70 protein-coding genes and 1 tRNA gene are annotated in these 101,172 nt (G+C 46.1%); 44 read left to right on the top strand and 27 right to left on the bottom strand.

The genetic code is table 11. The features are described 5' to 3' along the window. Positions 1-127: 127 nt before the first annotated feature. From T488_RS0104855 to eno, 5 genes are all read right to left on the bottom strand, one after another. Positions 128-2,212 (bottom strand): heavy metal translocating P-type ATPase, encoded by a 2,085-nt coding sequence (locus tag T488_RS0104855; RefSeq protein ID WP_028519829.1) that lies wholly within the window; start codon positions 2,210-2,212, stop codon positions 128-130. Positions 2,213-2,259: 47 nt separating this feature from the next. After that, on the bottom strand, positions 2,260-2,571 hold the full coding sequence (locus T488_RS0104860) for a DUF6110 family protein (protein ID WP_037297137.1): 312 nt from the start codon (positions 2,569-2,571) through the stop codon (positions 2,260-2,262). Positions 2,572-2,708: 137 nt separating this feature from the next. Beyond that, positions 2,709-3,593, bottom strand: coding sequence for a helix-turn-helix domain-containing protein (locus T488_RS0104865; protein WP_028519831.1), 885 nt, complete (start codon positions 3,591-3,593; stop codon positions 2,709-2,711). Positions 3,594-3,632: 39 nt separating this feature from the next. After that, positions 3,633-4,424, bottom strand: coding sequence for a class I SAM-dependent methyltransferase (locus T488_RS0104870; protein WP_028519832.1), 792 nt, complete (start codon positions 4,422-4,424; stop codon positions 3,633-3,635). 223 nt (positions 4,425-4,647) lie between these two features. Next, entirely contained in the window at positions 4,648-5,949 is a 1,302-nt protein-coding gene (eno, locus tag T488_RS0104875) for a phosphopyruvate hydratase (RefSeq protein ID WP_028519833.1), read from the bottom strand. A gap of 439 nt (positions 5,950-6,388) precedes the next feature. On the opposite strand from eno, the gene T488_RS0104880 reads away from it, so the two are divergent. The 7 genes from T488_RS0104880 to T488_RS0104910 all read left to right on the top strand — a co-directional run bounded on the left by T488_RS0104880 (position 6,389) and on the right by T488_RS0104910 (position 14,214). Then, complete coding sequence (locus T488_RS0104880) at positions 6,389-7,090, top strand: ABC transporter ATP-binding protein (protein ID WP_028519834.1); 702 nt, start codon at positions 6,389-6,391, stop codon at positions 7,088-7,090. A 22-nt stretch (positions 7,091-7,112) separates the two neighbouring features. Next, positions 7,113-9,407 (top strand): ABC transporter permease, encoded by a 2,295-nt coding sequence (locus tag T488_RS0104885; protein WP_028519835.1) that lies wholly within the window; start codon positions 7,113-7,115, stop codon positions 9,405-9,407. A gap of 366 nt (positions 9,408-9,773) precedes the next feature. Further along, on the top strand, positions 9,774-10,052 hold the full coding sequence (locus T488_RS0104890; protein WP_028519836.1) for a DUF2325 domain-containing protein: 279 nt from the start codon (positions 9,774-9,776) through the stop codon (positions 10,050-10,052). 115 nt (positions 10,053-10,167) lie between these two features. Continuing rightward, positions 10,168-10,752, top strand: coding sequence for a DUF3793 family protein (locus T488_RS0104895; protein ID WP_028519837.1), 585 nt, complete (start codon positions 10,168-10,170; stop codon positions 10,750-10,752). Then, positions 10,749-11,153, top strand: a complete 405-nt coding sequence (locus T488_RS0104900; RefSeq protein WP_196243270.1) for a flavodoxin — start codon at positions 10,749-10,751, stop codon at positions 11,151-11,153. The genes T488_RS0104895 and T488_RS0104900 overlap by 4 nt, the downstream gene beginning before the upstream one ends. Positions 11,154-11,192: 39 nt before the next feature. Beyond that, a complete protein-coding gene (locus tag T488_RS0104905) occupies positions 11,193-12,680 on the top strand; it encodes a hemoblobin-interacting domain-containing protein (RefSeq protein WP_028519839.1) in 1,488 nt (495 codons plus the stop codon). 121 nt (positions 12,681-12,801) lie between these two features. Beyond that, positions 12,802-14,214, top strand: coding sequence for a ferric reductase-like transmembrane domain-containing protein (locus T488_RS0104910; protein WP_028519840.1), 1,413 nt, complete (start codon positions 12,802-12,804; stop codon positions 14,212-14,214). A 95-nt stretch (positions 14,215-14,309) separates the two neighbouring features. Here the strand turns inward: T488_RS0104910 and T488_RS19235 are convergent, their stop codons facing one another. The 4 genes from T488_RS19235 to T488_RS0104930 form a co-directional block, all read right to left on the bottom strand. Further along, on the bottom strand, positions 14,310-14,480 hold the full coding sequence (locus T488_RS19235) for a FeoB-associated Cys-rich membrane protein (RefSeq protein ID WP_082320437.1): 171 nt from the start codon (positions 14,478-14,480) through the stop codon (positions 14,310-14,312). 51 nt (positions 14,481-14,531) lie between these two features. Continuing rightward, a complete protein-coding gene (gene feoB, locus T488_RS0104920) occupies positions 14,532-16,979 on the bottom strand; it encodes a ferrous iron transporter B (RefSeq protein ID WP_028519841.1) in 2,448 nt (815 codons plus the stop codon). A gap of 68 nt (positions 16,980-17,047) precedes the next feature. After that, positions 17,048-17,269 (bottom strand): FeoA family protein, encoded by a 222-nt coding sequence (locus T488_RS0104925; protein ID WP_028519842.1) that lies wholly within the window; start codon positions 17,267-17,269, stop codon positions 17,048-17,050. 13 nt (positions 17,270-17,282) lie between these two features. Continuing rightward, positions 17,283-17,495, bottom strand: coding sequence for a FeoA family protein (locus T488_RS0104930; RefSeq protein WP_028519843.1), 213 nt, complete (start codon positions 17,493-17,495; stop codon positions 17,283-17,285). A gap of 412 nt (positions 17,496-17,907) precedes the next feature. On the opposite strand from T488_RS0104930, the gene T488_RS0104935 reads away from it, so the two are divergent. The 4 genes from T488_RS0104935 to T488_RS0104950 all read left to right on the top strand — a co-directional run bounded on the left by T488_RS0104935 (position 17,908) and on the right by T488_RS0104950 (position 24,926). Continuing rightward, positions 17,908-18,624 (top strand): ABC transporter ATP-binding protein, encoded by a 717-nt coding sequence (locus tag T488_RS0104935; protein WP_028519844.1) that lies wholly within the window; start codon positions 17,908-17,910, stop codon positions 18,622-18,624. A 12-nt stretch (positions 18,625-18,636) separates the two neighbouring features. After that, entirely contained in the window at positions 18,637-21,405 is a 2,769-nt protein-coding gene (locus T488_RS0104940) for an ABC transporter permease (RefSeq protein WP_037297141.1), read from the top strand. Positions 21,406-21,558: 153 nt separating this feature from the next. Continuing rightward, complete coding sequence (locus tag T488_RS0104945) at positions 21,559-22,455, top strand: helix-turn-helix domain-containing protein (RefSeq protein WP_028519846.1); 897 nt, start codon at positions 21,559-21,561, stop codon at positions 22,453-22,455. Positions 22,456-22,523: 68 nt separating this feature from the next. Further along, positions 22,524-24,926 carry a glycoside hydrolase family 44 protein gene (locus T488_RS0104950; protein ID WP_037297160.1) on the top strand — a complete coding sequence of 801 codons (2,403 nt, stop codon included), beginning with the start codon at positions 22,524-22,526 and terminating at the stop codon, positions 24,924-24,926. Between the two features lie 99 nt (positions 24,927-25,025). Here the strand turns inward: T488_RS0104950 and T488_RS0104955 are convergent, their stop codons facing one another. Beyond that, the gene (locus T488_RS0104955; RefSeq protein WP_051536292.1) at positions 25,026-26,138 is read right to left on the bottom strand and encodes a GGDEF domain-containing protein; all 1,113 of its coding nucleotides are present in this window, start codon (positions 26,136-26,138) and stop codon (positions 25,026-25,028) included. Between the two features lie 125 nt (positions 26,139-26,263). Then, positions 26,264-26,737 (bottom strand): C-GCAxxG-C-C family protein, encoded by a 474-nt coding sequence (locus T488_RS0104960; protein ID WP_028519849.1) that lies wholly within the window; start codon positions 26,735-26,737, stop codon positions 26,264-26,266. A 237-nt stretch (positions 26,738-26,974) separates the two neighbouring features. Between T488_RS0104960 and T488_RS0104965 the strand changes: the two genes are divergently transcribed. Both T488_RS0104965 and T488_RS0104970 read left to right on the top strand, forming a co-directional pair. Next, on the top strand, positions 26,975-27,667 hold the full coding sequence (locus tag T488_RS0104965) for an iron-sulfur cluster assembly scaffold protein (RefSeq protein WP_028519850.1): 693 nt from the start codon (positions 26,975-26,977) through the stop codon (positions 27,665-27,667). Between the two features lie 14 nt (positions 27,668-27,681). Further along, entirely contained in the window at positions 27,682-28,680 is a 999-nt protein-coding gene (locus T488_RS0104970; RefSeq protein WP_028519851.1) for a GGGtGRT protein, read from the top strand. Positions 28,681-29,066: 386 nt separating this feature from the next. Here the strand turns inward: T488_RS0104970 and T488_RS0104975 are convergent, their stop codons facing one another. Both T488_RS0104975 and T488_RS0104980 read right to left on the bottom strand, forming a co-directional pair. Next, a complete protein-coding gene (locus T488_RS0104975; RefSeq protein ID WP_028519852.1) occupies positions 29,067-29,909 on the bottom strand; it encodes a hypothetical protein in 843 nt (280 codons plus the stop codon). Further along, positions 29,896-30,456, bottom strand: a complete 561-nt coding sequence (locus tag T488_RS0104980; RefSeq protein WP_028519853.1) for an RNA polymerase sigma factor — start codon at positions 30,454-30,456, stop codon at positions 29,896-29,898. Before T488_RS0104980 ends, T488_RS0104975 begins: the two co-directional genes overlap by 14 nt. 328 nt (positions 30,457-30,784) lie before the next feature. Here T488_RS0104980 and T488_RS0104985 point away from each other — a divergent pair, with 328 nt between their 5' ends. The 10 genes from T488_RS0104985 to T488_RS0105035 all read left to right on the top strand — a co-directional run bounded on the left by T488_RS0104985 (position 30,785) and on the right by T488_RS0105035 (position 41,237). After that, a complete protein-coding gene (locus T488_RS0104985) occupies positions 30,785-31,762 on the top strand; it encodes a reverse transcriptase family protein (protein WP_028519854.1) in 978 nt (325 codons plus the stop codon). Further along, a complete protein-coding gene (locus tag T488_RS0104990; RefSeq protein WP_028519855.1) occupies positions 31,743-32,807 on the top strand; it encodes an alpha/beta hydrolase in 1,065 nt (354 codons plus the stop codon). The genes T488_RS0104985 and T488_RS0104990 overlap by 20 nt, the downstream gene beginning before the upstream one ends. Positions 32,808-33,045: 238 nt before the next feature. Then, on the top strand, positions 33,046-33,345 hold the full coding sequence (locus T488_RS0104995; protein WP_028519856.1) for a hypothetical protein: 300 nt from the start codon (positions 33,046-33,048) through the stop codon (positions 33,343-33,345). Between the two features lie 88 nt (positions 33,346-33,433). Next, positions 33,434-34,441, top strand: a complete 1,008-nt coding sequence (locus tag T488_RS0105000) for a metal ABC transporter substrate-binding protein (RefSeq protein WP_028519857.1) — start codon at positions 33,434-33,436, stop codon at positions 34,439-34,441. A gap of 23 nt (positions 34,442-34,464) precedes the next feature. Further along, positions 34,465-35,007 (top strand): hypothetical protein, encoded by a 543-nt coding sequence (locus T488_RS16990; protein WP_051536294.1) that lies wholly within the window; start codon positions 34,465-34,467, stop codon positions 35,005-35,007. 154 nt (positions 35,008-35,161) lie between these two features. After that, a complete protein-coding gene (locus T488_RS0105010) occupies positions 35,162-36,028 on the top strand; it encodes a DegV family protein (protein ID WP_242838300.1) in 867 nt (288 codons plus the stop codon). A 233-nt stretch (positions 36,029-36,261) separates the two neighbouring features. Continuing rightward, positions 36,262-36,990 (top strand): ABC transporter ATP-binding protein, encoded by a 729-nt coding sequence (locus tag T488_RS0105015; protein ID WP_028519859.1) that lies wholly within the window; start codon positions 36,262-36,264, stop codon positions 36,988-36,990. A gap of 21 nt (positions 36,991-37,011) precedes the next feature. Further along, a complete protein-coding gene (locus T488_RS0105020) occupies positions 37,012-37,929 on the top strand; it encodes a SufB/SufD family protein (protein ID WP_431767943.1) in 918 nt (305 codons plus the stop codon). Positions 37,930-38,817: 888 nt separating this feature from the next. After that, positions 38,818-39,492 carry a response regulator transcription factor gene (locus T488_RS0105030; protein ID WP_028519861.1) on the top strand — a complete coding sequence of 225 codons (675 nt, stop codon included), beginning with the start codon at positions 38,818-38,820 and terminating at the stop codon, positions 39,490-39,492. A gap of 5 nt (positions 39,493-39,497) precedes the next feature. Further along, on the top strand, positions 39,498-41,237 hold the full coding sequence (locus tag T488_RS0105035; RefSeq protein WP_028519862.1) for a sensor histidine kinase: 1,740 nt from the start codon (positions 39,498-39,500) through the stop codon (positions 41,235-41,237). A gap of 42 nt (positions 41,238-41,279) precedes the next feature. Here T488_RS0105035 and T488_RS16995 read toward each other — a convergent pair whose 3' ends face one another. The 3 genes from T488_RS16995 to T488_RS0105050 form a co-directional block, all read right to left on the bottom strand. Next, positions 41,280-44,024 carry a DUF6055 domain-containing protein gene (locus T488_RS16995; RefSeq protein ID WP_051536297.1) on the bottom strand — a complete coding sequence of 915 codons (2,745 nt, stop codon included), beginning with the start codon at positions 44,022-44,024 and terminating at the stop codon, positions 41,280-41,282. A gap of 131 nt (positions 44,025-44,155) precedes the next feature. Next, complete coding sequence (locus T488_RS0105045) at positions 44,156-44,977, bottom strand: TrmH family RNA methyltransferase (protein WP_028519863.1); 822 nt, start codon at positions 44,975-44,977, stop codon at positions 44,156-44,158. Between the two features lie 46 nt (positions 44,978-45,023). After that, positions 45,024-45,782 carry a nucleoside phosphorylase gene (locus T488_RS0105050; protein ID WP_028519864.1) on the bottom strand — a complete coding sequence of 253 codons (759 nt, stop codon included), beginning with the start codon at positions 45,780-45,782 and terminating at the stop codon, positions 45,024-45,026. 401 nt (positions 45,783-46,183) lie between these two features. On the opposite strand from T488_RS0105050, the gene T488_RS0105055 reads away from it, so the two are divergent. The 17 genes from T488_RS0105055 (at position 46,184) to T488_RS0105135 (ending at position 73,146) form a co-directional block, all read left to right on the top strand. Continuing rightward, positions 46,184-47,161 (top strand): DUF4003 family protein, encoded by a 978-nt coding sequence (locus T488_RS0105055; RefSeq protein ID WP_028519865.1) that lies wholly within the window; start codon positions 46,184-46,186, stop codon positions 47,159-47,161. Positions 47,162-47,200: 39 nt separating this feature from the next. Next, entirely contained in the window at positions 47,201-48,160 is a 960-nt protein-coding gene (locus T488_RS17000) for a PPK2 family polyphosphate kinase (protein ID WP_037297147.1), read from the top strand. Positions 48,161-48,290: 130 nt separating this feature from the next. Beyond that, positions 48,291-48,965 carry a FadR/GntR family transcriptional regulator gene (locus T488_RS0105065; protein ID WP_037297150.1) on the top strand — a complete coding sequence of 225 codons (675 nt, stop codon included), beginning with the start codon at positions 48,291-48,293 and terminating at the stop codon, positions 48,963-48,965. Between the two features lie 11 nt (positions 48,966-48,976). Continuing rightward, positions 48,977-50,029 carry a TraB/GumN family protein gene (locus tag T488_RS0105070; protein WP_028519867.1) on the top strand — a complete coding sequence of 351 codons (1,053 nt, stop codon included), beginning with the start codon at positions 48,977-48,979 and terminating at the stop codon, positions 50,027-50,029. A gap of 361 nt (positions 50,030-50,390) precedes the next feature. Beyond that, the gene (rpoB, locus tag T488_RS0105080; protein ID WP_028519869.1) at positions 50,391-54,311 is read left to right on the top strand and encodes a DNA-directed RNA polymerase subunit beta; all 3,921 of its coding nucleotides are present in this window, start codon (positions 50,391-50,393) and stop codon (positions 54,309-54,311) included. Positions 54,312-54,390: 79 nt separating this feature from the next. Next, positions 54,391-58,113, top strand: a complete 3,723-nt coding sequence (gene rpoC, locus T488_RS0105085; RefSeq protein WP_028519870.1) for a DNA-directed RNA polymerase subunit beta' — start codon at positions 54,391-54,393, stop codon at positions 58,111-58,113. Between the two features lie 197 nt (positions 58,114-58,310). Continuing rightward, complete coding sequence (locus T488_RS0105090) at positions 58,311-58,775, top strand: GNAT family N-acetyltransferase (protein ID WP_028519871.1); 465 nt, start codon at positions 58,311-58,313, stop codon at positions 58,773-58,775. Positions 58,776-58,835: 60 nt separating this feature from the next. Further along, entirely contained in the window at positions 58,836-59,972 is a 1,137-nt protein-coding gene (locus T488_RS17005; RefSeq protein ID WP_051536299.1) for a glycoside hydrolase family 10 protein, read from the top strand. 58 nt (positions 59,973-60,030) lie between these two features. After that, positions 60,031-60,106: transfer RNA gene (locus T488_RS0105100), tRNA-Ala, on the top strand. Between the two features lie 491 nt (positions 60,107-60,597). Then, complete coding sequence (locus tag T488_RS0105105; protein WP_196243271.1) at positions 60,598-62,025, top strand: ABC transporter substrate-binding protein; 1,428 nt, start codon at positions 60,598-60,600, stop codon at positions 62,023-62,025. A 55-nt stretch (positions 62,026-62,080) separates the two neighbouring features. After that, on the top strand, positions 62,081-62,557 hold the full coding sequence (locus tag T488_RS19530) for a hypothetical protein (protein WP_155267161.1): 477 nt from the start codon (positions 62,081-62,083) through the stop codon (positions 62,555-62,557). 46 nt (positions 62,558-62,603) lie between these two features. Beyond that, positions 62,604-63,377, top strand: a complete 774-nt coding sequence (locus tag T488_RS19535) for a hypothetical protein (protein WP_155267162.1) — start codon at positions 62,604-62,606, stop codon at positions 63,375-63,377. A gap of 428 nt (positions 63,378-63,805) precedes the next feature. Beyond that, positions 63,806-66,205 carry a glycoside hydrolase family 11 protein gene (locus tag T488_RS18615; RefSeq protein WP_051536300.1) on the top strand — a complete coding sequence of 800 codons (2,400 nt, stop codon included), beginning with the start codon at positions 63,806-63,808 and terminating at the stop codon, positions 66,203-66,205. A 673-nt stretch (positions 66,206-66,878) separates the two neighbouring features. Beyond that, on the top strand, positions 66,879-68,738 hold the full coding sequence (locus tag T488_RS0105120; RefSeq protein WP_196243272.1) for a CotH kinase family protein: 1,860 nt from the start codon (positions 66,879-66,881) through the stop codon (positions 68,736-68,738). A gap of 13 nt (positions 68,739-68,751) precedes the next feature. Further along, positions 68,752-69,534 (top strand): hypothetical protein, encoded by a 783-nt coding sequence (locus T488_RS0105125; RefSeq protein ID WP_028519875.1) that lies wholly within the window; start codon positions 68,752-68,754, stop codon positions 69,532-69,534. A 283-nt stretch (positions 69,535-69,817) separates the two neighbouring features. Then, positions 69,818-71,545, top strand: coding sequence for a S41 family peptidase (locus T488_RS0105130; protein WP_028519876.1), 1,728 nt, complete (start codon positions 69,818-69,820; stop codon positions 71,543-71,545). Between the two features lie 563 nt (positions 71,546-72,108). Next, on the top strand, positions 72,109-73,146 hold the full coding sequence (locus T488_RS0105135) for a HipA domain-containing protein (RefSeq protein WP_242838301.1): 1,038 nt from the start codon (positions 72,109-72,111) through the stop codon (positions 73,144-73,146). A gap of 87 nt (positions 73,147-73,233) precedes the next feature. On the opposite strand, the gene T488_RS20325 is transcribed toward T488_RS0105135, so the two are convergent. Beyond that, on the bottom strand, positions 73,234-73,380 hold the full coding sequence (locus T488_RS20325; RefSeq protein WP_082320441.1) for an IS3 family transposase: 147 nt from the start codon (positions 73,378-73,380) through the stop codon (positions 73,234-73,236). Between the two features lie 165 nt (positions 73,381-73,545). On the opposite strand from T488_RS20325, the gene T488_RS17015 reads away from it, so the two are divergent. Beyond that, entirely contained in the window at positions 73,546-73,932 is a 387-nt protein-coding gene (locus T488_RS17015; RefSeq protein WP_051536316.1) for an IS3 family transposase, read from the top strand. An 821-nt stretch (positions 73,933-74,753) separates the two neighbouring features. On the opposite strand, the gene T488_RS0105150 is transcribed toward T488_RS17015, so the two are convergent. From T488_RS0105150 to T488_RS0105170, 5 genes are all read right to left on the bottom strand, one after another. Further along, the gene (locus T488_RS0105150) at positions 74,754-75,086 is read right to left on the bottom strand and encodes a hypothetical protein (RefSeq protein ID WP_028519879.1); all 333 of its coding nucleotides are present in this window, start codon (positions 75,084-75,086) and stop codon (positions 74,754-74,756) included. 107 nt (positions 75,087-75,193) lie between these two features. Beyond that, complete coding sequence (locus T488_RS0105155) at positions 75,194-78,376, bottom strand: RHS repeat domain-containing protein (protein WP_196243273.1); 3,183 nt, start codon at positions 78,374-78,376, stop codon at positions 75,194-75,196. 955 nt (positions 78,377-79,331) lie between these two features. Then, positions 79,332-79,703 carry a hypothetical protein gene (locus T488_RS0105160; protein ID WP_028519881.1) on the bottom strand — a complete coding sequence of 124 codons (372 nt, stop codon included), beginning with the start codon at positions 79,701-79,703 and terminating at the stop codon, positions 79,332-79,334. Beyond that, complete coding sequence (locus T488_RS18620; protein WP_028519882.1) at positions 79,703-83,392, bottom strand: hypothetical protein; 3,690 nt, start codon at positions 83,390-83,392, stop codon at positions 79,703-79,705. Before T488_RS18620 ends, T488_RS0105160 begins: the two co-directional genes overlap by 1 nt. Positions 83,393-84,245: 853 nt before the next feature. Then, on the bottom strand, positions 84,246-84,605 hold the full coding sequence (locus tag T488_RS0105170; RefSeq protein WP_028519883.1) for a hypothetical protein: 360 nt from the start codon (positions 84,603-84,605) through the stop codon (positions 84,246-84,248). A 1,260-nt stretch (positions 84,606-85,865) separates the two neighbouring features. Here T488_RS0105170 and T488_RS0105175 point away from each other — a divergent pair. Together T488_RS0105175 and T488_RS0105180 are read left to right on the top strand one after the other, a co-directional pair. Next, positions 85,866-88,610, top strand: coding sequence for a cellulose binding domain-containing protein (locus tag T488_RS0105175; protein ID WP_028519884.1), 2,745 nt, complete (start codon positions 85,866-85,868; stop codon positions 88,608-88,610). 18 nt (positions 88,611-88,628) lie between these two features. Then, positions 88,629-89,039 (top strand): hypothetical protein, encoded by a 411-nt coding sequence (locus T488_RS0105180; protein ID WP_028519885.1) that lies wholly within the window; start codon positions 88,629-88,631, stop codon positions 89,037-89,039. A gap of 281 nt (positions 89,040-89,320) precedes the next feature. On the opposite strand, the gene T488_RS18625 is transcribed toward T488_RS0105180, so the two are convergent. The 5 genes from T488_RS18625 to T488_RS0105205 form a co-directional block, all read right to left on the bottom strand. Further along, positions 89,321-92,665, bottom strand: coding sequence for a pentapeptide repeat-containing protein (locus T488_RS18625; RefSeq protein WP_051536319.1), 3,345 nt, complete (start codon positions 92,663-92,665; stop codon positions 89,321-89,323). 221 nt (positions 92,666-92,886) lie between these two features. After that, positions 92,887-93,993: a nucleotidyltransferase domain-containing protein gene (locus T488_RS0105190; protein WP_028519886.1), complete on the bottom strand. Its 1,107-nt coding sequence runs from the start codon at positions 93,991-93,993 to the stop codon at positions 92,887-92,889. Next, positions 93,990-94,253 (bottom strand): PqqD family protein, encoded by a 264-nt coding sequence (locus T488_RS0105195; protein ID WP_028519887.1) that lies wholly within the window; start codon positions 94,251-94,253, stop codon positions 93,990-93,992. The genes T488_RS0105190 and T488_RS0105195 overlap by 4 nt, the downstream gene beginning before the upstream one ends. Positions 94,254-94,347: 94 nt before the next feature. Then, positions 94,348-94,485, bottom strand: a complete 138-nt coding sequence (locus tag T488_RS19805) for a hypothetical protein (protein WP_196243274.1) — start codon at positions 94,483-94,485, stop codon at positions 94,348-94,350. Next, positions 94,482-99,734 carry a hypothetical protein gene (locus T488_RS0105205; RefSeq protein WP_028519888.1) on the bottom strand — a complete coding sequence of 1,751 codons (5,253 nt, stop codon included), beginning with the start codon at positions 99,732-99,734 and terminating at the stop codon, positions 94,482-94,484. The genes T488_RS19805 and T488_RS0105205 overlap by 4 nt, the downstream gene beginning before the upstream one ends. A gap of 881 nt (positions 99,735-100,615) precedes the next feature. Between T488_RS0105205 and T488_RS0105210 the strand changes: the two genes are divergently transcribed. After that, a partial coding sequence (locus tag T488_RS0105210) for a hypothetical protein (protein ID WP_028519889.1) occupies positions 100,616-101,172 on the top strand: 557 nt, incomplete at its 3' end.

Here is a 101,172-nt window from a genome sequence, read left to right on the forward strand (position 1 = left end):
AAAAGTCTTTGGAAAAGGGGGTATGGGGGAAAGAACCTTTCCTCAGAAAGGTTTTTCCCCCATAATTACGCGTAAACTTCTATATAAGCACCGCCCTTACAGTCCGCCTTTTTTGCTTATTAATGCATTAATCCTTTTCACCGGTGTCGAGGTCTGTCATGCTTTTCATTCCTATGGCAAGGGTAGAGGCGTTGTGCAGCAGTGCCGATACCGCAGGAGAAAGTATACCCAGAGCTCCCAGAACTATCAGCCCTGCGTTGAAGCTGATGATAGTACGGTAGTTCCATGCGATACGCTTCATGAGAGCGTCGCTGTACCGCTTCAGCTCCACAAGGGAGTAAAGGTCCTCGGCGGAAATGGTTATATCCGCTATCTCACGGGCTATGGCAGCTCCGGTGCTGATGGCTATGCCTGCATCGGCTTCGCTGAGGGCAGGGGAGTCGTTGACACCGTCGCCTATCATGATGACCTTTCTGCCTGCTTCATGCTCGCTGCGTATGAAGGCAGCCTTGTCCTCGGGGAGCACCTCGGAATGGTACTCGTCCACGCCTACCTTTTCGGCAACAGCCCTTGCGGTGCGCTCGTTGTCGCCTGTCATCATGACTACTCTGGAAAGCCCTGCCCTGTGGAGCTGCTCCACTACCTGTGAAGCCTCCTTGCGGAGGGGGTCCTCTATACATATTACAGCCGCTATCTCACCTGCAATAGCGAGATACAGGTGTGAATACTGTTTGGGAAGGTGCCTGAATACCCTCTCATCGGGGATAAGGCACTTTTCGTCCTCGACTACGAAATGATAGCTTCCTATGAGGACTCTTTCGCCGTCAACAGAGCTTGATATGCCGTGTGCCACAACGTATTCCACCTTTGAGTGTCGTTCCTCGTGGAGAAGTCCGCGCTCCTCAGCCTCCTTCACTACCGCATTTGCGATGGAGTGAGGGTAGTGCTCCTCAAGGCAGGCTGCCAGCCGCAGCATCTCAGCCTCGTCTCTGCCGCCGAAGGTTATGACCTCAGCCACCCTCGGTGAGGAGTAGGTAAGAGTTCCCGTCTTGTCGAAAACTATTGTATCCGCCTCGGAGACAGCCTCAAGGAAGCGTCCGCCCTTGACGGTTATGCCTGCCCTGCTGCACTCCCTCATTGCTGAGAGCACGGATATGGGCATTGCCAGCTTCAGTGCGCAGGAGAAGTCCACCATGAGTATGGACACCGCCCTTGTGACATTTCTCGTCAGCAGCCAGGTGAGGATAGTTCCTCCCAGGCTCCAGGGCACCAGCTTATCCGCAAGATGTGCAGCTTTGTTCTCAGCTGTGGATTTCAGCTTCTCCGACTCCTCTATCATCTTCACGATACGGTCATACCGTCCGCCTCCTGCTATGCTCTCAACGCAGACAGTACACTCGCCGTCTTCAACGACTGTTCCAGCGTAGACGTAGGAGCCCTCGCTCTTGTGGACGGGTACGGATTCTCCCGTCATTGAAGCCTGGTTCACCATGGCGTCGCCTGCGGTGACTTTGCCGTCAAGGGGTATCATGGAGCCTGTGCGGACGATGACCATGTCGCCCCTGCGTACCTCGGACACCGGCACAAGCACTTCCTGCCCCTCGGAGGTCTTCAGCCAGACCTGCTCAACTCCCAGGGACATGGTCCGCGCAAGGTCGTCTACTGAGCGCTTGTGTGTCCACTCGTCAAGAATGTCGCCCACCTTCAGCAGGAACATTACAGAGCCAGCGGTGTTGTAGTCTCCCCTCAGCAGTGAAACTCCTATTGCTGTGGCGTCAAGGACAGCCACCTCTATCTTTCCGTGAAGCAGGCATTTTATGCCCCTTGCTATGTACTTTACGGCTCTTATGAAGGAGATTATCCTTCTTATGGGTGCAGGAAGCAGCAGCTTGTGCAGGAGCCTGTGTGTTACTGCGGAGACCAGCTTCTCCTCGTATTCGCGGTTAAGCTCTCTGCCGGTATGCTCGGGGACAAGCTCCGCCGCCCTTTCGGCATCAAGAGACAGCTCCGAAAGAGCCTTTATGACAGCCCCTCTGTGACATTCATAGCTGATAATAATATCACAGGTCCTGTCAAAGACCTTCACGTTCCTGACGCCGCTGAGGGCGGCAAGGCTGTATTCGGCTATATCAGCCTGTCTGAGCGTCATTCTGCTCCGACAGATATGCACCCTGATACGTCCCTTTGATTCATGCAGTACAGTGCATTTCATATCTATTCCTCCGTCCTTATACAGAAACAGACCGCCTTGGCGGTCTGTCATTCCTTACAGCTCCTCAGCTGCGTCCCCGGTTTTTTCTCAGCTTCCTCGCAAGCGTCCTCAATGAGGGCTGCTTCCTCCTCCGCAGCACGCTTTTCGTTTATCTCCTTAGCGTCTGCAAGGATATCGTCGCAGTTCTCACGGACTGTGGTAACAGTTTCCATTACGCTTTCCTTAGCGCGGAGTACAGCCGCAGTTGCATTGGTGTAGCACTTCTTGGCGTCCTTGCTGGATAATACCTTGACACCTGCTGTTCCGAAGAGCACACCGCCTGCAAACAGACCGAGCTTTGACCATGATATACCTGCCATCAATATCACCTCGAATTATTGGTATCGGTAAGGACTTTTTCCGCCCTTCCATGATTTAATTCTACAACATCTGAGGGCTTTCTTTCCGCTCCGAACAGTTGAAAAAGTTATACCGCCCTATCCGCGCAGATCCCCGATTATACGGGAGCCGCAGCGGTTTTTGCTGCGAAATGCTCCATTCGGACACCTGCGTATTTCCTGTAATCACGGGGACTTCTTCCCATGACATCGCGGAACGCCTTTGCGAACTTGCTGCCGTTGTCATAGCCGCAGTCCACAGCTATATCAAGTATGTTCCTGTCGGTGGTGCGGAGGAGCTCTGCGGCGGCATACATCTTCTGACGCCTCAGATAGGCGTACAGCGAGCAGCCGTAGACCATGCGAAAGCAGTACTTCAGCTTGGTCTGTGAGACTCTCATCATATCCGCCAGCTGAGCAATGGTGTAGTGCTCGTTTATATTTGAGCAGGCGAAGGTGCAGACCTTATCCGCCACCTTCATCTGTTCGTCGGTGATGCTGTGCTCCCTTGCCTGAGAGGTCTCCATATCAATGTCACCCAGAGCCATGAGCAGCTCTACAGCCTTTATCCTCATGAGACCTGCGGAAGCTTTTTCCCGCAGGTCCCACAGCTCCTTGAATATATGTACAGCGATGTCGGGGGTACCGTTCACGTACAGTGCTCCCCTCAGCCTTTCTGCCAGCAGGGCAGGTACTCTCTCCGCACCGTCAAGGAGCTGTGAAAGCTCCTTCATGTCCCCATTCATATCCGCCAGCAGAGTAACTCCGCTGTATTGTCCCGTGGGGTATCTTGCTCCCGTATCGCCGGGGCTGCACCTGCGCATCATGTATTCATCTGCGGATAGATAATAGCAGTGCTGTGACCTGCGGTATTCGCTCCTGCCGCCGCAGCAGAAGCTGACCTCCAGGAGATCCCCTGTCACAGGCGGTGAAGCTGCGCCGCCAATGCTGAAAATATCATGATAAATGAGACTTATTCCCGAAAACAGCTTGTATACGGTCATTGCTCCCCGCCTCCTTTCTGTATGTCCATATCGGAGCCGTTATTTCTTTCCGATGAGGAGCTTTGAGCCGCCAAGCCCCAGAGTTGCAGCCTCAAAGCCCGTCATGAATGTGCCGTCGGTGGTGTCGATGAGCTCGACGTACTCATAGCCCTCGCTGCGGAGCTCCTCTGCAAAGCGCTCCATATCGCCGTATCTTGAATTTGACATAATGTCATGTATAGCGAAGGTGCCGCCCTTTTTCAGTACGCGCAGTGTTTCCCTGAGAAGCTGCTGCTTGTCCGCACCTGTAATGTTGTGGTAAACGTAGTTGCTGGTCACAGCGTCAAAGCACTCGTCGGGAAAGTCAAGGGAAGTAGCGTCCCCCTGATAGAACTCCGTGTTGCTGACGCACTCGGCGTCGGCGTTGTCCTCGCAGAGCTGCTGATTGAAGGAGGCATACTCCTTGCCCCAGCGGTCAATGCCTATCATTCTGCCCTGAGGGTTGCGCTTTGCGCAGGCAATGGTGAGAGCACCGCTTCCGCAGCCAATATCAAGCCCCACACCTCCCTCGGGAAGGTCTATGTACTTTGCAGTTCCTTCAACTATCTGCTTTGACAGCTTTCTTGAGCCGTTATATGAGAACTTGCCGTGGGCATAAATGCTCCAGGCAGCCATAGCTCCGCATACGGCAGTGCCTGTACCGAGGGCTCCCGTGACCACTGTCCTGGCAGTGGGAGAGAGCTTGTCCCCGCAAATGACCGCAGCCGCGGTTCCTGCCGCAAGAAGAACAGTTCCCGCAGTCAGAGCCGCCACCATGCCGTTTGGCACCCAGTTTTTATATTCAGCTTCCATCTCTTTTCCTCCGTTTATAGATTTTGCATAAATTTGTCGCTCATAAATATATTTGTATTAGCTAACATAGTTAGATAAAGCAAACACAATATTATTATATCACTTTATTCTCCATAATTCAAGAGGGTAGCCCGGGGAAACACAGTTTTCAGACAAAAAACAGTCCCCGAAGCATATGGGACGCTTCGGGGACTGTTTCCTTTAGGGGAGGTGTATCATGAATTTACTTTTTAACGTTGAATGCTGCCATTCCGGGATATACTGCAGATGCGCCCAGCTCTTCCTCAATTCGGAGAAGCTGATTGTACTTTGCAACACGCTCTGATCTTGAAGGAGCACCTGTCTTGATCTGGCAGGTGTTGAGAGCTACTGCAAGGTCTGCGATAGTTGTATCAGCAGTCTCACCTGATCTGTGTGATGAGATAGCTGTGTAGCCTGCCTTGTGAGCCATCTTGATAGCCTCAAGAGTCTCGGAAACGGAACCGATCTGGTTGAGCTTGATGAGGATGGAGTTGCCTGCGCCAAGTGAGATACCCTTTGAGAGACGCTCTGTGTTTGTAACGAAGAGGTCGTCGCCTACCAGCTGAACCTTGCTGCCGATCTTGGCTGTCATTCTCTGCCAGCCTTCCCAGTCCTCCTCGTCGAGACCGTCCTCGATGGAGATGATGGGGTACTTGTCTACGAGGGACTCCCAGTGAGCGATAAGCTCATCGGAAGTGAACTCCTTGCCGCTCTTGGGCTGCTTGTAGAAGCCCTTGCCCTTTTCGCTCTTCCACTCAGAGGAAGCGGCGTCCATAGCGATCATGAAGTCCTTGCCGGGCTCGAAGCCTGCTGCCTTGATAGCCTCAAGTATCTTCTCGATAGCCTCTTCGTCGCTGGTGAGCTTGTTGGGAGCGAAGCCGCCCTCGTCACCTACGGCTGTAACGTCGCCCATGTCCTTGATGAGCTTCTTGAGAGTGTGGAACACTTCAGCACACCATCTGAGGGCTTCCTTGAATGAGGGAGCGCCTACAGGCATGATCATGAATTCCTGTGTATCTACTGCGCTGTCAGCGTGAGCACCGCCGTTGAGAATGTTCATCATGGGAACGGGGAGCTTTGTGCCCTGGATACCGCCGAGGAATCTGTACAGCGGGATACCGAGAGCCTCAGCAGCTGCTCTTGCTGAGGCGATGGAAACTGCCAGGATAGCGTTAGCGCCCAGCTTTGACTTGTCCTTGGTGCCGTCAGCCTCGATCATAGCCTTGTCGATGGCGTAGATGTCTGAAGCGTCCATGCCCACCAGAATATCGTTGATAACGTTGTTGATGTTGTCAACAGCCTTCTGAACGCCCTTGCCGAGATAGCGGCTCTTGTCGCCGTCGCGGAGCTCAAGTGCCTCAAATTCGCCTGTTGAAGCGCCGCTGGGAGCAGTACCTCTTGCGACTGTACCGTCTGCAAGGTAAACCTCAGCCTCAACTGTGGGATTGCCTCTTGAGTCCATGATCTCTCTGCCGATGACCTTTTCAATTTCAAGATATGTCATATTTTTACTCCGATCTGCCGCAATGAAGAATACGGCGTGTATTTATCAGCGTGCTCAGCACGCACTGATCCGTGCAGGCTCTTGAATATGCACCTTATCCGGAAGTGCAGACCGAAAGGAGCCTGCAATGATTTATTCGCGTTAGCTATCGCTAACGAATTTTATTCTAACATTATTTTTTACAGTTGTCAATGAAGTAACCACTAATTTATGATTTTTGTGAATAATCACATCTCTGTTCTGACCACGGAAAAAAATTGTAGAAAGATATTACAAACAAAAGGCTCCTTATATGGTTGAAAGTTGCACTGTGCTAACATAGGCAAATATGCGTAGATATTACATCTTGTAAAATTTATGTTAGTGTGATATAATATTAATGTTCGCGGTGCTGACTGCTTTTCCGCGGACAAAAAAGGGATATTAGGAGGATATAATTATGACAGCAGTTGAATTCAAGGACGTAGTCAAGACCTACGGCAAAGGCGAGGGTATGCAGGTAGCTGTGGACCATGTGAGCTTTACCATTGAAAAAGGAGAGTTCGTGGTCATTCTGGGACAGTCCGGTGCGGGAAAGTCCACTGTGCTGAATATGCTCGGCGGCATGGACGTACCTACGGAGGGAAAGGTCATCGTGGACGGCAATGAGATCTCGTCATATAACGACAACAAGCTCTCGGAGTACCGCGCTGAGACCATAGGGTTTATATTCCAGTTCTACAACCTTCTCCCGTCCCTGACGGCTTACGAGAACGTGGCTCTGGTAAAGGACATCAAGAAGGACGCTCTCAGTCCCGATGAGATGCTTGAGAGAGTGGGGCTGGGAGACCAGAAGCACAAGTTCCCCACACAGATGTCGGGCGGTCAGCAGCAGAGAGTCTCCATCGCGAGGGCTCTTGCCAAGAACCCTAAGATAATACTGGGCGACGAGCCTACGGGAGCCCTTGATTCCGAGACGGGAAAGCTGGTCATCGACCTTCTTCAGAAGCTCTCCACAGAGAACGGTCATACCGTCATACTGGTAACACACAATGCGGACATTGCTAAATGCGCCAACAAGATAATACATATGCGCAACGGCAAGATAAAGTCCATAAAGACCAATGAAAGCCCCCTGTCCGTAAATGACATCGAGTGGTAAGACGAGAAAGGGGAAAGGATAAATGCTCTGGAAGAAAATGCTCCGCGATATGCGGGCGAATTTTGCACAGTTCCTGTCAATACTCATACTGTCCATGGTTGCAATGTGGTGCTATACGGGATTTCAGGCAAATGTTATAGGCGGCAATGCCGCAAGGAAGGATTTTGAAAAGAATGCCAATTTTTCCGACGGCTGGATATACGGCTCAGGCTTCGGCACTGAGGAGGCTGACAGGGTAAAGGCTCTGGACAAGGTGAAGGACGTTCAGCTCAGGACAAAGATACTGGGCAAGGCGGACGAGAAGTACAACACCGCGGAGATGTACTGCATTTTTCAGGACAGCGCTTCCGTGACGGTGCCCTATACCATGAAGGGAGCGGACTATGACCCTGCCGACACTGAGGGCGTGTGGCTGTTTTACAGGTTCGCCGAGGCATGGGATCTGAACATCGGCGACAGGCTGACCGTTCATGTTCTCGGACAGGACATAGAGAAGGAGATAAAGGGACTTATCGCAACTCCCGAATATGAGTTCGTTTGCGCTTCCTCGGATACGGATACGGACTTCCATAACATCGGCTTTGTTTATCTGGCTCAGGAGGTGCTCCCCGAGGAGCTCCGCATAAACAATGAGATGATATTCACCTGTGAGGGTGACCCTCTCAAACTGGAGGACGATATTGCTTCCGCCCTTGATGACAACTACTCCTTCATCGGCGACCGCAGGAGCGTGGACGGCTATAACCGTCTCACCGACGAGCTGAAGCAGCATGACAGCTTCTCATACATATTCTCATTCGTGTTCGTTGCCATAGCTCTGCTGATAATCGTCACCACCATGAAGCGTATGATAGCTCAGCAGCGCACACAGATAGGCACCATGAACGCTCTCGGCATGAAGAAGCGGAAGATAATGACCCATTACCTCAGCTACAGCTTCGTCATCTCTGCAATAGGCTGCGTCCTCGGCATGGTGCTGGGACTTTTCACCTTCGGAAAGCTCATGGTGGATATGTTCAGTCAGTTCTATCAGGTGCCTGACTGGCGCCCCGGCTATGACTACAAGAGCATAATACTTGCGGCGGTGATAGTTTTCATCTGCACAGCGGCGGCGTATGTGAGCTGCAAGCAGATACTGAAAATACACCCCTCGGAGGCACTGAGACCTGCTGCCGCTCCCACGGCAAAGAAGTGTATTTTCGAGAAGCTGCCCTTCTGGAACAAGCTGGGCTTCAACTCAAGGTACAACCTCAGAGATGTTTCACGCTCAAAGATGAGAGCCTTCATGGGCATATTCGGCACCTGCATGGGCATGATGATAATGACCCTGGGACTGGGTGCCTACGATACCGTGGACTATGTGAAGAACTGGTATTTCAGCGATATACAGAACTATGAGGAGCAGGTGCTGTTCAAGGACTCCGCTTCCATAGAAGACGCAGAGGCGCTCCGCGGCGAGATCGACGGCGAGCTTATTGCCATGAATATGATCTCCGTGGCTGCTGACCCGCATCCCACCTCCGACGATATAATCAGCTGCACTCTTTCCGTGACCGAGGGCAAGGGACTTTTCCGCGTTTCCGATGTTGACCTTAATATCTGCCCCGTGGAGAAGGGCACTGTGGCTCTCACCATGAAGCAGGCAAGGAAGCTGGGACTGAAAAAAGGGGACAAGGTCTACTGGAAGACCGCAACGGGCGACAAGTGGAACGAGAACACTATCGGTCTTATCTCCCGTCACCCCTCCGTAACGGGCATAACCATGCTTCGTGAGGACTATGAGGCGGCAGGCTTTGATTTTGCCCCTGCCATGATGGTCTCCAAAAATGACTGTACCGCTGCTGAGGACAGGGACTACGTTTCCGCAGTCCACAGCATGACGGATCTTAAAGCTGCCTTCGACAAGAACATGGAGGTCATGAACCTGCTGGTGTACTTCATGGTGGGCTTCTCGGCGCTTCTCATCATCATCGTGCTCTATAACTCGGGAAATCTCTCCTTCAACGAGCGCGAGAAGGAGTTTGCTACCCTCAAGGTGCTTGGCTTCAAGAGCAAGGCGGTGAGAAGGCTGCTGTCAACGCAGAACCTGTGGCTGTCGGTCATAGGCGTTATCCTGGGCATCCCCCTCGGAAGGGCACCCCTTCAGGCGATGATGGACTCAAACGGCGATGCTATTGACTGGCCCTGCTATATAAGTCCCCTGACCTATGTCATAGCGGCGGCATTTGTAATGCTCATATCCGTGCTGGTGGGCTTCATGTTCTCAAGGCGCATAAAGCGCATAGACATGGTGGAAGTGCTCAAAGGCATGGAATAAAACCGGGTATACAGAAGCGGCTCTTTCGGGAGCCGTTTCCTCTTATATAGCCGAAAACGGTCTGTGTGTCTGTGGCGGATACAGCTGCGTAACGATTGCACAGGGGCAACTCCGGAATGAAAAGGGGCAGTAAAAATCTGTGCAAAAGATACAGTTTCACCGCCGTGTCAACGGGGTGCATGATAATGTTTTACAAAACTAACATCAGACCCGTATAACTGCCTTGACAAATGTTAAACTGAATGATATAATTCTATTCGGTTAGAAACAACTAACCTATTATATAAAGCTATGCGGAGTTCATCTCCGTATATTTTATCAAGATATGTTAGATTTACATAACATTCCATTAACAAGGAGGGACCCATGAGTATTGTGATCGTAGGCGGCAATGACCGTATGGCGACAAGGTATCAGGACATATGCAAATCGTTCCACATCAAATCCAAAGTATTTACTCAGATGCCTGCGGATTTCGAGAATAAGATCGGCTTTCCCGACCTGATGGTAGTATTTACCGGTACCTGTTCTCACAAAATGCTCAGCGGCGTTAAGAAGCGCTCAGAAAAACACGGGATCCCTGTGGAGCACATTCACAGTTCCAGTGTGAGCGCGCTGAAACAGCTGCTTACCAATTACGCGTAGTCCCGCTGACTTTGCAGAAAGCAGCAGGGAAGGCTACTGACTATCCTGCCGAAACGGCAGTTCCGGGCTGTCTCAGGACGGTCCGGGACAAGGGTAGCATAATGGGGAGGAAGCTATGTCTGAATGTGAAAAGCATGAATTCGAGAATACTCTTGCGATACATACCGCGCCGACGCTTCTCGGCGTGAAGTGCGCGAACCTGGTCTCCGTGAGCCAGTCCGAAGGGGATGTGAGGAGATACGTTGAAGCTTCTGCGGAGAGCGCTGCGGCACATGGTCTTAAAATGAAGGTACTGTGCAGGTGCAGGGAGCGCACGCTTATATATGTCTATCATGAAAAGCTGCTGAGCGCATGGCTGAGCAGGGCAGATGTTGAGGATTTCCTTTCAGATCACGGCTATACTGCGGACATGAGCTTTGAAGAAAAGCTTGCACTGCTGACAGACCGTATGAGCTGCGGCAGCTTCCCTCATGAGATAGGCGCATTTTTAGGGTATCCGCTGGAGGATATAAGGGGATTTATCGAAAATCAGGGCAGGAACTGCCTGCTGTGCGGCTGCTGGAAGGTCTACGGAGACGTTGAGTCGGCACAGCGTACATTTAATATTTACGGTCGATGCAGAGATATTCTGTGCGATAGATTAAACAAGGGACTTGATATGTTTCAGGCTCTTAAAATAACCAAGGAGGAATTATCATGAAAACAGCAGTTATCTATTGGAGCGGCACAGGCAACACAGAGGCTATGGCTAAGGCAGCAGCAGAGGGCGCAAATGCAGAGCTCTTTAGCGTTTCCGAGTTCAGCGGCAATGTTGCAGACTATGACGCTATCGCTTTTGGCTGTCCCGCTATGGGCGCAGAGGTACTTGAGGAGGACGAGTTCGAGCCCTTCTTCACAGCAGCAGAGGCTTCACTCAGCGGCAAGAAGGTACTTCTTTTCGGCTCCTACGGCTGGGGCGACGGCGAATGGATGAGAAACTGGGAGGAAAGAGTTAAGGCAGCAGGTGCTGAGCTGGTAAACGGCGAGGGCATCATCGTAAACGAGGCTCCTTCCGACGACGATCTCGCTAAGATCAAGGAGATCGCCGCTGCAATAGCATAAGAAAAATATAAATAATTGTAAAGAGGTTGAATTAGAACAATGAAGAAATCATTATCGATCCTCAGTGCAGCTCTTCTGGCAGCTGCTTCTGTTATCCCCTGCGCATCAGGCGCAGCTGACGACCAGGTCTACGGCATGATGAAGATACCCTATGCTGATTTCTATGCAGCAGAGCTCAACAACAGTGTGGCAGTAGACGCAGTTTCCTCAGCAACAGCAAACAAGTGGAACATGACAGATACAGGCTCCGTACAGGAGGACGGCACATGGAAGAACGGCGGTCTCTGTGCAGGTACATACAACGACGGCGCAGGCAAGATCCTGGGCGTTATCTATCCCGTAAGCATCTCACAGGCAGACCTTGATTCACTGACAGATAAGTATGACTTCACAGCACTTGACACAGCTCCCGCAGCTTACAAGCCCGTTACAGTTGAGGGCGGCAAGGCTTCCTTCGGAAAGCTCGTTGACACAAACGGCGAGGAGGCTCTCGGCGGCGAGGTAAAGGTATCCACAAGATCAAATTACGGCGACTATCAGATCAGCGTAAGCGAGATCCCACAGAATGCCGATATTTACGGCGTTATCGTAAAGACCTCGGAGGGCACTTCCTACGGTATGCGTGCTCTTGAGAATATCTGGCGCAACGGTGCTATCTCATGGGGCGCAGGCGTAAAGCAGAAGGAGAGCCACGGCAACGTTCTTTCCTCAGAGCACTATAAGAGCTCTCAGGGCCAGACCATCACAGAGGTGACATTCATCACTCTCGGCGGCTACAGCACTGTTTCGGGTCAGAACGTATACCTTCCCTTAAAGGTGGCAGACTCACTTTCAGTTGAGGACGGCAAGGCAGGCAGCGGCTCAGTCAAGTTCGACAACTCTGTATTCCCTGCCGACTACGCTCAGACAGGCACAGTTGCCGACGGCTTCACAGTTTCCGGAAACACTGTCAGCTACACAAATGCAAAGCCCGGCAGATACACACTGACTGTTTCTGATTCCAACGGCAAGTATTCCGACATAAGCGGAAACTTCATGCTCACCTCAAGCGACATTCCCGTAAAGTATGCAGACGGCAAGCTTGTTGCAGCAGACGGCTTCACAGCTGATGACGCAGCAAACTTCCTCAAGAACATCTCCTCCGTAAAGGTAGGCGAGAACACCTACAATACAGGACGCCGCGGCGTTACAGTCATCGACCCCGAAACAGGCGAGATCAAGATGGACGCCAAGTCAGGCGAGACAAATGTATTCGACGGCTCGGGCAAGTACAGCCTCTCTGTTACAGCAACAGGCTACACAGAGCCCTATAACTTCGAGATAGACACAAATCCCGTAACAACAACTACTACAACAGGCAGATCAACAACTACTACAACAAAGGCTAAGTCAACATCAAAGACAACTACAAAGACTACAACAAAGTCAGACAGCCCAAAGACAGGAGACACCTCCGCAGCAATGCCCATCATGGCACTTGCAGCAGCAGGAGCCTGCGCAATAGCTTTCAGCAAGCGCAGAAAGTAATAACAGAATAACTCTCCATTCCTTTCACATTCCCTGAAATACTCTCCCGCAATGACGCGGGGGAGTATCTTACAGGGATAATTTTATGTAGAAGGCTATAAGCCTTCGGACAGGAGCAAGTATGATATTTCTTATATCCCTAATTCTGACAGCAGCCTTTGTATGGTTCGGCGCAGACCTTCTGAAAAAGAAGCCCGCTGTATGTTATATCGCAGCCGCTGTGCTCAGTGCCGCAGCATTTGCCGCGGGACAGGCTGATATAAAGTTCCCCGAGTGGTTCAGTACCTACGTCCTGGGAATATTCAACAAGGGTGCCCTTGCCTGTGCGCTGTGGTGTGCAGTAGCCTGGGCAGCAGCCCTTCCCAACGGCTCGGCAGCCATAAAGAAGATAATGCCCATCCGCGGCGAGCTGTCTATCTTTGCGGCTCTTATAACCCTTTCCCATGCCGTTACATACACGCTGTCATACCTTGACAGGTTATCCACCTTCAGCAAGTACAATATCTCTCCCAGCACCGAGTTCATCACCACCTGTGTGGTATGTCTCATACTCATGCTAATCATGATCCCCCTCACGGTGATCTCGTTCAAGACCATCAGAAAGAAGATAAAGCCCAGGACCTGGAAGAATATCCAGCGCGCGGCATATGTATTCTACGCACTCATCTATGTGCACATCATGGTCATCTATCTCCCCAAGGTAAAGCGCGGCGGAGCAGATGTGATACTGAGCATTCTTCTCTATTCTGCAGTTTTCTTCGGCTATGCTGTATTCCGTATCATAAAGTGGTATGTGAAGTCCAAGAAGCCTGCAAAGAGCGGAGCTCTCAACGCTGTATGTACAGCGGCTGTAGTCCTTCTCACGGGAGGCGCTGTGATGTTCATGCAGCCCGGCAAGGAGGCGGCTCCCAAGCGTACAGGCAACAGCAGCAAGAAGGCAGTCCTCTCCGAGGAGGCTACAAAGACTGTGAGCGATGATACCGCCGGGACCACCACGGCTGCGGCTGAGGACGAGGAAAAGGTCGGTACAACAACTGCCGCAAAGACTACCAAGGCTAAGGACGACAAGTCAAAGACCGAGTCCACCACAGCGGAAAAGAAGTCCGATGAGGATAAGGAAAAGGAAAAAGAAAAGGAAAGCAGCAATGAGTCCGCTGAGGACAGCGGCAGCAGCTCTCAGGAAGAAGAGGAGGCTCCTCAGGAGGAACAGCAGCAGGCAGCTGCAGAGCCAGAGGTGCAGTACATCTACAATAACGGTACATTCACAGGCACGGGTACCTCTCCTGCCGATGAGGGCAAGGACTATGAGGGAACAGTCTATGCCGATGTCACTATCGAGAATGACGTTATAACTGCTATCAGTCTCAGCTTCCCCGACGATGACGCGGACTGGTGCGTAATGGCTGAAAAGGCTATCCCCGGCAGGATAATGTCGGCACAGAGCGCCGATGTTGATGCAAGCTGCGGAGCTACAAGAAGCGCTGAGGGCGCTATCGCCGCAGTCAAGGACGCCCTTTCACAGGCAAGAAAATAAGACGATACAACAAAAAGCCCATGTCATCAAGACATGGGCTTTTCATATTAAGGCATTTTGTGAAGATGTCTGTATCTATGGACGGGAGCAAGCGTTCACTTTCTGTGGCAGGTGCCCTTCATGGCACAGTTCTGACAGCCGTGACCGCATGATGATCTGCCCTCTTTCTTATCCTTTATCATCTTGTAAAGGATAAGTCCCACAACAGCGATGAGTATCAATGCGACTATTATAGTTCCGAGGTTTGCCGAAAGCCATCCGATCATATTTATCCCTCCTGTATGTTTCCCCCGTCGTAGGACGGGGGATAGGTTTTATTATGCCTTGCTCTTGGAAACTCTTACTTTCTTCTCAAGCTTTGTTGCTTCCTTGTAAGGACGAACCAGCATATAGATCATGAAAGCGATAACTGCGATAGCAAAGATGAGTCCGATAACGTGAACATTTCCTGTGAACAGGCAGCCCAGCTGATAGATGACCAGTGATACTGCATAAGCAAATACGCACTGATAACCAACTGCGAACAGTGTCCACTTGGGGCTGTTCATCTCTCTCTTCATAGCACCGATAGCTGCGAAGCAGGGTGCGCAGAGGAGGTTGAATGCCAGGAATGAGTAGCCTGCAAGCTTTGAAAGTCCCTCGAAGTCGAGAACGCCGAATACTCCGACAACCTCTTCCTTTGCAACGAGACCCATAACGGTAGCAACTGTTGCAGCTGCATCGTCGAAGCCCAGAGGAGCGAAGATCCACTTGACTGCGTCACCGATGTGACCGAGGATAGAATCAGCAAGCTCCATATCGGGATCGAATGCGAATGCACCGCCTTCCGGCCAGCCGTGTACCGAGCCTGCCCAGATAACGATAGATGAAAGAAGGATTATGGTTCCTGCCTTCTTGATGAAGGACCAGCCGCGCTCCCACATTGAGCGGAGAACGTTGCTTACGGTAGGAACGTGGTATGCGGGGAGCTCCATAACGAAGGGAGCGGGATCGCCTGCGAACATCTTTGTCTTCTTGAGCATGATACCCGAGATGATGATAGCAGCCATACCCAGGAAGTAAGCGCTGGGGCCTACCCACCATGCACCGCCGAACAGTGCAACTGCGATCATTGAGATGATGGGGAGCTTTGCTCCGCAGGGGATGAATGTTGTTGTCATGATAGTCATACGGCGGTCGCGCTCGTTTTCGATGGTACGCGATGCCATGATACCGGGAACGCCGCAGCCTGTACCGATGAGGATCGGGATGAAGGACTTACCGGAAAGACCGAAGCGGCGGAAGATCTTGTCCATGATGAATGCAACTCTTGCCATGTATCCGCAGGATTCAAGGATAGCAAGGAAGATGAAGAGCACCAGCATCTGGGGAACAAATCCGAGAACTGCGCCCACACCGGCTACGATACCGTCAAGGATAAGGCTCTTGAGCCAGTCGCCGCAGTTGATTGCGTCCAGACCCTTTTCAACAAGTACGGGAACACCGGGTACCCATGTGCCGTAGTCCGCAGGATCGGGAGCTGTGAACTCGCCCTCCTCGTCGAGAGCTTCGCCCAGAGCAGCGTCAATGTCGTAAACCTTGCCTCCTGTCTCCTCGTTCTTGTAGAACTCGTCAACGTAGCTGCCGTAAGCTTCCTCGAATGCGCCGAAGTCACCGTCCTTGATCGCGCCCTGAAGCTCGTCTGCACCCTTTATGTCGGAGTCGGCAGCAGCCTCGTCAACAACAGCCTTTACGCCGTCAGTGAATACGAATTCGTTTGCCCACTTGTCTGTAGCGTCATCGTAATCGCCGCTCATGCCGAACAGGTGGAAGCCGTCTCCGAAGAGTCCGTCATTGGTCCAGTCTGTTACCCATGTACCAACTGTGGTAACGGAAACGTAGTAGACGATTATCATAATTATAGCGAAGATAGGAAGTCCCAGCCAGCGGTTGGTGACCACCTTGTCTATCTTGTCAGATACTGAAAGCGCCTTAGCGTCCTTTTTCTTGTAGCTTGACTTGATTATGGAAGCTATGTACTCATAGCGCTCGTTTGTGATGATGCTCTCGGCGTCATCGTCAAGCTCTTTTTCCGCAGCAGCTATGTCCTGCTCTATATGCTTGAACTTATCCTCCGAGAGACCAAGATTCTCAAGCACCTTGTCATCGCGCTCAAAGACCTTTATTGCGTACCAGCGCTGCTGCTCCTCGGGCATATCGTGTACCACAGCTTCCTCGATGTGAGCGAGAGCGTGTTCAACGGGGCCCGAGAATGTGTGCTGGGGAATGGTCTTTACATTCTTTGCGGCGTCGATAGCTGCCTCAGCAGCCTCTGTGATGCCTGTGCCCTTGAGGGCGGAGATCTCAACGATCTTGCAGCCCAGCTTCTTTGAGAGCTCGCTGATGTTGATCTTATCGCCGTTCTTCTTTACAACGTCCATCATATTGATGGCGATGACAACGGGGATACCCAGCTCTGTGAGCTGAGTTGTAAGGTAGAGGTTTCTTTCAAGGTTCGTACCGTCAATGATATTGAGTATAGCGTCGGGACGTTCACCGATGAGATAATTTCTTGCAACGACTTCTTCGAGAGTGTAGGGGGATAACGAGTATATACCGGGAAGGTCTGTGATGACAACGTCATCGTGCTTTTTAAGCTTTCCTTCCTTCTTTTCAACGGTAACACCCGGCCAGTTTCCGACGAACTGATTTGAACCTGTCAGTGCGTTGAACAGGGTGGTCTTACCACAGTTTGGGTTGCCTGCAAGAGCAATTCGCAGTGCCATAAAAAACTTCCTTTCATAAGTTAGATTTTTCTAACAAAATTCAAAAATTAAAGGAACTTACCGTCCCTTTACTTTACCTCGATGAGTTCGGCGTCAGCCTTACGGATCGAAAGCTCGTAGCCGCGCACCTTTATCTCGACGGGATCGCCGAGGGGAGCTACTTTTCTCACAAAGACCTCAACGCCCTTTGTAATGCCCATGTCCATGATCCTGCGCTTTACAGCGCCCTCACCGTGAAGCTTTACGACTTTTGCGGTCTCTCCGATCGATACATCTCTGAGTGTCTTCATCTTTTTCCCTCCATTACACCATTATCTTTTTTGCCATATCAGCGCCGAGAGCCACACGGGCACCTCTTATGTTGACAATGACATTTTCACCGAGCAGATTGACGAGGGTCACCTGTCCGCCGACTGTAAAGCCGAGATCAGCCAGGTGCTTCTTTACCTCTGCGTTTCCGCCGATCTTTATGATCGTATGCTCGATCCCCTGATCTGCCAGACTAAGCGGCATCATAAACCATACTCCCTTTCATTTAAGAATACATTTAATAATGTAAGCTTCTGCTAACCACTTTAAAGTTTAGCACGGCTAACATCAAAAGTCAATAAGCCCATAGTAAATTTGTCGGTAAATATAGTTTGTCGGTGCAATATGTCAAAGCTTATTGTTAGTTTTGCATAACCTTATGCGGCACGACAATCGGTCGGAAGTAGAATCAGGCTATGCAGCGTTAACCGGGGCTTTCCGGCAGGAGCTGCGGGCGGTACGGATAAGCAGGTGAAATACAGTAAATCCATACAAAGATCAAACGTATATTGTTTGTGGTATTTGTCCGAAGTGTTCTTGATTTCTTATATGCAACAATGATAAAATAGTATATAAGGTTAGAATAATCTAACCAATAAGAGATCAGGGGGAAATGAAAATGAGTGAAGCAGAAAAGAAATTTCTGGAAGTCCGCGGACTTAAAAAGAGCTTCGGAAGCGGAGACACAAAGCAGGACGTCCTCAAGGGACTGGATTTCACAGTCAGAAAGGGAGAATTCTGTGTGCTCCTGGGCCCCTCGGGTTCGGGAAAATCCACACTTCTGAACATTCTCGGCGGCATTGACAATGCCGACTCGGGAGAGATAATCATAAACGGCGACAAGCTGGAGGATATGGACGAAAAGGGACTCACGCGCTACAGGAGAAAGCACCTGGGCTATGTTTTTCAGATGTACAATCTCATTGCCGATCTCAACGTCAAGGAAAACATCGAAACAGGAGCCTATCTCTCCGACAAGCCCCTTGACATTGACGAGCTGCTGAAGATACTGGGACTCTATGAGCACCGCCATAAGCTGCCCAATCAGCTCTCGGGCGGACAGCAGCAGAGAGTGTCCATAGGCAGGGCTATCGTGAAAAATCCCGATATACTCCTCTGTGATGAGCCTACGGGAGCCCTTGACTACAACACCTCAAAGGAGATACTCCGACTTATCGAGGAGGTCAACAGAAAGTACGGCAATACTATTATCATGGTAACTCACAACGAAGCCATAAAGCAGATGGCTGACCATGTCATAAAGCTCCGCGACGGAAGGATACGTCACGATGACATCAATACGAGCAAGATAGCGGCTTCCGAGCTTGAGTGGTAAGGGGGCGCTGATATGGAGAACAATATCTCATTCGGCGCACGTCCGAAAAATCCGCTGAGAAGGCGCATTCTGAGAGACCTTCGCCGGGAATGGAAACGCTATCTCATGATATTCGCCATGCTTGTGGTGACTATCGGCTTTGTTTCGGGAATGTACGTTGCCAACAACAGTATGCTCACTTCCCTGAATGAGAATGCTGATAAATTCAACAGGGAAAGCGGTCACTTTGAGCTGTCCGCAAAGGCTGACGATGAGCTCATAGCCGCCATCGAAACAGGTGAGACCGCAGACGTAGTGGCTGCCCTGAAGGAGAGAGCCTACTCGGAAGCCGAGGACGAGGTCACGGACGCCGTTAAGGAGAAGCTTGAGGAAAACGTCCGCGGGCAGGTGGAAAAGGGCATGCGTGACAGCGTTACCGCAGCCGTTGATGAGCAGCTGAAGGCTGCTGAGGCAATGGGCATGAAGGCAGACGAGGCTCAGCGTCAGCAGACTATCGACGAAGCCTTTGACGCTGCCATGTCCGAGAATTATGACAAGGCTGTGGAGGATGCTCTTGCAAAAGCCTATGAGTCGGAGGAGTACACCGACGCTCTCTCCGATGCTATGGACGAGGCAAAAAAAGAGATAGACAAGACTATCGACGAGGAGTACACCGAGCTGGCGGACAGGTATAAGCTCAACGAAAAGACCGAGCCTGTTCCCGTAAAGGTCTATGAGCTCTTCTGCAAGGAGCAGGATGAGAAGCGCTCTGCCGACGGAGAGGCAAAGGGCAAAATAAGAGTCTATTCCGAGAGAGACAAGGTAAACCGCTATGATATACTCAGCGGCGAAGCTCCGAAGAATGACCGCGAGATAATGATAGACCGTATGCACGCTGACAACGCGGGCATAAAGGTGGGTGACACCATTTATGTCGGAAGGGCTGATTTTACGGTCTCGGGACTTTGCGGCTTCTCGGACTACACCACGCTTTTTGAGAACAATACCGATACCATATTCGATGCCATTACCTTCGACGTGGGAATGACCACAGATGAGGGCTTTGAACGAGTGGGCGGAGCTGTGCGATATGTTTACGCCTATATCTATAAGGAGGAGCCGGGGGACGTATTCGCAGAGAAGGAGCAGTCCGAGGGCTTCCTCAAGTCTCTCATAACCCAGACCGCCTCCGCGGAAAAGGAGAACGAGATAAAGGACTTCGTTCCCGCATATCTCAATCACGCCATTACCTTTGCACCGAATGATTTCGGCAATGATAAGGCTATGGGCGGAGTGCTGCTCTACATACTTGTGGCAGTTCTTGCCTTCATATCGGCGGTTACCATCAATACCACCCTTGACAAGGAAGCATCTGTCATCGGAACTCTCAGGGCTTCGGGCTTCACAAAGGGAGAGCTGGTACGCTATTACATGAGTGCGCCTGTCATCGTTGTGGCAGCTGCTGCAATAGTGGGCAATATACTGGGCTATACCTGTATGAAAAAGCTTGTGGTAGCCATGTACTACAACAGCTACAGCCTTCCTGCATACAGGACGATCTGGACCTCAGAGGCGTTCCTCAAGACCACTATAATCCCCGTTATCATCATGCTTGTCATAAACTTCGTTGTCATCACACGTAAGCTGAAGCTGTCACCTCTGCGCTTCCTGCGCCACGACCTGAAAAAGGTCCGCAGAAAGAAAGCCGTAAGGCTGCCTGAGTGGAAGTTCTTCGCACGTTTCCGTATGAGGGTGTTTTTACAGAATATCCCCAACTACATAATGATGTTCGTGGGAATATGCTTCATCATGCTCATGCTGTCAATGGCTGTGGGAATGCCTGCAACACTGAAATACTACCAGGACTCCATGACGGATATGATGATAGCCAAGGAGCAGATGGTGCTCATCTCCTCAGAGGACGACGACGGCAATACCATAAAGACCTCCGTAGAGGGAGCAGAGCCATTTTCCATGACCGCTCTTGAGCGCAGGGAGGATAATTCCGAGGAGGAGGTCTCCGTCTATGGCACGGAGCAGGGAAGCCGCTATATCGGGCTCAGCGATGACTATTTCAGCGGCGCTGCCGATGACGAGGTCTATATCTCGACCTCCTATGCGGAAAAATTCGGAGTGGAGAAGGGGGACACCATAGTTCTCTCTGAAAAATATGAGAATGTGGACTACACCTGGAAGGTCTACGATGTTTACGATTATCCTGCGGGAATAGCCGTATTCATGCCCAATGACCGCTTCAACGAGATATTTGACAGGGAGGAGGGCAGCTTCAGCGGCTATCTCTCCGATAACCATATCGACGACATCGACGAGAAGTACATCGCCAAGACCATAACTGCCGACGATATACTCAAGGCGGCCAGGCAGCTGGATCACTCTATGGGAAGCTATATGCTTTACTTCCAGTATGTATGCGTTATAGTTGCGGCTATAATACTCTACCTGCTGACAAAGATAATCATAGAGAAGAACGAGCGCTCCATCTCCATGGTAAAGATACTGGGATATGAAAACGGAGAGATCTCCTCGCTGTACCTTGTGACCACAGCCATAGTGGTGTTCGTGACGGAGTTCCTCGCCATATTCATCGGCTATCAGGCAATGAAGGTGGTATGGAAGATAATGCTCAGTAAGCTTGGCGGATACTTTGCCTTTGTAATGCCTTTCTCCGGCTTTGTAAAGGAGTTCCTGCTGGTGTTCGCGGCATATCTCATCATAACTGTATTCGACTTCATAAGGATAAAGAAGATACCAAAGGTGCTTGCACTGAAAAATGTAGAATAATTATTAAGCCGCAGAGGATAAAAACTCCTTTGCGGCTTATTTTTTACCAAATTCAACTATTGGTTGTAAAAAGTCAATAATTATTCGCTTGAACTCTACTTTGGGTTGTGGTACAATGTAAATGTAAAGAGATAGGAGAATGCGAGGTGCATTATGGACAGGAAGAGCGTGTTCAGGACCAATCTGGTCAAAAGGCGCAAGGCTCTGGGACTCACTCAGGAGCAGCTTGCCGCCCGTCTCAACGTATCGCCCCAGGCTGTTTCAAAGTGGGAGAACACAAGCTATCCGGACTGTGAGCTGCTGCCTAAGCTGGCGGTGGAGCTGGATACATCACTGGACTCTCTCTTCGGAGTTGACGTGGTGGACAGGGACAGAGACATCGAGCAGTTGGTCAATGACGAGCTGAGAGCAGCCTCTCCCGAGGAGAGGTCGGAGAAGTTCATGCGGATAATGTACAGCGCCCTCTGCGCCTGCAATCCCAACAGCGACTCCGTGGGAAGGCTCCATGACAGTTACGAGCATGAGACCTACGCAGGGCTCAAGACTGACAGGGAACTGGCACTTTCCAGGATCAGTCCCGACCTGAGGTACTTCTGCTTTCTGGAGATACCCGACAACGGCGTGAACTCCTATTTCGGCGACACAACCAATATGATAAGACTGTTCAACACTCTTGCGGACGCAGACGCCATCAGCATTATCAGCTACCTTGGCGCCAGCGTGAGGAACAAGATGTTCTCTGTTGAGATGATCTCCGAGAGGCTGGGCATTGACCTCGTAAAGGTACAGCACATCATCGACAGAATGGACAGGTTCGGACTTGTGTGGAGAGTCTCTGCGGATATTGCCGATAAATCGGTGATACTCTACGGCTATACTCATCAGATCCCCCTTACCTTTATACTGGTGCTGGCAAAGACAATAACCAACTATCTCCAGTATATGGACCCTAATGTGGAGCTCTGGATGCAGGGCGCATTCAGACGTGAGAACGGCGCCCAGGACGAGGTGGTGCCTCAGGTTCCATGGTGGGGAGAAAATGAACTGTGAAAACAACAGCCAAGACTGTTGAAAATATCCGCCGGCGGCATTACGGCGGAGAAAACGGAGGAAAAAACATGAAAAAGACAGCAGCATTCATTGCAGCCTGCGTGGTTTCGGGCTGCACAATGACCGCACCCATGAACGGTATCCCGAGAAATACCGCAAATGCGGCTGACGGCTACGACATGAACGTGACGGTTGACCTGAAGGGAGAGAGAAAGGAAATATCTCCCCTCATCTATGGCGTGAACCAGTACACGGCCGATCTGAAGGACGTTACCGCTACAGCTGTACGTCAGGGCGGAAACCGTATGACCGCCTATAACTGGGAGACCAACGCTTCAAACGCAGGCTCAGACTGGAAGCACAGCTCCGACAATAACCTTTCGGACTCCAGCGACCCTGCTGACTGCGTACAGGTGCTCTCAAAGCAGGCAGCCAGGTACAACGTGAACTACAAGCTCACTACATTACAGCTTGCAGGCTATGTTTCGGCAGATAAGGACGGCACAGTGACCGAGGAGGAGAAGGCTCCCTCAAAGCGCTGGAATAAGGTAGTCCTCACCAAGAATGCTCCCTTTGCAGACACTCCCGACCTTGATGACGGCGTTGTCTACATGGACGAGTATGTGAACTACATCATCAACAAGCTGGGCGACTCACAGTCCGCAACAGGTATCCAGGGCTACAGCCTTGACAATGAGCCTGTTCTCTGGAACGATACCCACAGCAGGATGCACCCTGAGCCTGTAACTATCGAGGAGCTCAGCAGCAAGTCCATCGAGATGGCAAAGGCTGTCAAGAAGCTTGACCCCAAGGCTGAGGTATTCGGTCCCGCGCTCTACGGCTACACCGCATTCGACCACCTGGACGATGACGAGCAGCATGACGAGTGGGAGAAGGTAAAGAAGGAAAACAACTACCACTGGTATCTTGACTGCTATCTTGACCAGATGCACAAGGCTTCCGAGGAGAGCGGCACAAGGCTCCTGGACGTTCTTGATATACACTATTACTCCGAGTCCGCAAGAAACGGCATCGAGGACAGATTACAGTCCGTCCGCACACTCTACGAGAAAGGCTTCTCCGAGAACAGCTGGATAGGACAGTGGTGCATGGAGAACGTGCCCATACTTCCTACTATCCAGAAGTCCATCGACACATATTATCCCGGCACAAAGCTGGGTATCTCCGAGTATAACTTCGGCGGCGGCGACAATGCTTCCGGCACTATCGCACAGGCTGAGGCACTGGGCTGCTATGCGGATCAGGGCGTTTACTTCGCGACCCTCTGGGGCGGCGAGTCCTATATCCTTTCGGGTATCGACCTCTACACCAACTATGACGGCAAGGGCGGAAGCTTCGGCGATACGCTTATCCCCGCATCGACTGAGGACGTTTCCAAGTCCAGCACATATGCAGCTGTGAATGCAAAGGACGATTCACAGGTCACTGTAATGGTAACAAACAAGGATCTGAACAACAGCGAGAACGCTGTCATCGACCTCAAGAACGCTGACAAGACCTATAAGTCAGCAGCAGTTTACGCTGTATACGGCGATACAGAGGAGATAAGACTCATCGACATCATCAAGGACGTTGAGGACAACAAGGTCAAGGCTCAGCTCCCTGCATTCTCAGCAGCTATGGTAGTTGTTTCCGATAAGGCTGATGCCTTCGACGGTCTCAAGACCTATGCCGAGAGCAAGCCCGAGGTAAAGACCGAGGAGTACACAGACATTGAGGCTCTCACCAATGACAAGGGCTTCGTTGTAGTGCCCATCGAGGACGCAGAGCACCTTTCAAAGATAGTCATCAACGGCAAGGTAACTTCACCCGCAGGCTCAAGCTGGGGTACAGCAGGCTGTGCGGTATGTATGAACGTAAAGGCCAAGGACGGCACAGGCTTCTGGACATACAAGAGCTATTCACTTCCTCTGGGCGACAAGTCCACAGCCACAGTAAAGTTCGACGGTATCTTCACCAAGGAGACCGGCGAGGGCGATGAGAAGGTCAAGGAAGATCTTGAGGCAACTATCATCGAAGGCAAGGTCGAGCTCCAGCAGTGGTGGGACGCTTCCGAGAAGGAAGACCACGTAGAGCTTACCTACACAAGCATACAGGTAGTATATGAGTATCCTCAGGGCGAGGCACCCAAGGTTACCACAACAACTACTACCACCACAACAGGTCCCAAGCCCACAACAACCACAACTACAACAACAAATCCTGTTGACAAGGACGTAGTTTACGGCGATACCAACTGCGACGGCAAGGTAGAGCTTGCAGACGCAATCCTTATCATGCAGTCGATCGCAAATCCCGACAAGTACGGCGTCAAGGGCAGCGACAGCAAGCACCTTACAGAAAAGGGCAAGGTCAACGGCGATGTTGACAAGTCCACCGAGGGACTTACCTCAGGGGACGCTCTCCGCATACAGGAATTCCTCCTTCACAAGACCGAAAGTCTTGTATGACAGGAGAAAACATAATACCCTCTCTCAAAGAAAGGCTCCCGGTTTTCGGGAGCCTTTTGCTTTGCGAATATAAAAAACAGCTCCCTTGCGGGAGCTATTTCAGTCTGTATATTCGGTGTGGTTCTTGCCGTTGTTCTTGCCCTTATAGAGCCTTTTGTCAGCGTGGGTGATGACGGTGTCGATCTTGTCGGTGGGGATACCCTCACTTACGCCGAAGGTCATGGTAACACCGAAAAGGCAGTCGTCTATCTCGAAGGTGTGAGCCCTGAGAGACTTGTGCATCTGGTCTGTGAAGTCCAGACCGTCAACTATCTGGGATTCGGGGAGGACAAAGAGAAATTCCTCACCGCCCCATCTTGCAGCATAGCCGCCTTCGGGGATCATGCTTATAAACAGGTTTGCGACGTAGACCAGTACCTTGTCGCCTGTGTCGTGACCGTAGGTGTCGTTTATCTTCTTGAAGTTGTCGATATCGCCTATGCCTATGACATATCTGCTTCTGGGAGTAGCGCTGTTGCGTCGGATCTCCCTGATCTTCTCATTCATAGCCCTGCGGTTGAAGAGCTGTGTCAGCGGGTCTATGGACGCCGCCTTCTTGAACTCCTCGCTCTGGGCTGTGAGTCTGTACTCCATATCAACGCGGTTGAGCATATAGACTGTAAGCGTATACACCAGGGCGAGAACACCGATGAGGGCGTTGAGTATATACAGGGCGTTGATTATGCCGTTATCGCCGAAGTCGTACTTCAGTACGGCGTGGTGTATGTTTCTCACTCTCAGCCATATGAAGGTGCCCATGGCGAGTGCCGAGTAAATATACGGCACCAGAAGCTTTCCCTTCATCATCAGGAAGAGTATGGGTATCAGGACAATGAGGAGTATACCGAAATCGGGAGCCCAGCCCATGAGGTATGTAGCCATGGCGGCGTGTACGATGATCTCTGTGGATGCGGCGCAGATCAGTATATCCTTTCCCTTTCTGAGCGTCATTATGAGTATGACCAGTGCGAGGTAGAATGCTACACTGAATATATTGAAGTACAGCATCTCTTTGACTTTGAGAATGATGAACATTATCAGATATGCTGCATGAGCAAGAAAGCAGAGAGCCAGTCCGATAGCATATATGAATTTCTCATTGGATTCTTCAAACAGCTTTCGGTTGTTGGCGACGAACTCACGTATCATCTCGGAGCTTCTGCCTGTACTCATAGGAACTATCACTTCCCTTCGGGTCATGAAATTTCAGAGGGTAGTTTACTAATATATTATATACCATATCCGCCGAGATTGCAATAAACAAAATGTAAAATCTGTCAAACGGGCAGAAGAAAAAATTACTGTCTGTTCTGAGAGGGCGGATTTTCGGCAATATATCTGTCAAGTATCTCTGCCGCAGTGCGGACGAATTTTATGCAGGGGCGTACCTTGTAATACTGCTCGGTGCGTTTTTCGGGTTCGGGATCACTTGTCACCCTGAGTTCTTTCAGAAGTTCACGGCAGATGATGGTGTCGTGCTTCTCCCTGAAAAGTGAAGCCAGCTCCTGTATGCGGCGGTAGTGTTCTGTCTTTTCCTCGTGGGAGTAGCTTTCGCCGAGACCATAGAGGATACCTGCGATCATGAACATGGCTGAGCAGGTCCCGCAGACCTCCCTCATGCGTCCCATACCGCCTCCGAAAGAGGAGGAGAGGCGCAGGGCAAGGTCATAGTCCATGCCTGTAACATCGGCAAAAGCAGCGAATACAGACTGGGAACAGTTGAGACCTCCCGCAAAGAGCTCACAAGCCTTTTCGGCGTGATCTGCTGACATTGTAACAACTCCTTTTGTAATAAGCTGTAAAAAGTCTGACGGAAATATTATATAACAAATCACGCGAAAAATCAACATTTCCGGCATAAAAGTAAAACTTTGATGTTAGTAAATGATAACAATATGAGCCTTGATTTTTATTGTTTTTTCTTGATTAAGAGGGGGAAATGTTGTATAATAAATCTTGTATGCAGGGCAGATTATCCGACTGCCTAAAAACCGAAAGGAGTATTTATAATGATTTATTCGCACGAAGTTGAAACAATGTGCCCTATCGCACAGGGCGTTGCTCACGGCGCTGCTCCGATACCCGAGGAGGCTAAGTGGGTCAAGGCTAAGGAGATAAAGGATATTTCAGGCTTTACACACGGCATCGGCTGGTGTGCACCTCAGCAGGGTACCTGCAAGCTCACACTCAACGTCAAGGAAGGCGTTATCCAGGAGGCACTTGTTGAGACTATCGGCTGCTCGGGCATGACTCATTCCGCAGCTATGGCTGCTGAGATCCTCCCCGGCAGAACTATACTTGAGGCTCTTAATACTGACCTCGTTTGTGACGCAATCAACACAGCTATGAGAGAGCTCTTCCTCCAGATCGTTTACGGACGTTCACAGTCTGCATTCTCTGAGGGCGGTCTTGTTATCGGTGCAGGTCTTGAGGACCTCGGTAAGGGCCTCCGTTCACAGATCGGTACTACATACGGTACTCTCAAGAAGGGTCCCCGCTATCTGGAGCTCACAGACGGATACATCACAGGTCTCGCTCTTAATGAGGACGACGAGATCATCGGCTACAAGTTCATCAACTTCGGTAAGATGATGGACTTCATCAAGGCAGGCGATGATGCAAATACTGCATTTGAAAAGGCTCAGGGCCAGTACGGCAGAGTTGCTGACGCAGTTAAGATCGTTGATCCCAGAAAAGAATAAGGAGGACTTGTAAAATGGCTTTATTTGAATCATATGAGAGACGTGAGAAGCAGATCCTCGACGTTCTCAAGAACTACGGCATCAGCTCCATCGAGGAGTGCGCTGACGTATGTAAGGCAAAGGGTCTGGACATCTATAAGCTCGTTGAGGGCATCCAGCCTATCTGTTTTGAAAATGCAAAGTGGGCTTACACAGTAGGCTGCGCTATCGCTATAAAGAAGGGCTGCACAAGAGCTGCTGACGCTGCTGCTGCAATCGGCGAAGGCCTCCAGGCTTTCTGTATCCCCGGTTCAGTTGCTGACCAGCGTAAGGTTGGTCTCGGCCACGGTAACCTGGGCAAGATGCTCCTTGAGGAAGATACAGAGTGCTTCGCATTCCTGGCAGGTCACGAGTCATTCGCTGCTGCTGAGGGTGCTATCGGTATCGCTGAGAAGGCTAACAAGGTTCGTCAGAAGCCCCTCCGCGTTATCCTCAACGGTCTCGGCAAGGACGCTGCTCAGATCATCGCTCGTATCAACGGATTCACATACATCGAGACAGAGATGGACTACGCTACAGGCGAGGTCAAGGAAGTATTCCGCAAGGCATACTCAGACGGTCTCCGTGCAAAGGTCAACTGCTACGGCGCTAATGACGTAAGAGAAGGCGTTGCTATCATGTGGAAGGAAAACGTTGACGTTTCCATCACAGGTAACTCTACTAACCCCACACGTTTCCAGCACCCCGTTGCAGGTACATACAAGAAGGAGCGCGTTGACGCTGGCAAGAAGTACTTCTCAGTAGCTTCAGGCGGCGGTACAGGACGTACTCTCCACCCCGACAACATGGCTGCAGGTCCTGCTTCCTACGGTATGACAGATACTCTCGGCCGTATGCACTCTGACGCTCAGTTCGCAGGTTCATCTTCAGTTCCTGCTCACGTTGAGATGATGGGTCTTATCGGTATGGGCAACAACCCCATGGTTGGTGCAACAGTTGCTTGTGCAGTTGCTGTTGAAGAGGCTATGAAGTAATTCATTACCGAATAAAAAAAGGGCAGTCCTTAAGGGCTACACTCATATAGAATGTTATAGCAAATTATCGGGGAAAAACCTTTCTGAGGAAAGGTTCTCCTCTGACGGAGGCGCGCCCCTCTGTCACTGCGTGACATCTCCCCGCACTGCGGGGAGTCACCCCGAACCCCTTTTCCAAAGACTTTATAACTGAATTTAGCCCGGACAGGGCGCTCCACACAAGATGTGAAAACCAGTATAATACTGGGAGCGCCCTGTCTGGGCTAAATTAAATGCTGAAAGTTTTAGGGGAGGAGTTTGAGGAGAGACCCTTTTTCAAAAGGGTCCTCCTCAATAATAAACTATAAATCTTCTATATTAGTACCGCCCTTAGGGACTGCCCTTTTTCAGTTAATGACCGCGCCATCGGGGATTGTGAGGTTGGGCACAAGGCTGCCGTAGCCGTAGCTGTCGCCCGAAAAGCTGCTGCTGCACATTGGTATCACGCTGCCGTATATGGAGCTGCTGTCCGCTTTTACTACAAGCAGCAGGTCGGGAGTCTCCTTGACCGTGTAGACGCTGTCACCGGGGTTGATACGGTAGTTCACTGTGTCTCCGTAGCTGCCTGCGAAGTCACTTACCCTGCCGATATATCTGTCCTGTGTAAAGGCGGAGATATTCACGGTGCTGTCGCGGTAGTCGGTGCCGTTGTAGCTTATGCTGCTGACAAAGATACACCAGAGGTTGGCAGGGGGAGCTGTGGGTGTTTCCACTGCTGTTGTTGCGGTTGGGACATCGTTACTGTTGGTAACTGCGTTTCTCTCCCCGGTTGTCGCCCTTGGAGCAGTAGTGCTTTCAGCCGTGGTCATTTCCTCCTCAGCGGACTTCTCCTCTGTATCGGGCTGAACCTCATGTACTGAAGTGGCTTCTGCCTTTTCTGTGACCGTCTTTGCAGTGCTGTCTGTTTTCAACGGAGTTGTATGAGTTCTCACAGTCGTAATGCTTTCTGAAACGGCTGCGGTGCGGCTCTCTGCTTCCGCAACAGTGCCTAAGGACGGGACTTCGATAGCGTCTGTACCCTTCCCGAAGGCTCCGCCGCCCCAGAGTGTGAACACAGCCGCACCTGCGGCGCACAGGGGAGCAACTGCCGCTGCTGTTCTTGTATATATCTTCCTTTTGCGCTTTTTCTCCGCCTCTGTATCTTCAATGCGGCGGAAAACATTCTCTTTCATCTCATCATAGGTTTTCATAGTCAAAGCCCTCCATTTCAAGCTGTTTGCGAAGTGACATTCTGGCACGGTATGCCAGAGTCTCGGTGTTGTGGACGCTTTTCTTCATGACTGCGGCTGCTTCTTTGGTGCTGAACTCCTCGAAGTATATGAGCCACAGCACTTGTCTGTACTCGGGCTTCAGTTTTCGCATTGCACGGTGGAGGATTATTTTTCTCTCCTCGCGGATATAGGTTTCCTCCAGCCCCTCCTCGTCGCTTACTACCTCGGGAGCGTCCTCCGCGGAGACCTCGCCCCGTCTTCTGCATTTGCGCAGGTGGTCTATGGCAAGATTACGACCTATGGTATACAGCCATGTGCGGAACTGCCCCTTGCCCTTGTCACGGGGCTTTTTTGTGCCGAGAAGCACGAATGTGTCCTCAGCAATGTCCTCGGCGGTGTGGATATTCCCGAGGATACTGCACAGATAGAAGATAAGACCGTCCTTGTAGTCCCTGATTATCTCGGCGAGACCTTCCATGTCGCCTTCATCGCGGAAACGGCGGTAGCTACTTGCACCGTTGTCCATTGAGACACTCCTTTCCGAAGGATATTCACTGTCCTTCACTCATTACACGACGGAGAAGCTCCTGACCTCACACCTATGATACAACTTTTTTTCACCTCTTGCAATACTCTGCGCAAAGTGCTATAATATTACAAAAGCAGACGGGCTGCGGCAGCGTAACGCATGATGTGCGACTGCGGCGAGTCGCCGCGGGAATCATTTAAAACCACGGACTTTATCACAAGTTTCTCCGACGAATTCCAATTAACTCCGTTAATAATAAGATTCGTCTCCGAAACATATGAATGTTTTGTGCCGCAGCCTGCTGCTGTAAAAGAGGTGATGACTGATGACAGACGTTGATGTTATGCTTATCTCGGAGGTGCTGGGGGTGCCGGTGAGGAAGCTGTATATGCTCAGCAGCGACCGTGTGCCGCGGAAAAAGCGCAGCGGCAGCTACTCAAACTATCATCAGTCCGTGATATATACGGGAAAGGCAAAGAAAAAGCGCGTTCTGACCGTTCCCAACGGCTTTCTGAAGCTGGTCCAGCGGCGCATACTTGACCGCTGTCTCAGTAAGCTGCCCGTATCGGAGTACGCGACGGCTTACAGAAAGGGCGTATCTGTCCGCGACAACGCCGCCTGCCACAGTGGGGCGGACTTCATAATAAAGCTGGATATATCGGGCTTTTTCGACAGTATCAACGATGACGCGGTGTACATGGTAATGAAGCAGTTCAGGCTCAGTCCAAGGGCGACCTCTCTGCTGACACATCTCTGCGTACACAGGGGAGTTCTGCCTCAGGGAGCTCCCACATCGCCATATATCGCCAATCTGGTCATGAAGCATTTCGATGACAGCATAGGCGCATGGTGCAGGGAGAGGAACATCACCTACACCCGTTACTGCGACGATATGACTTTCTCCGGCAGCCGTGAGGACCTTCTTGGCAGCCATGTAGTCGGAAGGGTCAGCAGAAAGCTCTATGCCATGGGCTTTGAGCTCAACCGTGAAAAGACCGTCTTTGCAGGCAGTTCACAGCGCCAGACCGTTACGGGACTGGTGGTCAACGAAAAGCCGGACCTTCCCAGAGAAAAACGCCGTGAGCTTCGGCAGGAGGCGTACTACTGCCTGAAATACGGCGTCAGGGAGCATCTTTCGCGGCTCGGCAGCGACGACACGCCCATGCACTACATAAACGGACTTATTGGCAGACTTGCTTACGGACTTCAGCAGAGACCTGACGATATAAAGCTGACAGAAAGCTTTGAGCAGCTGAAAAAACTGAGGAAAAAAGAGGCACAAAATGAAGAAAAAGGTAATTAAAATATCTGCGGTGATACTGTTGCTGCTGCTCATTGCAGGCTGTATCACGGGATTTGTCATAACGAAAAAGGAAATGGACAAGAACTTCGGCAGGGGAGAGTACCCTGACAAGAGGTATACTGCCACATGGTTCTATGACCATTATGAGGAGGAATATCCCCGTCAGGAGGTAAGCTTCAAATCGGGTGAAAACGACCTCAAGGGCTTTATCTACGGCGCCGACAATGACAGGGGACTCATCGTCTTCGCCCACGGAATCGGCAGCGGTCATGAGTTCTATCTGGGGCTTATCACCCGTCTGGTGGACAGGGGCTGGCGTGTTTTCGCCTATGACTGCACGGGCAGCGGCTACAGCGAGGGCGAAGGTACGGTAGGACTGGCGCAGTCCGCTCTTGACCTTGACAGCGCTCTTACCTTTGCGGAGGGCGACTCCCGTCTGAACAGTCTCGACACCTTTGTTCTGGGACACAGCTGGGGAGGCTACGCCTCGGCGGCGGTGCTGAACTTCGACCACGATATAAAGGGCTGCGTTACCATGTCGGGTTATAATACACCATTTGAGGAGCTTGCCGAGACCTGCGACGGAATGTTCGGCGGCGCATCAAAGCTCATCTATCCCTTTGTGTGGGCGTACAACAAGGCGACCTTCGGGAAGAATGCCTCCCTTTCGGCAGTGGAGGGCATAAACAAGTCGGGTATCCCCGTGCTCATAATGCACGGAGACAAGGACGATGTCATTGCTTATGACGGAGCTGCCATAATCGCTCACAAGGACGAGATAACAAATCCCAATGTGGAGTACAGGGTGTTCTCCGAGGAGGATCGCAACGGTCACAACTCCTATTTCAATACTCCCGAGTACGCGGAATACAAGAAGATGATACTCATTCCTCTCCAGGACGAGCTGAATGAGAAGTATAACAATGATGTTCCCGAGGAGGAGCTGATACGCTTCTATGAGTCCATAGACGGTGAACTGTACAATGGTTTCAATCCCGAGGTGGTGGAGCTTATAGACAGCTTCTTCGGTAAAACACAGAGCTGAGAGGTGCACACAGTGCGCCTCTTTTTGCTGTAAAGCTCTTTCACAAGAAAACTTTTTGCCGCTGACCTTGCATTTTTATAATTATTATGATATAAGCGCAGAGCCTGCGCACCCATTTTCGCGCTGAAGATAAAAAAAGCAGATTTTTTCGCCGCGTCTGTTGCTATTTTCGTATTTTTGTGTTATAATAAAATAGCAAAATGAAATCCATTCTCAGATTGAAAGGAGGAGCCTGACCATGAAAAGCCTTATGAAACGCATTTCCGCAGCTGCGGCAGCTGTGCTCTTTGTGCTGGTCATTTTCTGCTCCTCTGCATTTATAGCTGTCCACGGTCATCATCACTGTACGGGTGAGGACTGCGTTGTCTGCAATGTGCTGGAGCAGTGCCATGAGTCCATGGATACTCTGGGTACATCTCTGCCTGTATTGGTACTTTCGGCAACTGTTATTGTACTGGCTGTTATCCTTGTATCTTATGATGTAAGGAGCTTTACGGACAGTACCCTTATATCGCTCAAAGTAGAACTTCTGAACTGAACACGGTTTTTTGTGTCCATTTGCAGCAGGAGCATAGCTCCTTTTTCGTGCTGCGCAAAAAACTGTATTCATTTCGGAGGTTCTTTTTATGTTTATCAGAAAATCAATTATAACAGCAATGGCAATGGCAGTGGCTGCGGCGGGTCTTACAGGCTGCGGAGCTTCACGCGAGTCCGACACCGCAGGCAATACAGCCGTCGGCAGCAGCTCGGGCAGGCTCAGCGTGGTGTGCACCATCTTCCCCGAGTATGACTGGGTGAAGCAGATAATGGGCGACCATGCCGATGAGGCTGACCTTACCTATCTTCTCAGCAGCGGCACTGACCTTCACAACTATCAGCCCACTGCAAGCGACATTATGAAAATATCCACCTGCGACATATTTATCCATGTGGGCGGCGAGTCCGACAAGTGGGTGGAGGACGCCCTTGACGAGGCTGACAACAAGGATATGCAGGTCATCGACCTTATGGAGCTTCTTGGCGACTCTGCGAAAGAGGAGGAAGTGAAGGAGGGCATGGAAGCCGATGAAGATGAGGAGGAAGATGACGGCGAGGTGGAGTACGACGAGCATGTATGGCTGTCGCTGAAAAACGCAAAGACCGCCTGCAGCGCCATTTCCGAGGCGCTTTCAAAGGCTGACCCCGACCATGCTGCCGATTACAGCAGCTCTCTTGAGGACTACACAAAGAAGCTGGACGAAATGGACGAGAGCTTCCGCAGCATCACCGACAGCGCCGAAAACAAGACTCTCATATTCGGCGACCGCTTCCCGTTCCGCTATCTCTTCGATGACTACGGTCTGGACTACTATGCGGCTTTCGTGGGCTGTTCTGCCGAGAGCGAAGCCAGCTTCACCACTATCAGCTTCCTGTCCGAAAAGCTGGACCAGCTTGAGTGCGATACCATATTCACCATCGAGAATTCCGACAAGTCCATTGCAGAGGCTGTCATCAGGAATTCAGGCAGAAAGGACTGTTCTGTTGCGGAGCTCAACTCCATACAGTCAGTCACAATGAATGACGTCAACAGCGGTGTGACATACCTTTCGCTTATGCAGCAGAACTGCGATGTTCTGGCTGAATACCTCGGCTGAACCGAAGAAAAGGAGGTATAGCCATGAGAGCTGTAAAAATATTTTCAGTATTATCCGCTGCGGTCGTATGCCTTTGCTCCTGCGGCGGCACAAAGTCTGTTTCGGAGCAGGCGGCTGAGCCCGCCGCAGCTGCTTCCGCGGAAGCAGAGACTACAGTGCCTTTTGGTGGTATAGTTCCCAAGGAGGAGAAGTTCAAGGGTGCAAACGGCTTCGACGTTGACCTCACGGAGCTTAGCGCTTCAATGGTATATGCGGAGGTCTATGATATGGTGTACAATCCCGATGATTATGTGGGCAAGACCGTAAGGGCGAAGGGTCCCTTCTCATATTTCAAGGACGAGGCTACGGGAAAAGAGTATTTCGCTGTGCTCATCAGTGATGCCACCGCCTGCTGTTCACAGGGAATAGAGTTCGTGCTGGACGGCGACTACACCTACCCTCAGGACTACCCTGCGGTGGATACGGAGATAACCGTGAACGGTGTTTTCAACTATTACAAGGAGAACGGCTTCACCTACTGTCAGCTGACAGGAGCTACACTTGAGGACAGCAAGCTGTCGTGGTAAGCGAAGTTCCCGATGACAGCTTTCAGCGAGATACTTGGCTGTCTATTGACAAAAATCCTGTATAATGGTATAATCTCCTTTGGGAGAAAATGCTCCTTTGGGGAGCAGTCGGAAAGCTGATCTGAAACGAGGAATAGTAATGAAAACTGCGGTAATGACTGATACGAACAGCGGTATAACGCTGACAGAGGGAAGCAGCAATGGCATATATGTGCTGCCCATGCCTGTAGTCATCGACGGAAAGGACTACATGGAGGAGCTTACGCTCACCAATGACGATATTTACAAGGCACTCAACGAGAACAAGGACATCGTGTCGTCCCAGCCCTCTCCGGGAGCTCTTACAGAGATGTGGGAGAAGATATTCGCGGACGGCTATGACGAGCTGGTGTATATCCCCATGTCAAGCGGTCTCAGCGGCTCATGCAATACCGCAAAGGCTCTGGCTATGGACTACGACGGAAAGGTGGTAGTCATCGACAACCACCGTATCTCCATAACCCTTCTGGACTCGGTCTACGATGCGAAGTACATGGCTGAAAACGGAAAGAGCGCGGTGGAGATAAGGGACGCCCTTGAAAAGAGCGCCTATGACAACGATATATATATCACACTTCACAGCCTCAAGCGCATAACCAAGACAGGACGCATAACCTCTGCGGGAGCGGCTATCGCTACAGTGCTCAATCTAAAGCCCATTCTGAAGATACAGGGCGGCAAGCTTGACGCCTACGCCAAGGCAAGAGGCATGGCGGCTGCGGAGCAGAAGATGTTCGAGGCTGTCCACAAGGACCTCAGCGGCAAGTATGCAGGCATAGCAAAGGAGCACCTGAGCATTGGTGCGGCAGGCACTATGGAGTCTCCCGAAACTGCAAGACAGTGGGTGGAGAAGGTGCAGAATGAGTTTCCGGGGTATAAGGTGACATACCGTCCCCTTGCCTGTTCCATTGCAAGCCATATCGGCACAAATACACAGGGGGTAGCAGTGGGTATCACCGAGAGGTCCCTTGTCTGTGAATAAATTAGAATACGGATAATTATGAGCGGCAATGCCGCTCATTTTTGTTTGTACAATGCACACGGTTAGTATTTGATAACTGTAATTTGCCTATTTACAGGCTATTGCGGGCGCTATATAAGTTTCTTGAATGCAACAAACAGTGCTATAGGTTGATTTTATAAGGACAACGTGTTATAATTGATAATGTAATAACAATGTCTGAAAGCTCAGGATCACACGAAAGGGGATCAATAATGCTTGAATTAAAAAATATATCATTCAGTGCGGAGAGCGACGGCAGGAATGTCGAGATAATCCGCGATATAAGCCTCACTGTTGAGGACGATAAATTCATTGTCATAACAGGACCCAACGGCGGAGGAAAGTCCACTCTCGCCAAGCTCATTGCGGGTATCGAGAAGAATACCGCAGGAAGCCTCATTCTCGACGGCGAGGACATCACCGACAAGAACATCACCGAGCGTGCTAAAATGGGTATCGGCTTTGCCTTTCAGCAGCCTGTCCGCTTCAAGGGCATGACTGTTGTGGACCTTCTCAGGATAGCCGCAGGAAAGAACCTGTCTGTGTCGGAAGCCTGTGAATACCTCTCTGAGGTAGGACTCTGCGCCAAGGACTACATTGACCGTGAGATAAACGCCTCCCTCTCCGGCGGAGAGCTGAAGCGTATCGAGATAGCTACAGTCCTGGCAAGAAACGTAAAGCTTGCTCTCTTTGACGAGCCAGAGGCAGGTATAGACCTGTGGAGCTTCAATAATCTTATCCGCATATTCGAGAAAATGCGCAGCGAGTGCAAGGGCAGATCCATCGTGGTCATTTCTCATCAGGAGCGTATCCTCAATATCGCCGATGAGATCATCGTCATCGCCGACGGTAAGATAGCCAAAAAGGGCAGCAAGGAAGAGATACTCCCCGAGATCACAGGCACGGAAAGCGCAGTTAATATCTGCCACAAAATGGCGTAAGGAGGCGGCATCATGGTTCAGATGGACGCAGTTCAGGAAAGACTTTTCAAGGAGGTAGCCGACCTCCACAATATACCCGAGGGAGCCTATAACCTCCGCGCAAACGGCGAATCCATAGGCAGGAACACCACCGCAAACATCGATATACAGTCAAAGACAGATGTCAGCGGCATAGATATACGCATAAAGGCTGGCACAAAGAACGAAAGTGTGCATATCCCCGTAGTTCTCAGCCAGAGCGGACTCAAGGAGGACGTCTACAATGACTTCTACATCGGTGAGGACTGCGATGTGCTCATCGTTGCAGGCTGCGGTATCGACAACTGTGGCTCTCAGGACTCCGAGCATGACGGTATCCACCGTTTCTATATAGGCAAGAATTCAAGAGTTCGCTACGTCGAGAAGCATTACGGCTCAGGGGACGGAAGCGGAAAGCGTATCCTCAATCCTGTTACCGAGGTCCATATGGACGAGGGCAGCGTCATGGAAATGGAAATGGTGCAGATAAAGGGCGTTGACTCCACAAAGAGAACAACTATCGCCGACCTGAAGGCTGACGCGAAGCTGGTGGTACACGAAAGGCTCATGACCCACGGTCAGCAGCAGGCTTACAGCATATACAAGGTGGACCTCAACGGCGACGGCTCCAGCGCGGATGTAGTTTCCCGTTCGGTAGCCCGTGATGATTCCTATCAGAAGCTTGACCTCTGCGTTGTGGGAAGCGCAGCCTGCAGCGGTCATACGGAGTGCGACTCCATCATCATGGACAACGGACGTATCCTTGCGGTCCCTTCATTGGAGGCAAACAACATCGACGCAGCATTGGTTCACGAGGCAGCCATCGGCAAGATAGCAGGCGAGCAGCTCATAAAGCTCATGACACTTGGTCTTACCGAGGCAGAAGCCGAGGAACAGATAATCAACGGATTTCTTAAATGATAAAACCCCCGAAGCATAAGCTTCGGGGATTTTTAGTTGTCAGTGCTTAGTCAGTTTAGTTTTGTCACTGTGTGTCACAAAGCTGAATCGGAATTTAGCGTAATAACTTTGCTGAACGCCTGTAAGGGATTCCAAAGGGACTGTGTTCCTTTGGCGGAGTCCAGAGGCGGCGCCTCTGGCAGGGTTCAAGGGGCAGAGCCCCTTATTACGTCAGGCGCCTCGCAAGGGGTGAATCCAAAAACAGTCCGGTGGACTGTTTTTGGAGAGGGGACGCCTTGTAAGAGAAGGCGTCCCCTGACGGGCGGCGGAACGCCGCCCCTACAATACCAATCATGTGGGACGTCGAGGGCGGCGTCCCCTACATTAGCTAACGGCTCAAATCATAATTTTGCTCCGCAAAATTATGATTTATCTTAGTTGCCCGATCAACAAAGTGCTGAAATAAGAAAGACCCCTCGGTCATAAGGGGGCCTTTCTTATCTATTATTCAGAGAGGTGGGGGTCAAGCGAGTTTTAAGAAGAAAGCAGTGTATAGCTGCGGACGTAGCTGCGGAGCCTGTGTGCTGAGCGGCTCCGTATATGCGCCGCTTCGGCTGTCTGCGGAGTGAAAAATGTCCTGTAACATTCATGGGAAAGCAGACTGCCTCATTGCTTTCTGACCTTATTATATAATAATCCCATGCCGATTACAAGACAAAAATTGCCGATAAACACACCTTTTTAGTCGTTTATTGCTCTTTATCCTGCGAAAGCTGCCGCCCGATTTGACAATATGGTCAGCAGCATATATAATGTATGTGAAAAGGTCACGGAAAAGACTGCAAAAGGATATAAAAAGGACACATCACAGCTTTATAATACAGATATGAAGTAAGGAGCGCGCGGCTTATGGAAAAAATACTGCTTATAGAAGACGATACCGAGATATGCGAGATGATACGCAATTATTTTGAGACAAAGGGAACTGCGGTGACCTCCGTCAATGACGGCGGCGAAGCCTTCGACCTTATCCGCGGCGGCACAGAGGACTTTCAGCTTGTGCTGCTGGATATAATGCTGCCGAATACGGACGGCTTTACCCTGTGCAGGCAGCTCCGCATGAGGAGCGATATCCCCGTCATTTTCATCACTGCAAGGGGCAGGGAGGAGGATATCCTCAGCGGCTACGACCTTGGCTGCGACGATTATATCGTCAAGCCCTTCCTGCTGTCGGTGCTTTACAGCAAGTGCGAGGCACTGGTGCGCAGGGCAGGGGGCGCGGAGGAGAAAAAGCTGCTGACCTGCGGCGGTATCAGTCTTGACACAAGGACACTCCGCTGCTTTGCCTGCGGGAATGAGGTGGAGCTGCCGCCCAAGGAATTCGCCATACTCCGCTATCTGCTGGAGCATGAGAACTGGGCGGTGAGCCGCGATACCCTGCTGGACAGGGTCTGGGGCTATGATTATTTCGGCAGCGACAGAGTGGTGGACAATCATATAAAAAAGCTGAGAAAAGCCCTCGGCAGCGCAGGCAGCCAGATAAAGACACTTGTGGGACGGGGGTATAAGCTGACAAAGGAGTGAGCAAAATGAAAAACAAGCTATTCAGGCACAAACCCAAGCGGACTACCTTCTTGAAAATGTTCGCAAAGACGATGATACTGCCTGTGATATTGACGCTGATGTTTGCGGCACTGCTCAATTATTTCATACCCTTTCTTTCCTGTGAGCAGGCACAGAAGCAGCAGAATGCTCTTATCGCAAAGCTTGCGCAGTCGGCGCAGTTCGGTGATAAAGCGGGAAAATTCGGGAATATCCGGAATGCTGTGTCCATGCAGATGGCTCTCGGAACTAACTATGATACCCTTTATCCCGAGCTGACACTGCCGTTTATACCGCATAATTCCTCATTGAGCGATAAAAACGGTCTGGCAGTCAGTGCTGTTATAGACTCTGAGGGAAATGTTATATGCTCAAATGCGGTAAAAATGTTCTGCGTTTACAAGACAGATGATGACCCTTCCCATAACAAATGGCTGTCCTGTGACCCGAATGAGGTAAATATCCCCGATTTTACACAGCTTGTCAATGATAAGCTGGAGAAGCGCTATTCTGACAGATACGATTACGGCTATGATATAACAAGCGCTTATGTAGATCTGGAGAGGCACAAGATGATACCCTGCGGCGTCAGGATAAGGACAGAAGAATGGGATGAGGCATTTGACGGAAGTATTGTGGAATTCAACGTCATAGGCACAGAGGATATTACGATAGATGTGGGAGATCTTGACCTTGACGGCTATGAGTTCGTGGAATTTACTGCTGACAAGAGTGAGAATTCCGATAAATACGTTTACCCGATGTGTACATTTGAGAACATCTGGGGCGTTGAGAAGGAAAAGGTGGATAAAGCTGTTGCAGAGCACTTCATGCCCGAAGGCGCAGGCTATAACTATGTAAGCGATTACGACCTTGTGATAAATGAATCCATAAACCATACAGATGTTCTGTTCGACGGCGAAAGATGCACTCTTTTCACCGATTTTAAGGTAGACGTCTGGACAAAGCCCGTACTGAAAATGTACTTTGGCTTCGTGATATGCTTTTTCCTGCTGCTGACCCTCATAGCCTTTCTCATATGCTGGCGCAGAAACGTGAAGAACAAGGCTCAGTACGACTTTGAGGACTACCAGCGCGCGCTGACCAACAATCTTGCCCACGACCTGAAAACGCCTCTTGCGGTCATAGGCGGCTATGCCGAGAACCTCATTGAGATGCGCAAAGAGAACGGCGGCGAGAAGGAGCTCCGCTACCTTGCCTCCATTATGGACAACGTGGCGTATACGGACAGTATCATCGCCAAGACTCTCCGTCTCAGCGAGACCGAGCAGGCAAAGGAACTGAACAAAGTGAAAGTTGATATAAAGGCTCTTGCGGAGAAGCTGGCAGATAAATACAAAGCGGCTCTGGAGGAGCGGGGCATAGAGCTTACCGTAACGGGCGGCGGCGAGGCAGCTGCCGACGAGGATACTCTCACCTCCGCAGCGGAGAACCTTATCTCCAACGCGGTGAAGTACACCCGCGACGACGGCACAATAAAAATAACAGCCGACAAAAAGCGGCTGACGGTAGTGAACGATGTGGCGGAGGACGTGGACACGAAAGACCTCACCATGCCATTTGTCAAGGGGGACAAGGCTCGCAGCGACAAGAGCAGCAGCGGTCTCGGACTTGCCATAGCTTCCGCGGCTGCGGAGCGCAACGGCTTCGGACTGAAGGTGAGCTGCAAGGACAAGCGGTTTACGGCAGAGATAATATTCAGATAATAAAAGGCTGCAAGGAAAATTCCTTGCAGCCTTGTTTTTGTATCAGCACTCGGGGAGTGCGCTTATCTTGCCTGTGATAAATCTGCGGATCGAGATAGCATCGTTGGTGGTTATGCCGTTTCCTCTGTCATAGACGTCGGCGTTGAGCATACCCTGATAGGTCATATGTACCTCGGCACTGCCGTTTACGCCGTATTCCGAGGGCATTACCACATAGCTTACTACCAGCTCGAAGTCCTCAATATCTACCTTGCCGTCGCAGTTTGCGTCACCGTAGAGAATATCTGCCTCATCAAGCTCGATCTCGCTCTTTGTGTAGTAGTAAGGCGGATCGCCGTTCTCCTTGAAGTAAACGCGGAAGAAGTCCATAGAGCCGTTGAAGAAATCGCCGCTGTTTCCTCTTGCGATATAATAGTGGCTGTTGAGTCCTATAGTGTCCTCGGGGAGGGTATAGATAACGTCCTCGCCTGCCAGTCTGCCGTTTATGAAGAGCTTGGCATTGTTGCCGCGGATCAGCACTCTTATCACCGACCATTCTCCCACAGCAAGGGGAGCGTCTGCGGTCACGCTTGTGGCGCCTATGGTGAACTGAGCCTTGCCCTCGTAGTTTGAGGGAGTGAAGCTCATAACGGAGTCGCCTCCGAACTCAAATACCTTCTGCTCGTTTTCGCCGCCGCGCCAGAGCACTGCGGTGGATATCTCCATATCCTTATAGTCGGCGAGAGTCCTGTCGCAGAGGATATACTGGTCTGTGCCGTTGAAGGTAACGACTCCCTCGCCGCTGGCACATTCCTCCTCCCAGACGGGAGCGCCGCGCATGATGCCGTTTGTGGCACCGTAGGTGTCATATGCGAAGACTCCGCTGTCCTGAGCGAACTCATAGCCTGCGAAGAGACCGTCTGTGTAGGGAAGCTCGCTGATGAAGCTGTCTGACTCCTCCCAGCCGAAGTCTACGCCCTGTGATACGGAGCAGTCGTTGTAGAATTCGCCGTCCAGTATCGCCTGTCCCGAAGCCACGCCGTCGCCGTAGCAGTAAGCTGTGCCCTTGACAGTGGCATCATCGGTGACACTGTAATTGTCGAGCAGGTAGGCATTTCCCATGATACGGGCATTTCCCGAAACTGATGCTCCTGCTGTGACAACGGCTCTTTCGCCGACCTTGGCGTTGCCGCTGACTGTGGGAGAAGCCCACCAGAAGCCGTAAACGCAGGCACTGTCCGTGATCCTTGCGCTGTCGGAGACTGTGGCGTTGTTGACAACAGCTCTGCCGCTTATGACAGCGTGGCCTGTTACCTGAGAATTACCCAGTACCATAGCTTCCTTGCCGACGTAAACGCTGTCCTCGACGTAAGCGGTATCGGCTACGAAGCCGCCGCCGTAGGAATGAGCATGACCCTCAACGTTCTCGGTGATGCTGCGCTCCATGGGAGAAGCTCCCCATACTGAAAACTCATAGGGATAGCGCTGCTTATAGTCGGCGGAGGTATAGGAATAACCCTCGCCCTGCTCAGCTCTGAGGTAGGCGTTGTTGGGGATTATCCTATCGGGAGTTGCGGCAACTGTGAGATAGAGAGCAGTCTCTGTGCCGTCAAGGTACATAGTCATGGTCTCCTGACCGAAGAGGGGAGTGTATTTGGTAACTCCGTCGGCGCCCTCGGCAACGATACAGGCGCGCCAGTCAGCCCCCTCTGCGTCGGAAATACCGTTGAGGGAAACTGTTACAGAGCTGCCCTCGATATTGAGGGGGATAACATTCAGTCCCGTCTGCATGGGAGCCTTTTCGGCAGGCACCATGTAGTAGCCGTAGTGGTCGGGAGAGCGCATGGGCTGTGTATAGATGAGCTGCCAGGCGAAGGGATCGCTGAGAGCAGTCTCAAGGTTCTCGTTGTAAAGATTCTTGTGCTGGAAATCGAGAGTAGCCATTCTTTTTGCGAAGCTTCCGATGACCTGCTTCATATCGCAGCCGGAGAGACGCTGGATAGTGTCGAAGGGGTACTCATTGGGTTCTGCTTCGCTCTGAACGCGTGCCATGAAGTCCTGTCCGAAGCCGTCGAAGCCGTCGGGATTCTCGGTGAGGTACTGGAGGAATATCCAGGACTCATAGTAGTTCCTGCCGTGAGGGATAGTCAGGTTCATATTCCTGAGGTAGGGCAGGAAGAAGTGGGTGGTAGGAGTTTCGAGGGTACTGAAATACTGCTCCTTGAACCAGTTTGCGACGGTCTCCCACCAGGGACCGACATTTTCGTTATCGTTCCATGCGCTCTGGTGGTAGGTGAGGACGTGACCGTACTCGTGGGCGAGAGATCCGGGGTTTGTACCGTCAAGCTGTACCATGGCACCCGGGTCGATGTAGATGAAGGCGAAGCCTGTGAGGGGCTCGTAGTTCATATACGCCCAGCCTTCCTCAAAATCGGGGAGACCTGTTTTTGTCAGATATACGTTTGTCTTGTACTTCTGTCCATCGGGCTCGAAAATGGATTCCGATGAGTCTTTCATGCCAAGTTCTGTGGTGTAGAGTGTTCTGTATTCTTCGAGTGCGTCGAGATTGAGCTGAATGAAGTCTTCGTTTACCAGACCTGTCTGGTCGTCGTGACCCCAGATGATCTGGAAGTGTTCTGATGTTGCTGTGTTGTAATCATCAATGTAGTGACGTTCGCCTGTGAAATCACTGTAATCACGGCAAAGGTATTCTTCGTCCTCTGCTGATGCAGTGTAGCTTGGCATTCTGAGAGCAGTGAACGCCAATGCACAGGCTGCGGCGGCTGCCAGCATCCGTTTGAAAAGCATATGGATTCCTCCTTCTTTGTAAAAACTGACGTGAATTCTCCGCTCGGTATATTGTCACCATGATTATAACATATATTTCCAAAGATTTCAAGTTTTTTTGGATAATTTGTTTTGAAATTTTTTCGGAATTGTTAATTTTCGCAGTATTTGGTCAATTGCCAGAAGGCAACTGCGCTTGCAGCAGCCACATTGAGAGAGTCCACACCGTGAGCCATGGGTATTTTTATTGTATGGTCGCAGGCGTCTATGGTGGAGTCTTTGAGGCCGTCGCCTTCGGTGCCGAGAATGACAGCCAGCTTGTGAGCAGAGGTCAGCCTTGGGTTGCGTATGCTGACGGTGTCCTTCCTGAGTGCCATGGCAGCGGTAACGAAGCCAAGCTCCCTGAGATAGTCAACATAGTCGGGGGAGCCTGAGGGCAGATATGTCCACGGGAGCTGGAATACAGTTCCCATGCTTACACGGACTGAGCGGCGGAAAAGCGGGTCGCTGCATGAGGGGGTGAGAGCCACAGCGTCAAAACCGAGGGCAGCTGCGGAGCGGAAAATGGCGCCGATGTTGGTCTGGTTGGTGATGTCCTCCAGAACTGCTATGCGCTCTGCATGGCGGAGAGCCTCCTCCGCGGCGGGTACGGGTCTGCGGCGCATAGCACAAAGGGCGCCCTGTGTGAGTTTGTAGCCTGTCAGCTCGGTGAGGAGCTGCTGGTCGGCGGTAAATACAGGAATATCTCCGCAGCTTTGGAGCAATTCCGTCTGTTTACTTATATATTTACGCTCCATGAGGAGAGAAATCGGGGTATATCCCGACTCTAAGGCAGTTTTTATGACCTTGGGGCTCTCGGCGATGAAGATGCCGTCGGGAGTGCCCTTCCAGTGAAGGAGAGACTTCTCCGAGGTATCGGTATAGGGGCGGAGCTCCTCCGCCGAAAGGTCGTTTATCTCAATTATTTCGTACATATCTTTTCCTTTCTTGAATTTATATCGTCGGCTGAGATCACAGCTTTCAACTCATCTTTCTTGTGATGATGTCAAGACAGAGGCTGAGAGCAGGGGCGCGGGACGCCTCTCCGAAGTCCCGCCTGTCATAGTTTTTCATATCCGCAAGGGTATCGGCTGTGAAGAACAGCATACCGAAGTCAGCGCCGCGGAGCTTTGCACAGGCGGCAAGGGCTGAGCACTCCATATCCACGGTGGTGCAGCCCTCATTGCGGCGGTATTCCACCATGTCGGGAGTCTCGCGGAAAAAGGCGTCGGTGGTCCAGGTGGTGCACCTCTCATAGGGGACAGCCATTTCCCCGAGACAGCGGCAGATATGCTCCGTCATGGGCATATCCAGCTCCACGAACCGTGAGGGGGGAAGATAGTGATAGGAGCAGCCCTCGTCACGGAGCGCCCTCACAGGCACCATGAAGCGGTTTTCGGGCATTTCGCGGAGCACACCGCAGGAGCCTGCGGAGATTATGTGCTTCACGCCGCAGTTCAGAAGAATCTCTAAATTCTGCACAGCCGCAGGAGCTCCCATAGGTGCCTGAAACAGGCATATCTCCTCGCCGTTGTGGTTTATTATGTAAATGGGGTAGTCCTTGGTGATGGTGGGGAAGACCGCAGCGACTCTGCCGCCGAAGTCCCTTGCGTATTGGTCTGTGCAGTCGCCCAGCAGCCCGAATACCGCCTTTTCGGGCAGCTCTGTGTATATCCTCGGCTTAAAAAGCTCATTTGTCTTGGAATCATGGTCCAGTATTGGAAATTCATGCTTTATCATATCAATATCCTTTCTTATGCCGTAACGCCGATTTCTGAGTTGAGAGTTCAGAGTTTAAAGCTGAGAGTTATTTAAGCAGCGGCTATTAATAATGAATTGCCTCTCAACTTTTCACTTTCAACTTTGAACTCGATTCGGTTCTCAACTTTTATGGCGCTATACGGTGATTAATGCTATTATTATAAACTATTTGTGCGAAAAAAACAATAATTTCACAAAAAATTGATTGAAATCGGAAATTATATGTGTTATAATGGTAATAATAACTGACGAGGAGCAATGACAAAAGACAGAATACAGCGACATTTTCAATCGGGCTTGCTGCCGGGAGCCTGCGCCATGGGGACAGGCTCCCGACACAGCCCCGCATACCCTTACATAAAACGAATAGGAGGTGCGTCATGAAGGAGCTTCTTGAGACCCTGTGCGACAAATACCTGCTCAATCTGGGGCTTTTTACCGACCTCTACCCTCTGGAAAGGGATATACTCTATCCCGTCTGCGCCAACGTTTTCTGCGCGGCGGATGCGGAGTTCGACCTGGGTAAATTCAAGAACAGCATGAACATCATCAAGGATAATCCGAAAATGCTCTCCAGCTTCCGGAGCACGGTCCGTCCGCTCATAGCCTCATGGCTGTCGGTCAGCGACGACCCCCGGGGCGAAATGGAGCGCTATATGACCTGCTATGAGCAGCTCAGGAAATACTTCACCAATTCCGAGCATCTTGCACTGCTGTCCATACTCCTTGCAAGACTGGTCTCCGAGGACAGGTCTGAGGAGCTCATAAAGCGCGGCAGGCATATATATGATCGCATGAAAAAGGAGCACCGTATCCTCACCACCAAGGAGGACGTTGCCTTTGCGGTGATGCTGGCTTTTTCCGAGAAGTCCGATGACGAGCTCATCGCCGACATGGAGGCGAGCTACAAGCTGCTGAAGCACAGTGCCGACAACAACAGCATACAGACGGTATCCCATGTTCTTGCCATGGCGAAGGGAGCTCCCGTGGACAAGTGCGCCAAGTTCAGCGAGCTATATGACGCTATGCTGAAAAAGGGAAAGAAGTACGGCAAGCACTACGAGCTGGCTATGCTGGCGGCTCTGTCCATAACAGGCTATGACAACGCAGAGATAACAGGCGACATAAATGACGTTGAGACCTTCCTGACACAGCATAAGGCGGTCTGGGACTTATCCGAATTCGGCAGCGGCGAGCCCGTGAGCCATGCATTCATGCTCCTCACCACAGCCTATGCCAGCGACGAAAGCGTCATAGGAGCTTCTGAGAGAGCTGCACTTCTGGCGGCGAGTCAGACTGCTCTGTATTCCGTTATGGTCTACAGTATGATGACAGTAGCACCTGTAGTACCCGAATAATACTCGAATATCTATAATATGAACGGAGGTAATATCCAAATGAAGGCTGACAAATACATCATTCCCGAGGGGAAAAAGGTGGATATCAGAAAGCTCCCCACCAACAGCAAGGCTGACGGTGTGGACAAGGAGGAGATAATAAAAAAGTACGAGGAGAACAAGCAGGAGCTCATCGCACTTCAGGATAAGTTCTATGCGGACGCAAGAGAGGGACTTATCGTAGTCATACAGGCTCTTGACGCCTCCGGCAAGGACTCCACTATCAAGTACGTTTTCAGCGGCGTGAACCCGCAGGGCGTTAAGGTACACTATTATAAGGCGCCCACATCGGAGGAGCTGGCTCACGACTACCTGTGGAGGATACATCAGAACGTTCCCCGCAGAGGTGAGATAGCTGTGTTCAACCGAAGCCACTACGAGGACCTTGTCACCGTTCAGGCTGAGGATATCTGGAAGGGCTATCATATGTCGGAGAGAGTCCTTGAGGATACAAAGAAGAAGTTCTTCCAGAAGCGCTATGACCAGGTCAATAACTTCGAGGAGTACCTCTATGAGAACAGCTACCGCATGGTGAAGATATTCCTCCATGTTTCCAAGGAAGAGCAGACGGGACAACTCCTTGAGCGCATAGAGCTCCCCGAGAAGAACTGGAAGTTCCGTGCGGACGACCTGAAGGTAAGGGACAAGTATGACGCCTACCTCAAATGCTTCAACGATGTTATAAACAAGACCTCAACAAAGCACAGCCCCTGGTATGTCCTTCCCGGCGACCAGAGATGGTATACAAGATACCTGGTGACGGAGATACTCCTTGACGCTCTAAATGCCTGCAAGCCCGAGTATCCCGAGCTTCCCGACGACGAGAAGGAGAAGCTCCCCGAGTGCAGGAAGGTGCTGACAGAGGCTATGGCGGAGTATGAGAACGCAAAGGACGAAAAGAAGCCTGAAAAGAAGTCTGACGACACAAAGAAAAAAGCCAAGAAAAAGAGCAAGAAATAAAGACTTGCCCCTGCTGTTACAACGGCAGGGGCTTTCTGCAAGGAATACACAGGGTTTTCACCGTTTGTTCATTGACTTGCAGAAAAAGTTATGATATAATTTTTATATAAATGATTTGCAGGAGGATATTATGGGGAACAGTGAATACCGCAAGACGATAGATTATATACTTGACCTTATAAGGAGCGGGATGCTTCAGGTTGGCGACAAGCTCCCTACAGAGCGCAGTATCTCCGAAAAGCTGGGAATAAGCAGAAATACGGTGCGCGAGGCACTGAGAGGCCTTGAGATACTGGGCATTGTCAACGGAAAACAGGGCTCGGGAAATTACCTGACCGACAATATATCAGAGTCCATCGCCAAGGCAATGGACATTATGCTCCTTATGAACAGGACTTCCAAGGAGGAGATATGCTCCTTCAGAAGAAGCATGGAAAAGACCGTGTGCAGCTATCTTATCGCAAGAGGCTGTACTCCCGAAAACAAGCTTAAGATAGTCGCAGCCCTCAACAGGCTCAAGGAGTCAGAGGGCACAGAGGAACGCACTATCGCCGACAGGGACTTCCATTACGCCCTGATATATGCCACCGACAACAGCTTCTGGATAACTTTCATGGAGGCTGTATCCGAGGTGTATATGCGCTGGATAGACGATTTCCTCATGACGGCAGACCACGATGTGAGAGTGAAGCTCCAGGACGCACACGAGAAAATGGTCCAGGGCATAATCACGGGTGATGTGGACTTCTGCTTCAAGGCTATCGACGCCCATTACGACCTTATCGACAAGAGCTTTGAAAAGTGAGAGGAGCCCTTATGAAAACTAAACGTACTGCCGCCGCTTTTCTGGCGGCATTATGCGCATTATGCGCCTTTTCCTGCACTGGGAAGAAAAGCAGCGGCCCGGACGCAGCTTCCGAAAGCATGACCGAGGGAAGTGAGCCGACGGCTGCCGCAACAGAGGAGAGCACCGAGGTCACCTCTGACCTGCACAATGACCTTAACGACTATGTCACCGTGAAGGAGACCACTCCCGCTATGTGGAAAGTCACCGACGAGAAGACGGGGAACTCCATATATATGATGGGCACCATGCACATGGTGACGGGGTATACCTATCCGCTTCCCGACTATATAATGAACGCCTATGAGGAGTGCGACGGTATCGCTGTTGAATATGACGTCAGCAGTATGATGAGCGACTTTGAGCAGATGCAGGACTTCTACGCGAAGCTCATCTACACCGACGGCACCACCGTAAAGGATCACCTCTCCGAGGAGACCTACGAAAAGGCTAAGCGATTCATGACCGATAATATGTTCTATAACCAGATGATGGACGTTTACTGCGTGGGCTTCTGGGAGGTGGAGATAGAGACCGCCGCAATGATGAAGATGAAGAACCTGAACGAGCAGGGTATCGACTCCATGTTCCTGTCGCTGGCTCAGAGAGACGGTAAGGAGATAGTCAACGTGGAATCACTGGATATACAGACGGCAGCCATGACATCCGCCTCCGACGAGCTTGTGGACTATATAATAAATGAGCTTATCGACGGCTGTGAGGACGTTTCCGAATACACTCAGGGCTTCGCTAAGCAGTATGACCTGTGGGCGTCGGGAGATATAGACGCCCTTGACGAGTCGGACGTTCAGAATGACATACCCGAGGAGCTTGAGGACGACTATGCGGCGTATCTTGAGGTCATGCTCTATGACCGCAACGAAGGCATGGCTGAGAAGGCTGATGAGTATCTGAAGGAGGGCAAGAAATACTTCCTTATGGTGGGAGCTTCCCATTTTGCAGGTGAAAAGGGTGTTGATGACCTTCTTGAGGAAAAGGGCTATACAGTCGAGCGTGTAGCGTGAAAATATGTTTATGAAAAATGCCGCGGAGATTTTTTGGCAGAGTCTCACGCGGCATTTTTGTGTTATACACATGAAATACAAAAATGAACAAAAAAAGCACCCATTTTTTTCAAAAACAGGCGCTTTTGATAAATCTTTCCCAAGTACCTTGACATGGGACAAAATCTGTATTATAATGTTATAATGTATCAATATGGAATAGTATCGCTATTTTGCAAGATATTATAGCATACATTGCACAGGCTTGTCAATAGTTTCTGCAAAAATTTTTTCAGATGATACGATAACATCAAACAGTTCTGTCTATCCCGAGACTGTGTGTGCAGGGAGGACAGCAATAAAATACAAGGAGGTTCCGCCTATGGTGAATGTTACACCTAAGCAGCTGGGAAAGAATGTCAGAATGAGCTTCGGTAAGATTACCGAGCCTCTGGAGATGCCGAACCTTATCGAGGTGCAGAAGAACTCGTATAAGTGGTTCAAGGAGGAAGGTCTCCGCGAGGTATTCCGCGAGATGACCGCCATCACCGATTACAACGGCAATCTCGTCCTCAACTTCAAGGACTACAGATTCGACGATACTCCCAAGTATTCTCTTGCAGAATGTAAATCCAGAGGAGCTACCTATCAGGTCGCTATGAGAGCTACAGCCACCCTTGCCAACAAGGAGACAGGTGCTGTCAGCGAGAGCGAGATCTATATGGGTGACTTCCCCCTCATGACCGACAGCGGTACCTTCGTTATAAACGGTGCCGAGCGTGTTATCGTATCACAGCTCGTCCGTTCCCCCGGTGTTTACTACTCCTTCACCAAGGATAAGACGGGTAAAGACCTTTTCAGCTCACAGATTATCCCTAACCGCGGTGCGTGGCTGGAATATGAGCAGGATTCAAACGACGTTGTTTACGTCCGTATAGATAAAAACAGAAAGATCCCGCTGACCACCTTCATCAGAGCTCTCGGCGAAGAGGGTACAGATGAGGAGATCATGGAGATCTACGGCGACGACGAGCGACTCAGACAGACTATCCTCCAGAAGGATCAGACCAAGAACCGCTCCGACGCCCTCATCGACGTTTACAAGAAGCTCCGTCCCGGCGAGCCTCCCACGGTGGAGAGCGCTGTCAGCCACCTCAACAACCTCTTCTTTGAGGCTAAGAGATATGACCTGTGCCGCTTCGGACGCTATAAGTATAACAAGAAGCTGGGTATAGCTTCCCGTCTTGCAGGAAGAACTCTTGCTCAGCCTATCATCAACGAAATGACAGGTGAGATCCTTGCTGATGCAGGCGAGACACTCACCTACGACAAGGCTTGCGAGATCGAGCAGGCAGGCGTTTACAGTGCATTCGTAACCGTCGAGGCAAAGGAGTACTACACCGACGAGCGCGGTGAGACCAATATCCGCATGGTAGAGAAGACCGTCAAGGTCATCGGTAACGGTATGGTCGACATCAAGGGCTACGTTGACTTCGACGCCGAGAAGTACGGCATCAACGAGAAGGTCTCATTCAACGTGCTCAAGGACATTCTCGACAACGCAGCAGACGCTGACGAGCTTGAGGAGACTGTCAAGAAGAAGGCTGACGAACTGTCACCCAAGTACATCACTCTTGATGACATCAGGGCTTCCATCAGCTACTTCCTCAACCTCTGTGAGGGCGTAGGTACTGTTGACGACATCGACCATCTGGGCAACAGACGTATCCGCAGCGTGGGCGAGCTCCTTCAGAACCAGTTCCGCATCGGTTACACAAGAATGGAGCGCGGTATCCGTGAGAGAATGAACCTCCAGACTCAGGACGTGAATACCCTTACTCCCCAGACTCTTATCAACATAAGACCTATTTCTTCGGCTATGAAGGAGTTCTTCTGTTCTTCGCCTCTGTCACAGTTCATGGACCAGAACAACCCCCTTGCCGAGCTTACTCATAAGAGACGTCTTTCAGCCCTCGGTCCCGGAGGTCTTTCAAGAGACCGTGCAGGATTTGAGGTCCGTGACGTTCACTACAGCCACTACGGAAGAATGTGTCCTATCGAGACACCTGAAGGTCCTAATATCGGACTTATCTCCTATCTGGCTACTTTCGCAAGGATCAATGAGTACGGCTTCATCGAGGCTCCCTACAGAAAGGTAGACAAGGCTACAGGCGTCGTTACAGGCGAGGTAGTTTACATGACTGCCGATATGGAGGATAACTTCGTTGTTGCTCAGGCCAACGAGCCCCTCACAGAGGACGGAAAGCTGGCAAGACCCCGTGTAAACGCACGTCACCGCGACCAGATCCTCGAGTGCGAGCGCGAAAAGGTAGACTACATGGACGTATCTCCTAAGATGGTCGTTTCAGTAGCTACATCAATGATCCCCTTCCTGGAAAACGATGACGCTAACCGTGCCCTCATGGGATCAAACATGCAGAGACAGGCTGTTCCGCTCCTCAAGACCGAGAGACCCTTCGTCGGTACAGGTATGGAGTACAAGGCTGCCGTTGACTCGGGCGTGTGCATTGTTTCCGACTATGACGGAAAGATCACCTATGTTGACGCTGACAGGATCACCCTCGTTGATACTGACGGTATCGAGCACAAGTATGAGCTTATCAAGTTCAAGCGCTCCAACCAGGGTACCTGCGTAAACCAGAGACCTATCGTCTCAGCAGGCGAGGAGGTCAAGAAGGGACAGGTCCTCGCTGACGGTCCCGCAACTGCCGACGGAGAGATCTCCCTCGGTAAGAACGCTCTCATCGGCTTCATGACATGGGAGGGTTACAACTACGAGGACGCCGTTCTTCTTAACGAGCGCCTTGTAAGAGAAGATGTATTCACATCAGTTCATATAGAAGAATACGAGATCGAGTGCCGCGATACAAAGCTGGGACCCGAGGAAATCACAAGAGATATCCCCAATGTGGGTGACGACGCTCTCGCAAACCTCGATGAGAACGGTATCATCCGCATAGGTTCAGAGGTAAATTCCGGCGATATCCTCGTTGGTAAGGTAACACCCAAGGGTGAGACAGAGCTTACCGCTGAGGAAAGACTCCTCCGCGCTATCTTCGGTGAGAAGGCAAGAGAAGTCCGCGACAACTCACTCAAGGTACCTCACGGTGAGTCAGGCGTCATCGTTGACGTCAAGGTGTTCACACGCGAGAACTGCGACGAGCTCTCGGCAGGCGTAAATATGCGCGTTGTCTGCTACATCGCTCAGAAGCGTAAGATCACAGTCGGCGATAAGATGGCAGGCCGTCACGGTAACAAGGGTGTCGTTTCACGTATCCTTCCCGAGGAGGATATGCCGTTCCTTCCCGACGGTACTCCTCTCGACATCGTGCTGAACCCCCTGGGCGTTCCTTCACGAATGAATATCGGACAGGTGCTTGAGGTCCACCTCGGTATGGCTTGTAAGGCACTTGGCTGGCATATAATGACCCCTGTATTCGACGGCGCACACGAAGGAGATATCCGTGAGTGCTTCAAGATGGCCAACGAACACGCTCAGGAGCATAAGGACGATATGTTCGAGCTCAAGGCTATGGATAAGGTCATCAACCCCAATGCCCTCGAATTCACAGAGGATTGTAAGTTCACTCTCTATGACGGACGTACAGGTGAAAAGTTTGATAACCGCGTAACGGTGGGCTATATGTACTACCTCAAGCTCCACCACCTCGTTGACGATAAGATCCACGCACGTTCAGTTGGTCCCTACGCTCTCGTTACTCAGCAGCCTCTGGGCGGTAAGGCTCAGTTCGGCGGACAGCGTTTCGGAGAGATGGAAGTTTGGGCTCTCGAGGCTTACGGTGCAGCTTATACTCTCCAGGAGATCCTGACCGTCAAGTCAGACGATACCATCGGACGTGTAAACACATATGAGGCTATCGTCAAGGGACAGAACGTTCCTACTCCTGGTATCCCCGAGTCCTTCAAGGTACTCATCAAGGAGATGCAGTCACTCTGTCTCGACGTTAAGGTTCTCGACGCAAATCAGGAGGAGATCGACCTCACTCAGAGCTTCGATGATGAGGATCCTATTCCTTCACGCGAGTCCTTCAACGATGAGGATACCGACGACAGCACAAGCTACTCAGACAGCGATCTGGGCGACAGCGGCTTCGGTACGGAAGGCGAAGACGCCGACGATGACTTCGACAGCGTAGATAAGGAAGAGGAGTTCAGCTTCGATGAGGGCGAGGACGAAGACGACTTCGGATTCGGCGACGATGATGAGGACGGAGATCTCTTCGACAGCTTCGATATAGACGATCCCTCCGACGAGGACTAATAATTCGGAAATATGAATCCGCGGCGTACAGCCCCGCGGGGCTGTACATCGCTTCAAATGTAAATTTGCAGGAGGTAGCATGGAATTTACAACTTTTGAATCAATAAAGATCGGTCTTGCTTCGCCTGAGCAGATCAGAAGCTGGTCTCACGGCGCAGTTGAAAGACCCGAGACTATAAATTACAGAACTCAGAAGCCCGAGCGCGACGGCCTTTTCTGTGAAAGGATCTTCGGACCTACAAAGGACTGGGAGTGTCACTGCGGAAAGTTCAAGAAGATACGCTTCAAGGGCAAGATATGTGACCGCTGCGGAGTTGAGGTCACAAGAGCAAGAGTAAGAAGAGAGAGAATGGGCCACATCGAGCTGGCTGCTCCCGTTTCCCATATCTGGTACTTCAAGGGCACACCTTCCAGAATAGGTCAGGTGCTTGAGGTATCCCAGAAGAGACTGGAAGAGGTCCTCTACTTCACAAAATATATCGTAACAGACCCCGGCAACACTGAGCTCCTCAAGAAGCAGCTCCTCTCCGAGAAGGAGTACCTGTCATACCTTGAAAAGTACGGCGACGACTTCAAGGCTGAGATGGGCGCTGAGGCTATCAGAAAACTCCTTAACGAGTACGATCCCGCAAGATACGATACCCACAAGCAGAGACTCATCGAAATGGGCAAGGTATCCCTCGGCGGCAAGAAGATCGAGTGCTTCAACAAGCCCACAGAGTGCGAGTGCGAGGAGTGCCAGAAGTTCAGAGAGCTGGAGGACATCGACTGGAGAAACAACCTTGAGATCGTTGCTGACGACCTGAAGGCTGAGCTGGTGGGACTTCCCAGCGGTCAGAAGAAGGTAAAGCTCCTCAAGAGACTCCAGATCATCGAGGCATTCCGCCTCTCGGGAAATAAGCCCGAGTGGATGATACTCAGCGTTGTTCCCGTAATTCCCCCCGACATCCGTCCTATGATCATGCTGGACGGCGGACGTTACGCAACTTCCGATCTTAACGATCTCTACAGAAGAGTTATCAACAGAAACAATCGTCTCAAGAGAATGCTTGAGCTTGACGCTCCCGACATCATCGTGAGAAACGAGAAGCGTATGCTTCAGGAAGCTGTTGACGCTCTCATAGACAACGGCAGACACGGCAGACCTGTTACAGGTCCCAGCAACCGTGCCCTCAAGTCACTTTCCGATATGCTCAAGGGTAAGCAGGGACGTTTCCGTCAGAACCTTCTCGGTAAGCGTGTTGACTACTCCGGACGTTCGGTTATCGTCGTAGGACCTGAGCTGAAGATGTACCAGTGCGGTCTTCCTAAGGAGATGGCTCTGGAGCTGTTCAAGCCCTTCGTACTCAAGAGACTTGTTGACAAGAAGGCCATCGCCAATATCAAGAGCGCAAGAAAGCTCATCGACCGTGCCGACAATAAGGTCTGGGACGCTCTCGAGGACGTTATCAAGGATCACCCCGTTATGCTGAACCGTGCTCCTACGCTCCACCGTCTGGGTATCCAGGCATTCGAGCCTATTCTGGTCGAGGGTCGTGCTATCAAGCTCCACCCCCTGGTATGCTCTGCGTTCAACGCTGACTTCGACGGTGACCAGATGGCTGTACACCTTCCTCTTTCAGCAGAGGCTCAGGCTGAGGCAAGATTCCTCATGCTGGCTGCCAACAACCTGCTGAAGCCTTCTGACGGTAAGCCTGTTGCTGTTCCTTCACAGGATATGGTACTCGGTTCTTACTATCTGACAATGGATAAGCCCGGCGAACCCGGCGAGGGCAAGGTATTCCGCGACGTCAACGAGGCTCTCATGGCTTACAACGAGCACGATGTATCCCTCCACGCCAATATCAAGGTAAAGATCACCAAGGACATCGGCGACAAGAAGGTCTCAAAGATCATCGACGCTACTGTGGGAAGACTCATCTTCAACGAGAATATCCCCCAGAACCTGGGCTATGTTGACAGAACAAACTCCGACAAGCAGTTCGACCTTGAGGTCGCATTCCTGGTCGGCAAGAAGCAGCTCTCCGACATCATCGAGCGCTGCATAAAGATCCACGGCACAACTACTACCTCCGAAGTTCTTGACCGTATCAAGGCTCTCGGATACAAATATTCAACAAGAGCAGCTCTTACCGTTGCAGTCTGCGACGCTACAATACCTCCTCAGAAGAAGGAGATACTGGCTCACGCTGACGAGGAAGTTGCTCAGATCACTGCGGAGTATGAGTACGGCTACATCTCCGAGCAGGAAAAGACCAAGAAGATCATCGCTCTCTGGACAGATACCACTGATGAGGTTACCAAGAAGCTGAAGGAGAACTTCGACAGATACAATCCTATCTGGATGATGGCTGACTCCGGTGCCCGTGGTTCTATCTCACAGATCAGACAGCTTGCAGGTATGCGTGGACTTATCGCCAATACCTCAGGTACCGTTATCGAGATCCCGATCAGAGCTAACTACCGTGAAGGTCTTAACATCCTGGAGTACTTCATCGCATCCCGTGGTGCGAGAAAGGGACTTGCCGATACTGCTCTCCGTACCGCTGACTCGGGTTACCTTACCCGTCGTCTCGTTGACGTTTCTCAGGACGTTATCATCCGTGAGGACGACTGCGGAACAACAGAGGGTATCGAGGTATTCGAGATCAAGAACGGCAACGAAGTGGTTGAGCCCTTCGACGAGCGTCTCGTGGGCAGATTCCTCGCTGAGGACCTCCGCGACGAGTCGGGCGAGCTCATCGTTTCACGCAATAAGCTCATCAATGACGCAGACGCAAAGAAGATCCTCGACGCAGGCGTTGAGAGGATCAAGATACGCTCCGTCCTCACCTGTAAGTCAAGAACAGGCGTATGCGCTAAGTGCTACGGTGCAAACCTGGCATTCAACAATATCGTTTCCGTGGGTGAAGCTGTCGGCGTAATCGCTGCACAGTCCATCGGTGAGCCCGGTACACAGCTTACCATGAGAACCTTCCATACCGGCGGTGTTGCTTCTGCCGACGCAGAAGACATCACACAGGGTCTTCCCCGTGTTGAGGAACTTTTCGAGAGCAGACGTCCCAAGGGCGCAGCTATCCTTTCAAGGATCTCGGGTAAGATCCACATTGAGGAAGTAAAGACCACAAGAAATATCATCGTTACCAACGACGAGACAGGCGAGGCTGAGAACTACATGATCCCCTATAACCTCAAGATCAGAGTTCAGGAGAACGAGCAGATCGAAAAGGGAACCCGTCTCACAGAAGGTAACGTCTATCCCGCTGATATACTCAATATCCTCGGTACTCAGGCTGTTCAGAACTACATCATCAATGAAGTTCAGAAGGTTTACCGTTTACAGGGTGTTGACATCAACGATAAGCACATCGAGGTAATCGTTCGTCAGATGCTCAGAAAGGTCAAGGTCGAGGAATCGGGCAGCAGCTATCTCCTTCCCGGTACTCTTGTTGACAGCAAGAAGATCGACGAGATCAATGAGGGGCTCCAGAAGCGTATCGATGCAGGCGAGTACGATGTACAGCTGGTTCAGATCAGCCCCGTGCTCCAGGGTATCACAAAGGCTTCATCCAATTCGGACAGCTTTATGTCAGCCGCTTCATTCCAGGAGACCACAAAGGCTCTTACAGACGCCGCTATCAGCGGTAAGCAGGACAGCCTCCTTGGTCTTAAGGAGAACGTTATCATCGGTAAGCTCATACCCGCAGGTACAGGTATGGAGTGCTACAGAAACGTCGAGGTCGTTAAGAACGAGGGCTACGGCGAACACAACACAGCAGCTCCTATGGCAAATCAGATATAACGCTGAAAAGCTCCTGAGGGTAAGAAAGATACCTGTATAGAAGTTTTGCCCCTGAACGTATCAAGCGCTCAGGGGCATTGTATTTAAGTTAAGAGTTGAAAGTTGAGAGTTAATGTGTTCGCTCACGTTATTTAAATAATGTCGCCTTCGGCGACACCACATCTTTCAACTCTAAACTCTCAACTATAAACTTAATTATGAAAAATATACTCAGACTTATAGATAAAAAAGAATGTGAAAAACTCTGGGAAATGCAGGTGGAGGCATTCTCCGACCTTCTCGAAAAGTATCGGGACTACGATATAAGTCCCGCTAATGAGCCCATGAGCAGAGTCATGGAGCGGCTGGAGCAGCCCTTCACTTACTACTATTTTATAATGGACGGAGATACAGCTGTGGGTGCTGTAAGGGTGGTAGATATGAAGGACGGCAGTCCCAAGCGTATCTCTCCCATATTCATCATGAAGGAGCACCGCGGTAAAGGCTTCGCAAAGGCTGCCATAAGGGCAGTGGAGAAGCTCCACGGTACGGAAAACTGGTCTCTTGACACCATTTTGCAGGAGGAGGGCAACTGCCGCCTCTATGAGAAAATGGGCTACCGCAGAACAGGGGACACTCAGGTCATAAATGAAAGAATGACCCTTGTATTCTACGAAAAATAGCCTTATATAACTCGGCATATCCTGTCCCGCTGCTGCATATAATGCAGTGAGGTGAGATGTATGAGAAAGATCATTGCAGCTGCACTTGCGGCTGCTTTTGTTTTTGGGGGCTGTTCTGCGGAGCTGCCGCAGCAGTCTTCGGAAACTTCACAGCCCTGCGCGACTACTGCGGAAAATACTCAGGAGAGATACGTTCCCCTGAACTACAAAAATCAGGTGGGAATGTGGCTGCCATATGTGAGGTTTCCCGACTATATGCAGAGCCGCAGCGAGGAGCAGTTCCGGAAGGAGGTAGTTGAGATACTGGAGGACGCCGCCGCAGAAGGCGTGAATACGGTCTATTTTCACGCCCATCCCATGGGGGACGCATATTACAGGTCGGTTATTTTTCCAAAAGGAGAGTTTCTCGACGGCAGCTATGACCCCCTGGCGATAGTGGTGGATGAGGCGCATAAACGTGATATATCCGTTCATGCCTGGATAAATCCCCTGAGACTCCAGACCGATGAGCAGATGAGGGCGCTGCCCGAGGACTATATTATAAAGAAGTGGATAGCCGCTGGTGAGCCCTTCGTGAAGAATGTGAACGGCCGCTGGTATCTGGACCCCGCCTATCCCGAGACCCGTCAGCTCCTGACAGAAACCGCCGCGGAGATACTGGACGGATATAAGGTGGACGGGCTCCATATAGATGACTATTTCTATCCAACCGCGGATACGGACTTCGACAGCGAAGCCTTTGCAGAAAGCGGAGAGTCCGACCTTGCACAGTGGCGAATGGATAACGTCAGCAGCTTTGTGAAAGCCCTTTATGATACCGTGAAGAGCCGGGATGAAAGGCTGCTCTTCGGCATAAGTCCACAGGCAAATATCTCCGCGGACTACGACAGCCAGTTTGCCGACGTAAGGCGCTGGGCAGGGGAGCAGGGATTCTGTGATTATATAGTTCCCCAGATATATTTCGGCTTCAATAACGAGAACAGTCCCTTCCTTACAGTGCTTCAGCAGTGGGAGGACCTTGCACGTGACAGCGGGGTGTCTCTTGTGATAGGTCTGGCTCCGTATAAGCTGGGAAGAGAGGATAAGTGGGCAGGAAAGGCTGCGGAGCTGGAATGGATCAACGATCCCGACATCATTTCAAAGCAGATAGCCGCTGTGAAAGAGTCCTCCGCCGACGGCTATGCACTTTATTATTGAGTAATATTTCACTTTCTCTTGACAAGCTGCTCCCGATATGGTATAATACTTACTGTTCGGGGCATTAGCGCAGCTGGGAGCGCATCACACTGGCAGTGTGGGGGTCAGGGGTTCGAATCCCCTATGCTCCACCAAGCAAATATAGCTATAAATAGGCGTTTCTTCTATATGAGGGAACGCTTATTTATTTTAACTGAATAGCAAAGTGTCATTATTCTGTCATTACTACGGTAAAAAGAAGTTAAAGAAAATGAAAAGCGGAGACCTTTTAATCAAGGTACTCCGCTATTTTTTTATCCTGTTTTCTGTATGTTTTTCGGTTCTGCCTGCTCTGAGCTGTCTTTTTTGGAAATGAGCATATTCTGTAATACATTGGCGGCTGCTTCGTCAGCTTCAGCAAGACAATGCAGATATTGATTAGTAACTCTGAGATCGGCGTGACCTAATCGCCCCGATACTTGCTTAATGTTTACACCGCCTAGTCTTAGTATTCTATTTTACCAATTACAACACAACTATCAATGTTATTTTTTTATGGATAATATGAAAAGGTGTATTTTTCATTGGCTAAAATGCACCTTTTTTATTTTCTGCAAAAGTATAATATATTATGAGGAGGATCATAATGAGAAAAACTTTAGCTTTATGTGTAATAACAGTTTTTTCGTTATTTTCATGCAGTAACAGTCAGACTAAAAGTGGATTGAAAAATTCAGTCTCCCAAACAATTGCATCAGGAACAAATACTTCCGATACTTCAGAAAAAAATGATATTAAAAGCTCAAATGAGGATATAATCCTTACTATGCCTATAATGATAGATCATCCATTCTATTTCGATACAAGAGACCTTGTGCAGGAATTCAATGATGCTGATAACGGCTATAAGATAGTTTTAAAAGATTATGCTGAGGGACTGAATATGGAAAATATCTCGGAAAATACAGACTGGGATAATTATAATCTTGATCTGACCCTGGACATTATGAAGGGCGGAGAGCTTGACATAATACCTAACATTTTCACTGATCCCGGAAAATTCCATGCTTTCACTGAAAAGGGCGCTTTTGCTGACCTTAATCCATTCATCGATGACGATGAGAACTTAGACCGCAGTGAGCTTTTTGACGAAGTACTGCAAGCCTGTGAGATAAATGACGAATTAAGGTATATGCCTATAAGCTTTACTATTGATACTCTTGCCGGACCATCAAAGTATGTTGGTAACGAGAAAAACTGGACCTTTGAGGAAATGAAAGAGCGCTGGGAGAAAATGCCTGAAGGCTCGACCATTAACGGACACACAACAAAGGACTATGTTTATTATGCACTCCTTAGGGGTAATATAAGCAGTTTCATAGACTATGATAAGGCTGAATGTCATTTTGATTCAGATGAGTTCATAAATATACTTGATTTTTTGAATTCTTTTGAGGATCTCACAGGATTCAAACAGGAAATAAATGGCACAAGTGAGGAGTTTGTCAGTGAATTTATTATATCCGGGTTCATGCAGTATCATCAGATGTTCTGGAGGTATCCTGCTGAAGAGATCACTTTTGTCGGATATCCTTCTGATGATGGATGTGGTTCATTCTTTAACATCATGAATGATCAGGTGGCTGTCAGCGCAACTTCTTCTCCTGAAAAGCAAAAAGGCGCATGGGAGTTTATCCGTATGCTGGTATCCTATGAATGCCAGTATGGCAATGAATTTAGTGGTATGTTGGGGAATAATAGTGAATTTGCACTTCCGATAAATAAAAAAGCTTTTGAAGATATGGGCAGAGATCAGTATAGTCATGAAGACGAGAAAGATATAGACGAATTCACAGGTCAGGAGATTTCTGACATTTATCTTACCAAATCCGAATATCAAAAGCTTGCTGACTTTATACCGACTATAAAGAAGGTAAATATTGGTACGGAAAGAGATATCTACGAAATAATAAATGACGAGATATTTGCTTTTTTTGCAGGCGAAAAGACTTCAAAGGAAGTTGCCGAAAACATACAAAACAGAGTTGAGCTTCTTTTAAATGAGAAAATTTGATATGCCATATTTGTTTATTTTTATGCCCTCAAAAAGTAAATTAAGGAGTAAGAAAATGAAAAAAACAATACATCTACTAACTACTTTATTATCAGCAGGACTTATAAGTGCATCTCTTATTGGCAGTATTTCTTCATCAGCATATATTACGCCTGGTAGTGACGATTGTTGGAACGCTGGAAACAGTTATGGTACTTCTCGTTGTTTAAAGAAAAATACTGATTCATCTATATGGGTTTTTAATAATTCATATTATAATTCATATGGTGCTTACATAAGTATCTATGGAAACAATGATGGACGAGCATATACACAGTTTTCAGTTAATAAATGCTCACAGTATTGGGAGACTTTAACCACAACCGATCTTTACTTTGAGCCTCGCACATCATATTTTGTAAGAAATTATGTAAAAGAAAATCAATATAAATATGCAGTAATAAAAATTACTCCAGAAGGCACAGGTGCATACGGTTCATGGAAAGCTGATCTTTATGGTAATGAAGCATCAGGATGCCCAAATATTAACTAAATTAATCACAAATAGTATCTAATTAACTACACTTGAGGGCATTAAAATGAACATTGTAAGAAAAGAAGTACATAACTCTCTACATAATATCTATTTTATAATTCCATGCGTTTTAGGGATAATTCTTTCATTAATATATTCATTTAAAGTAATAGATCTATATTTAGAGTATCGAAAACATATAAGCTTTGATGAAATACTGACTCAAAATACGCTTGCACCGACTTTTAATGCATATATGTTATGGATAGGAGGACCAAGATTAGAAAATGATAAATCAACTGTAATATTTTTCTGGTATATTATTTTTGCATCTGTTATACCTTATACTTGGTCATACTGTGCCGAAAGAAAGCAGGGCAAGGTTAATAAAAGAATTATTCATGATAAGATACCAAATAAGTTAAGTAAGTATATTGCTGTGTTTGTTTCTTCAGGGCTTTTAGCTGCAATTCCTTTGTTAGTAAATCTAATATCTGTTTTACTGTTTGTTCCCGCAACAAAACCTGATCCGGTTTATAACGTTTATTATCGTGAATTTTCGTCAAGCTTTTTTGGTGAATTATATTATTCAGTACCGTTATTATACGAATTATTATACATATTTTCTTTCTTTGTTTTTTGCGGATTAGTCGGATGTGTTGGATATTCGATTTCATTGATAATAAAAAATGCGGTAATTGGAATATCATTTCCTGTGATTTTAATACTTGCTATCCATTTTTTGAAAAATAAAGTATACTTCACGTATAAACATATTTCGCCTCTTGAATATATGAATGTTGCTGATAATTTGAACGTGGATAGTTACAGGCTGTGATCTGTTACATGATGCTGTGCCGTCCGTAATTGCTCCCGTTTTCACCTGGCGTAACGCATATAGCTGCATTTCAGGAAACAAAGCTGTTCAGTCAAGAGAAGGCTATGCAAATTTTTTCATTAAACCATTGCCTGTAAAAACATTCAATACAATTCGCAAGAATAGCAGGTTATGAAAGGGCTTTATTTGTATCCCCACAAGGAATATGATCGTTTTTTCCTTTGCAGCCTGTCAAGAAGCTGTCAATTATTGCGTTTCATAAAACCAATATTGCTCATTATGCTGTAAAAGATTGACATTTGCTCCGCTTAAGTATATAATATATATAATATGATGGCGGGAGATAACTTTTGTAAATTTATCTCCAATGAAAATGCCAACCGCTTATTGAACATAAACGTGATCCATTATCAAAGGAGTGATAAGACATGAAATTGAATGACATCAAAAAAACTGTTGCCGGATTTGCGGCTGCCATCGTCAGCTTATCTGCTATGCCGTTTTTATCCCTTGATTCAAACGGCGCAAGCAGGACATATACTCTCGACGGTGGAGGTCAGTTCAAGGGCACAGGTCCCGGCGGTTACTACAACTATGAGATCTGGGCTTCGGATAGCGCACGGACCTCATCAATGACCCTCGGCAGAAACGGCGCCTTTACCACAGAGTGGAACTGTTCAGAGCAGCAGGGCGACTTCTTGGCCTGCCGCGGTATTGATCTGAACAGCACAAAGAAGTACAAGTCATACCGTCAGTTGGGCTGTGAATTCGATGTTGACTGGACAGTAAGTGAAAATGGCAACGCCCGCCTGTGTGTCTACGGCTGGACACAGGATCCTCTTGTAGAATACTACATAGTCGAGGACTGGAAAAACTGGTGTCCTCCCGGAACAGACTCCCCTGTAGGGAAATTTACTACTGACGGAAGCGTCTACAGCATCTACAAGGTGATCCGCAACTCATACACCATCGAGGGTTACAAGCCCTACACACAGTACTGGAGTGTCCGCCAAACTACCAGGACAAGCGGTACTGTCGACATTTCCAAACATTTCGATGCATGGGAGAAACTGGGCCTCCAGACGGGTAATTTATATGATGTAAGTCTCAACGTTGAAGCCTGGGAAAGCTCGGGCAGAGCAGATGTCAAGAAAAACATAATGACTATCGGCTATCCCATTTATGAGACGTATGATGAGGACGAGGAAACGGATACAACAACTCCTGTAGTAACAACTCCCGTTACTCCGGGAAAGCCTGATGTAAACGGAAATTACTTCAAAAGTTCATTTGAGAACGGCATCGGCATCTGGTCATCAAGAGGAGATGATGTTGTATCTGTTTCTTCAGATGTAAGCTATGACGGCAGCAAGTCTTTAGCAGTAAAAGATAGAAGCATAGAGTGGAACGGCGCAGCTGCGGAGCTTGACCCGGAGATATTCATTCCCGGCGAGACATACAGCTTCAGCATCGGTGTTTTCCAGAAGTCGGGCAAGACCTTTCCCATTCAGCTTGGGCTCCAGCAGGGCGACGGCGATGATGTAAAGTACACAACTATCGCCGGTGAAGACGTAAAGAGCGGTGAGTGGACAAAGCTTGAGAATACCTCCTTCACTATCCCAGAAAAATCAGGAACTATGGTGCTTTACGTTGATACTCCCCAGGATTCGGGTGCTCTCTCGGATTTCTATATCGATGTTGCTCAGGGCTCTGTGGAAGGCACAAAATCTCCTGTTGTAACAGGTCAGGGCAATGTGGGCTCAGAGACCGCCTCCGTTGTAACTACCCCCAAAGCAGGCTCCTCTGGGCTTTCCAGGAACAGTGAGATAAAGATCATGCCCGTGGGAGACTCTATCACCAACGGTGACGGCGAACAGGGCGGATACAGAAAATATCTCTATAAAGAGCTTACGGAAATGGGCTATACCAAGATAGACATGGTCGGTCCTAACGGCAAAAACAGCGCTTCTGCAAACGGTATCACCTATGATGACAATCACGCCGGATTCAGCGGCTATCAGATCAAGGAGGTTCCCGGCTGGGGACAGCAGCAGGGCGGCAGAGGCAGCTTATACAACGAGCTTAAAGACAACGATGCTGTCAAGAAGGCTCAGCCCGATATCATACTTCTCATGATCGGCACAAATGATCTGACCGCTAACCGTTCAATGGACGCTTGTGCATCGGATCTCCGTGCAGTTCTGGATTATATGCTGGCAGATATGCCAGCCGACTCCGTCATTTTCCTGGCATCTGTTCCCGAGCATACAGCCTACGGCGGAAATCCCGCTGAGATTGCAAACTACAACAGTACAGTAAAAAGTGTTGCCGATGAGTATTCAGCCAAGGGCAAAAATGTCAGGTTCGCAGATGTTCACGGCTGTCTTGACGGTATGAATGATATCGGCAGTGATCAGCTTCACCCCAACGGAAAAGGCTATGAAAAGATAGGAAAGTTCTTTGCAGGAGTCATAGATGAATATGTATCATCAAGCGCTCCCGAAACAACAACCACCACTACCACCACCACTACCACCACAACAACAAATACTACCACTACAGTCACAACGACAACTACCGTTCCCAAGCTCACGGTCAGCAAGCTGGGAGACGTCAACTGTGACGATACAGTTGAGCTGGCTGATGCTATACTGATAATGCAGTCTCTGGCTAATCCGGATAAGTACGGCAAGGGCGGTTCAGATACCAATTCTCTTACAGAGCAGGGCTCGGTCAACGGAGACGTTGACAAGGACGTAGCCGGCATTACATCCGGTGATGCCCTGAAAATACAGGAATACCTTATAAAGAAGATCCAAAGCTTATAATTTACCATTGCACAGGTCGGGACAATTATGTTCCGGCCTGTGCTTTTTGCCGAAATGCGAAAATGGCTGTATTTCGCGGTATTTTACGAATTCGCTTTTAGCAGCTTCAAGTGGTTTTTTGCAGCTTTGGGGTACAAATATGTGGTTGGAACAGCTCTATTCTGCGTCAAAAACTGAATATAACTGCTCAAAATAAGTGGTCATATCCCGACGGAGCTTCATTTGTTTATTTTTCATTAAAAGCTAACTTGATATAATAATAGCTTATTCCGAAGTATACAACATCCACCAGCAATCAATAAGCATTAATAACATCAAAATACTTACAAGCAGTATTACGTAATACCACCATTTCTTTTTTTATATCGATGTTTTCTTTATTACTGAACGTACACTATTGCATTTTATTTTCCTTTGTGATATAATACCATTATATCAAAACAAAAAACATCTAACCAAATCGAAGATGTGCCCCCTCCGGGAAATCCGGCAATGATACTCCGGCGGCGATATATCACAGCCCGGGGAGTTTATCGCTGTCAAATGCGGTGGAACGCGTCAGGACAGAGATTTTGAGGTCGTATTTTCAATTTGAGAAAGGACAAGGTTTATGAGGAAAAAGGTCGCTGCTTTTACGACAGCTATAATTACCTGCTTCGGTACAGGAGGCAGTTTGTACGCGGGAACGCAGGAATCAGGCAGTTCTCTTATCACTGCGGCTGCTGAGTATGAACCAGCCATATCCGGCGATTATGTGAATGCTCCGTTGTTTGATGATACCAGAGTACATACTGTCAATATCATAATTACGGACGAGGAGTGGAAGAAGATCGACGAAGCCAACTCCGAGAGCAAGGAATATGCGGAATGTGATGTTGAGATCGACGGAGAGCTTTTCAAAAACGTTGCGCTGAAAGCCAAGGGACATTCTTCACTTAGCTTTGCAAGGGGCAGAAAAGACCATACCAGCGGACGTGTCGGCCTGCGCATAAACTTCAGCAAGAATGACGAGAATACAACCTATCACGGACTTGATAAGCTGTCGCTCAACAATTTCGCGGCAGATGTTACCTGCATGAAGGACTATATCGCATATAAGATGATGAACGATATGGGCGTTAAATCACCGCTTTCCAGCTATACCGTCGTGCAGAAAAACGGTGAGGATTTTGCACTGTACCTGGCGGTGGAGGACGTTGACAAGAGCTTTGCGTTCAGAAATTACGGTGACGCAGAGGTTGACCTTTACAAGCCTGAATCAGAAGCAGCGGCAAAGCAGTCTGACTTTGAAGCGGTGCTGCAGGTGTTCTCTGGCAACAAATATGCCGATCTCGACAAGACCGACCGTGTAGAGCCCTGGACCGAGATCTCTGCAAAGATGCATCCCGAGGAGCTGAAGGACGCAGCCTGCTGCCGCTGGATAGACGACAAGCCTGCTTCCTATCAGAATATATGGGATTCCGATGAACTGGAATGTACAGATGAGGACAAGGCGGTCATGATAGACTGTCTTGACAAGCTGAACAACGGTACAGAGAAGGAAAGTCTATCAGTTCTTGACACTGATCAGCTCATGAGGTACTGGGCTGTTCACAGCTTTATGAACAACTATGACAGCATCGTGGGCAAGGCACGCGCCTGGAACTTCTATCTTTGTGAGAACAACGGTGTTCTTTCCTATATACCGTGGGATTACAATGAATCCTTCGGCGGAATGGACACAAGAGTGGTCATAAGGGACGTTTTCGGAGATATTGCTCTCGACACATCGACTACCGGTCTTGACAATGTCATGCCCGCTGAAAAAGACCTTATCAATATGCCTATCGATAATCCGAACCGTGTCGGAGGAACCGAGCTGCTGCCTATGCTGCACAAATGGATAAGCAATGAGGAATATCTGAAGCAGTACCATGAGATATGCAAGGAGCTTACAGACCTTGAGGAGCAGTATAAGGAACTGACCTCTCAGGCGGAGAGCATTATAACTCCTTATGTGAAGAAGGGGCTTACATTCTATACCGAGGAGCAGTTTGATGATGCCATGAAAAACATGGATCTGTATATGAAGTATCGTTTTGAGTCATACAGGAAACAGGTAAGCGGTGAAACTCCCTCTACATGGGAGGGACAGAAGGAACATCCTGATACGCTCATAGAGCCCGAGGGACTTGAGCTTTACAAAATGGCTTCCGCGACCAATATCATAGGCTGTCCTCAATCACAGGTGCTGAATCCCCTGATAAAAGCCTATCTCGGCAAAGACCCCGACAGGAGCGCCGGGCATTTTGCCAAGCTTATCCTTACCTATTTCAGAAACCCTGTTTCAATGTTCGACAAGGTGCCGATTCTGATACAGTATCCCTCCTGCCGTAAAGATGCGGTGAAGATCATGCACCGCAAATACGGAACTGCAAGTATGTTTACTGTACAGGGCGGACCTCCTGCCGGTGTACAGGGCGGACCTCCGGCTGAGGCAGTTCCCGAAACAGCGGCTGATGCTCAGCAAGCAATAAATCCGGATGCTGAATAAGGAGGTAAGAACAATGAATAAAAAAATAAGTATCGGCGTTGCGGCATTAATGATAGCGATCAGCGCATACGGCTGCTCGGACTCCAAAAAGAATAGCGTTCCAACTAAAGATATACCTGCTGTGACCGAGACTGCCGAAATCACTACGGAAAACAACGTCCCTCCGCAGGAAGGTCCGCCGGAGGTGGAATTCGATCTTGATGCTGAATATGATGAATCCAAATACCTTCATTATGTGGATATGCCCGAATGCACACCCACAGACGCAGCTGAAGCGGACTTCATTGGATTATGGCAAGCCGATGTCATGGCAAAGGACAACATCGCCTATGACAGCATCTGCGGTGTTCCTGTGTCTGCGACAGGTCATCTTGTGATAGCCGAGGAAGGCAGCGGAAACTTCGTAAACATTGACCCCGTTGTCATAAGCGATGGACCTCAGGGCGGTGCTCCACAGGCTGCGGACGCAGCAGGTCAGAGCGGTTCCCGGACTGATGAGACTGAGCTTCCTATGACATATACCTTTGAAAACGGTGTCCTGAACGCCGCTGTAACTATTCCTGTGGGACCTCCCAAGAGTGTGCAGGCAGCCGGCGGCGCAAGTGAAGCCGCCGCAGTGCAGGGGCCTCCTCCAAAGCAAATGCTGCTGCAAATGACAGATGATGGAAGGATACTTGTTCAGTCTGCGGAAGAAGACGGAACAATTACCTCTGCATACTACAAGAAGGTCGATTCCTTCGAGGAGTTTGACTGGAGCTCTGTTCATTTTGACTTTGCTTCGGCATACGAAAAATAAAGATGTCAGAAACGCACCGTTAAGTACGGCTGTATTGTTTCGGATATATATGTAATAAAACAGCTCTGAGAGTTTTGCGCTCCCGGAGCTGTTTCCTGATGTTCCGTAGAAACACGGATATAACATATTTGGTCATATTATTGTATCCTTTCTGATGTAAAAATATTTTTCTTTCTGTTGATATGTGATTGACTTATTGGCGGTGATGATGTATAATTACTGATAGTGGTGGGCAGGAACCTGATTTGCCTGCTAAAATAAAAATCATCTGAGGAAGTATCTTATGAAAAATGTTTTTGATACACTCCGCCATATTTTTGCCACGGTTAATGTAACCCATATCGTATGGTGTGCGGCTGTACTGCTCACTATGCTGATCCTTGCGGTACTTCATCACATATGGAAGGATGACTTGAAGAAGCTGCAATTATGGCGGCTGTTTTGTCTTGTGCCGCTGGTGATTTGCGGTGTTCATGCTTTCATATATGTTGTCGGCGCACCGATAATATTTCTCGGCGGGTTCTTTGTGATGTATATCATCGCAGTGCTTGCCCTGATACCCATGCTGTTTGCAAAGCGCAGGATAGGCTACCGTATAACCGCTGTGCTGACGGGCATTTTGTCCTGCCTTTGCGGTTTTTATTTCAGTGCGGTCTCGCCAAATATTTTCAATCATTCAAGGGAAAGCTATACCGAGTCTTTTCATTCACTTGTGATGGATATGGACGAACACTATGTCCTGAAAGAGTGGAAAGAAGTCGATTTTTCGGCACTTGAAGAAAAGTATATGCCTATGGTCAAGCAAGCCGAAAAGGAAAAAAGTCCCGGGAAGTTTGCTGATGCCGTAATGATGTTCTGCTCTGAAATGCATGACGGACATATCGGGGTCGAAGCCGATTTTGATGACGAGGATTACAAGTCGGTCATTACTCCTCACGATTACGGCTTTGCTACAGTTAAGCTGGACAGCGGCGAGGTCATAGCCGTATGCGCCGATGAAACAGCAAACGCCCTCGGCATAGAGGACGGAACTGTTATCACAAAATGGAACGGCAAGCCCGTTTTGCAGGCAGCCGAGGAAGATGTTCCGGATCTCGGTACACCCGTAAAGACTAATGAGGAAATGATCAATGTGATGAACCTTGACCTTGCGGGCGGCGATACGCTTGAAGTGTCTTTCATAGACAAAAACGGCAGTGAGCATACGGTCACTGTGTCCGACAAGGGCGGCGTGAAAACAAAGATGGAGGCAATGGCTGCTTTCAAAGGTCTTGAACTGCCGATCGATTATGATAAACTGCTGGAGGAAAACTTCAGCACCAAAATGCTCGATGATAAGTGTGGTTATCTCAAAGTGACAGCGGAAACAATGGGGTCATCATTTCAGGACTATGTCGGCTATCTGACAGGTGATCAGAAGTATGCAAGGGATATGTTCCGTGAAAAGCTGAATTATCTGAGAACACAGGGAATGGAATATCTTGTTATTGACCTGCGTAACAATGAGGGCGGCTTTGACGAAATAGCCATAGCGCTGTGTGATCTGCTGACGGACAATGACTGGTACGGTCAGGGACTGGGAATACGAAAAGATGGAAAGTACATCTGCGTATCCGATCACAAAATACACGGAACGGGCGAATTTACAAAACTTAAAGTAGTTGCACTGACCAATTATGAATGTTGCAGTGCAGGTGACGGCTTGTCGCTGTATCTTTCAAAGCTGCCGAATGTTACAGTCGCAGGTATTACCGATCCGTGCGGCTGCAATCAGGAAACGGGAGGTATAAGTGCTTTGTCAGGCGGCATTGTGACAGTTTATTATCCAACAGGTCTGGTCCTGAACGAAAACGGCGAGCCTAACATCGACACCGGATCAGACCGTGAAAGCCGCAACCCTGTTGAAGTACATATCCCATTCGATCACGACGCAGCGATGAAGATATTCCATGACAACCAGGATTATGAACTGGATTGGGCTGTAAAGTATATTGAAGATAATGCAGAATGAGTATTTATTACTGATATTTCATATATTTTTGTAATCATAACCGCCTGCACTTCCTCGGCGTAGGTGTTCGCTATTTCATCAGCGACTTCCTCTACGCTCTTACGAAAAAAACTGAATACAGTCGCTCAAAATAAGTGGTCATATCCCGACGGAGCTCCTTTTGTATATTTTGCATTAAAAGCAAAACTCAATATACGAACTGTAATTTGTAGTGTAGCTCTGGTGCGTTTTTTTCACTGCTTCATATGGCGAAATCACCGAAATATAAGGCTATGATGCTTGGTTCAGCCGGCGGAAGATAATGCTTGATTTTGTATCGGATGTATTGTATAATTGAAAAAGCGAGCGAGGTGAGAACGTTGAGATATACTCTTATGCATAAGAATATAGCGGTTGCTGACATTGATATCGATGAAACACTTGGTGGAATATCAAAAATCAGGGGTATCATATCTGAAGAGCATCTTCCTGTGGGAGTTGTTCCTATGCAGCACCAAAATGAGACTATTGACAGGTTTGTATTCAATCAGTGGTGGACTGGACGTTCTATACCGGCGAGCAGAATGGGACTATCAGATATGCTTGATACACTTGGTATCGCAAGCTCTAATCTGCTCCTCACCAAATGTCTCGGACTCAGCTTATCGGATCAGTACTGGATAAGGCCGTATGAAAGCAATATGTTGTGGGAAGACGTAAACTTCTTTGATAACGATTTTTCAGATGATATCGGCGACCTTTTGTTCGGTACAAACGGTAAAAACTCAGGTTTCGATTTAAGTTCACCGGATAATACGTCAGACGGTAATCTGAAAAAACGCTGGAAGATCATTGACGGCAAACGTTGTCTTTTGAAATCAGGCTCAAATCCATATAGTCAGCAGACCTTCAATGAAGTAATTGCTTCAAAGATAATGGAAAGACTCGGGATAGATCATGTGCCATATTCGGTAACGTGGATAAACGATGAGCCGTACAGTGTGTGCGAGGATTTTGTAACGAAGGATACTGAACTCATCAGTGCATGGAGAGTACTCCAATTGAGAACAAAAGCAAATCATGAAAGTGAATACCTTCACTACGTTAATATCTGTCGGGAACTCGGGATAGATATAGTTTCTTCCCTTGACAAGATGATAGTTCTCGACTATATCATAGCAAACGAGGACAGGCACTTCAATAACTTCGGACTTCTGCGAGATGCTAACACCCTTGAATTGATTGGTGCTGCTCCCATATTTGACAGCGGAACGTCACTCTGGTATGATAGGTTAACTTCACGAATACCAATCAATGGCGTTAATTGTAAGCCGTTCAAAAAAACACACGGCGAACAGTTAAAACTTGTATCCTCCCTTGAATGGTTCGAGGCTTCAAAGCTTGACGGCATCGAAGATGAGATACTTGAAGTGTTCAGCGATGATAAGGCGGCTCAGTATATTGATACCGAACGTGCGAAGACTATATCTGCCGAGGTAAGAAACAGGATAGAAGTCGTTGAAAGCATGGCGATGAGTCATACACAAAGCTATGATCTCTCCTCCACCGAGGGCGATGTCGAAGAAGATGTAGCTGAGAGCTACGGAATGAAAATGGAATAAGGCAAAAAGGAGACCGTCAAAAATATGATGTGCCCCCAAAAAGTTAGACTATGTAAGCGTAGCAGTTAATTAGCTGCTACGCTGTTTTTATGCATGCAAGAGACTGAGCCTGTATTGTACGGGACTCATCCACCCTGGTTCCTCTTTGATTCTGTGCTCATTGTAATACTTTATGTATCGTTCTATTGCAGATTTCAGTTCTTCATAGCTATAATATACTACGCCATAATATATTTCTTGCTTAAGTTATGTATTATAAAATAAAACTGAGCCAGATAAAGGAGACTGTTCCTGATGAATTCTATCAATTTCTGATGAAACTTGATAGTCCTAAAGAGATCGTTAAGGCTCTGAGACTGTATCTTGATACAGGAACGAAATTATTGAAATACCTGGCATATGCAGATTTTTATGATAGACACCATAAAACAGCTGCGTGAGAAGTACGGCAGGCTCGACGGAACTGTCCTTTACAGTGACCGTGGCTGCCAGTATACAAGCTATGCCTTTCGCAGGGAGCTTGTAACAAACGGATTTATCCAGAGCCTCAGCGGTACTGCTCACTGCTATGACAACGCCCGTATGGAGAGTTTTTTTGCCACACTTAAAAAAGAAAAGCTGTATCAGATGCCTACATACAGAATGAAACGTGAAGAGGTCAAAACTGTTATCTTCAGATACATCTTCGGCTACTACAATACGCAAAGGATCAACAGCTTTAATGCAGGCGATCTCCCACCTGTGGCACTAAGAACTTCAACTGGATTGGCTCATCACGCCGCCTGACTCCTGTCTATCCAAGATTTTGGGTATTCTCTGACTGCACATTTCTTGATAATTCCAATATTATATCACATCTCACAGGCTGAAATCAACGTATTTGCGTGAAATGACATTTTTTGCGTGAAATGTAATTCTGCGGCAGGGGAGAGCGCACTGGCCTGGTGTGGGGCATGCAATAAATATAGCTCCTTGACAAGATAAAGAGGTGATGAAAGAAGAAAGTGCAGAGCTAAAAATGGCAAAAAATTCACCGCAGAGAAACAAACTCTGCGGAGCGATTTAATTGTTAAATAAAAAAAATAAGTGGTTGACAGTTTTTTGTCAAAAAAGCGAGCCCACAAACGCCTATTTTAAGCCATTTGTGAGCCCTGATTTTGAGACGAGGGAAATTGAAAAAGCAGAAGCACTTTCAGTGATTTTTGCTAAATTGCGAAAATGGCTGTATTTCGCGGTATTTTACAATTTTGCTTTTAGCATCTTCAAGTGCTTTTTGGCAGCTTTTGGTACAAATAAGTGGTAAACAAGTGGTTGGAATGGCTCTATTCTACGTCAAAAACTGAATATAGTTGCTCAAAATAAGTGGTCATATCCCGACGGAGCTTCATTTGTTTATTTTTCATTATAAGCGAACTCAATACCATAAAATAGGCAAATAGTATCTCGGAGTCAAATCGTTTACAAGGAAGTTGTAATCGCTGTTTGAACTTATGCGAAAGTGGTAGGAATGGGTGACGCTTGCGGAAAACTACTATATATAGCCGATTGCAAAACGGCAAGGCTTCAAATCTAACACTAATAGTTCAGATTTGAAGCCTTTTGCATAATTAATCAGCGATCTTTTTGGCAATTCCAAGGTCAATTGAAAAAACGGAGTCCATACATTCTACTGTTGCTTGAAAAAGTTCCGTTCCCCATAAAGTGACAGTAATATCTCCAATGTAATACTTGAATATATTTTCATTTGTCTCTTTTACTATAAAAGGTTCCTTGCCGAAAATCTCGGTCATCTCATCAAGTGTAGTTCCCTTCCGGAGCATAGAGAGCTTTTTTACAAGAGTATTTGTATTCATCGGTTCAATCACACCATCAGATTCAAGGACGTTTTCATCTATTGCTTGTATTTTAGCATCCTCTGTAGAATTAATACCCGTTGACATAATTTCACCTTCTGAATTTTTTTCTCCGCATCCACACATTGAGAAAATGAATGTACAAAGAATAATTAATGATATACACTTTTTCAAAAAAATCACCTTGTTCCTTATTACCAGATAGAATTTCTATATATTCTGAATGAAGTGACATAATTATTATAGATACCTCTGTTTGCCGTGCTTGGATTGTAGATCTTATTACCGGAATTATCATAGTCTCTTACAGTATCATAACCAGGTTTATGTGACCATCTTCCGTTAGAATCTTTTCTGTACCAGTGATAATCAATAAAATAACCATAAGAATTATATCCGGTAGCAAGAGCAATGTCATAACCTGAACCATATACAGGACCGGCATACCACCAGTTCCAAGCACTGAGATATTTACCTGACTGATAATTAAGCTGCTGACTCATTTTGTTCAGATCAGCATACAGGGCATTAATAATGCTATCTTCCCATGTGCTTTCAGGACGTAAATCATAAGTGGTACCTGAAATCTGACCTGGCTGTAATTTGTTATTAAATCCATTAGCATACATATTTAGAGCGTAAGCATAGCAATTAGCCTTATAGAGTCTATTATTGTTCCATGTAGAAGGAGTGTAGGAAACGCTCTTCTCAAACGAACCTGAAACCTTATAGCTGCTATTGTATTTAAAGACATTTCCGTTCTGATCTTCAAACATTACAGGATTATTGTTGCAGTAAGTAAAGAGGTTATAGCTTATAGCAGAACCATTAATACCTAAATAATCAACTGAATCTGCATTTACAAAACGACGTACAACAGGATCATAGTATCTTGCGTTAAGATAGTAAAAACCTGTTTCCTCATCATAGAAATAACTTCTGTATCGGAAGGGATTAAGATTTGCAATATTTTCGTCGCCGCTTACTGATACTATATTTCCGAAAGCATCATAGCCGTATGTGCAGATAAGCTCGCCTGTGCTGTTAAAAATACGCTCAACATCATTCTGACTGTTCTTTTCAAAATAATATGCCTCGCCGTCGATCTCCATACCGATAACTGAAGCATTTTCATCATACATGAACCAAACGGTCTCATCATTTGTCTTTGAATTGATCAGCTTGCCATCTTCATAGTTGAAGAATGTCTCAACACCGTTAACATTCTTTGATGAACGAATGCCATCGAAATCGTAGGTATAGCTGATAACATCGTCACCCTTTGTTACAGTTGCGATTTTCTTCTGTGCCCACCACTCAAATGTCATGCCATCACGATATTCGATAGGATTTCCGGCGCCGTCATAGGTTATTACCTGACCGTTGAACTCTGTAAGCAGATCATTCCATGATCTATCACCATATCCGAAAGAAGTCTGGCTTACAGCATCACCAAGGGCGCTCTCTGTAAAGTCATATTCAGTTACAGAAATAATGTTTCCGAAATTGTCATAGTCATAGATATAAGTTATACCTGCAGTAGCATTGTTTTCGCGTATAAGCTGATTGAAGTCATCATACTCATAAGAGCTTCTTACTTCTGCATTCTCTTCTACTAAAGCAAGGTTGGCATTCATATCATAACTATAATCAAGGACCTTGCCGTCCTGATAAGAAATGTCTCTTGTGCCGTACTCGTTGATATTCCAGTTTGCGGAAAGGATATTTTCATCGTTAACAAGGATATTCTTTATTAGATTCTCATTTCCGGTCTTCTCAGTAACATAATTGCTATTACCAGTGATAAGAGAAATATCTACGCTGTAATTGCTACCGAATAAATCACCGTTCAGATTAGCTGACTGATTCTTTACTGTATCTCCATCGGAATACGTTGTCTCATATGTGTTTTCACTATTGTTGTACTCATAGCCGAAGCCATTGCTTGAGAAGAACGATTTGAGAATAACTTCATTGTCTACTGTCTCATAGTTATAGCGGATAGTGACATTATTTACGAGATCCTCATAAGAATCAACTGAACCATTAGCGCTGTAATTTACAGCAAATGCCTCTTCGCCGTCAACTGTGATTCCTACAAGGTTATTGTTCTCATCGTAGCTGTACTCGGTTTCAACATCACCTGCGCTATCTGCAGCAACGATATTGTTGTCAAAATCAGTATGGAAAAGAACGTTTCCGTTAATAGAGACATCTGTTAAATCCGAATTATTGTTATAAGTATACTCATACTTATTTCCGTTATGTGTAACAGAACTGAGGAGATCACCGTCATATGTATATGTATTGACAACAGTGGTGTCATTGGTATCCGTAACCATTGCAGTGCAGTGCTTTTCGCTGTCAAAAATCCCAATCACCTGTTTGTCACCGACAGACATCTTCTTTACAGAATCTGTAAGCCAGTTATAGACTGTTTCGCACTTTTCGCCGTTCTCATTGATATAATGCTTTACATAGTCAAATTCGCCAATAACAACAGGAATTTCTTCATTTACAGACGTTGCAGCAGCGTCATCAGCCTCAAGAGGGGAAGCGTCGTTTTTATCAGGAATTCCGTCAAAATCGCTGTCCTTGATGAAAGGATTTGAACCGATAGCCATTTCCTCAGCATTTGTCAGTCCATCGTTGTCGAAATCAGAATCTGAATCAAATTTAAGAGGATCTGTACCAAGAGTTATGATCTCATAATCATCATTAAAGCCGTCCTTGTCAGTATCCTTCGCCTCGATATCTGTCCCTAAAAGCACTTCATAACCATCAGGGATACCATCCTCGTCAGTATCCAGAACTACCTCTGTGACTTCGTTTTCATTTTTACTGAAGGAATGGATAGGACTCTTAATCTCGTTGCCAAACTTATCTGTTATAACGATCATGAAATCGGCAGTATTGTTAAAAAGGTCTACATCAAAACGAACAAGGTTCTCTGTTGTTTCGGTAACCTTGACAAACTCACCGTTGTCATATCTTGCGTAACCTGCCTTAAGACGGGTATCATCAAGATTTGTAGCAAGTGTTATCTTATTATTTTCGCTATTGTAGTAAGCAACTGCATTAAGCATTTCATCATTTCTTAAGAATTCAAGCTGCTCAAAAAGGTCTTCAACTTCTCTTGTGGAGTTGACAACAGCCTTATCTGAAGAAACAACGATCTTTTTTGCAATGATTTTACCGTTTACAGTTGTATTATGGCTGTTGATATAAACAGTACCGTTTGGTGCATAAATAATTCCGTTGAAGATTACATCAGCAGCATTAATAAGAACATTTCCGTTTTTGGAATAGATAACAGTATTTTGTTGGCTTCTGATAGTGCCAGAATTGAACTGAATGTTCTTTTCCGCAACTATCATATCGCTTGCAATAATCTCATTTGATCCAATGCAATAATTTGTTGAGCTGTAAACTCCGTTAACTTCAACGGTGCCTCCACCGAGATTTTTTTGAACCGCAACTTCAGTAGCATCGGGAATTGATGCCATTATTCCGTTGCTGAGATCTGATATTTCTGTTGTTTCTACAGATTTGCCATTGACACTGGCGTTTTTTACGTTTAATTTGATCTCGTTTGCTTGAAGCACGCATTCACTAGAAGCAGCATTGACAATAGGGGTGCATAAACTGCAGTAAGGAGCCGCCACAGATGAAAGTAAGGCAGCAGCCACTGAAGCAATCATTAGATTTTTTGTTTTTTTCTTCATTTTTTTCAATCCTTTTAGAGTTGTTTTGTTTGTGAAATTAATTGAACCATTGTAGTTAATATATTATAAATCACATATATGCCGGCGAATGTGTTTTATAGCTTGTAAATTGTTATTTTGGGTTTTATAAAACAAGGATTGGTTACATGGAATATAATACCATAGAAAAGGAACAATGTCAAGAGGAGAACATGAAAACTTTCTGAAGAAATCTGAAGCACTTTTGTAATGTGTGTTATTTCAATTAATTGCCTGTATTACGTTATTTCGGAGCAGTTCATTTAAATCCGGTTTTGCTGATTTTGGGAGCTTTTTTTGTCACACTAAGTAACAAATAAGAAACCAAAATTCTGGAATTTTCAAGAAATGTGCAGTCAGAGAATAATCAAAATCTGTAATAGACAGGTATTAGTAGACATGGTGAGACAGCCCGGTTGAAGATCTTAGTGACACAGGTGGTAGACCACCTGTCATGTGATAATGAGTTTCCCAAATTGTGCATAAAATCCATGAAGATTTGTCTTTTTTATTGTTTCGATCATTTTCTCCAGAGTTTCGGGAGCACGATTAAGCTTTAGCCTGAAATACTGCAGTTCTTCGCCGATAATTAATACTGATATATCCAAGCTGCAAAAAATGTATTTGAAAAGATTAATAATACAATGGATAAAAAGAACATATCATATATTACCGAAATAAGACGAGCTTTACTACTACTTTTGGTTTTGAAATAAACAATAATATCAAACACCGCAATAATAATAACTACAATTAAAGAGACAAATGCAAAAGCATGATTATATAAATATCTTGCGCTTCTAAATTCATAATCCAAAGAAAAATTGAATTTATTGTAGATGTTTATAAACAAAGCCATATCATATCTTTCATACATACAAATTAAGAAAGCTGGAAAAGTACAAATAATAATCAGAAAAGTTATAACTAATAACATAACTTTACAAATATTCTTTTTCATTACTGCTCATCTCTTTCTAAAGATTTTATATAATTGTCTAACATTTTATATTTTGCTATCGCATCGCTATTGTTTGTGTGCCTATTCCAGTTTTCTTCTTCTGATCCTTTAATATACTTACAATATGATGTATTACCATATTTAATATATGTATTCACATCATATTTAGTATGCTTCTGAAATATATCCTTCATCTCAGTACCATAATAATTATATGTACCCATGTTTTCGGGACTTTCTTTTTCATCAATCAATTTACATTTATCAGCAATCACTTCATTTGTAGTTGATATAATATTAAAATCTTTCAAATTATAGATAGCTTCATACATATTGTTTGTGTTTTGGGTAGACGATACAAATTTGACATTGTACTCTCCATCACTTCCATACATATGATAGCGAGCTTTTCTTTCGCTGCAAAGAATCCATGAAGAACTGTCATTCTCAATGATTTCTAACATATCTTCTAAAGTCTTGGGAGCACGATTAAGTTTTAGTCTGAAATAGTGCAGTTCTTCGTCAACTGTGCCGTATTCCTGCACACATTCATTGAAAAACTTGCAGAACCTGAGCCAGTTTTCATCAGATACGGTATATAAGCATTTTTCATAACGATTTACGTCCTTCATCATAATATCTAATTCAGCTTTTGCGATAACATCCTTTTCCCTTTGAATGTTAATATATAACGGCAGCAAGCCGCCTAAATCAGCATACCATGTTCGGTTATATGTCCCGCCGAAGCTTTTTGCAGCCTTTTGCCTAACTTCTTCAAAGTATTCGTCTGTACCAAATGGCGGCGTATTCACCACTAACCGATCAGGATCAACATCATCATTCAGCCCGTCATCATCCGTATCCTCATCGGTAGGATCGGAGAGGATAGGCAAATAGTATCTCGGAGAAAAATCGTTTACAAGGAAGTTATAATCGCCGTTCTGATTGAATTTTGTAAGGTGTCCCACTAAATCAGCCATGCAGAAAACAGGAAGCTCTATATTATTATCAGAATTCACTTTTATTTTTGCTTCATCGATCTCCTGCCAGTCTGTAAGAGAATCTGTATCGGAGTTTGTTGTTCCATTGGGAATAAGCTCACCTGTAAGCGATATTTTCTTCCATTTTGTCGGAACGATAATATCATATACAGGGCGTGGCGCTGACAGATGTCCTTCAATATGCTGCCTTATAGTTTCATAATTGTCATCAGCAAGTATCAGATCCAGACCATCTCTGGCTGTAATTGTTTTGTGCATTAAATCTGTATATGTAAAGTAATCTTCTACCGGAGTGATCTGAGAATAATTAATTTGATGGCTATATGCGTATTGAATTGCGGCTTTATCTTCATCCAAATTTCCACCTGTGCCGCTGTTTATCAAGTGAAAGATAAATTTATCAGAATCTTCTCGTAATGATAAAGAATGTCTTATATAATAAGATACTGCATTTCTGTTTCCGCCTTGTCCGGGAGTTATATAATTCAAATTGTTTAAAGTATTATTTAAGGTCATATAGTCCGAACTGAATGCGGTTCCTTTATTTGTTAAGAGAGGCGCTGCGTGTGTAGAATAGTATGGTATGATATATACTCTGACGTTGCTGTTTTTTGAAAAAGCATATAACGATAATTGGGCTATCAGATTTTTCTCTGATTCAAAATAAGGTTCACAGTAATCCGTGCTGTCTTCATTCTGAATAAAGAATACTAAATCAATAGGCGCATTTACATATTCCGGTTCCCATTTAGATGTTGGAACTGAAGGTGCCTTGGGAGCAGCTTTGGGTGCCGCCTTAGGTGCAGGAACATTATTCTCGGCAGGCATTTCCACATCAAGGTTATCGAGCCATATCTCCATATCCATGAGGCAGTATGTGCCTGTTCCATTTACTGCTGCACAGAGCTTGCTGTTCTCAACATCGAATTCGGTCTCGACGGGAAGAAGCATTCTCTCATCCTCATCAAATCTGAACACGTTGAGACGCTTTATGCCTTGAAACTCCTCAAGGCTTGAGAATTTATTCAGGGTGTTTTCGGTATAGCCTTCTTTTATGTCATATTTTAACACTATTTCCTCAGGATTGCAAGTATCTGTTATCTCCACATCGAAACTTGCTCCTATCATAGCGTCATTCTCTATAGCAGCGGAATAGCCGCTTTCGTCAACAGTGAGTTCCTTTTCTGCGTCTCCGTTGGTCTTTATGTCGATTGAGAGTTCATAAGGACTTTCAGCTGTATTGACAGTTGAAAGGATACTGCTATCGGCAGCTATGGTCTGAGGGATAATGTATTCTCCGTCGGGCACACCGTTTGTTGCAGGATCATTGGGGTCAAGTCCCAGCTTTACCTCTGAACCGTCATCAACACCGTCCTCGTCACTATCAGCTACAAGCGGATCTGTTCCGTATACATAGATCTCGTCATAGTCGCTGAGACCGTCCTGATCTGTATCGGTAGTCCACGGATAGGTTTCCCTTGTGAACTCGTCTATATTGCTGAGGCCGTCCTCGTCGGTATCAATGTCAGCGTCGGAAACTCCCTCTGTTACTGAATCATAAACAAGAGGATCAGTCTGAGTGTAGACATATTCCTGATAATCTGTCAGTCCGTCATCGTCTGTATCCTGGTCGTAGGGATCGGTGCCTATCTTCAGTTCATATATGTCGGGAAGTCCGTCTTCATCACTGTCAAGAACTTCAATATCATAGCCGTTTTCAGTGCTTATGACTACAAATGGAACAGACTCTCCGACCTTGCCGCTGTTTGCAGTTTCAATGACTTTTATGTACTTCTTTTCAAAGGGCTCAGTGAATGAAAACTCAAAGGAGTCAGTGTTATTTACAGTTCCTATTGAAGTGTAGTTCTCGCCGTCGTCTGACGCCTGTATATCAAAGCTTCCGTCGGGTACTGTTGTGTTCCAGTATACACTGAAAGCTTCTGTTTCTGCGTCGTACTCACCGTAAGCCACTATCTCAATATCATCGGTATTTATTGGCTCGGATTCATTACCGATGAACTCTGCCATCTGAGAGTTATAATTTGCATTGAGATTTGGACAGGTTATAGTTATAGTATCGGCAATGATGATAACACTGTTGATATTCAGGTTCTGAGCAGTGATATTCACACAGCCGTTTGGTGCATAGACAAGTCCGTTAAGATTGACGTTGTCTGTATCTATTATAATATCACCTGTTTCGGCACTAATAACAGAGTCCTGAGAGTTCTCTACGTTTCCGCTGAGAACAACATCATTAAGTGCCTTTATGCCGCTGGTGATATTGATATTTCCTGTAAGACCTATATCGCCTTCTGCCTCTATAGGTATGTTTACATTGATATTTGTGTCCTCAAGAAAATAGTCCTCAAAGTAGGTGTCAACATGAGAAGTAAAGTATCTGCTTTCGATCTTATCGAAGAAGAACTTCATAGTTTCCTGAGCGTTTTCGGTTCTTGAACCGTTTACGTTAAAGTTCTGAGCCGTTGTGGATATAGTTCCGTTTGTTGCAATACTGCCATTGATGCAGACATTATTTGAATTGATAGTGATAGCTCCCTCCTCAGCTGAGCCTGCAAACATAACATAAGGATAGTGAACGGCTTCCTCTGCCTTTGCAGGTATCTGCGGAATAAAGCTTACTGCGGTAGCTGCTGAAAGAACTGCTGATAATAATTTCTTAAACATTTTTCCTCCGATTTCCCGATATCATGCTGTTTTATGCTGCGTAAAATACAGATATCATTTTTATTATAGTTTTTGCAGCAAAGGATGGTAGTTTAAGTCTGCCTCCTTTCGGATAAAAAAATAGACAATACCGTGAAGTCGAAAGAGCGGAATGAATGATAAAAAACAGTAGAAAGAATAAAGTGAAGATGTTTCTGTAACTGAGTAGAGGTATTGCGTATACGCTGCATTGCAGCATATATATTTTATCACATCTCACAGGCTGAAATCAACGTATTTGCGTGAAATGACATTTTTTTGCGTGAAATGTAATTCTGCGGCGGGGGAGAGCGCACTGGCCTGGTGTGGGGCGTGCAATAAATATAGCTCCTTGACAAGATAAAGAGGTGACGAAAGAAGAAAGTGCAGAGCTAAAAATGGCAAAAAATTCACCGCAGAGAAACAAACTCTGCGGAGCGATTTAATTGTTAAATAAAAAAATAAGTGGTTGACAGTTTTTTGTCAAAAAAACGAGCCCACAAACGCCTATTTTAAGCCATTTGTGAGCCTTGATTTTGAGATGAGGGGAATTGAAGAGACCTAAAGCACTTTTTGTGATTTATATTTTTCTCAAGTAATCGCCTGTATTACGTCATTTCAGAGCAATTCATTTAAATTCATTTTTACTGATTTTTGGTGTCTTTTTGCCACACTATGTAACAAATAAAAGACAAAAAACTCTAATGCAGCGTACCTTTCCATAAATATAAGCAAATTCATTTTAGAAGTATTAATTCACTCATTATGTTGACCGATATTCAGTGTGAAAAGCTAACAGAAAAAGATACCGCTGATCCAGGTCCTTGTAACTTGTTTAATAGTAATTTTTAACAACTGCTTTGTGATGAGCAATTATAGTTCCGTTAGGAGACATTGTATCCCATTCGCACACACGACGACGATGAGGTTTTTGATTGCTTTTGTCACCGCCGCAGTTGACACAACAATTATAGCTGGTACATACTTCATCGTAATAAGTCAGCTCGTTTCCGCCGGGCTCTTCAGTACCGGGAACTTTAACCCATGGTGTTGAACTCTGATAATGTCTGTAATTATGATTGCAGGCAGCTGCTGCCAGAAGGGGAGCGGCGAACCGTGTGTTCTGATTGATGCTTAAAACGGTGCTCAGTGCAAGTACAGCTGCAATGATGCCTTTGACAAATTGTTTTTTCATGATCTTAGTTCCTTTCTTATTTGATGTGGTTGAGTGAATTTGGACGCGAATAAGTGGTTGATATTGCTATGACCATTTTATTATATAAGAAAAGTTTTCATTTGTCAAATAGTATTCGATAATCGTACGTGAAGAAATACGGATCTGCAATACCGTTAACGTCAGAGACTTCCAGAGGCAAAAGTTCCCCACAACAGACCGAAAGATTTACCATGGATTTTAAATCAAGTATGTACTGTTTATAAAATAGAATAGGTTCTATCAGATAGTAAAGAAATTGGGTATATAACAACCTCATTATGTTATTTTACACAAGTATTATTTCCGCTCTTTAGGTGATAGTAGAAATAATTTTATTAACTTTTCATTTGTTGCAAAAAAAGAAAAACGATTTTCAATATATATGGGGATTTTTATAATTTTAAATGTAACTATATGTAAGAATGTTGATGAATACTATTATGGGCAATTCTTTTTATTGTCCTTTTGAAAACTTGAAAATAAATGGATTTATAGGTAATGGATCTCAAGGAATTGTATATAAAGCTATTCGCCATGACGATCATGCAGGTGATGAATTTGCTGCTATAAAACGAACATAGCCCATATTCAGCGAACAAACTCAAGTATAACCGATAGATAGCGAAAACTGAAGCTTTCAAGTAAGATATATAATTATAATATGAATAGGGCAGAAACAGCCTCAACGAACAAGCAACAATTTTATACTGAGGGAAATCAACATTCTCTGCTGTTGCAGTAGCGAATCACTTCATTAGTAAATCAATGAGTTCGGCAAAAATATCATCTAAAATCAACAGTTTAAATATACAATTCACTATATGAGTAATCTATTTTTACAATAGTTGTAAAAAGTATTGAATCAAGTAGCAATTTGTTGTATAATAAGATTAGGAAGATTAGCGGTGTTAAAGTAAGAATATAGCTTTTATGGCAGAATCTGTTAATATAATATTTTTTTTTGACATTGATCTTCGTCTTACTACTAATCACACTCTAAAAAGAACATATCTTTCTTTATATGCACCTAATATTCCGTTAAATGCAGATATTCATATATGATATAATAAAAAATAGGGGGCGTAAATGATATTTTGCTCGTAGCAATAATTATATGAAACAATTTATGTAAATTGAAGTATCTGCTGAAAACATATAGTTTAATCGCTTTACCGAGCAGATGATGTAATAGTATCAATATACGAATAGCAGCATAATTACACTAATGGAGGAAGTATAATGTCAAAAAATGCAAGACGTATTATGTCAAGTTGCCTAAGCGCGGTAGTCTTTTTATCTGTGATTTCAAGTCTTCCCGCCAGTGCAGCCAGCGAACCAATTGTGTTCGCTTATGATAATTACACAGTAAGCTACACTGTAACAGATGAGTGGACCGGTGGACAGAATGTATCCGTAAAATTAACCAATACAGGTGATGAACCGATCTTTAACTGGGCTTTGAAGTATGATTCGGGTTCCGAAATAAGAGATCTTTATAATGCTAATGTTTATGATAATGATAACACCAACTATGTCATAAAGAACGATAACTGGAATTATGAGATTGCTCCCGATGAAAGTGTTGAATTCGGATATACAATCTATGCGGAGGATTTTGCAGTTCCTACAGATTTTGAACTTTGTTCTGAAAGAGTAGATTTAAGCGAAGGCTATGATGTACAGATCGATTATACAGATATCTGGGATACAGGATTAAAGGGCGAAATAACGATCAACAATACTTCAGATCATCCTATTGAAGCGTGGACTTTAGCATTCGATACGAATCTTTCTATGTATGGTCTGTGGGGAGCACATCTCAATGAATCAACGGATTCTCATTACAAGCTTGGCAGTGAAGTTTGGACAAATTCTATTCCTGTTGATGATTCAATAACAATTGGATTTACTGCTTCTAAGCCTGAGAATGAAGAACCTGAAATTAATAATTTCTCACTTACTTCTGTTGTGCTTAATTATAGTTTCAACACAATAGAGACATCTGATGCATATCTTTATTCCAATACAACAGAGATGATTGGAAACCAAGGAAATAAGGAAGTAGTATTCTATTGTGAAACACCTGATATAGTTTCTGCGATATCTTTAGTTGATTCTAATACAGGTGATGAAATCGGTCAGTTCGTTGACGATGGAAAATATTCATCAAGCGGAGACGATATGATGGGTGATGGTGTCTACACTTGTAAAATCAGCTGTGATACCACTGTTAATGAGATGACAATCTTAACATATCATGCTGCAATTAATAATAAGAAGGTTTCTAATAATATAGAGATTCAGATCGTTCCGCCGTTTACAGATCAGGAACTTGAGGACATGGAATATGTTGATTCTATCATTGCTTCGATTTTAGAAGAATATTCAATATCTCCAAGCGAAAGCGCAGGAAATGTTCAGAATGGTTCCGGAAAGGAATACACTCTTACAGAATTCTTTAAGAATAAGCTTGATGCTTTAAATAAGGCACTCTCATCACTCCTTGAAAAAGGAAAAATAAGCGATTATTATTATAATGAAGCTGAAATGATATTCCATTGTCATTATTCAAATGGAATCTCGTTCATTATAGTTCCGAGAGATCTGCTCGAAGCTGACGTTTCACTTTTACAGAAAACTGTAATTACTCCTGATGATGATCTTGATTATTCAGGCTATAATGGTCTCGTTTTAAATGCATTTGAAGATACTGACTATAGAACAGATTTTTATGATGAGTTCACTCAGAATTGGAAAGATGCAGGAATGACACTTGATTATGATGATTTTGTAACTGTATCTGATCTTACGACAAAGCTTTCCAATAAAGATATTATTGCCCTTTGTGGTCATGGAATGGTCTCCAATAATCAGTCGGTGTTTGTTCTGATCGATGATAACGTAACAACTGCCAAAGATATTGCTTATAATCTTGACATTTCAAACCATAGAATTGAAGGTGCACAGTATTCAGTAGGTGGAGTAAATTATCATACATATATAGTATATCGCGATTTCTTTACTAATTATTACGGTACAAGTGGCTTGAGTGATAGTTTCGTTTTCTCAGAATCTTGTAATTTTATGGGAAATGAAGATAATATCGGACATGATGAATCATATGCAAATGCTCTGATCAATTGCGGTGCAACATCTGTTATTGGTTTTGAAAACTCTGTTATGGCAGATTACTCAAGAGAACTCATGCTCTATTATTTTGAAGAATTATTAGACGGTGAAACATCAGGCGATGCGTTCATCGACGCCAAAGAAGAGTATGGCTATAATGACTATGAGTACAGAAAGCCAAGCTTCTTCACTTATTTAGGCAAGTATCTTGTTGGCAAAGATGCTTTTGATGAGATGGGAAATACAGCATATCCATTTATTGTCGGCGACAAGGATGCAAAACTTGTCAATGGCTTGAAGAACGGAAATTGGGAATCATTTTTCCAGAAATTATCTCCTGCACCATGGGCTTGGGATTATGATGGAGATTGTCGAGTTATAACATCTCAGGGCGATGTGAAGCCGACAGGTACCAGAATGGCATTTATTTCAACAGGAATTGGCTCAAAATCAGGTGTAAGTATGTCAGGATCACAGGGCAGCATTTTATTTCAGACTGTTCGTAATACCGATAATGATACACTCACATTTGACTATGATTATATTTCAGAAGAACCAATGGAATATGTTGGAAGCAAGTTTGATGATAAATTTGAGATCCAGATCTTAGATAAGAACGATACTGTATTATACAGCAAGATAATGGAATCAGTCAACACTTCAAAATGGTATTCTGTTGGCGGAATCGATTTTGATGGAGGAGACTCAACGGTTTATCACACAAACTGGAAGAACGCCACAATAGATATTTCAGCATACAAGCATCAAACAATAACTATAAAGTTCTTGGTATATGATGTTGGTGACTCAATATACGATTCAGCAGTTGTCTTGGATAATATCAAGCTTTCATAATTTTTAAGGAGGATATACATGATAAAAAAAATATCTGTTATAGGTGTTTTGTTATCAGCGGGATTAGTTTTCTGTTCCTGTGGTCCGGAAATAGGTTCAAAAACTGAAAAGCCTTCTGAATCACAATATATAGATGAAAAGACAGATTCATCTATATTTGATGAAAATTCATCTACAGAAACTCTTGACACAAAAGATTATGTATATAAGCAGATTGATGATACTCTTTCATCAGATTCATATAAAAAAGGATCTATTGAACAAAGAACTGATATAATTGACGCAGTGTTAAAAAGACTAAAAAATGATGAATATATAAGTGATTACTACTATGAAATGAACACGGACAGGCCTGTGGTACATTATGTTTTTTCAGATGGTATAAAGAATACAGTAGTATTATCAGATATTCCATTAAACGAAAACTGATTTGCACTGGTTTTATCTAATATCCGAATATAAAACATCCCCTCAGAGTTTTCACACTTTTACTGTGTGTCAACTATGGGGGGACGTTTATTAGGAAGATAAGCGTCAAATAAACGTTACCGTCTGATCTTACATCAACTACCGGCAGATGATCTGCTCCGAGTACAGGAGTTATCGGAAACCGGAATTCATGCTTACTGTCGGTAAGTACATTCAATACGACAGTTGTTATTCTGTAACGACAGAGACTTCCAGAGGCAAAAGTTACCTACTACAATTCACTAATTAAAAAAGCTATAAACATAAGCTCCATCGACTTCGTAATAAACATAATATCTACAAAGCTTTTTATCATTTGAATCTGTAACAATAAAACTGAGTACGATCTTTTTTCTGCCTTCCCATTCTCTCATATAATCCAAGGATACAAATTCAGGGGAAACAGCATTTATTCCAGTCAAACCATATTTCTGTGCCGTCTGTTCATCATTTTTTATAGCATCCTCAAGATCTGCATAGAACTGATCCACCGCTCTTTCCTTCAATTTCTTTTCAGCAACAAGTTCGTCCAATTTCTTTTTTTCGTTATTTACCATCTGAAGCCATGAATTAGTAATTTTATTGCCATTAATATCAACTTCTACCATGTTTTTCTCTGATGGATCAAAACCTTCAGGGAATAATGTTTTACAGTTATCATCTAAACAATATTCAGCATTAAAACATTCTGCATTTTTTATATTAGTATTTCTTAAATCAGCTCCGGACAAATCAGCACATGTAAAATTTGCCTTCTTTAATTTTGCACTATTTAAAATAGCTTTTTTCAAGTTAGCATTTCTTAGATCAGCCTCTTCAAGATTGGCATCTGATAAATCCGCACTAATTAGAATGACATTTTGCAAAACTGCTTTTGACAAATCTGCGTTTTTAAGATCAGCTTCAAATAAAAATGAATCTTTAAGATTGGCTTCAATCAATTCAGCTCTTGACAGATGCGCTCTCTTCATGGTTGCGCCTACTAAAACAGCTCTATTAAGATTAGATCCTCTCATGTCAGCACCGGAAAGTTTTGTTTCAATTAAAATAGCTTCCTTAAGATTAGCATTGGATATTACAGAGTTGTTCATAATAGCGCCTGAAAGATTTGCGCACTCAAAATCTGAATTTCTAAGAAATGCGCTTTCAAAATCAGTTTTCACAAGACGCGCCTTATAAAATGAAGTATTCTTTAAAAACATATTCTTCATTTCCCATTCAGAAATGTTAATATTTGAAACAAACGGAGATAACAATTCTCTCTGGGCAATTATTCCAATATGATTGAGACCTTCATTTTTGTATCCTAATCCTGTTAAAAACCAAGTCAGATTTCTAAACACTCTACTTATCTGAATATTCAGCATAGACGGGCTCACCTTATATTCAATTACAGGTTTTAGAATCTCAATATTTGAAAGAATCCCTTTTTCCAATCCCATTTTGTAGTATTTTATAAAACTGTCAATATCAAACTTGCTATTCTTCGCGTGAACCAGATCATTAATATAATTGAAAATATAATACGGTATCTGAATATATCTAAAGGCTTCAATAATATTATGCCATAGTTCAAATGTGATAGTATCTGTATCTTGATTTTCATAATAATTTTTGTCAAATTTGGCAAAGTAGTCTTCATAAATCTTTACTGCTGTAAAATAATCACAAACCGTTCTGTGTGCAAATTCTATACCTTTTTCCTTGCCTATTGCAAAATGAAAAACCGCAAGATACATAGCAGTATCTATCGTAGTCTTCTTAGGAATTTTATAGCCTTTTTCCTTCAGAACTTCAATGGTTCTATCTTTTGCATACTTTATATGATCTACATCGCTATTATGAGATTCCTTCAAAACCAATGTCTCGTTCAAAAACATCTGATAAGCCAGTTCTTTTGTAAATTGCCAATTTATATATTTTAATCGCTGTTCACTTTTAGCATTACTATATACACTGCCTGCCCTTTGTTTTTTTGAGTGCTCACGTTCAGAAAGAGTGTGAAAAACATTATCATAGAACTGTCCTATGGAATCATTTGCTGAGATAATAGTAAGGCTGGTACACGCAAGATAAAGTATCAACGGTGCACAGAATACTTCCAGTCGTTCATCCTCAGCATTATTCTTAAAGATTTCATTATAATTATTCTTAAACTCCTCACACCAACGCTTTTTCTCAACTGAATCTGTAAGAGAGCTGAACTTATCGCACCACTCCTTTAATTGTGACTCTTTCCACTCAAGCTCTATATGAGGTAATTCCTTAAAATCTTTAATTAAGTCCTTCATTGGCCTTGACGTTATCAGGACTTTTATATCATATGCCTCGAGATCGGTGATCAGCTTTTCGATAAATATATTTTTATCAAATTCATCAGCAAGAACACACAATTCATCATAACCATCAAGAATTATCAAACCTCCATCAAGCTGACTATAATTGACGTCAATGATTTCCGTGATAATATTCAATGTTGAATACTCTTGATCCTTTGTTGCCTTTTCGATTCTTTTTATATGTTCTCTTAATATGACCGGATGAATATGCGACTTACTAATGCCAAGAGTATTCTCATCTCCGGAAATTCCGTAAATATCGGCGATTATCTTTGTGACAAGGCTGGTTTTGCCAATACCTGAAGCTCCATAAATGAACATAATATTCTTGTCACTCTTATACCAATCATGTATAATATCTATTACATTTTCGGAATACTCTTTAACTGCTGGGTCAAGATACATTTTTCCCAATGTAATGTTACTATTTTTTTCAAGAAAAAGCTTTCGATTGTAATTCTTTATATACTCATATGTAGAATCATCGATTAAAAACTCAGTGCATTTATTTTTAAGGAAATTCATTATTTCAGAAAGCTTTTCATTATGTTCGATTGAGCGTTTTTCAATGAGCCACCTCAAACCGATATCTTTGTCTTTTAGAATATTTTCTTCAAAAGAATCGTACAATTCTTTAGCGACAAAAATAACATTTTCTGTCACACTTGTGTCATATCTTCCGGGATAGCCGAAATCGTCTGAAATGATTGCTTGTATCGCCTCAACAGAATAGATATTTGTACTAATATTTTTATTATCCAGATATGAGATTACATCTAAACAATGGAGATCGCAGAATTTCTGATACTGATAAAAGTTATTATAACGAGCCAAAATGTTATCAGATTTTTTTTCGGCCTTTTTTCCTTTTCTAATTATTTCATTAAGAGTATCAGCAAAAATATCGCCTATCTTTTTCCCATAAGAATCATTCGTTAAGAACTTATCTGATAAAAGCTCAAATAATGATTCGCCGCTATTATTAATTGCCAAGCCAAGTGCAGTTACGGTAAATGGGAGTGTCCACGGAGCAATAATACCTATTAATGTACTTGTTCCAGCTACACCAGCTTCCACGCCAATATCTGTTCCTAACTTGACAATAAACTTCTTAAACTTACTATCAGAAGGATTAAAGAATCCAACTTTTCCTGGATTGTCTATTATCTTTCCACATTTTTTACATACAATTTCGTCATTCTCCTGCTTGTATTCCCAATGACCACATTTACATATAAACTTGTTCATTTAAATCATCCTCATTTTTTATATAATAGTTTTTCAATAACTATAGAGATCTATCATATCTAATTAATCTTCTATTACGCCTCATAACAAAAGCAACAAGTATTTTTATCAGATAATAAAGAATCTGGGTGTAATTCTGGGTTCTATGCTTTGGTATGTAATCCATTACTGAAGTCACAGGACTTATTATTTCCCATAACTTCTTGTGCTTTCAGTATATTTTATGCTTTATCCTTTTTCTTCAATGCCTTTACGACAGCTGAAAGTACCTTGCGCCGTTTAGTTACTATCCTTCCCCAGCGATATACTATTCCGACAGGATACAAAGCGGGGATTTTATCAACAAATTCAACGGATTCTCTCATATACTTCACGCTCGGGAACATATTATGCAGTATATAACTCGGTTTCGACTGTTTAGCGAGCTTGTTCCTGACTCTTTTTTCAACGGTGCCGTATGTACCTGCGGTAAGATAATTCATCAGCATAGCCTGCTCCGATTCGGTCAGTTCAGGTGTTTCAGCTGAAGAAAATACCTTGATAGCAAGCTGTCGGCGCTCCTGTTCAAAATCTGCAATCTCAAGCTGCCGAAGCTGTTTTTCTATATATTTCCAATCAACTGATTCGCCTTTCCAGGTGATATAGACATAACTATCAAGCAGTGAACGGATACCTGTTCCGCCTCCGCTGTAATGCTTCCATTCGTGAGCGGTGATATACACATAAAAATCTTCATCAGAAAAATGATACCCGAAGCTGTTTCCTTCATCCTTTTTCATAAGCTTCCTGACGTCAGAATAATATCTGAACAGCGGTTCTGCGTGCTGCTCACCGAACAATGATATATGGAGCTCAAAATTTAGCACAGGCGGTTTATGGTAAACATCGTGATTACCTTTACCGAAGTGTTCAACAGAATATCCTTGAGCAGTCATTATATCCCTGACTTTTTCCTGATATTCCTGATCGTAGAGAACATCGTTGTCCGCCATCTCGCGCATACCATTTTCGGGATATATGTCCTTCAGAACAGAGCCCTTTAGAGGCATGTACCATATTTCCTGTTTCTCAAACTCCGAGAGGAGCTTTGCACGTTCCATATCAAGATAGATATTCTTTCTTACAGCCTTTTTATAGGCATCATGGAATCTTTCATGCTTTATACCTGCGCGTTCAAGCGCGATACATACAGCTCCGCGGACAGTATGCTTTTTAGCAAGCTCATAGAGCTTATCCAGATCCATAGACTTTATCCTGTCAGCGTCAGGCGTTATACCGTTCACTGAGCATGACAGCAGATAGATCAGGTCCTTATATACAGTGTTCATTCTGTTATAGCTCCGATAGAACGTAGTTTGTCGATGATCTCAGCAACATCTCGCTCAATAGTTTCTCGGCCTGCCCCTGAATACTCCGAAAGAAGATTATCAACTATAGCTTCCTGTGTTGTATCGCTTTTCAGACACTCAACAATAAAAGCTGCTGTTTCGTTGTTCTTCACGATACCTTTGAAGCTGGTCTCGCTGGTGCTTATGATATAGTGTTCGCCCCTTGTCTCATGTGTGAGAAATCCTGCATCAAGTTTCATTTTATACCTCCTACTGATGTTATGTTTTTATTATATCAGAAAATTTTGCAAAAGGCAACAGGCGGCATAATGCCGCCTGTCGAATATAGATATGTTACCAATCTACTTCTTCTCCACCTGAACCCTGCTGAGCACCCTCGCCTCCGCTTGTTGTGATTATGTCTTCTGTGTCAAATCTGTCGATTTCCATTTCGGGTTTAATATATTTTTTCATAGCTTTAATTCCTTTCATTCAGCTGTATTATATGTTGCAGCAACTACAGTATCACTGTATACATATATGTCCTTATTTGTTTTTTCATCATGATACTTAATATATCCTATTGCGTATAGGTAATTATCAAGTTTTCCGCCAACTCCACATGCAAAAGTATATGTACCATTATTGTTTTTATAATCTGCGGGGTGGTTTGTAGCTTTATTTATAAGGATACTTCTTATATCATAATCTGGATTATTCATAAGATTAACTTCAGCATAATTATTGCCAGTAGTATAGCCTAAAAGCTTATTGGTTCCATATTTAATTCCAACCTCAGTTACATTATACTGTTTTGGAACACTATGACTGAATACAAATCCTATGGCTTTATTACCATTATATGTAGTCTTTATTGCATCCATATTAAGTATCGGTAATGGAGTAACGTCGACTGACTTATCTACATACTGTGCTACAAGCTCTACATCCTTAGTTACAATAAAGCTGTAGTTCTGTGAATAGCTCAGTACCTTGCCGTCAGTTGTTTCCCAGCGCCAGAACTTTTTATCACTGAGGTTAGGAGCCTTAACCGTTGCAGATGATTTTGTTTCATACATCTTCTTGCTGTATACTTTTCCTGCTGTAAATTTAACGCTGTACATCTCCGCTATTTTCCACTCTGCTGAGATCTGTCCCTCAAAGTTTCCGATACCGAAAGCCTTGGCTTCATATGTGCCTATAGCGGTTTGGATCCTGCATGAATATATATAATCCTTGCCAAGCTCAAGAACCTTGCCATTATAGGTAAGAACTGCCATGGGCTGATGATTCTGACCATCATAACAGTAGGTGATGGTGTTGAGATACATTGTTGCATCGGAAATGTCTGTCTTGTTGCTGCTGGGGCCTATCTCAAAGATAGTGGACTTGACTGTCTCGTTTACAGAAGCAACTGCAGAACCGTCCTTCAGTATGCAGCCGTTTGTCTTTACCTCACAGCCTCTCAGATCAACGCCGTTTGTGAAACCGTAGAAAGCACCGTTTGATGCATTTCTGATGTTGACATTTGAATCAAGCATCTCAATGAAAGCACCGCCGTCTTCTGCGAATATACCCTTTTTCGCTGTGCTGGAGTTTAATTCGATATCCTTAATATAAAGCTTTGAACCTGTGCCGCAGCTTATACCTGTTTCTGCGTTCAGAGTAAGTATTTCGTTACCGCAGGCTTCAATAGTAGTTTCAAGGCCGTCTGCTATTCTGATGCATCCTGCAAGGCTGTTCAGGGTAATATCATTGTCAATTTGGATCATAAGACCGTCAATTCCCTGATTGTCGATACACCAGTTGCTTCCGGCTGATATATCAGTGAATATGAGCTTCTTTTCTTCCGGGACATATTCAACATCGGTATAGTTTTCATATCCTTCTAAAACACTGTGGCAGTTCTGCTCACTTACCTGAACACCTGCTACATAAAGAGGATAGTACTCGATAGGAGCAATAGCGATCTTAGGTTCCATGATTTGAGTAGCTCCAGCTAAGAGATTATAATTCTTAGGAGTTTTTATTTTGCAGCTGTCAAGAGTGATACCGCCATTAAATCCGCTTATTCCCGCCCTGGATTCTACACTGAAATTGGAATTTTTAATTACCAGTTTGCTATTATCACCACTTGCCAGAATTCCAAAAGCAGCTTTTGGAATATGTAATCTGTTTATATACAGATCAGCGTCTTCAACAGTAAGAGTTGCATTGTTAACAGAAATAGCAAAAGCTGCACCGCTTGTGATAGTTGAATCTGCTTTTCCGATATTCAGCTTGCCTGTTATAACAGTATCTGCCTTAAAAGTCAAATATTTGCTTGATTCGATGGTATGTCCGTTACCGTTTATAATAAGTCCGTTATTGCTGACATTCTGAATAACATAATTTGAGTTATCATAAATATCCTTTAAAAGGGTAAGAGTATTTTTCTCGGGATCATAGCTGAATTCACCGTTATTTCCGAGATTATCAAGATCACTTAATGAATTCACCTTATTATTGTATATGCTGAAGCCATAATCTGCATACTCTCCAACGACGATCTCTGTTTTTAAGGTATAAGCCCGATCATTATAGTTTAAGCCGCATCCACCATCTTCGAACTGTTCATATTCCAGTCCCGGAGCCGGAACAGAAACATAGCAGCCTTCAAGATTGATCTGACCAAATGCATACATACTATTGTAAGCATAAATATGTGAATCAATGATATTGAATGTAACATTATCAGTCCTTCCGGTACTGTAGAGATGGGCACATTCTATATCAGCATTTTTGATGTTGATCACTGCATCTGAACAGCCTTTGATCTGATATATTTTTGTTTTGCCAGTAATGTTTGTATCAGCCCGTAATTGGATTATTCCTGATGCATGGAAAGTTTCGGTACCCGTTGATACATTGTGTCCGTTAAAGTCGATATTAAGACCTGAGTTATCGATATTTTCAATAAGAGGAACACTTGTTCCGCATACGCAGTCCTTAGTAAAAGTAATAGTGTTGGTCTCAGGATTGTAAATAAGTGCTCCGTCAGGACCAAGCTTGAACAGTTTGCTGCTTGCTGTTACATCTTCGCCGCAAATCTTGAAGCCGTAGCCCTTCCTGATCTGAACGCCTTCACCATCATAGCCGTCTACAGCTATATATTCTCCACTTGCTCCGTAAGTCTCGATCTTTGCACCTTTAGGTCCTGTAATGTGAGAATTATCAAGAATGATCCTGCCTTCTGATGAGTATATAGTGCCGACGATGTCCAGATCAGAATTAATGATATTGACATCACCAGTTGTATGTAAGCTCTCACCCTCAGGATATTCCCGCTCCGGATCTCCTATCTCAACACTGACATTGTCAAAGGTAATACTCTTCTTGCAACTGCTTCCTCCGATAGAAAGCTTTCCGGGTCCAATTATGGTAGTGTCAGAGTCGAGTATGAAATTGGAATAATGAAAGTCCGAATCTGCCTCTACTTTGATAATAAGACCAGGTATGGTGCTATAGATATTATTATTTGAGGTTGAAGGGGTACCCTTGATAGTAAGAGTATTTGTATCAGGATCAAAGGAAACCTTATTATTTCCGTCGAGATTGTTAAGATCCCATGTGGAATCAACCTGCTTGTATCCGTATCTCAGTCCATAGCTTTTCGGTGCTATGGTTATGTTTGAAGCAAGAGTATTGCTATTTGTTCCCTTAACAACAGCACTGTTGTAAGAGCCTGACTTGCCTATAGCAGCATCCTTGGGTTCATTAATAAATGTGTCGCTAATACTGATGGTTCCGTATGTGGAATAGATATTGCCTTTTACCTTAACTGCTGAACCATTGGCGATCTGTAAATTACCGTATTTTGTGTATAAACTGCCATTGGTTGTCACTCTTGAGTTGTCTATTGTTATCTTACCTGCTGATGATGAGGTTGAGTTAGTATAAATGGCTCCGCCTGAAGTGATCTCTGAATTATTAACAGTAATGTTGCCCGATGCAGTCAAAGATCCTGTGGTAGAAATCCTTGAATTGTTTATCTGCATATTACCGGTAGACTCAAACAGGGAGGTACAGTTGATCTCAATGTCTTCAATAGTAAGAGTACCTGTCTGGTGTTTGAAAGCTCCGCAGGTCAGCTTGCCGTTACCTGTGATTTTGCTGTTTGCACCAAGGGTGAAAACAGTTGAAGTACTACCTGAAATGTTTGTATCACCTGTCAGCGAAACAGTAAGACCTGAACGTGTTGAACTGATCTTTGTGAGATTTCCCTTGACATACAGGATATTTGCTGACGGGTCATAGGATACATTTCCATTGTTCAGGACGTCATGGCAGTTTGCCCTGGTAACACCGGTAGAATTTACTGTGATACCATAGGTTGCACTTGCTGCTGTAGCCACTTCAGTTGCAAGGGCGCCGGAAGCAGATACTCTGATACCGCCTGATGTACTGCTGATGTTATTTGGCTGGGGCTTGTCCAGGACTATATTGGTTCCCAGCGTGATCTTGCCGTTGAATCCAACAACTGCACCATTAGCACAGTTATTGATCTTTATGTTTGCACTGTTCAGTTTAAGAGAAGGTCCTGACCTGCCGTAGATACCATATAAAGAGCTGTTTATGGTCAGAGGAGCGGCTATGGTCAAAGCCTTTGAGCTGTCAGTGGTATCAAATTTGACACCGTATGAGAGCGCGTTTACAGTCAGATTGCTCGTACCTGTGAACTCTGTGTTCTCAGTGAACAGGAAAGCAGGTTCGGTACCGTTTTCTGTTATGGTGTATGAACCAGCCGTTTTGATCTTAAGGCCGTCGATGCCAGTATTTTCAATAGCAGGAACATCTGTGGCTGTAAAGTTCTTTTTGAGAGTCAGTGTCTTAGTATCGGGGTCATAGCTTGCACCTGTGTCGCCGATACTGTCTTTGTTTTCACTTGTTACCTGTGTACCTGCAACTTTAAGACCTGCATATTTATCGGGTTTTGTTCCAGGAACGATAGTAAAACTATTAACAGAATTTCCATTGCTATCCACTACATATGCACTAGTAGTTTCTATGATTTCTCCATCTACAGGATCACTGATATAACAATCAGTAAGCCTGCAATTCATTCCATTACTATACGTAGAAATTAAATCGTTTCCATTATGTGAAGTAATAGTAGAATTACAGATATTTAAGTTAGGAATATAGTTAAAATTAGAATAAACTAAAAGATAACCGCCAATGAAGAGATCGAGATTTGCATCCGTGATACGCAGATTTCGTGCACGTATAAAAGATTGACTGTCTGTTTTTACTGTCAGCTTTCCGCTTCCTGTAAGAGTCAATATGCCGTCTATATTATTATAATGGATAGGAGACACTTCCTTGTTATCCTCGAAAGTAACATCATTATCAATTTTTACTATCAGATTTGAATATGTTGAATAGATGATATTTTCGTCTCCGCTTGAATAATACCTTGAATCCTGTGTGTAGATAGTTGGATTGCTACTGTTTCTGCTTTTTACAGTAAGCGTATTGGTATTATAGTCGAAACTGAATTTTACAACAGAGCTGCTGCCAAGGATATCAGATTTGTTGCTGTCGGTTACCTGATGACCGAGTATCCAGATGTTGTATTCCGCAGCATAAGCCTTCAGCGGCTTGACATCCGGAATTACCATGACCGCCATGAACAGCGCCATGATAATGCTGAACACCCGTGTCAGGGGCGTTCGTTTTCGTGTTTGTGTGTTTGCTTTCATAGAAACCCTCCTAAAAATATAATATTTATATCACACCGCTCAGCGGCTGATACCTTTAGTAAGGGGATCTGAGACCCCATATCCCGATAAAATAATAAAAAGGCGCATTGCCCCTCATATAGAGCAATGCGCCTTTGTTGACCAGATTATAAAGGTTTCAGCTATGTTGTCAGATCCGTGATGAGTTAAATTCCAGTAACGTTCATAGTCGATAACCCTCATTAACAAAGACGGATGCAGAATTTGAGGTAAGCTGTATTGTATAAGTATATTTTAACATGTATTATACCACAAGTCAATATAGTAATATTTACTGATTTATCTATTACTATCGTGCCGCTTATGGTTGAATTCGCTTATCAAGTAAAGCTTAACAGCAATTTCAGATAAATATACGTAATACTTTTAGATTCTCATCAAAGAAAACCGCAGGGAATATCTCCTGTGGTTTATTATCCGATATGTGATTCAGGCAGCCCCCTCAAGGCATACATTACCATTGAACAACTTTACTCCGAAGAGACCTAAAACATTATTTGTGATTTATGGCTTTTTCAAGTAATCAATTGTATAACGTCATCTCAGAGCAATTGATTTATACCCACTTTTACTGATTTTTGGCAGCTTTTGCCACAGTAAGTTACAAATAAGGGGGGATTCTAATGAAATCGTTCTTCTGTCTTATATTACAGAAAGGATGATTTTTTCTCTGTTTACAAAAATGTTTGAGATTTTTTGTAATAGTACACAAAATATTGTTGCTGCAGCATAATTAACAAAATAATGTATATTTTAACAGTGGAATTATGTTATAATATTATTATAGAGGATTATACATTTATGTTATTCATTAATGGCATATTGTTTAAGGAGGCGATCTTATGAAAAAATTAAATTTGTATAAAAAAGTCATTGCAATGCTGTCGGGCATTTCACTTATATTTACCAGTGTCAGCACATTTTATACACCTTTCATTGTCTTTGCAGATGGCGATCCGCCATCACAAAGTCTGGTCGAAGCACTTGATCCTGTTACGGAGCTTCACTGGGTAGAGGACAGCTCTGCGACCGTAACATGGACAGTATCGGCAGAAGCTAATTACTATGCTGTAACGGTAGATGTTTACGAATCCGATGGTATTACATTTATTGGTTCAAGCGAAACAGGAACTACAGCTACTGAGATTGACGTCCAACAGGAGATACATAATGTTATTGGAGATGCCGAGTATGATGTGGTAAAGGTCAAGGCTACTGTTATAGCTCAGAAAAAGCAGGATGATGTAGTTGTGGCGGAGAGTGATGGTATAACCACTGGAATGTGGATGTATTTATTAAATATTATTCAGATACCTACTCCTACAAAAATTGAACTAAGTGAAGATTTGATACTAACATTTGAATGTGATATTGCCAATCCAGCGAACATCATTTCTCA

This window comes from Ruminococcus flavefaciens ND2009 (genome assembly GCF_000621785.1).
In the GTDB taxonomy this organism is placed as follows: Bacteria; Bacillota; Clostridia; order Oscillospirales; family Ruminococcaceae; genus Ruminococcus; species Ruminococcus flavefaciens_C.

What these genes read in the sequence shown, in the direction of transcription:
- T488_RS0105130 (WP_028519876.1), top strand. Translation starts at nt 69,818, where the DNA reads ATGAAAAATGTTTTTGATACACTCCGCCATATTTTTGCCACGGTTAAT.
- T488_RS0105035 (WP_028519862.1), top strand. Translation starts at nt 39,498, where the DNA reads ATGAAAAACAAGCTATTCAGGCACAAACCCAAGCGGACTACCTTCTTG.
- T488_RS0104895 (WP_028519837.1), top strand. Translation starts at nt 10,168, where the DNA reads ATGTCTGAATGTGAAAAGCATGAATTCGAGAATACTCTTGCGATACAT.
- T488_RS0105180 (WP_028519885.1), top strand. Translation starts at nt 88,629, where the DNA reads ATGATAAAAAAAATATCTGTTATAGGTGTTTTGTTATCAGCGGGATTA.
- T488_RS0104885 (WP_028519835.1), top strand. Translation starts at nt 7,113, where the DNA reads ATGCTCTGGAAGAAAATGCTCCGCGATATGCGGGCGAATTTTGCACAG.
- T488_RS0104980 (WP_028519853.1), bottom strand. Translation starts at nt 30,456, where the DNA reads ATGGACAACGGTGCAAGTAGCTACCGCCGTTTCCGCGATGAAGGCGAC.
- T488_RS0105045 (WP_028519863.1), bottom strand. Translation starts at nt 44,977, where the DNA reads ATGTACGAAATAATTGAGATAAACGACCTTTCGGCGGAGGAGCTCCGC.
- T488_RS0105090 (WP_028519871.1), top strand. Translation starts at nt 58,311, where the DNA reads ATGAAAAATATACTCAGACTTATAGATAAAAAAGAATGTGAAAAACTC.
- T488_RS0105195 (WP_028519887.1), bottom strand. Translation starts at nt 94,253, where the DNA reads ATGAAACTTGATGCAGGATTTCTCACACATGAGACAAGGGGCGAACAC.
- T488_RS0105015 (WP_028519859.1), top strand. Translation starts at nt 36,262, where the DNA reads ATGCTTGAATTAAAAAATATATCATTCAGTGCGGAGAGCGACGGCAGG.
- T488_RS0104900 (WP_196243270.1), top strand. Translation starts at nt 10,749, where the DNA reads ATGAAAACAGCAGTTATCTATTGGAGCGGCACAGGCAACACAGAGGCT.
- T488_RS0104910 (WP_028519840.1), top strand. Translation starts at nt 12,802, where the DNA reads ATGATATTTCTTATATCCCTAATTCTGACAGCAGCCTTTGTATGGTTC.
- T488_RS0104975 (WP_028519852.1), bottom strand. Translation starts at nt 29,909, where the DNA reads ATGAAAACCTATGATGAGATGAAAGAGAATGTTTTCCGCCGCATTGAA.
- T488_RS0105055 (WP_028519865.1), top strand. Translation starts at nt 46,184, where the DNA reads ATGAAGGAGCTTCTTGAGACCCTGTGCGACAAATACCTGCTCAATCTG.
- T488_RS16990 (WP_051536294.1), top strand. Translation starts at nt 34,465, where the DNA reads ATGAGAGCTGTAAAAATATTTTCAGTATTATCCGCTGCGGTCGTATGC.
- T488_RS0104930 (WP_028519843.1), bottom strand. Translation starts at nt 17,495, where the DNA reads ATGATGCCGCTTAGTCTGGCAGATCAGGGGATCGAGCATACGATCATA.
- T488_RS18620 (WP_028519882.1), bottom strand. Translation starts at nt 83,392, where the DNA reads ATGTTTAAGAAATTATTATCAGCAGTTCTTTCAGCAGCTACCGCAGTA.
- T488_RS19235 (WP_082320437.1), bottom strand. Translation starts at nt 14,480, where the DNA reads ATGATCGGATGGCTTTCGGCAAACCTCGGAACTATAATAGTCGCATTG.
- T488_RS0104940 (WP_037297141.1), top strand. Translation starts at nt 18,637, where the DNA reads ATGGAGAACAATATCTCATTCGGCGCACGTCCGAAAAATCCGCTGAGA.
- T488_RS0105150 (WP_028519879.1), bottom strand. Translation starts at nt 75,086, where the DNA reads ATGTCAACGGGTATTAATTCTACAGAGGATGCTAAAATACAAGCAATA.
- T488_RS0105170 (WP_028519883.1), bottom strand. Translation starts at nt 84,605, where the DNA reads ATGAAAAAACAATTTGTCAAAGGCATCATTGCAGCTGTACTTGCACTG.
- T488_RS0105010 (WP_242838300.1), top strand. Translation starts at nt 35,162, where the DNA reads ATGACTGATACGAACAGCGGTATAACGCTGACAGAGGGAAGCAGCAAT.
- T488_RS0104855 (WP_028519829.1), bottom strand. Translation starts at nt 2,212, where the DNA reads ATGAAATGCACTGTACTGCATGAATCAAAGGGACGTATCAGGGTGCAT.
- T488_RS0104905 (WP_028519839.1), top strand. Translation starts at nt 11,193, where the DNA reads ATGAAGAAATCATTATCGATCCTCAGTGCAGCTCTTCTGGCAGCTGCT.
- T488_RS0105000 (WP_028519857.1), top strand. Translation starts at nt 33,434, where the DNA reads ATGTTTATCAGAAAATCAATTATAACAGCAATGGCAATGGCAGTGGCT.
- T488_RS0104990 (WP_028519855.1), top strand. Translation starts at nt 31,743, where the DNA reads ATGAAGAAAAAGGTAATTAAAATATCTGCGGTGATACTGTTGCTGCTG.
- rpoC (WP_028519870.1), top strand. Translation starts at nt 54,391, where the DNA reads ATGGAATTTACAACTTTTGAATCAATAAAGATCGGTCTTGCTTCGCCT.
- T488_RS0105135 (WP_242838301.1), top strand. Translation starts at nt 72,109, where the DNA reads ATGGGACTATCAGATATGCTTGATACACTTGGTATCGCAAGCTCTAAT.
- T488_RS0105065 (WP_037297150.1), top strand. Translation starts at nt 48,291, where the DNA reads ATGGGGAACAGTGAATACCGCAAGACGATAGATTATATACTTGACCTT.
- T488_RS0105190 (WP_028519886.1), bottom strand. Translation starts at nt 93,993, where the DNA reads ATGAACACTGTATATAAGGACCTGATCTATCTGCTGTCATGCTCAGTG.
- T488_RS0105030 (WP_028519861.1), top strand. Translation starts at nt 38,818, where the DNA reads ATGGAAAAAATACTGCTTATAGAAGACGATACCGAGATATGCGAGATG.
- T488_RS16995 (WP_051536297.1), bottom strand. Translation starts at nt 44,024, where the DNA reads ATGCTTTTCAAACGGATGCTGGCAGCCGCCGCAGCCTGTGCATTGGCG.
- T488_RS0104890 (WP_028519836.1), top strand. Translation starts at nt 9,774, where the DNA reads ATGAGTATTGTGATCGTAGGCGGCAATGACCGTATGGCGACAAGGTAT.
- T488_RS0104935 (WP_028519844.1), top strand. Translation starts at nt 17,908, where the DNA reads ATGAGTGAAGCAGAAAAGAAATTTCTGGAAGTCCGCGGACTTAAAAAG.
- T488_RS0104860 (WP_037297137.1), bottom strand. Translation starts at nt 2,571, where the DNA reads ATGGCAGGTATATCATGGTCAAAGCTCGGTCTGTTTGCAGGCGGTGTG.
- T488_RS17005 (WP_051536299.1), top strand. Translation starts at nt 58,836, where the DNA reads ATGAGAAAGATCATTGCAGCTGCACTTGCGGCTGCTTTTGTTTTTGGG.
- T488_RS0104870 (WP_028519832.1), bottom strand. Translation starts at nt 4,424, where the DNA reads ATGGAAGCTGAATATAAAAACTGGGTGCCAAACGGCATGGTGGCGGCT.
- T488_RS17015 (WP_051536316.1), top strand. Translation starts at nt 73,546, where the DNA reads ATGCAGATTTTTATGATAGACACCATAAAACAGCTGCGTGAGAAGTAC.
- T488_RS0105160 (WP_028519881.1), bottom strand. Translation starts at nt 79,703, where the DNA reads ATGAAAAAGAATATTTGTAAAGTTATGTTATTAGTTATAACTTTTCTG.
- T488_RS0105205 (WP_028519888.1), bottom strand. Translation starts at nt 99,734, where the DNA reads ATGAAAGCAAACACACAAACACGAAAACGAACGCCCCTGACACGGGTG.
- T488_RS0104865 (WP_028519831.1), bottom strand. Translation starts at nt 3,593, where the DNA reads ATGACCGTATACAAGCTGTTTTCGGGAATAAGTCTCATTTATCATGAT.
- T488_RS0104955 (WP_051536292.1), bottom strand. Translation starts at nt 26,138, where the DNA reads ATGAGTACAGGCAGAAGCTCCGAGATGATACGTGAGTTCGTCGCCAAC.
- T488_RS0105175 (WP_028519884.1), top strand. Translation starts at nt 85,866, where the DNA reads ATGTCAAAAAATGCAAGACGTATTATGTCAAGTTGCCTAAGCGCGGTA.
- T488_RS19530 (WP_155267161.1), top strand. Translation starts at nt 62,081, where the DNA reads ATGAAAAAAACAATACATCTACTAACTACTTTATTATCAGCAGGACTT.
- T488_RS0104965 (WP_028519850.1), top strand. Translation starts at nt 26,975, where the DNA reads ATGATTTATTCGCACGAAGTTGAAACAATGTGCCCTATCGCACAGGGC.
- rpoB (WP_028519869.1), top strand. Translation starts at nt 50,391, where the DNA reads ATGGTGAATGTTACACCTAAGCAGCTGGGAAAGAATGTCAGAATGAGC.
- T488_RS0105105 (WP_196243271.1), top strand. Translation starts at nt 60,598, where the DNA reads ATGAGAAAAACTTTAGCTTTATGTGTAATAACAGTTTTTTCGTTATTT.
- eno (WP_028519833.1), bottom strand. Translation starts at nt 5,949, where the DNA reads ATGACATATCTTGAAATTGAAAAGGTCATCGGCAGAGAGATCATGGAC.
- T488_RS0105070 (WP_028519867.1), top strand. Translation starts at nt 48,977, where the DNA reads ATGAAAACTAAACGTACTGCCGCCGCTTTTCTGGCGGCATTATGCGCA.
- T488_RS0104925 (WP_028519842.1), bottom strand. Translation starts at nt 17,269, where the DNA reads ATGAAGACACTCAGAGATGTATCGATCGGAGAGACCGCAAAAGTCGTA.
- T488_RS0104960 (WP_028519849.1), bottom strand. Translation starts at nt 26,737, where the DNA reads ATGTCAGCAGATCACGCCGAAAAGGCTTGTGAGCTCTTTGCGGGAGGT.
- T488_RS19535 (WP_155267162.1), top strand. Translation starts at nt 62,604, where the DNA reads ATGAACATTGTAAGAAAAGAAGTACATAACTCTCTACATAATATCTAT.
- T488_RS0104985 (WP_028519854.1), top strand. Translation starts at nt 30,785, where the DNA reads ATGACAGACGTTGATGTTATGCTTATCTCGGAGGTGCTGGGGGTGCCG.
- T488_RS0105125 (WP_028519875.1), top strand. Translation starts at nt 68,752, where the DNA reads ATGAATAAAAAAATAAGTATCGGCGTTGCGGCATTAATGATAGCGATC.
- T488_RS17000 (WP_037297147.1), top strand. Translation starts at nt 47,201, where the DNA reads ATGAAGGCTGACAAATACATCATTCCCGAGGGGAAAAAGGTGGATATC.
- T488_RS0105020 (WP_431767943.1), top strand. Translation starts at nt 37,012, where the DNA reads ATGGACGCAGTTCAGGAAAGACTTTTCAAGGAGGTAGCCGACCTCCAC.
- T488_RS0104950 (WP_037297160.1), top strand. Translation starts at nt 22,524, where the DNA reads ATGAAAAAGACAGCAGCATTCATTGCAGCCTGCGTGGTTTCGGGCTGC.
- T488_RS18625 (WP_051536319.1), bottom strand. Translation starts at nt 92,665, where the DNA reads ATGAACAAGTTTATATGTAAATGTGGTCATTGGGAATACAAGCAGGAG.
- T488_RS0105155 (WP_196243273.1), bottom strand. Translation starts at nt 78,376, where the DNA reads ATGATAGTTGCGGAAAAGAACATTCAGTTCAATTCTGGCACTATCAGA.
- T488_RS19805 (WP_196243274.1), bottom strand. Translation starts at nt 94,485, where the DNA reads ATGAAAGGAATTAAAGCTATGAAAAAATATATTAAACCCGAAATGGAA.
- feoB (WP_028519841.1), bottom strand. Translation starts at nt 16,979, where the DNA reads ATGGCACTGCGAATTGCTCTTGCAGGCAACCCAAACTGTGGTAAGACC.
- T488_RS0104995 (WP_028519856.1), top strand. Translation starts at nt 33,046, where the DNA reads ATGAAAAGCCTTATGAAACGCATTTCCGCAGCTGCGGCAGCTGTGCTC.
- T488_RS18615 (WP_051536300.1), top strand. Translation starts at nt 63,806, where the DNA reads ATGAAATTGAATGACATCAAAAAAACTGTTGCCGGATTTGCGGCTGCC.
- T488_RS0104970 (WP_028519851.1), top strand. Translation starts at nt 27,682, where the DNA reads ATGGCTTTATTTGAATCATATGAGAGACGTGAGAAGCAGATCCTCGAC.
- T488_RS0104880 (WP_028519834.1), top strand. Translation starts at nt 6,389, where the DNA reads ATGACAGCAGTTGAATTCAAGGACGTAGTCAAGACCTACGGCAAAGGC.
- T488_RS0105050 (WP_028519864.1), bottom strand. Translation starts at nt 45,782, where the DNA reads ATGATAAAGCATGAATTTCCAATACTGGACCATGATTCCAAGACAAAT.
- T488_RS0104945 (WP_028519846.1), top strand. Translation starts at nt 21,559, where the DNA reads ATGGACAGGAAGAGCGTGTTCAGGACCAATCTGGTCAAAAGGCGCAAG.